The sequence below is a fragment of the Stenotrophomonas sp. Steno-Z4 genome (assembly GCF_056393145.1).
Genome location: NZ_JBWJPC010000005.1, coordinates 168,674 through 284,016, shown reverse-complemented (window position 1 = coordinate 284,016; position 115,343 = coordinate 168,674). Strand labels below are relative to the sequence as shown.

At 67.4% G+C, this 115,343-nt stretch carries 93 protein-coding genes and 1 pseudogene (2 of these 94 running past the window's edge); 39 read left to right on the top strand and 55 right to left on the bottom strand.

The features are described from left to right. On the bottom strand, nucleotides 1-778 hold the 5' portion of the coding sequence (glyA, locus tag AC06E7_RS13785; protein WP_093536117.1) for a serine hydroxymethyltransferase. 476 nt of this gene lie to the left of the window's left edge; only the first 778 of its 1,254 coding nucleotides appear in the window; it begins with the start codon at nucleotides 776-778; the stop codon falls past the left edge of the window. Between the two features lie 238 nt (nucleotides 779-1,016). Between glyA and AC06E7_RS13780 the strand changes: the two genes are divergently transcribed. Continuing rightward, nucleotides 1,017-5,177, top strand: a complete 4,161-nt coding sequence (locus tag AC06E7_RS13780; RefSeq protein ID WP_478065088.1) for an autotransporter outer membrane beta-barrel domain-containing protein — start codon at nucleotides 1,017-1,019, stop codon at nucleotides 5,175-5,177. Between the two features lie 77 nt (nucleotides 5,178-5,254). Here AC06E7_RS13780 and AC06E7_RS13775 read toward each other — a convergent pair whose 3' ends face one another. After that, nucleotides 5,255-5,719: an RcnB family protein gene (locus AC06E7_RS13775; RefSeq protein WP_068849185.1), complete on the bottom strand. Its 465-nt coding sequence runs from the start codon at nucleotides 5,717-5,719 to the stop codon at nucleotides 5,255-5,257. Nucleotides 5,720-5,952: 233 nt separating this feature from the next. Here AC06E7_RS13775 and ettA point away from each other — a divergent pair, with 233 nt between their 5' ends. Both ettA and AC06E7_RS13765 read left to right on the top strand, forming a co-directional pair. Further along, nucleotides 5,953-7,617: an energy-dependent translational throttle protein EttA gene (gene ettA / locus AC06E7_RS13770; protein WP_068849183.1), complete on the top strand. Its 1,665-nt coding sequence runs from the start codon at nucleotides 5,953-5,955 to the stop codon at nucleotides 7,615-7,617. A 493-nt stretch (nucleotides 7,618-8,110) separates the two neighbouring features. Further along, nucleotides 8,111-9,427, top strand: coding sequence for an NCS2 family permease (locus tag AC06E7_RS13765; protein WP_068849181.1), 1,317 nt, complete (start codon nucleotides 8,111-8,113; stop codon nucleotides 9,425-9,427). 145 nt (nucleotides 9,428-9,572) lie between these two features. Here the strand turns inward: AC06E7_RS13765 and pncB are convergent, their stop codons facing one another. The 17 genes from pncB to purL form a co-directional block, all read right to left on the bottom strand. Beyond that, entirely contained in the window at nucleotides 9,573-10,748 is a 1,176-nt protein-coding gene (gene pncB / locus AC06E7_RS13760; RefSeq protein ID WP_478065087.1) for a nicotinate phosphoribosyltransferase, read from the bottom strand. 73 nt (nucleotides 10,749-10,821) lie between these two features. Beyond that, on the bottom strand, nucleotides 10,822-11,658 hold the full coding sequence (locus tag AC06E7_RS13755; protein ID WP_320458085.1) for a glycosyltransferase family 2 protein: 837 nt from the start codon (nucleotides 11,656-11,658) through the stop codon (nucleotides 10,822-10,824). Then, nucleotides 11,655-12,515 (bottom strand): glycosyltransferase family 2 protein, encoded by an 861-nt coding sequence (locus AC06E7_RS13750; RefSeq protein WP_478065086.1) that lies wholly within the window; start codon nucleotides 12,513-12,515, stop codon nucleotides 11,655-11,657. The genes AC06E7_RS13755 and AC06E7_RS13750 overlap by 4 nt, the downstream gene beginning before the upstream one ends. A 43-nt stretch (nucleotides 12,516-12,558) precedes the next feature. Beyond that, the gene (gspD, locus tag AC06E7_RS13745) at nucleotides 12,559-14,757 is read right to left on the bottom strand and encodes a type II secretion system secretin GspD (RefSeq protein ID WP_478065085.1); all 2,199 of its coding nucleotides are present in this window, start codon (nucleotides 14,755-14,757) and stop codon (nucleotides 12,559-12,561) included. Between the two features lie 9 nt (nucleotides 14,758-14,766). Beyond that, entirely contained in the window at nucleotides 14,767-15,576 is an 810-nt protein-coding gene (locus AC06E7_RS13740) for a hypothetical protein (protein WP_478065084.1), read from the bottom strand. Continuing rightward, nucleotides 15,566-16,294 (bottom strand): type II secretion system protein GspM, encoded by a 729-nt coding sequence (gene gspM / locus AC06E7_RS13735; RefSeq protein ID WP_068849168.1) that lies wholly within the window; start codon nucleotides 16,292-16,294, stop codon nucleotides 15,566-15,568. Before gspM ends, AC06E7_RS13740 begins: the two co-directional genes overlap by 11 nt. Continuing rightward, on the bottom strand, nucleotides 16,269-17,426 hold the full coding sequence (locus AC06E7_RS13730; protein ID WP_426804499.1) for a PilN domain-containing protein: 1,158 nt from the start codon (nucleotides 17,424-17,426) through the stop codon (nucleotides 16,269-16,271). Before AC06E7_RS13730 ends, gspM begins: the two co-directional genes overlap by 26 nt. Next, nucleotides 17,423-18,283: a type II secretion system minor pseudopilin gene (locus tag AC06E7_RS13725; RefSeq protein ID WP_095364269.1), complete on the bottom strand. Its 861-nt coding sequence runs from the start codon at nucleotides 18,281-18,283 to the stop codon at nucleotides 17,423-17,425. The genes AC06E7_RS13730 and AC06E7_RS13725 overlap by 4 nt, the downstream gene beginning before the upstream one ends. After that, the gene (locus tag AC06E7_RS13720; RefSeq protein WP_068849163.1) at nucleotides 18,280-18,912 is read right to left on the bottom strand and encodes a type II secretion system protein J; all 633 of its coding nucleotides are present in this window, start codon (nucleotides 18,910-18,912) and stop codon (nucleotides 18,280-18,282) included. The genes AC06E7_RS13725 and AC06E7_RS13720 overlap by 4 nt, the downstream gene beginning before the upstream one ends. Then, the gene (gene xpsI, locus AC06E7_RS13715; protein WP_478065083.1) at nucleotides 18,909-19,331 is read right to left on the bottom strand and encodes a type II secretion system protein XpsI; all 423 of its coding nucleotides are present in this window, start codon (nucleotides 19,329-19,331) and stop codon (nucleotides 18,909-18,911) included. Before xpsI ends, AC06E7_RS13720 begins: the two co-directional genes overlap by 4 nt. Then, complete coding sequence (gene xpsH, locus AC06E7_RS13710) at nucleotides 19,328-19,831, bottom strand: type II secretion system protein XpsH (protein ID WP_354277673.1); 504 nt, start codon at nucleotides 19,829-19,831, stop codon at nucleotides 19,328-19,330. The genes xpsI and xpsH overlap by 4 nt, the downstream gene beginning before the upstream one ends. Before the next feature lie 12 nt (nucleotides 19,832-19,843). After that, nucleotides 19,844-20,278 carry a type II secretion system major pseudopilin GspG gene (gene gspG, locus AC06E7_RS13705; protein WP_068849158.1) on the bottom strand — a complete coding sequence of 145 codons (435 nt, stop codon included), beginning with the start codon at nucleotides 20,276-20,278 and terminating at the stop codon, nucleotides 19,844-19,846. 43 nt (nucleotides 20,279-20,321) lie between these two features. Next, nucleotides 20,322-21,542 carry a type II secretion system protein XpsF gene (gene xpsF / locus AC06E7_RS13700; RefSeq protein ID WP_478065082.1) on the bottom strand — a complete coding sequence of 407 codons (1,221 nt, stop codon included), beginning with the start codon at nucleotides 21,540-21,542 and terminating at the stop codon, nucleotides 20,322-20,324. Nucleotides 21,543-21,544: 2 nt separating this feature from the next. Continuing rightward, nucleotides 21,545-23,278: a type II secretion system ATPase GspE gene (gene gspE, locus AC06E7_RS13695; RefSeq protein ID WP_478065081.1), complete on the bottom strand. Its 1,734-nt coding sequence runs from the start codon at nucleotides 23,276-23,278 to the stop codon at nucleotides 21,545-21,547. 118 nt (nucleotides 23,279-23,396) lie between these two features. Continuing rightward, complete coding sequence (locus AC06E7_RS13690; protein ID WP_184124692.1) at nucleotides 23,397-25,250, bottom strand: S8 family peptidase; 1,854 nt, start codon at nucleotides 25,248-25,250, stop codon at nucleotides 23,397-23,399. 128 nt (nucleotides 25,251-25,378) lie between these two features. Beyond that, a complete protein-coding gene (locus AC06E7_RS13685; RefSeq protein WP_478065080.1) occupies nucleotides 25,379-34,024 on the bottom strand; it encodes an ESPR-type extended signal peptide-containing protein in 8,646 nt (2,881 codons plus the stop codon). Nucleotides 34,025-34,484: 460 nt separating this feature from the next. Beyond that, the gene (gene purL, locus AC06E7_RS13680; protein ID WP_478065079.1) at nucleotides 34,485-38,369 is read right to left on the bottom strand and encodes a phosphoribosylformylglycinamidine synthase; all 3,885 of its coding nucleotides are present in this window, start codon (nucleotides 38,367-38,369) and stop codon (nucleotides 34,485-34,487) included. A 310-nt stretch (nucleotides 38,370-38,679) separates the two neighbouring features. Here purL and AC06E7_RS13675 point away from each other — a divergent pair, with 310 nt between their 5' ends. From AC06E7_RS13675 to AC06E7_RS13665, 3 genes are all read left to right on the top strand, one after another. Then, nucleotides 38,680-40,782: a glycosyl hydrolase family 18 protein gene (locus AC06E7_RS13675; protein WP_478065078.1), complete on the top strand. Its 2,103-nt coding sequence runs from the start codon at nucleotides 38,680-38,682 to the stop codon at nucleotides 40,780-40,782. Nucleotides 40,783-41,059: 277 nt separating this feature from the next. Then, entirely contained in the window at nucleotides 41,060-41,302 is a 243-nt protein-coding gene (locus AC06E7_RS13670) for a hypothetical protein (RefSeq protein WP_249833745.1), read from the top strand. Between the two features lie 107 nt (nucleotides 41,303-41,409). Then, nucleotides 41,410-42,549 (top strand): hypothetical protein, encoded by a 1,140-nt coding sequence (locus tag AC06E7_RS13665; RefSeq protein WP_478065077.1) that lies wholly within the window; start codon nucleotides 41,410-41,412, stop codon nucleotides 42,547-42,549. Nucleotides 42,550-42,591: 42 nt separating this feature from the next. On the opposite strand, the gene AC06E7_RS13660 is transcribed toward AC06E7_RS13665, so the two are convergent. After that, on the bottom strand, nucleotides 42,592-43,368 hold the full coding sequence (locus tag AC06E7_RS13660) for a DsbC family protein (protein WP_336443547.1): 777 nt from the start codon (nucleotides 43,366-43,368) through the stop codon (nucleotides 42,592-42,594). 168 nt (nucleotides 43,369-43,536) lie between these two features. Between AC06E7_RS13660 and AC06E7_RS13655 the strand changes: the two genes are divergently transcribed. After that, on the top strand, nucleotides 43,537-44,337 hold the full coding sequence (locus AC06E7_RS13655) for a hypothetical protein (protein ID WP_478065076.1): 801 nt from the start codon (nucleotides 43,537-43,539) through the stop codon (nucleotides 44,335-44,337). 19 nt (nucleotides 44,338-44,356) lie between these two features. Here AC06E7_RS13655 and xerD read toward each other — a convergent pair whose 3' ends face one another. Further along, nucleotides 44,357-45,331 carry a site-specific tyrosine recombinase XerD gene (xerD, locus tag AC06E7_RS13650; protein ID WP_478065075.1) on the bottom strand — a complete coding sequence of 325 codons (975 nt, stop codon included), beginning with the start codon at nucleotides 45,329-45,331 and terminating at the stop codon, nucleotides 44,357-44,359. A gap of 70 nt (nucleotides 45,332-45,401) precedes the next feature. Here xerD and AC06E7_RS13645 point away from each other — a divergent pair, with 70 nt between their 5' ends. Then, nucleotides 45,402-45,875 (top strand): RDD family protein, encoded by a 474-nt coding sequence (locus AC06E7_RS13645; protein ID WP_478065074.1) that lies wholly within the window; start codon nucleotides 45,402-45,404, stop codon nucleotides 45,873-45,875. Between the two features lie 78 nt (nucleotides 45,876-45,953). On the opposite strand, the gene lptG is transcribed toward AC06E7_RS13645, so the two are convergent. Further along, nucleotides 45,954-47,060, bottom strand: a complete 1,107-nt coding sequence (gene lptG, locus AC06E7_RS13640; protein WP_068849135.1) for an LPS export ABC transporter permease LptG — start codon at nucleotides 47,058-47,060, stop codon at nucleotides 45,954-45,956. Further along, complete coding sequence (gene lptF / locus AC06E7_RS13635; protein WP_478065073.1) at nucleotides 47,057-48,136, bottom strand: LPS export ABC transporter permease LptF; 1,080 nt, start codon at nucleotides 48,134-48,136, stop codon at nucleotides 47,057-47,059. Before lptF ends, lptG begins: the two co-directional genes overlap by 4 nt. 104 nt (nucleotides 48,137-48,240) lie before the next feature. Between lptF and AC06E7_RS13630 the strand changes: the two genes are divergently transcribed. From AC06E7_RS13630 to AC06E7_RS13620, 3 genes are all read left to right on the top strand, one after another. Next, nucleotides 48,241-49,731: a leucyl aminopeptidase gene (locus AC06E7_RS13630; protein ID WP_478065072.1), complete on the top strand. Its 1,491-nt coding sequence runs from the start codon at nucleotides 48,241-48,243 to the stop codon at nucleotides 49,729-49,731. Next, nucleotides 49,718-50,143: a DNA polymerase III subunit chi gene (locus AC06E7_RS13625; protein ID WP_184124672.1), complete on the top strand. Its 426-nt coding sequence runs from the start codon at nucleotides 49,718-49,720 to the stop codon at nucleotides 50,141-50,143. Before AC06E7_RS13630 ends, AC06E7_RS13625 begins: the two co-directional genes overlap by 14 nt. Before the next feature lie 73 nt (nucleotides 50,144-50,216). After that, a complete protein-coding gene (locus AC06E7_RS13620) occupies nucleotides 50,217-53,042 on the top strand; it encodes a valine--tRNA ligase (protein ID WP_478065071.1) in 2,826 nt (941 codons plus the stop codon). 69 nt (nucleotides 53,043-53,111) lie between these two features. Here AC06E7_RS13620 and rimI read toward each other — a convergent pair whose 3' ends face one another. The 3 genes from rimI to pssA are packed head-to-tail and all read right to left on the bottom strand — an operon-like array spanning nucleotide 53,112 to nucleotide 54,876. Further along, entirely contained in the window at nucleotides 53,112-53,609 is a 498-nt protein-coding gene (gene rimI, locus AC06E7_RS13615) for a ribosomal protein S18-alanine N-acetyltransferase (protein ID WP_068849126.1), read from the bottom strand. After that, entirely contained in the window at nucleotides 53,606-54,040 is a 435-nt protein-coding gene (locus AC06E7_RS13610) for a DNA polymerase III subunit psi (protein ID WP_217538828.1), read from the bottom strand. The genes rimI and AC06E7_RS13610 overlap by 4 nt, the downstream gene beginning before the upstream one ends. 56 nt (nucleotides 54,041-54,096) lie before the next feature. Continuing rightward, nucleotides 54,097-54,876: a CDP-diacylglycerol--serine O-phosphatidyltransferase gene (gene pssA, locus AC06E7_RS13605; protein ID WP_068849124.1), complete on the bottom strand. Its 780-nt coding sequence runs from the start codon at nucleotides 54,874-54,876 to the stop codon at nucleotides 54,097-54,099. A 102-nt stretch (nucleotides 54,877-54,978) separates the two neighbouring features. Between pssA and AC06E7_RS13600 the strand changes: the two genes are divergently transcribed. The 3 genes and pseudogenes from AC06E7_RS13600 to AC06E7_RS13590 all read left to right on the top strand — a co-directional run. Beyond that, on the top strand, nucleotides 54,979-55,359 hold the full coding sequence (locus AC06E7_RS13600) for a DUF4124 domain-containing protein (protein ID WP_068849122.1): 381 nt from the start codon (nucleotides 54,979-54,981) through the stop codon (nucleotides 55,357-55,359). Nucleotides 55,360-55,480: 121 nt separating this feature from the next. Continuing rightward, nucleotides 55,481-57,172 carry a proline--tRNA ligase gene (locus tag AC06E7_RS13595; protein WP_478065070.1) on the top strand — a complete coding sequence of 564 codons (1,692 nt, stop codon included), beginning with the start codon at nucleotides 55,481-55,483 and terminating at the stop codon, nucleotides 57,170-57,172. Between the two features lie 154 nt (nucleotides 57,173-57,326). Further along, nucleotides 57,327-57,698, top strand: a pseudogene (locus AC06E7_RS13590) (H-NS histone family protein); the annotation flags it as partial. Between the two features lie 100 nt (nucleotides 57,699-57,798). Here AC06E7_RS13590 and AC06E7_RS13585 read toward each other — a convergent pair. Then, nucleotides 57,799-59,058: a threonine/serine exporter family protein gene (locus tag AC06E7_RS13585; protein WP_068849116.1), complete on the bottom strand. Its 1,260-nt coding sequence runs from the start codon at nucleotides 59,056-59,058 to the stop codon at nucleotides 57,799-57,801. Nucleotides 59,059-59,139: 81 nt separating this feature from the next. On the opposite strand from AC06E7_RS13585, the gene AC06E7_RS13580 reads away from it, so the two are divergent. Genes AC06E7_RS13580 through AC06E7_RS13565 form a run of 4 tightly spaced genes read left to right on the top strand, consistent with a single transcriptional unit; the run spans nucleotide 59,140 to nucleotide 62,686 of the window. Then, complete coding sequence (locus AC06E7_RS13580) at nucleotides 59,140-60,252, top strand: ABC transporter permease (protein WP_068849114.1); 1,113 nt, start codon at nucleotides 59,140-59,142, stop codon at nucleotides 60,250-60,252. Beyond that, nucleotides 60,252-61,082, top strand: coding sequence for an ABC transporter ATP-binding protein (locus AC06E7_RS13575; protein WP_478065069.1), 831 nt, complete (start codon nucleotides 60,252-60,254; stop codon nucleotides 61,080-61,082). The genes AC06E7_RS13580 and AC06E7_RS13575 overlap by 1 nt, the downstream gene beginning before the upstream one ends. A gap of 3 nt (nucleotides 61,083-61,085) precedes the next feature. After that, complete coding sequence (locus tag AC06E7_RS13570; protein WP_068849110.1) at nucleotides 61,086-62,012, top strand: MlaD family protein; 927 nt, start codon at nucleotides 61,086-61,088, stop codon at nucleotides 62,010-62,012. Beyond that, on the top strand, nucleotides 62,009-62,686 hold the full coding sequence (locus AC06E7_RS13565; protein WP_217538823.1) for an ABC-type transport auxiliary lipoprotein family protein: 678 nt from the start codon (nucleotides 62,009-62,011) through the stop codon (nucleotides 62,684-62,686). The genes AC06E7_RS13570 and AC06E7_RS13565 overlap by 4 nt, the downstream gene beginning before the upstream one ends. Here AC06E7_RS13565 and AC06E7_RS13560 read toward each other — a convergent pair. Further along, nucleotides 62,664-63,254 carry an alpha-ketoglutarate-dependent dioxygenase AlkB family protein gene (locus tag AC06E7_RS13560; RefSeq protein ID WP_478065068.1) on the bottom strand — a complete coding sequence of 197 codons (591 nt, stop codon included), beginning with the start codon at nucleotides 63,252-63,254 and terminating at the stop codon, nucleotides 62,664-62,666. The two genes, AC06E7_RS13565 and AC06E7_RS13560, sit on opposite strands and share 23 nt — an antisense overlap. Before the next feature lie 33 nt (nucleotides 63,255-63,287). On the opposite strand from AC06E7_RS13560, the gene AC06E7_RS13555 reads away from it, so the two are divergent. From AC06E7_RS13555 to AC06E7_RS13545, 3 genes are all read left to right on the top strand, one after another. Then, nucleotides 63,288-64,340 carry a DUF4034 domain-containing protein gene (locus AC06E7_RS13555; RefSeq protein WP_478065067.1) on the top strand — a complete coding sequence of 351 codons (1,053 nt, stop codon included), beginning with the start codon at nucleotides 63,288-63,290 and terminating at the stop codon, nucleotides 64,338-64,340. Nucleotides 64,341-64,451: 111 nt separating this feature from the next. After that, nucleotides 64,452-66,512, top strand: a complete 2,061-nt coding sequence (locus AC06E7_RS13550) for a glycoside hydrolase family 99-like domain-containing protein (protein ID WP_478065066.1) — start codon at nucleotides 64,452-64,454, stop codon at nucleotides 66,510-66,512. A gap of 38 nt (nucleotides 66,513-66,550) precedes the next feature. Continuing rightward, complete coding sequence (locus AC06E7_RS13545) at nucleotides 66,551-67,516, top strand: UDP-glucuronic acid decarboxylase family protein (protein ID WP_068849100.1); 966 nt, start codon at nucleotides 66,551-66,553, stop codon at nucleotides 67,514-67,516. Between the two features lie 91 nt (nucleotides 67,517-67,607). On the opposite strand, the gene AC06E7_RS13540 is transcribed toward AC06E7_RS13545, so the two are convergent. From AC06E7_RS13540 to AC06E7_RS13510, 7 genes are all read right to left on the bottom strand, one after another. Continuing rightward, nucleotides 67,608-68,222, bottom strand: a complete 615-nt coding sequence (locus AC06E7_RS13540) for a hypothetical protein (RefSeq protein ID WP_478065065.1) — start codon at nucleotides 68,220-68,222, stop codon at nucleotides 67,608-67,610. Beyond that, the gene (locus AC06E7_RS13535; protein ID WP_478065064.1) at nucleotides 68,219-68,611 is read right to left on the bottom strand and encodes a GtrA family protein; all 393 of its coding nucleotides are present in this window, start codon (nucleotides 68,609-68,611) and stop codon (nucleotides 68,219-68,221) included. Before AC06E7_RS13535 ends, AC06E7_RS13540 begins: the two co-directional genes overlap by 4 nt. Continuing rightward, nucleotides 68,595-69,557: a glycosyltransferase gene (locus AC06E7_RS13530; RefSeq protein ID WP_478065063.1), complete on the bottom strand. Its 963-nt coding sequence runs from the start codon at nucleotides 69,555-69,557 to the stop codon at nucleotides 68,595-68,597. Before AC06E7_RS13530 ends, AC06E7_RS13535 begins: the two co-directional genes overlap by 17 nt. Next, on the bottom strand, nucleotides 69,541-70,776 hold the full coding sequence (locus AC06E7_RS13525; RefSeq protein ID WP_478065062.1) for a hypothetical protein: 1,236 nt from the start codon (nucleotides 70,774-70,776) through the stop codon (nucleotides 69,541-69,543). The genes AC06E7_RS13530 and AC06E7_RS13525 overlap by 17 nt, the downstream gene beginning before the upstream one ends. Beyond that, the gene (locus tag AC06E7_RS13520; RefSeq protein WP_478065061.1) at nucleotides 70,745-71,161 is read right to left on the bottom strand and encodes a hypothetical protein; all 417 of its coding nucleotides are present in this window, start codon (nucleotides 71,159-71,161) and stop codon (nucleotides 70,745-70,747) included. Before AC06E7_RS13520 ends, AC06E7_RS13525 begins: the two co-directional genes overlap by 32 nt. A gap of 115 nt (nucleotides 71,162-71,276) precedes the next feature. Next, nucleotides 71,277-71,903, bottom strand: a complete 627-nt coding sequence (locus tag AC06E7_RS13515) for a CoA transferase subunit B (RefSeq protein WP_478065060.1) — start codon at nucleotides 71,901-71,903, stop codon at nucleotides 71,277-71,279. A gap of 1 nt (nucleotide 71,904) precedes the next feature. Further along, on the bottom strand, nucleotides 71,905-72,636 hold the full coding sequence (locus AC06E7_RS13510) for a CoA transferase subunit A (protein ID WP_478065059.1): 732 nt from the start codon (nucleotides 72,634-72,636) through the stop codon (nucleotides 71,905-71,907). 124 nt (nucleotides 72,637-72,760) lie between these two features. Between AC06E7_RS13510 and AC06E7_RS13505 the strand changes: the two genes are divergently transcribed. Then, on the top strand, nucleotides 72,761-74,110 hold the full coding sequence (locus AC06E7_RS13505; RefSeq protein WP_478065058.1) for a phosphohexomutase domain-containing protein: 1,350 nt from the start codon (nucleotides 72,761-72,763) through the stop codon (nucleotides 74,108-74,110). Nucleotides 74,111-74,121: 11 nt separating this feature from the next. Then, complete coding sequence (locus tag AC06E7_RS13500) at nucleotides 74,122-75,525, top strand: mannose-1-phosphate guanylyltransferase/mannose-6-phosphate isomerase (RefSeq protein WP_068849082.1); 1,404 nt, start codon at nucleotides 74,122-74,124, stop codon at nucleotides 75,523-75,525. A 19-nt stretch (nucleotides 75,526-75,544) separates the two neighbouring features. Here AC06E7_RS13500 and AC06E7_RS13495 read toward each other — a convergent pair whose 3' ends face one another. From AC06E7_RS13495 to rfbB, 5 genes are read right to left on the bottom strand one after another with little or no spacing between them, the layout of a single operon-like run. Continuing rightward, nucleotides 75,545-76,912, bottom strand: a complete 1,368-nt coding sequence (locus AC06E7_RS13495) for a hypothetical protein (protein WP_478065057.1) — start codon at nucleotides 76,910-76,912, stop codon at nucleotides 75,545-75,547. 22 nt (nucleotides 76,913-76,934) lie between these two features. Continuing rightward, on the bottom strand, nucleotides 76,935-77,849 hold the full coding sequence (rfbD, locus tag AC06E7_RS13490) for a dTDP-4-dehydrorhamnose reductase (RefSeq protein WP_068849078.1): 915 nt from the start codon (nucleotides 77,847-77,849) through the stop codon (nucleotides 76,935-76,937). Continuing rightward, nucleotides 77,846-78,403 (bottom strand): dTDP-4-dehydrorhamnose 3,5-epimerase, encoded by a 558-nt coding sequence (gene rfbC, locus AC06E7_RS13485; protein WP_068849076.1) that lies wholly within the window; start codon nucleotides 78,401-78,403, stop codon nucleotides 77,846-77,848. The genes rfbD and rfbC overlap by 4 nt, the downstream gene beginning before the upstream one ends. Then, on the bottom strand, nucleotides 78,400-79,287 hold the full coding sequence (gene rfbA, locus AC06E7_RS13480) for a glucose-1-phosphate thymidylyltransferase RfbA (RefSeq protein WP_068849074.1): 888 nt from the start codon (nucleotides 79,285-79,287) through the stop codon (nucleotides 78,400-78,402). Before rfbA ends, rfbC begins: the two co-directional genes overlap by 4 nt. A gap of 11 nt (nucleotides 79,288-79,298) precedes the next feature. After that, nucleotides 79,299-80,354, bottom strand: coding sequence for a dTDP-glucose 4,6-dehydratase (gene rfbB, locus AC06E7_RS13475; protein WP_478065056.1), 1,056 nt, complete (start codon nucleotides 80,352-80,354; stop codon nucleotides 79,299-79,301). Nucleotides 80,355-80,607: 253 nt separating this feature from the next. Here rfbB and AC06E7_RS13470 point away from each other — a divergent pair, with 253 nt between their 5' ends. From AC06E7_RS13470 to AC06E7_RS13405, 14 genes are all read left to right on the top strand, one after another. Further along, entirely contained in the window at nucleotides 80,608-81,354 is a 747-nt protein-coding gene (locus AC06E7_RS13470) for an electron transfer flavoprotein subunit beta/FixA family protein (protein WP_312738948.1), read from the top strand. Next, entirely contained in the window at nucleotides 81,354-82,292 is a 939-nt protein-coding gene (locus AC06E7_RS13465; RefSeq protein WP_478065055.1) for an electron transfer flavoprotein subunit alpha/FixB family protein, read from the top strand. The genes AC06E7_RS13470 and AC06E7_RS13465 overlap by 1 nt, the downstream gene beginning before the upstream one ends. Beyond that, the gene (locus tag AC06E7_RS13460; protein WP_478065054.1) at nucleotides 82,293-83,261 is read left to right on the top strand and encodes a lysylphosphatidylglycerol synthase transmembrane domain-containing protein; all 969 of its coding nucleotides are present in this window, start codon (nucleotides 82,293-82,295) and stop codon (nucleotides 83,259-83,261) included. A gap of 124 nt (nucleotides 83,262-83,385) precedes the next feature. Beyond that, a complete protein-coding gene (locus AC06E7_RS13455) occupies nucleotides 83,386-84,804 on the top strand; it encodes a UbiA family prenyltransferase (protein WP_478065053.1) in 1,419 nt (472 codons plus the stop codon). Continuing rightward, nucleotides 84,801-86,108 (top strand): FAD-binding oxidoreductase, encoded by a 1,308-nt coding sequence (locus tag AC06E7_RS13450; protein WP_478065052.1) that lies wholly within the window; start codon nucleotides 84,801-84,803, stop codon nucleotides 86,106-86,108. Before AC06E7_RS13455 ends, AC06E7_RS13450 begins: the two co-directional genes overlap by 4 nt. 2 nt (nucleotides 86,109-86,110) lie before the next feature. Further along, nucleotides 86,111-86,842: an SDR family oxidoreductase gene (locus tag AC06E7_RS13445; protein WP_478065051.1), complete on the top strand. Its 732-nt coding sequence runs from the start codon at nucleotides 86,111-86,113 to the stop codon at nucleotides 86,840-86,842. A gap of 1 nt (nucleotide 86,843) precedes the next feature. Further along, nucleotides 86,844-87,788: an NAD-dependent epimerase/dehydratase family protein gene (locus AC06E7_RS13440; protein WP_478065050.1), complete on the top strand. Its 945-nt coding sequence runs from the start codon at nucleotides 86,844-86,846 to the stop codon at nucleotides 87,786-87,788. A gap of 29 nt (nucleotides 87,789-87,817) precedes the next feature. Continuing rightward, on the top strand, nucleotides 87,818-89,953 hold the full coding sequence (locus AC06E7_RS13435) for a hypothetical protein (RefSeq protein WP_478065049.1): 2,136 nt from the start codon (nucleotides 87,818-87,820) through the stop codon (nucleotides 89,951-89,953). 71 nt (nucleotides 89,954-90,024) lie between these two features. Further along, nucleotides 90,025-91,311, top strand: coding sequence for an NAD(P)/FAD-dependent oxidoreductase (locus tag AC06E7_RS13430; protein ID WP_478065048.1), 1,287 nt, complete (start codon nucleotides 90,025-90,027; stop codon nucleotides 91,309-91,311). A 5-nt stretch (nucleotides 91,312-91,316) separates the two neighbouring features. Then, entirely contained in the window at nucleotides 91,317-91,706 is a 390-nt protein-coding gene (locus AC06E7_RS13425) for a GtrA family protein (RefSeq protein WP_068849054.1), read from the top strand. A 25-nt stretch (nucleotides 91,707-91,731) separates the two neighbouring features. Beyond that, entirely contained in the window at nucleotides 91,732-92,850 is a 1,119-nt protein-coding gene (locus AC06E7_RS13420; RefSeq protein ID WP_478065047.1) for a glycosyltransferase, read from the top strand. Continuing rightward, nucleotides 92,847-93,806, top strand: coding sequence for a lysylphosphatidylglycerol synthase domain-containing protein (locus AC06E7_RS13415; RefSeq protein ID WP_478065046.1), 960 nt, complete (start codon nucleotides 92,847-92,849; stop codon nucleotides 93,804-93,806). The genes AC06E7_RS13420 and AC06E7_RS13415 overlap by 4 nt, the downstream gene beginning before the upstream one ends. A gap of 11 nt (nucleotides 93,807-93,817) precedes the next feature. Further along, nucleotides 93,818-94,627: a class I SAM-dependent methyltransferase gene (locus tag AC06E7_RS13410; RefSeq protein WP_478065045.1), complete on the top strand. Its 810-nt coding sequence runs from the start codon at nucleotides 93,818-93,820 to the stop codon at nucleotides 94,625-94,627. A gap of 43 nt (nucleotides 94,628-94,670) precedes the next feature. Further along, entirely contained in the window at nucleotides 94,671-95,663 is a 993-nt protein-coding gene (locus AC06E7_RS13405; protein ID WP_068849046.1) for a glycosyltransferase family 2 protein, read from the top strand. A gap of 11 nt (nucleotides 95,664-95,674) precedes the next feature. Here AC06E7_RS13405 and AC06E7_RS13400 read toward each other — a convergent pair whose 3' ends face one another. The 12 genes from AC06E7_RS13400 to AC06E7_RS13345 all read right to left on the bottom strand — a co-directional run bounded on the left by AC06E7_RS13400 (nucleotide 95,675) and on the right by AC06E7_RS13345 (nucleotide 110,420). Further along, the gene (locus tag AC06E7_RS13400) at nucleotides 95,675-98,161 is read right to left on the bottom strand and encodes a hypothetical protein (protein WP_478065044.1); all 2,487 of its coding nucleotides are present in this window, start codon (nucleotides 98,159-98,161) and stop codon (nucleotides 95,675-95,677) included. Between the two features lie 46 nt (nucleotides 98,162-98,207). Beyond that, nucleotides 98,208-99,251: a hypothetical protein gene (locus AC06E7_RS13395; protein WP_478065043.1), complete on the bottom strand. Its 1,044-nt coding sequence runs from the start codon at nucleotides 99,249-99,251 to the stop codon at nucleotides 98,208-98,210. Nucleotides 99,252-99,352: 101 nt separating this feature from the next. After that, nucleotides 99,353-100,219, bottom strand: a complete 867-nt coding sequence (locus AC06E7_RS13390; RefSeq protein WP_068849040.1) for a glycosyltransferase family protein — start codon at nucleotides 100,217-100,219, stop codon at nucleotides 99,353-99,355. Next, complete coding sequence (locus AC06E7_RS13385) at nucleotides 100,216-102,486, bottom strand: glycosyltransferase (protein WP_478065042.1); 2,271 nt, start codon at nucleotides 102,484-102,486, stop codon at nucleotides 100,216-100,218. Before AC06E7_RS13385 ends, AC06E7_RS13390 begins: the two co-directional genes overlap by 4 nt. Nucleotides 102,487-102,575: 89 nt before the next feature. Then, a complete protein-coding gene (locus AC06E7_RS13380; RefSeq protein WP_068849037.1) occupies nucleotides 102,576-103,334 on the bottom strand; it encodes a class I SAM-dependent methyltransferase in 759 nt (252 codons plus the stop codon). Then, on the bottom strand, nucleotides 103,324-104,661 hold the full coding sequence (locus tag AC06E7_RS13375; RefSeq protein WP_068849036.1) for an ABC transporter ATP-binding protein: 1,338 nt from the start codon (nucleotides 104,659-104,661) through the stop codon (nucleotides 103,324-103,326). Before AC06E7_RS13375 ends, AC06E7_RS13380 begins: the two co-directional genes overlap by 11 nt. Then, a complete protein-coding gene (locus tag AC06E7_RS13370; RefSeq protein WP_068849034.1) occupies nucleotides 104,651-105,439 on the bottom strand; it encodes an ABC transporter permease in 789 nt (262 codons plus the stop codon). The genes AC06E7_RS13375 and AC06E7_RS13370 overlap by 11 nt, the downstream gene beginning before the upstream one ends. Nucleotides 105,440-105,508: 69 nt before the next feature. Further along, nucleotides 105,509-106,690, bottom strand: coding sequence for a cystathionine gamma-synthase (locus AC06E7_RS13365; RefSeq protein WP_478065041.1), 1,182 nt, complete (start codon nucleotides 106,688-106,690; stop codon nucleotides 105,509-105,511). A 130-nt stretch (nucleotides 106,691-106,820) separates the two neighbouring features. Then, nucleotides 106,821-108,191: a pyridoxal-phosphate dependent enzyme gene (locus tag AC06E7_RS13360; RefSeq protein ID WP_068849030.1), complete on the bottom strand. Its 1,371-nt coding sequence runs from the start codon at nucleotides 108,189-108,191 to the stop codon at nucleotides 106,821-106,823. Between the two features lie 210 nt (nucleotides 108,192-108,401). Continuing rightward, a complete protein-coding gene (locus AC06E7_RS13355; protein ID WP_068849028.1) occupies nucleotides 108,402-108,626 on the bottom strand; it encodes an HP1242/YdcH family protein in 225 nt (74 codons plus the stop codon). Nucleotides 108,627-109,125: 499 nt separating this feature from the next. Continuing rightward, on the bottom strand, nucleotides 109,126-110,022 hold the full coding sequence (locus AC06E7_RS13350; protein WP_307107491.1) for an OmpA family protein: 897 nt from the start codon (nucleotides 110,020-110,022) through the stop codon (nucleotides 109,126-109,128). Continuing rightward, nucleotides 110,019-110,420, bottom strand: coding sequence for a DUF4398 domain-containing protein (locus AC06E7_RS13345; RefSeq protein ID WP_478065040.1), 402 nt, complete (start codon nucleotides 110,418-110,420; stop codon nucleotides 110,019-110,021). The genes AC06E7_RS13350 and AC06E7_RS13345 overlap by 4 nt, the downstream gene beginning before the upstream one ends. A gap of 98 nt (nucleotides 110,421-110,518) precedes the next feature. Here AC06E7_RS13345 and AC06E7_RS13340 point away from each other — a divergent pair, with 98 nt between their 5' ends. Next, nucleotides 110,519-111,649 (top strand): PilT/PilU family type 4a pilus ATPase, encoded by a 1,131-nt coding sequence (locus AC06E7_RS13340; RefSeq protein ID WP_068849022.1) that lies wholly within the window; start codon nucleotides 110,519-110,521, stop codon nucleotides 111,647-111,649. Nucleotides 111,650-111,683: 34 nt separating this feature from the next. Here AC06E7_RS13340 and maiA read toward each other — a convergent pair whose 3' ends face one another. Both maiA and AC06E7_RS13330 read right to left on the bottom strand, forming a co-directional pair. Further along, a complete protein-coding gene (gene maiA / locus AC06E7_RS13335) occupies nucleotides 111,684-112,352 on the bottom strand; it encodes a maleylacetoacetate isomerase (RefSeq protein ID WP_478065121.1) in 669 nt (222 codons plus the stop codon). Beyond that, nucleotides 112,349-113,338 carry a fumarylacetoacetate hydrolase family protein gene (locus tag AC06E7_RS13330; protein WP_478065039.1) on the bottom strand — a complete coding sequence of 330 codons (990 nt, stop codon included), beginning with the start codon at nucleotides 113,336-113,338 and terminating at the stop codon, nucleotides 112,349-112,351. The genes maiA and AC06E7_RS13330 overlap by 4 nt, the downstream gene beginning before the upstream one ends. Nucleotides 113,339-113,827: 489 nt before the next feature. Between AC06E7_RS13330 and AC06E7_RS13325 the strand changes: the two genes are divergently transcribed. Then, nucleotides 113,828-115,240, top strand: coding sequence for a DEAD/DEAH box helicase (locus tag AC06E7_RS13325; RefSeq protein ID WP_093532896.1), 1,413 nt, complete (start codon nucleotides 113,828-113,830; stop codon nucleotides 115,238-115,240). A gap of 54 nt (nucleotides 115,241-115,294) precedes the next feature. On the opposite strand, the gene AC06E7_RS13320 is transcribed toward AC06E7_RS13325, so the two are convergent. Further along, a protein-coding gene (locus tag AC06E7_RS13320) for a M14 family zinc carboxypeptidase (protein ID WP_478065038.1) crosses the window boundary here: on the bottom strand, nucleotides 115,295-115,343 show its final stretch. 2,516 nt of this gene lie beyond the right edge of the window; only the last 49 of its 2,565 coding nucleotides appear in the window; the start codon falls outside the window, past its right edge — the gene reads right to left on this strand; it ends in the stop codon at nucleotides 115,295-115,297.

Below are 115,343 nucleotides of genomic sequence, written 5' to 3'. Positions count from 1 at the left end.
TGCCCGGGAACACGATCGACTGCAGCTTCTTCTCGATCTCTTCGCCGGCGCCCTTGGCGATGATGATGCCGCCACGCGGACCGCGCAGGGTCTTGTGCGTGGTGGAGGTGACCACGTGCGCGTGCGGCAGCGGGCTCGGGTACACGCCGGCGGCGACCAGGCCGGCCACGTGGGCCATGTCCACGAACAGGTAAGCACCGACCTTGTCGGCGATGGCGCGGAAGCGCGCCCAGTCCACCACCTGCGAATAGGCCGAGAAGCCGGCCACGACCATCTTCGGCTTGTGCTCCAGGGCCAGGCGCTCGACCTCGTCATAGTCGATCAGGCCCTGCTCGTTCACCCCGTACTGCACGGCGTTGAACAGCTTGCCCGAGGCGTTGACCTTGGCACCGTGGGTCAGGTGGCCACCATGGGCCAGGCTCATGCCCAGGATGGTGTCGCCCGGCTGCAGCAGCGCGAAGTACACGGCCTGGTTGGCCTGCGAGCCGCTGTGCGGCTGCACGTTGGCGTAGTCGGCATCGAACAGCTGCTTGAGGCGGTCGATCGCCAGCTGCTCGGCGATGTCCACGTATTCGCAGCCACCGTAGTAGCGCTTGCCCGGATAGCCTTCAGCGTACTTGTTGGTCAACTGGCTGCCCTGGGCTTCCATCACCGCCGGGCTGGTGTAGTTCTCGCTGGCGATCAGCTCGACGTGGTCTTCCTGGCGCTGGGTTTCGGCGGCGATGGCCTTGGCCAGTTCGGGATCGTAGGTTTCGATGCGGACGTCACGCGGGAACATCGCTTACTCCAGGCAAAGTGAGGGGAACGACAGCCTTCCATTGTAAGGCCCGCAGCCGGGGCTGGCCCGTGCCGAAGGGCCGGTTTGCACCCCCGCGCGCAGCTCTGGCCAAAAATCTGAACTGCGACGCCGTTCCTTGAATTGTTCAGATTAATCGGTCCAGCGACCTAAAGACGTTCAGCCAGAGGCCGTTATTGCCACCTCAGGGAATCGTTTTCATAACAAACAGGGGTTGGCTGTGAATCATGTGTATCGCGTGGTCTTCAATCACGCGCTGAAGTGCATGCAGGTTGTGTCCGAATTTGCCGATGGCGCACGTACCCGCGCCCGCATCGACCGGCGCTCGCCGCGCCTGGCGCCGCTGGTGGCCGGCATCGCGCTGGCCTGCGCCGCGCCGTCCGCCTTCGCCGGCCTCAACGGCTGGAACGAGTTCCGCGGCACCATCGACAACGGCTGGTCCAATGCCGGCAATTGGGAGTCCGGCGAACCGACCGGCGGGTCGGTGGCTGCTTATATCGACGGCAACCGCACCGCCGAGGTCACCGCGACCGGTGAGCGCACCAACCACATCCACGTCGGCTATACCACGCGCGGCAACCTGTCGATCCTGGGGGGAGGCCAGCTGACCTCCGCGACCATCTTCGTCGGCACCGGCGAACGCGCCGGCACCGCGGCCACCGCCGACGGCCGCATCACCATCTCCGGCGCCGGTTCGACCTGGACTGCGCTGACCACCATCGGCGTCGGCCACCTGGGCAATGGCCAGGTTGACGTCGACAACGGCGGCACCCTGGCCATCGGCACCGACGCTTACGTCGGCGCAGGCCCCACCGGCACCGGCCTGGTCAACGTAGGCGGTGCGGCCTCGCGCTTCACCAATGGCCAAAACCTGTTCTTGGGCAATGAGGGCAACGGCACCGTCAAGGTGTTCGATGGCGCGCAGATGACCAGCGTGACCGGCTACGTCGGCAATACCCGCACCGGCGTGGGCGTGGCCGAAATCTCCGGCGCCGGCAGCCACTGGGCGAACACCGGTGTGCTCAACATCGGCGAGTACGGCACCGGCACCGTGAAGGTGGTCGACGGCGCCAGCGCCGAAGTACGCGGCGCGCTTTACCTGGGCAACCAGGCCCTTTCGGCCAGCCTGCGGTCGCGCGGCGACCTGATCGTGTCCGGCGCCGAGTCCCGCTTCGTGCAGAGCGGCAGCGAGACCGTCGTCGGCAGGGCGGGCGTGGGCGCCATCCAGGTGTCCGATGGCGCCAGCGCCAGCTTCGGTGCCACCACGCTGGGCATGACCCCGAGCGGTGTCGGCACGGCACGCGCGACCGGCGCGGATTCCCGCCTCGAGGCGCTGTCGCTCACCCTCGGCGTCAACGGCTGGGGCCGGGTGGACGTCGACAATGCCGGCACCATCGCGGTCGCCGATGATGTTGAACTGGGTGCCAGCACCAATGGCACCGGCGTTCTGGTGGTCAGCGGCGCCGATTCGCAGTTCACTGCCGGCGGCACCCTGCAGCTGGCCAACGTCGGCTACGGCACGCTGCAGGTGCTTGATGGCGGCCAGCTGACCAGCGCAGCGGCGGTCGTGGGCACCGCCCGCACCGGCGACGGCACCGCCGAGATTTCAGGCGACGGCAGCCAGTGGCTGAACACGGGTGCGCTCAGCATCGGTGAACTCGGCAAGGGCGTGGTCAAGGTCCTCGACGGTGGCCGGATCGATCTCCAGGGCGACCTGCGTGTTGGCAACAGCGGCACCTCGGCCAGCGACCGTTCGCGTGGCGACCTGCTGGTTTCCGGCCCGGATTCCAGCGTCGAGCAGATCGGTGGCACCACGGTGGTGGGCAATGCCGGCGTAGGTGTGATCGATCTCTCCAACGGCGGCACGATCGCGCTGGGCAACGTCCTGCTCGGTGAGTCCGCCGCTGGCAGCGGTACCGTCGTGGTGACGGGCGCGGGCTCGACCTGGCGCAGCGATTCGCTGAGCGTGGGCGAATCCGGGCAAGGCAGCTTCACGGTGAGCCAGGGCGGCAGCGCCGCCATCAGCGGCGGCATCGTCCTGGCCCGCAATGCCGGCAGCACCGGCACCGTCACGGTGACCCAGGATGCGGTGCTTGATGTGGGTACCGGTGTGTCCAGCGCGGCGTTCTCCAACGGCGAAGGCACTGCCAGGTTTGAGATGGCAGGCGGCACCCTGCGCACCGGCACCGAGCTCGCGCTCGATACGGCCGTGCTGCTCAGCGCCGATTCGACCTTCGATGTCGACGGCAGCCTGACCGCCTCGCGCGCCTTTAGTGGCCCGGGCAAGCTCTACAAGACCGGCACCGGCACGCTGACCCTGCAGGGCGACAGCACCGGCTGGAACAGTTCGCTGCAGGTACGCAACGGTGCATTGGCCCTGGCCAACAGCGCCGCGCTCGGCGGCGGCTGGCTGGCCATGGCTGACGGCACCACCCTGGCCTTGGGCGACGCCGTGGCCTTCAACAATTCAGTGCAGTTGCAGGGCGAAGTCGCCGTGGCAGTGGCCGCGGGTGAAACCGCCACCCTGGCCGGCAATGTCAGCGGCAACAGCAGCAGCACGCTGGTCAAGCGCGATGGCGGCACCCTGACGCTCGGCGGTGGCACCACCGGCGGCCTCACCCGCGTCGAGGAAGGCACCCTGCGCGTGAACGGCAATGCCCTCAACGGCGGCAACGTCGAGATCGAAAGCGCTGGCACCTTCGAGATCGACACCACCCGCGTGCTGACCTACGCCGGTCAGTTCAGCGGTGAAGGCACCCTGCGCCAGGGCCGCCACTTCCTCACCCTGACCGGCGACAGCAGTGCCTTCGCCGGCACCACGTGGGTCGACGCGGGTGTCCTGACCGTGCAGGGCGCGCTGGGCGGCGAGCTGCACATGGAAAACCGGGCCCTGCTGACCGGCACCGGCAGCGTGGGCAGCGTGTTCCTGCACAGCAACAGCGTGCTGTCGCCCGGCGCAAGCCTTATCGGCACCATCGGCCGCCTGTCGGTGACGGGCGATCTGGTGTTCGACCCGAGTGCGACCTACCAGGTGGACGTGGCCGCCGATGGCCGCAGCGATGTCGTGGACGTGGCCGGCACCGCCACGCTGGGCGACGCCGGCACCGTGGCAGTCGCCGCCGCCGGCGACTGGCAGGTATCCACCCGCTACACCGTGCTCAGCGCCGCCGACGGCGTCAACGGTACCTTTGCCGGGGTCACCAGCACCTTCGCCTTCCTTGATCCGACCCTGAGCTACGACGCCAACAACGTCTACCTCACCATGGCACGCAACGACATCGCGCTGCCCGACGTGGAACTGGCGTTCCCCGAGGTGGTGGTCAACGACAACCAGCGCGAAGTGGCGACCGCCGTGGAAGCGCTGGGCGAGGGCAACCTTGTGTACGACGCGGTGGTGCGCCTGGAAGTACCGCAGGTGGTGCCGGCGTTCGACAGCCTGTCTGGCGAAGTGCATGCGGCCACGCGTGGCGCGCTGCTGCAGAACCGCTTCCTGCACGATGGCATCGACCGCCATCTGGATGGCCGCGCGATCAGCGGCGACATCCTGCCGGGCGTGCGCGCCTGGGTGGCCGGCAGCGGTGGACAGCTGCGTACCGATGCGACTGCTGCGAACGCAGCCACCCGCGTCCAGCAGCACGGCCTGATGGCCGGTGCCGGCTGGCAGCTGGGTGACACGCTGGAACTGGGCGTGGCAGGCGGCCAGCAGACGCTGGACAACCGTCTGCGCGAGCGCGCAGCCGTGGCCGAGACCGATGCGACCGAGTACGGCGTGTACGCGAACTACCGCTGGCAGGGCCTGAGCCTGCGCGGCGGCGTGACCCGCGCCGACTACCGCACCGACACCACGCGCACCGCACAGGTGGGAACTGCCTTCAGTGAGAACCTGCTGGCCCGCGAAGACGCCACCGGCACCACCGCGTTCGTGCGCGCCGGCTGGACCTTTGGCGGTCCGCGCCTGCAGCTGACCCCGGAGATCGAACTGGCCCAGGTGCGGCTGGAAAGCGATGGCAGCCAGGAACGGGGCGGCGACAGCGCCCTGCACCTGGGTGCGGCCGACAGCCGGTACCGCACCGGGCTGGCCGCGTTGAAGGCTGACTGGGACATCAGCGGCGGGCTGCAGGACCGTGCCGTGCTGACCGCGCGGGTAGGCTGGCAGTACGCCGATGGCGATCGTCTGCCCACCACCACCGCGCGCTTCGTGGGCGGTGCGCAGGACTTCACCATTGCCGGTGCACCGCTGGCACGCAGCAGCGTGCTGGCCCAACTCGGCGTGGCGGTGAGCCCCAGTGCCAACAGCCGCCTGTCACTGCAGATGCAGGGGCGTGACGGTGACGGCCAGCGCGATGTGGGCGCGCAGCTGGATTGGTCGGTGGCGTTCTGACCGGCTGTTCCGCTCTGTAGAACGAAGAAGCGCGCCCTGGGGCGCGCTTCTTCGTTTCGGGGTGTTGCGTTCCGGGCTTACCGGTTGTTGATCACGTAGTCGGCGATGATGCCGGTGGCGATGGCGACCAGCAGCAGGTTGCCACGGTCGTCGCGGATCCAGTGGTGGTCACGCGGCGGGCGGCGCACCGAGTAGCGGCTGTAGTCATTGACCACGTAGACCGGGCCCCGGTAGTACTCGTTGTAGCGGTGGCCGCGGGCCCAGCCGTAACCGCGGCCCGGGGCCGGCCGGTAGACCACGCGCGGCGGCGGTGCCGGGCGGTAATAGCCCCGGTTGTCGTAGTAGCGGCGGTCGTGGTGGGCTTCACGGCGGTCGTCGCGCCAGTCGCGGCGGTCGTCGTGGCGGTCATGGCGACGGTCATGACGATCATCATGGTGGCGGTCGTGGCCACGGCCGCGATGGTCGTCGGCGAAGGCCGGGGCGATGCTGCCCAGCGCGAGCAGCGAGGCCACGGTCCCGACCACAATTCGATTCATGCGCATGTCTGGCCTCGCTTGGTGAGTGATGGCTCCATCATGCTGACGTCGTCTGAACGGTTTCCGGCTGGAAACGGTTTCCAATTCAACCGCTTTGACGACCCATTCAGGCAGCGGCAAGGCCCGCCCCAGGGGCCGGCCGGCGGGGGTCATCGCTTCGGGCTATAATTGGCGCCATCCCTTTTCATCTGTGCTTGTTCCTGACGGAACGGGCGCAGGGTTGCGCCTTCGGAGAGCTCATGTCCTCGCAATACATCTACACCATGAACAAAGTCAGCAAGGTGGTCCCGCCCAAGCGGCAGATCATCAAGGACATCTCGCTGTCGTTCTTCCCGGGTGCCAAGATCGGCCTGCTGGGCCTGAACGGTGCCGGCAAGTCCACGGTGCTGAAGATCATGGCCGGCGTGGACACCGACTTCGAGGGCGAAGCCCGCCCGCAGGCCGGCATCAAGGTCGGCTACCTGGCGCAGGAACCGGAGCTGGACCCGACCAAGACCGTGCGTGAAGCGGTCGAGGAAGGCGTGGGCGAAGTGCTGCAGGCCCAAGCCGCGCTGGACGCGGTGTACCTGGCCTACGCCGAGGAAGGTGCCGATTTCGACAAGCTGGCCAAGGAACAGGAGCGCCTGGAGGCGATCCTGGCCGCCGGTGACTCGCACACTCTGGAAAACCAGCTGGACGTGGCCGCCGATGCGCTGCGCCTGCCGCCGTGGGATGCCATCGTGGGCAAGCTGTCCGGCGGTGAAAAGCGCCGCGTGGCGCTGTGCCGCCTGTTGTTGCAGAAGCCGGACATGCTGCTGCTCGACGAACCGACCAACCACCTCGACGCCGAGTCGGTGGAATGGCTGGAACAGTTCCTGGCGCGCTACACCGGCACCGTGGTGGCCGTCACCCATGACCGCTACTTCCTGGACAACGCCGCCGAATGGATCCTGGAACTGGACCGCGGCCGCGGCATTCCGTGGAAGGGCAACTACACCGACTGGCTGATGCAGAAGGACGAGCGCCTGAAGCAGGAAGACAACCAGGAGAAGTCGCGCCAGAAGGCGATCCAGAAGGAACTGGAGTGGTCGCGCCAGAACGCCAAGGGCGGCCGCACCAAGGGCAAGGCGCGTCTGGCCCGCCTGGAAGAGCTGCAGTCGGTCGATTACCAGAAGCGCAACGAAACCAATGAAATCTTCATCCCGCCGGGCGAGCGCCTGGGCAATTCGGTGATGGAGTTCAAGAACGTGTCCAAGAAGTTCGGCGACCGCCTGCTGTTCGACGAACTGAGCTTCCTGGTCCCGGCCGGCGCGATCGTGGGCATCATCGGCCCCAACGGTGCCGGTAAGTCGACCCTGTTCAAGATGATCACGGGCCAGGAGAAGCCGGATTCCGGCGAGATCGTGGTCGGTCCGACCGTCAAGCTGTCCTACGTGGACCAGAGCCGCGACGCGTTGGAGGGCAACCACAACGTCTTCCAGGAAATCGCCGGCGGCCTGGACATCCTCAACATCAACGGCATCGAGATCCAGTCGCGCGCCTACATCGGCCGCTTCAACTTCAAGGGCCAGGACCAGCAGAAGCTGGTGGGTTCGCTGTCCGGTGGTGAGCGTGGCCGCCTGCACATGGCCAAGACCCTGCTGCAGGGTGGCAACGTGCTGCTGCTCGACGAACCGTCGAACGATCTGGACATCGAAACCCTGCGTGCGCTGGAAGATGCGCTGCTGGAATTCCCGGGCAACACGTTCGTGATTTCGCATGACCGCTGGTTCCTGGATCGCATCGCGACCCACATCCTGGCGTTCGAAGGCGATTCGCACGTGGAGTTCTTCCAGGGCAACTACCGCGAATACGAAGAAGACAAGCGCCGCCGCATGGGCGACGACGCCGCCCCGAAGCGCCTGCGCTTCAAGGCGCTGAAGTAAGAAGGAAAAACGGCCGCGCTCTGCGCGGCCGTTTTGCATTCTGGCGCAAGGTCAACCGCAGCGTTTCATTACTGCCTGCAGGGAGGCCGTCGGGCAGCCCCTTACGGGACACGCCGTAAACCCATCCTTGGGGGCTTGGCAAAAACATCCATGTTTTTGACAGTCCCTACAGGGGCTGCCCGCCGGCCTCCCTCGAAGATTGGTCGCGTGCGGACAGGAAGAGCAGACACGCATGGCGTGTCCCTACGCAGCACCACATGGAAATGATCGGAACTGCGTTTGATCTTCCATGGCCACCGGCCGAATTCGGGAGGGCCGGCGGGTGCGGGGGTACGGGGGCTTTGCGAAACATGGATGTTTCGCAAGAGCCCCCATGGAAGGGTTCACGGCGCCCCCCGTACCCCCGCACCCGCCGGCCCTCAGCAAGTGACGCATCAAACGAAGGCCTTTGACTTCGCTTGTGATCCAACCAAAAGAGACATGGACCCCCGCCATGAAACTGCTTGAAAACCTGTTCCAGCTCAAACAGCACGGCACCACCGTGCGGACCGAACTGCTGGCCGGGCTGACCACGTTCCTGACGATGTCCTACATCGTCTTCGTCAATCCCGACATCCTGTCCACCACCGGCATGGACCCGGGCGCCGTGTTCGTCGCCACCTGCCTGGCCGCCGCGCTGGGCTCGCTGGTGATGGCGTTCGCCGCCAACTTCCCGGTGGGCATGGCGCCGGGCATGGGCTTGAATGCGTTCTTCGCCTTCACCGTGGTCGGTGCCGCCGGCCTGCCGTGGCAGCAGGCATTGGCCGCCGTGTTCATCTCCGGCCTGGTGTTCCTGGCGCTGTCGCTGACCGGCGTGCGCGCCTGGCTGGTGGCCGGTATTCCCGCCTCGCTGCGCGCCTCCATCGTCGCCGGCATCGGCCTGTTCCTGGCCATCATCGCCCTGCAGAAGTCCGGCGTGATCATCGCCAACCCCGACACCCTGGTTGCGCTCGGCCCGCTCAACACCGCCCCGCCGCTGCTGGCCCTGGCCGGCTTCCTGCTGATCGCCATCCTCGAAGCACGTCGCGTGCGCGGTGCCATCCTGATCGGCATTCTTGCCGTCACCGGCGCCGCCTGGCTGCTGGGCGCCGTGCAGTACCAGGGTGTCATCTCGCTGCCGCCCAGCCTGGCGCCCACCTTCCTGCAGCTGGACCTGCCCGGCCTGCTGCACCACGACGGCGGCGCGCCCATCGCCGTGCTGCTGCAGGTGGTGCTGGTGTTCGTGCTGGTTGAAGTGTTTGATGCCACCGGCACCCTGTATGGCGTGGTCGGACGTGCCGGCCTGCTCAAGCTGCCGGGCGCGCAGAAGCGCTTTGGGCGTGCGCTGCTGGCCGACAGCACCGCCATCGTGGCCGGCTCGCTGCTGGGTACCAGCAGCACCACCGCCTTTGCCGAAAGCGCCTCCGGCGTGCAGGCCGGTGGCCGCACCGGCCTCACCGCGCTGGTGGTGGCCGCGTTGTTCCTGGCCGCGCTGCTGTTTTCGCCGCTGGCCGGCATGGTGCCCGGCTATGCCACCGCACCGGCGCTGCTGTTCGTGGCCGGGCTGATGCTGCGCGAACTGGTGGATGTGGATTGGAACGACCTCACCGAGTCCGTGCCCGCCGCGCTGTGCGCGCTGGCGATGCCGTTCACCTATTCCATTGCGAACGGATTGGCGTTCGGCTTCATCGCCTATGCCGTGTTGAAGGCCGGTACGGGGCGCTGGCGCGACGTGCATCCGGCGGTGTGGCTGGTGGCTGGGTTGTTCGTTCTGCGCTACGCGTTGGAATGATACAGAGCGTCACGACCAACGGTCGTGACCTACCGGTGGTGGGACGAGAGCGTCACGACCAACGGTCGTGACCTACCGGTGGTTGGACGGGGAGGTTACGGCCGGTGTCTGGTCGGTAGGTCACGACCGTTGGTCGTGACCCGCCTCATGCCGGCGGCAGCTCGAATACCTGGCGCAGGTAGGCGAGGTAGCCGGGGTCGTCGCACATGCTCTTGCCCGGCGAATCGCTGAGCTTGGCCACCGGCTGGCCGTTGCAGCGGACCATCTTGATCACGATGTTGAGCGGGGTCGGGCCCAGGTCGTTGGTGAGGTGGGTGCCCACCCCGAACGCAACCTGGCAGCGGCCACGGAAGTAATCGAACAGGCGCATCACCTTTTCGATGTTGAGCCCGTCGCTGAACACCAGCACCTTGCTGCGCGGGTCCACGCGGCGCTCCCTGAAGTGCGCCAGCATCCGGTCGCCCCAGCTGAAGGGGTCGCCCGAATCGTGCCGCACGCCATCGAACAGCTTGCAGAAGTACATGTCGAAGTCGCGCAGGAACGCGTCCAGTCCGACCACGTCGGACAGCGCGATGCCCAGGTCGCCGCGATATTCGCGCGCCCACGATTCCAGTGCCGCGACCTGCGAATCGCGCAGGCGCGGACCCAGCGCCTGGAACGCCTGCAGGTACTCATGGGCCATCGTGCCGTGCGGGGTCATGCCGTACAGCCGCGCGAAATGCACGTTGCTGGTGCCCACGAACTGTTCGCCCAGCGCATCGCGCATCATCGGGAGCATGCGTGCGTGCCAGTCGCGTGAATAGCGGCGGCGGCTGCCGTAGTCGGCAATGCGGCACAGCTCGAAGCCCGGTGTGTCGCGCAGCAGCGCGGTCTTGGCCTGCAGGCGGCGCTCGCCTTCGGCGAAGTCGGGCGTGCTGGTGTTGCGGAACCAGACCTCGTTGATGATCGCCAGCAGCGGCACTTCGAACAGGATCGTGTGCAGCCACGGCCCGGTGATGTCCAGCTCGATCTCGCCCGGCACGGCCTGCGACGGGCGCAGGTCGATGTACTTGCGGTCCAGGTGGAACAGGCCGAGGAAGTCGGCGAAGTCCGGCTTCACGAAGCGCAGCCCGCGCATGTAGTCCAGCTCTTCGGGGCTGAAGCGCAGGCTGCACAGATGATCGATCTCGGCGTTGATCTGGTCGATGAACGCCGCCAGGTCGATGCCCGGCGTGCGGCACTTGAACCGGTACTGGACCTGCGCGCCGGGGTGCTGGTGCAGCACCGCCTGCATCATGGTGAATTTGTACAGGTCGGTGTCGAGCAACGATTGGATGATCATGCCCGGATTATGCGCCTGCCAGCATGTACCGACCAACGGTCGGTACCTACCGGGCTGCGCCATCCGCCGCCTTTCAGCGCCGGCGCAACAACCGTGGGACCTGAGCCGCGGCGTGGGCCCAGATCGCGCCCCAGACGGCGGCCTGCACCAGCAGGTTGCGCCGCGGCGCCTCGAACCGGCGGAAGTAACGCCACAGACCGCGATGCTTGTGCCATTCCACGAAGAACGGCCGCGAACGGCTCGACACGCCGCGCACATGCACCACCTGCAGGTCATTGGCGATGGCCACCACCGCCCCGGCTTCGCGGGCGCGGCGGCACAGGTCCAGGTCTTCGGCATGCAGGCGGTAGCCGGCATCCCAGCCGCCGATGCGGTCGAACAGCGCGCGCGGCATCAACAGCAGCGCCCCGGACAGCGCCGGCACCGTCTGCAGCACCTGCGTCGGGTCAGCCGGGATGGCAAGCTTTGCGCCCTGCCCCGGGTGGCGCAGCATGGCGCCGAAATCGGGATCGCGGCGGCGCACCGCCGCATCGGGCTGGCCCTGCTCGTCCACCTGCTCCACGCCCAGCACGCAATCGCCCAGGGCCTCTCCGCGCGCGCGCAGCTGCGCCAGCGTACCGGCCTGGACCATCAGGTCCGGGTTGATGAAAGCCAACCACGGCGCCCGGCTGTCGGCCACGCCCTGGTTGTTGGCGGCGGCGAAGCCCGGGTTGTCGGGATTGGCGATGAAGTGCAGGCGCGGGTCGGCAGTTGCATGGCGCTGCACGATGTCCAGCGTGCCATCGTCGGAATTGTTGTCGACCACGCGGATCTCGGCGACCTCGTCGGCCGCGCGCAACCGCGTCAGGCATTGGTCCAGCGTGCTGGCACTCTGGTAGCTGACGATGATGACGGCAATGCAGGGATTCAAGCAGGCGGCTCCGGAGCGGTTGCGGCGGGCGATCCGAACAGATCGCCCTGCGACCGGGGCATTATCGCCTGCTGGTGCAGGCGCTGCAGGTCCTGCCTGACCTGCAGCAACGGGTCGCCCATCAGGAACCCGGCCAGCCGCGGCTGCCAGGTCGGCCAGCGCGTGCCCAGTGCTTCCAGGTCACCGTCGTGCGCCCGTGCTTCACCGTCGCGCGCGACATAGGCATTGGCACACAGCGCGTTGCGCCAGCCCAGGCCGGCCATGCGCAGGCTCAGGTCGATCAACGCCGCGTTCCAGGAACCATAGCTGTGCATGTCCAGGCCGCCGGCCTTGCGCCGGGCGTTGGCCCGCAGCAGGACCGCGTGGGTCACCGCCGAGGGCAGTTCGGGGTCGAGCGTCGGCAGTGCGGCGCAGGCCTGCGCCATCGCGTCCAGATCGTCCGGGACCGGGTTGATCTCGCCCAGCCGGGGCCAGGCCGCGGTTTCGCCGGCGTTGCACCAGGGCGTGGCCGAACCGATCGAGGCATCGCGCGCGAAGCAGGCATCCAGCTGCTGCAGCCAGCCCGGCGCCGGTACCGCATCGGGCGCCAGCACCACCACCTCACTGCCTTCGCAGGCGCGCAGCATTTCATCCAGGTGCGCGACTTCGCCGATCGCACGCGCGCGTCGGGTGTACTCGGCGCGCAGCGGGGTGCTTTCCAGCCAGTGCGCGATCACCGCCTGCGCACGCGGCCCGGCCTGGCCATCGTCGGCCAGCCACACCGGCGTCTGCGCCGGCGTGCCGGCATCCAGCGCCGCCAGGCAGCGGTCCAGCGCGCTGTCATCGACCCCGATCGGCAGCAACACGATCGTTCCCATCCGTCCCCCTGTGTGCGGCGTCGTGACCGCAGCGTAGCAGGACTCAGCGCTTGGGGCGGGACGGGAACGGTTCCATGGCGCGGAAGCGGTTGCTGTACTCGTCGGTGAGGTTGCGCGACTCCTGAGCGTTGCGCACGATGGTCGGGGTCAGCAGCACGATCACCTCGGAGCGGTCGGTGTTCTGGGTCTTCCTGCCGAACAGCGCGCCGAGCACCGGAATCCGGCTCAGGCCCGGCACGCCGTTGGCGCCGTTCTCGTCCGAATTGGTGATCAGGCCGGCCAGCATGATGGTGTCCCCGCTCTGCACCGCCGCCTCGGTCGAGATCTTGCGGGTGTTGATCGGCGGATTGCAGGTGGTGCGGGTGGCGTCGCAGCCGGATGGGATGGCGCCGGCCGAGCTCACTTCCTGCACGATGTCCAGGAACACCACGCCGTCGCGGGTGATGCGCGGCCGCACCTTCAGGATCACGCCGGTGTCCAGGTACTGCACCTGGCTGTAGGTGTTGTCGCCGCCCACGCCGGTGTTGACCGACACCGAGTTGATCGGGATCTGGGTGCCGACGTTGAGCGTGGCTTCGGCGTTGTTGCGCACGAAGATGGACGGGGTCTGCAGCAGGCGCAGGTTGCTCACCTTGTCCAGTGCGGTCACCACCGCGGCGGCATTCTTGCCCAGGAAGGTCCAGCCCAGGCCGCCTTCGCCTACCCGCCCGGAAATGCTGCCCCAGATCGAGCGGCCCAGTGCGCTGGGCAGGTCGATGCCGCTTTCGGTCTTGCCGGTCGCCACCGCCTGTTCGAAGAACCAGTTCACGCCATAGGCGAGGTCGCCGGTGAGCGAGACCTCGGCGACCTGCGCTTCGATGTGCACCTGCATCGGCATCACATCGAGCTTTTCGATGACTTCACGGATCGAACGCCACGCCTGCGGGGTGGACCGCACCAGCAGCGTGTTGGTTTCCTCCACCGCCGACACGCCGACCGAATCGCCCTGGATTTCCAGGTTGAAACTGGCGTTGCCCGGCTGCCGCTGCGGCAGGCTCATGGTGCCATCACCCATGCCGCCGGTACGGGTGGTGCCGGTGTTGCCGGTGCCGTTGAGGCTGTTGCCATTGGTGCCGTCGCGGCTGCCCAGCTCCTGCACGTTGGCGCCGGGCGCCAGTGAGGTGCTGCCGCCACGGCCCCCACGGCTGTTCTCACTGGCAAAGGCTTCGGCCAGGCGCTCGGCCAGGTCCTTGGCTTTGACGTAGCGCAGTTCGTAGGAGAACAGCCGGGCGCTGCCGCCGGCGGTATCGATGCGTTCCAGCCACTGCTGGATCTGGTCCAGGTAACGCGCCTGCGGGGTGATCACCAGCACGGCATTGGCGTTCTCCAGCGGCAGGAAGCGGAACATGCCGGCGCTGGGAGTCTTGCTCTCTTCGCCGAACACTTTCTCCAGGTCCGCCGCGACCTGCTCGGCCTTGCCGGTCTGGATCGGGAACACGCCCACGGACATGCCCGACAGCCAGTCCACATCGAATATCTCGACGGTGCGCAGGTAGTTTTCCAGTTCGCTGCGGGTACCGCCCAGGGTGATCACGTTGCGGCCGCTGTCGACGTTGACGATCGCGTTCGGCCGCGCGTACGGCTCGAGCACTTTCTTCATTTCGGTGGCGGAGATGTACTGCAGCGGGATGACGCGCACTTCAAAACCGCGTGCGTTGGCCGCCGGCGCGGTGCTGGGTGCGACGGTGCCGGCCAATGCCTGGTCGGCGGCCACGATGTTGTAACGGCCGCCGCTGTAGACCATGCGCGCGTTGTTCCAGCCCAGCACCATCTCCAGCAGGTTCAGCGCCTGCGCCGAGGACACCGGCTTGGGCGTGGCCAGGGTCACCGTGCCCTGAACGCCCGGCGCGATCACGTAGTTCTGGCCCAGCATGTCGCCCAGGATCGCCTTGACCACGGCATGCACCGATTCGCCTTCAAAGTTGAAGGTGGCGGTGCCGGTGCTGGCCTGCGACAACGCCGGCGACGGCGCGGCGGCGGCACTGCGGTTGATCATGGTGCCGCTGCCGCGGCGGATCACCGGCTGCGGTGCGCCGGCGGCGTTCAGCGGCTGCGCGTCCACGCCATCGTGCGAACCGTCACCGGCCACCACCTGGTGCTTGCCATCAAGGACCGCGTCGCGGCGCACTTCGGGACCGGGCACGGAGGCGCAGCCTGCAAGCAGGGCCACGGCGAACGACAGGGAGAAAAGACGCAATGTCATGCTTTCACTCTATTTGGTTTGGCCGGAGCCGCCCGCGGGCGGCTGCTGCGACTGTTGCTGCTGCAATTGCTGGCGACGCGCCTGGATGCGGGCGCGGATGGCTTGCATCTGTTCTTCGCTCGGGCCTTGCGTGGCCGGCTTCTGCGCTGCGGCAGCGGCCGCTGCATTGGCGGCGGCTTCCGCCGCTGCCTGCGCCGCTGGCGGCGGAGCGCCGGTGAAGTTCGTCGTGGGTCCGCGGCCCGCGTTCTGCGTGGGCGCGGGAACCGGCGGGCGCGCGCCATTGGCCTGGCCTGCGCCGGCGGCGGTGCCCAGCACGGTCGGCGGTTCGCCGCCCTGCCCGCTGAAGGTCACCAGTTCCAGGGTCTGGGTGCCGCCGGGTCCGCTGACGGTGGCACTGCGCGGCTCCAGCGCGAGCAGCTGCCAGCCGTTGACCGCATCGCCGTTGAGGCGCAGGCGCAGCGACTGCTTCTGGTCGGTGGTGAGGATGGCCATGCCGAATTCGGAGGTGAGCAGCACGCCGGTCAGGGTGACCGCGCTGGCGCTGCTGCCTGGCTCGCTGCCGCCCGGCAGGTACGGACGCGGCTTGCGGTCTTCGGCGAACAGCGGCCGCGCGCCGATGCTGGCATACGCCTCGGCCGAGGCGATCCGTTCCGGCGCGGCCGCGGCCAGGGTCGGCAGCGGCGGTGGGGCACGGTCGCCGGCACCGGCCGGGGCGATGCGTCCACCCACGCCGAACAGCGTGGCGATCCAGATCGCGGCGGCCCAGGCGGCCACGCCGCCCAGCCACCAGCTGCGCAGGGGGGCCAGTTCAATCTTCATGGGTGCCCTCCTCGACCGGTTCGGCCGTGCCGGGGTCGGTCGGGGCGGCCATCGCCGACCCGACCGGCTCCAGCCCCGCCGGCGCGGGTTCGGGTGCAGGCTCGACCGGCGCGGCGGCCGCATCGCTGCCTGCACCGGGGCGGAGGTAGCCAACCAGTTCGAAGGACACGTCCAGTCCGGTGCCGGTCTCGTTGGGCGAGGCCTGGAAGCGCTGCGCCAGCAGGTTGAGGTTGTTCACGAACAGGCGCGGGCTGCCGGTTTCCAGGGTGTGCAGCACCGCCGCCATTTCCGGCACGCCACAGCGCAGGCGGACCTGCAGGGCCACGCGCGGGAACTGCGCATCGCGCGCGGTGTCGGTCAGCGGTGAGCGGTTGCTGATGGTGCAGCTGCGGTTGCCAGGACTGGCCGACGCGACCGCATCCTGCAACCGGCTCGACAAGGCGGCGGCGGCCGATTCAGCAGTGGGTTCGCGCAGGAAGCCGGGACGCCCTTCCAGCGCCGCCTGCACCTGCTGCAGGCGCTCTTGCACGGCGGTGCGCTGCTGCAGCTGGGACTGCACGCGCTGCTCGCGTTCCTGCAGCTCGGCAATGCCCTGGTTGATGTCCAGCAGCGGCCGGGTGAACCACGGATGCACCAGCAGCAGGTACGCCAGCGCGATCACCGCCAGCAGCAACGCCAGTGCCAGCCAGCGGTCACGGCGTGTTGGCGGCATTGCCATCGGCAACCTCCGGGGCGGGCGTGGCGGCGGCCGGGGCACCGGGCAGCGGCTGCAGCTCGGCGGTGAGGGTGAAGCGGTCACGGCCGGCGGCGCCGCCATCGGCCTGCAGCACGCCGGTCAGGTTGACCTTGCGCCACAGCGGTGAATCCTGCAGCAGGGAGACCAGCTGCGAAGCCTCGCGGCTCAGTCCGATCAGCTGCAGCGTGTTGCCTTCAACAGAAAGTTTTTCCAGGTAGGTGCCATCGGGCAGCAGCCGGGTGAGTTCGTTCCACAGCTCCACGGTGCTGGCATGTTCGGCGCGCTTGCCTTCCAGGAACGCGGCGCCATCCACCAGCTCCTGAAGCTGCTGGCGCTGCGCGGCGACGCGGCGCGCGTCGTGTGCGGCGGCATCGACCTGCTCGCGCAGGCGATCGGCGGCGGCCTGGCGGTTGTCCAGCAGCTGGGTACCAGCCAGGGCCAGCAGCACCACGGTGGCCACGGCGAGCAGCAGGTTCCAGCGCCGCATCGGGTCGTGGGTGACCCGGCGCTGGGTCGGCGGCAGCAGGTTCACGCCCAGCGGCTGCCCCGCGCCATCGTCGGCATCCACGCCGGCCAGCTGCTGCGCCCAGCTGCCGGCCTGCTGCGACCACTGCTCCAGCGCCTGGCGCGGAATGACCACCAGTTCCACCTGCAGCTGGCCGTCGGGCAATGTGTCCAGTTCGCGGACGTCGTAGTGGACCTGATTGGCCTCGAACGGGGTCTGCCGGTCGATCTCGAAGCCGACCACGTCGCGCAGGCGCGGTGCAGCGGCGGCCGGCAGGCGCAGCGGGCGGCGCAGCACCGCGGCGGCCGGCAGCACCCAGTGCCGTGGCAGCGCGCGCAGGCGCGCATCCAGCACCCGCTCCAGGTCGGCCGGCGTGGTGGGCCACGGCAGTTCGGCCACGGCCTGCAGCTGGGTCGCGGTATCGCGGCGCAACACCAGCTGTTCGGCATGCCGCGACAGCAGCAGGCGCGAACGCGACCAGCCCATGGCCCATTGCCAGCGCAGCGGCAGCCAGGCCAGCAGCGAACGCCGCCACCAGCGCAGGCCATTGGCCACGCCGGGCGCGAACCGTCCCCGTGCCTGCACCAGACTGTCCCGCCATGCCGTCATCGTGCTGCCATTCCCTGTTCCCAGCGAAGTACTGTGTAAGTCGTTCCCGGCGTGCCTGCCGCGCCCATGCGCACTACCGCACGCAACACCGAAACCCGTCCGCGCTCATCCAGCGCGCGGCTCTCGATACTATAGGTGCCGCTGCCACTGGCAAGCGCGCCCGTCACGTTTTCGTCGCCGGCCGCTTCGGCCCGCTCGCGTTCGGCCAGCAGGCGTTCGGCATCCAGCCCGAGCGCGTTCAACACCGGCCCGGCCGCGAACCGGGGATCCGGACGCGACTGCCGACTGTACAGGGTCAGCATCGGTTCCATCCGTTCATACAGGTCGGCGTCCATGCCCAGCACCCGCTGCAGCTCGCCGAGCGTCTCGAAGCGCCCGTTGCGCGCGCCATACGGGAGGCCGGCCGCCTGGTAGTCGGCGGTCTCGGCACCGCCGCCGGGCTGTTTGAGGCTGTCGGGATCGCGCCAATCGGCGATCGCACCCGCCAGCTGCTGGGCGCGCCCGGGTTCCACCTCCAGCGCGCGCAGGAACGCGGTCAACAAGGCGGTATCAGCCAGGTTGAGGTTGATCTTGCCGTTCTCGTCGATGATCCGCAGGTCGATCTGGCGGCCATCGAAGGTCCAGCGATAGCGGCGGCCGTCGGCCTGCCACGGCGGTTGCAGCGCGGAGGGACGCAGGCGGAACAGGGCGTATTCCAGGCCGGCGCGTGCATGCTCCTGGCCGATTGCATCGTCACCGATCACCCGCTGCTGCAGGTGCTCGATGCGCGCGCTGAGCGCGAATGCGCCGACCACGGCGGTGAGCAGTGCGATCAACCACAGCACCAGCACCAGCGCCGCACCGCGCGCGCGCCTCACGAGCGCGGCCCGCGCGACTGCGACAACGCGGCCACCATCGGCGGCCATGCCGGGCCCTGCTGCGGCACGATGCGGATCTCCACCAGCAGCGGCAGCCGCCGGGTGTCCTCCCAGCGCGTCTGCCAGTCGCCCAGCTGGCCGCTGCGCGGATCGATGCCGCGGTAGCGGAACGCGACCTCGCGCAGCGCGTCGGCCAGCAGTTCCGGCGCGCGCGGCGGGGTTTCGTCGATGCGCTCGCCGTTCTGCACCAGGGTCAGCGCAACGTCCAGCCGCAGTGCATCGCCGTTGCGATTGACCTGCAGCTCATGCACGTAGGGCCCACCGCGGCCGAGATAACCCGGCAGTTCGGACACGAACAGCATGCGCTGTGGCTCGCCCTGGAAATACAGCGGTTCGCGGGTGGGATCGGGCGGCTCGGCGGCGGTCGGCAGCGCCATGCTGAGGCGGCGGCGCAGGAAGCCTTCCACCGCGCGCATGCGCTCGTTCTGCGCAGCCACGCGCTCGCCCCGCTGGGCGATGTTCATCGCCGAGCGCACGGTGGCGAAGGCCAGCGCCAGTCCGCCGACCAGCAGTACGGTGGCCAGCAGCACTTCGATCAGGGTGAAGCCGCGTGCGCCGCGCCGGCTCATCGCGACGCCTCGGGCGTGTTGGGCAACAGCCGCAACGAACGCCACTGCAGGCGTTCGCCGTTGCCTTCGCCCCAGCGCACCTGCAGGGTCAGCTGGGCCAGGGTCGGCCCGCTGACGGTAGTGGCAGCGGCCTGCGGCAGCGCACTGGCGCGCGCATCCACGTACGGCTCCACCTGCAGCTCCCAGCGGTAGCGGCCGTCTTCCCAGTCGCCCTGCGAACGCCCTTCCTGCAGGGGTTCTTCGATGCCGGTCGCGGCCAGCAGCGACTGCGCGTGCAGCATCGCGCGGGTGCGCAGGTCGGCGTTGTGCACCTGGCGTGCGGCCCCGGACAGGCTGCCCAGCAGCAGCGTCAACGCCAGCGCCAGCAGCGCGAAGGCGACGATCACTTCCAGCAGCGAATAACCACGCTGGTGCTTCATGGCGCGCCCCGCACCGGGCCCGAGCGCACTTCGCCGGTGATCCAGCTCACGTCGATGCGCCACAGCGCATCGCGTACGCCCAGTTCAATGGTGCCGCCACTGGAGCCGCCGTCGGGATGGAAGGCGATGCCGCCCTTGCCGTTGGCCACGCCGGCGACCTGGCCGGCACCCCGGAAATGGACCTCGAGTGCAGCGGGCAGGCTGCCGTGGCGGCCGTTGGCGGCTTCCCAGGTGCGCGCCTGCGGATCGATCAGGAAGCGCTGGCGTTCTCCGGTGGCAATGGCCTGGGTGCGTGTGTAGCGCAGCTGGCTGGCCACTTCCTTGCCGGCATTGCGCAGCCGCACGCCGTCGATGCCGCCGTTCATGGCGGTGGCGGTGAGCACCCCGATGATCGCGATCAGGGCCACCACCAGCAGCATTTCCAGCAGTGAAACGCCGCGCACGGCACGCCGTCGCGACAGCGCGCGCGGGCGTCGTGTCCAGCGTGGCGGGGCAGGCATGCGCAAGCGCGCTTACTCGTACTTGATGTCCGCGTCGTAGCTGGTGCCACCGACCTTGCCATCCTTGCCCAGGCTGATCAGGTCGAACGGCTGGCCTTCGCCCGGTGCGCGGTATTCCAGTGCGTTGCCCCACGGATCGTTCAGCTCGCTGGCCTTGGCATATGGGCCCAGCCAGCCGTTGCTGCCGCCCGGCTGGGTGACCAGGTCGTCCAGCTTGGCCGGCAGCTTGCCGGTATCGAGCTGGTAGTTCTCGATCTTGCCGGCCATGGTCTGCACCTGCGATTTGGCGATGTTGGCCTTGCCACGATCGGCACCACCGAGCACGCGGCTGCCGACCAGGGTGAGCACCGCGCCGATCAGCACGATGACGATGATGATTTCCAGCAGGCTCATGCCCGACTGGTTGCGCGGAGAGGAAAAGCGGACCAGCTTGCGACGATGGATCATGGAAGCTCCTTGCAGCATGTCGGAACGAAATGCGCCACGGCGGTCAGCCGATGGCATTGGTGAGGTCGTACAGCGGCACCAGCACGGCCACGATCACCAGGCCGACCACCGAGGCCAGCACCAGGGTGATCACCGGCACCAGCGCCGACAGCAGCCGATCGATGGCGCGCGCGGTTTCCTGTTCGAAGGTATCGGCGGTCTTGAGCAGCATGACATCCAGCGCGCCGGATTCTTCGCCGACCTGGATCATCTGCAGCGCAAGCCGGGGAAAGCGCTTGCCCTTGGCCAGCGAGGCGGACAGGCCGTTGCCGTTCTTGACCTCGTCGCTGGCCGCGTCCACGTCGGCGGCCAGCGCGCGGTTGCCCAGTACGTTGCGTGCGATGCCCAGGCCAGCCAGCAGCGGCACGCCGTTGCGCAGCAGCGTGCCCAGCGTGCGCGCCAGCCGTGCGGTTTCCAGCTTGGCCACCAGCCCGCCGATTCCCTTGCGCTGCAGCAGCCAGCCATCCAGCGCCAGGCGCGCCGCCGGCTGCCGCAGCTTGCGTTCGATCACCAGCAGCGCCAGCGCCGGCACCACGATCATCGCCAGCCAGCCCTCGCGCACCACCAGGCCAGCAGTGAGCACCCACTGGGTGAACCACGGCAGCGCCACATCCAGGCTTTCGTACATCTGCGCGAACTGCGGTACCACGTAGCCCAACAGGAACAGCAGCGCCCCGCCGACCACCGCCAGCAGGATCGCCGGGTAGATCAGCGCATTGATCACCCTGCCCTTCAGCTCCTGGCTGCGCTCGAGGTAATCGGACAGCCGCTGCAGGGTGTCGTGCAGGCTGCCACCGGCTTCACCGGCGCGCACCATGTTGATGTACAGCCGCGAAAACAACCCGTGCTGGCGTTCCAGCGCGGTGGACAGCGCGGCACCGCCGCGCACCACGTCGCGGATGTCGGTGATCACCCGCCGGCTGCGTTCGTCTTCGGGCAGTTCCAGCAGGATGGTCAGCGCACGGTCCAGTGGCTGGCCGGCACCCAGCAGGGTGGCCAGCTGCTGGGTGAACTGCACCAGCGCGCCGCCGTCGAATGGCTTGCGCCGCAGCAGCGCCGCCCACGAGGTGCCGCCCGCACCGCCCTCGCTGGCCAGCCGCGCTTCCATCGGCAGATGGCCCTGGTCCTGCAGCCTGGCGGCCACGTCGGCTTCGCAGGCAGCCTCCATCTGGCCGTCGAACAGTTCGCCGTGCGCGTTGAGGGCCTTGTAGCGGTACTGCGCCATGCTCAGCTTTCCTCGGTCACGCGCAGCACTTCTTCGAGCGTGGTGTGGCCCATCAGCGCCTTGGCCAGGCCATCCTCATACATGGTGCGCATGCCGGAGGCGCGGGCGATCTGTTCCACTTCGCCCATGCCGGCGCGGCGCATCACCGCGCGCCGCAGCTCGTCGTTCATCACCAGGAATTCCATGATGGTGGTACGCCCGAGGTAACCGGTCGGCGCGATCGCCGAGGGCTGCGCGCGGTACAGGTAGATGTCTCCTTCCGGTTGCAGGCGGCGCAGCCCGAACTTGTCGATCTCCTCCGGTGAGGCCAGGTAGCGCAGCGCGTGCTGCGGTTCCAGCCGGCGCACCAGGCGCTGGGCGAGGATGCCGTTGATGGTGGAGGTGAGCAGGTAGTCTTCCACGCCCATGTCGAGCAGGCGGGTGATGCCGCCGGCGGCGTTGTTGGTATGCAGCGTGGACAGCACCAGGTGGCCGGTCAGCGCGGACTGGATCGCGATGCGCGCGGTTTCCAGGTCGCGCATTTCGCCGATCATGATGATGTCCGGGTCCTGGCGCACGATGCTGCGCAGCGCGTTGGCGAAGTCCAGACCGATCTGCGGCTTGGCCTGGATCTGGTTGATGCCTTCGATCTGGTACTCGACCGGATCCTCGACGGTGATGATTTTTACATCCGCGGTGTTGAGCTGGCTCAGCGCGGTGTACAGCGTGGTGGTCTTGCCCGAGCCGGTGGGGCCGGTGACCAGCAGGATGCCGTGTGGCTGCTCGAGCACTTTGCGGAACTGCGGCAGGAACGCATCGGTGAAGCCGAGCCGGTGGAAATCGAACACCACGGTGTCGCGATCGAGCAGGCGCATCACCACGCTTTCGCCGTGCGCGGTGGGCACGGTGCTCACGCGCAGATCCAGTTCCTTGCCCTGCACGCGCAGCATGATGCGGCCATCCTGCGGCAGGCGGCGCTCGGCGATGTTCAGCCGCGCCATGATCTTGATGCGGCTGATCACCGCAGCGGTGAGGTTGGCCGGCGGGCTTTCGCCTTCGATCAGCACGCCATCGACGCGATAGCGCACCTTCAGCCGGTTCTCGAACGGTTCGATGTGGATGTCCGACGCGCGCAGTTCCACCGCACGCTGGATCACCAGGTTGACCAGGCGGATCACCGGCGCTTCGGAAGCCAGGTCGCGCAGGTGCTCGATGTCGTCGACCACGCTGCCTTCGCCGTCGGCGGTTTCGATGATGGCGCCCATCGCGCTGCGGCCCTGGCCGAACCAGCGTTCGATGACGTCATCGATCTCCGAGCGCAGGCCCACGTGCAGGCGTACCGGCACCGCCATCGCCAGCTGTACCGCATCGGCGGTGTACGGCTCCTGCGGGTCGCTCAGCCACAGGTCGAGCACGCCGTCGTGCAGCGCCAGCGGGCAGGCGTGGAATTGTTTGAGGAAGCGCAGCGACAGCGGCAGCGCATCGATGAGGGATTCGGGGGGCGCTTCGGGCACGTTCTTGCCCTCCAGCAGCGGCAGCCCCAGCACCTCGGCGCAGGCCTGCGCGTGGTCGCGCTCGGACACCAGGCCCAGCCGCACCAGCAGCGGCAGCAGGCTGCCACCGGCTTCGCGCTGCAGCGGCCGCGCGCGGGCCAGGTCGGCCTCCTTCAGCCGCCCGTTGCGCAGCAACAGCGCCACGATGCGGGTTTCCGCATCCATGGCTGACTCTTCAGCAAGATCGTGGGTTACCGCATTCACGAAAGCTCTCCTGGCGACCCGCAGACTTTAGCAGTTCGCCGTGATGCCACATGCGGTGGTGGCCAATGAAAAACGGGAGCCCGTCACATGACGGGCTCCCGCAGGGTCTTCCCGGCCGTTACTGGACGGCCTGGATGCTCACGTTGCTGTAAGCCGATTCACCCACCAGCTTGATGTAGTAGGTGCCTGCCACCGGCGCGGTGAAGCGCACGGTTTCACTGTTGCCAGGACGCGCGGACTTGGCATCGAAGTCGGTCGCGGTCGGCTCGGCGCCGGCGCTGACGTACAACGACACGTTGCCGCTGCCGCCGTAGGTGAGGACGCTGAGCGTCTTGCCCGCGGTTGCTTCGAAGCTGTACAGCGTTTCACTGCCACCGGCACCGGTCAGCCCGCTGACCGCCACGCGGTTGGTGAGCGGCGTCGCATCCGGCGCGCAATCGACCGTGCACGGTTCTTCCAGGGCCTTGTCCAGTGCACCCTTGGCATCGACGATGCCGCTGCCGATCGGGGTGGCCGCCGGGATGGTCACCGGGAAGTTGCGTGCGCTCTGCTTGAGCAGCGTTTCCAGCTGCGCCGGGGTCAGCGGGTCCTTGCCGGCCGAGGCCAGCGCGCCCTGTACCAGCGCGGCCACGGCGGCCACGTGCGGCGAGGCCATCGAGGTGCCGCCCATGCCCATGTAGCTGTAGGCACCGGAGGTCGGCGTGGTCAGGCCGTTGTAGCCGGCCTGCCAGACGTAACCGCCCGGGTTGCCATCCACGCCGCCGCCACCGCCCGGACCGGACAGGTCCACGGCCGCGCCGAAGTTGGAATACGACGCGATGCCGCCGGTGATGCGGGTGGCACCTACGGCGATCACGTTGGCGCAGCTGGCCGGGCGGTAGCCCGAGGCATTGGAGGCCTGGTTGCCGGCGGCCACCACCACGGTGGTGCCGCGCGAGACCGCGCCGTTGATCGCATCCTGGTAGGCCGGGTCGCACGCGCCGCCGCCGCCCAGGCTCATGTTGATCACTTCGGCCGGGTTCGGGTTGGCCGGCACGCCGGCTACGGTGCCACCGGACGCCCAGGTGATCGCATCGGCGATGTCGGACAGGTAGCCGCCGCACTTGCCGAGCACGCGCACCGGCAGCACCTTGGCCTTGTAAGCGAGGCCGGCCATGCCGACGGTGTTGTTGGTGGCTTCGGCAACAGTGCCCGACACGTGCGTGCCGTGCCAGGAGCTGTCTTCGGCCAGCGAACCGGCGTAGCACTCGTTGTCGTTCTCTACCCAGTCGCCGTAATCCAGCGCGCCGGGCACGCGTTCATCGGTCGGGCGGCGCGAGGTCTCGGCGTCGCTGATGAAGTCGTAGCCTTCCAGCAGGGTGCCGGCGGCGAAGTCCGGGTGCTGCGGCAGGATGCCGGTGTCCAGCACCGCCACCACCACGCCCTCGCCCTGGGCCACGTCCCACGCGGCCGGCGCGTTCACGCCGCCGGTGGCGCTGTGCAGGTGCCACTGGTACTGCGCGTAGTACTGATCGTTCGGCACCAGCTGCGCGGTTTCCTTGGCGCGCAGGTCGGCGCGCTGCAGCTTGACGTCAGCCGCGGCGTACTGGACCGACGGATCAGCCTGGATTTCCTTCAGCACCTTCTGCAGATCGGCCTGGCTGAGCTTGCCCTGCAGGCGGATCACATCGGCACCGGTGCCGAGCCGGCGCACGACCTGCGGGCTGGCTGCCGCGGCACGCGCGGTGGTGGCGCCGAGGCTGGCGCGCGAAACCGCCGAGGTCACCGTGGCCAGCTTGGCCGAGCGGTCGGAGGCCGCAGCGGTGCCGGTGCGGTACTTGACGATGATGCGTTCGGAACCCTGTTGGGCGGTGCTGGCCTGCTTCGCCGGTTCCTTGACCGGCAAACCGGCGGCATAGGCGCTGGCGCCCACGGACAGCGACAGCACGGCGGCTGCCAGCACGTTGATGCGGAGGTTCTGCTTCTTGGTCACGGTGTAATCCTCTTCAAGGTCATGGATCAAACGACTGTTCAGGCCAACACTCCATGCGGAAACCCCGGCCGGCCCTGGCCAGGGTCTCCGTGACCCGCCCCCTCAGGCCTTGCATTGCATCGGGCGCGTTACCAGCCGAAGCCGGCACCCACGCCCACCGAGCTGTCATCACTGCTGAACGCGCCGCCGACAGTGACCGTGGCGCGGTCGCTGAGGGCACGCTGGTAGCCCAGCGACAACGCCGACTCGCCGCTCTGGAAGCCGACACCGACACCGACGCGGTTCTGCGTGCGGATGCCGGCGGCACTGGTGGCCATGTTCAGCATCGCGGCGTTCATCGCGCCCTGGCGGTCGATGCGGCGGTCCTGGTGGCGCAGGCGCTCATCGATTTCGCCCTTGTAGATGTCGAAGCTGTCGGCCATCGCGCTGTAGCGCTGGTCGGTGTAGCTGTTGGCGGTGGCGATGCCACCGTCCAGCTGGCCCTTGTTGACCGCATCGGTGGCCGCGCTGCCGGCGGCCACGTTGGTGACCTGGCGTTCGGCACCGACGGCACCCACCGAGACCGTGTCGGCGCGGTCGGCGACCGAGCCCTGGCCAAGTGCGACCGAGTTGGCGGCCGTGGCGCTGGCCCCCTGCCCGATCGCGGTGGCCGAGGCCCCGCTGGCCACGGCACCGTCGCCCATCGCCACCGAGGTGACCGGTGCGACGACGGCCGCGACCGGCTGCGGTGCACCGACACTGGCAGCGGTCGGCGTGCCCTGCACGACCGGGGCGTCGGCACTGGCCACGCGGGCGGTGTCGGCGCTGGCGGCGGTGGTTTCGGCCGTGGTCGCCGCCGTATCGGCAGCCTCGGGCGTGGCCGCCACGCTGGCGGTGGACACCGACGCGGAGCGCGCACGTGCCGCGTTGCTGCTGCCACCGGCCACGCGCTGGTCGATTTCGCTGACCTTGGCATCCAGCGCCCCGAGCGCGTCACCCACGTTGTTGTAGGTGCTGCCCTGGATCACGTAGTTGGGCGCGACGAACACGCCCTGCATGCCGACGCTGGCGCCGCCGCCGAGGAAGCTGGCGGTGTCGGTCAGGGCCTGGAACAGCTGCCCGCCATTGACGGCCTGGCGGCTGCCGCTTGCGATCGACCCGGTGGCGACGTTGTCCAGGGTGGTGCCCTCCACGCCCGACAGGGTGAGCCTGTCGCGGCTGCTGTCGTCGTAGGTCAGCGCGTTGGCGGTCACGTTCTCCACCGAGCCGATGCGGTCGTCGATGTCGCCGACGCGGGTTTCCACGGCGCCCACGCGCTGGTTGGTGGTGTTGAGCTGGCCGCCGGTGACCGCATCGGTGCTGCCTGCGGCGATACGACCGGCCGCGACGTTGACGATGCGGCGGGTGGCCGGCGAATCGGTACCGTTGCCGCCACCGACCGAGACCACATTGGCCTCCACCGCACGCGACCCTGCACCCAGCGCCACCGAGTTGGCACCGGACGCACCGGCAGCGGAGCCGATGGCGATGCCGTTGGCGCCGTTGCTGACGAAGGCACCGTTGCCCACGGCCACGCCGTTGGTGGCGTTGGTCGAGGCCAGGCGGCCGACCACGGTGCTGTTGTCACCGCGTGCCGAGGCATCCGCACCGAGCGCCGTGGCGCCGGTGGCCGAGGCGGTGGCCGCGGTACCCACCGCGCTGCTGCGGGTGCCGCTGGCGGTGGCGCCCGAACCGGCGGCCAGCGCATCGGTGCCGCTGGCGTTGGCCACGCCGCTGCCGCTGGCGTCGAAGTGCTGGCCCACGGCATCGGCGGTCGCCGCGACGCTGTCCAGCTGCGCCTTGTTGACCGCATCGGTGGCATTCACTGCCGCACCGACATTGGTGATGCGGCGCGTGGCCGGACCGGTGGTGCCGTTGCCGCCACCGACCGAGACCACGTTGGCTTCGGTGGCACGCGAGCCTGCGCCCAGTGCCACGCTGCCGGTGCCGCTGGCCCAGGCGCTCTTGCCCAGCGCGGTGGCATTGATGCCGCTGTAGGCGTAGCTGTCCTGGCCGATCGCGGTGGAGCCGGCCGAGGTCGCCCATGCCAACTGGCCGACGGCAGTGGTCTGTGCCGCTGTGGCCCAGGCGCTGGCGCCGCCGGCGAAGCTGTTGGCGCCGCTGGCCTGCGCGCTGTTGCCGATGGCGATGCCATACGCGCCGGAGGCGGTGCTGCCCCAACCGAACGCGGAGGCGTAGTCGCCGCTGGCTTCGGCACCGTAGCCGAGCGCGGTGGTGCGCAGCCCGCTGGCGGCACTGAACGCACCCACCGCCGTGCTGTAGTCGCTGCCCGCTTCGGCGCTGTAGCCGACGGCGGACGACTGCAGCCCGGCCGAGGTGGCGCCGGCACCGCTGGCGGTGCTGAACACCCCGGTGGCCTGTGCGCCGGCACCCAGTGCGGTAGCGCCGGTGCCGCTGGCACTGGTCGCCTTGTCGAGCAGCACGTTGCCGTTGGCATCTTCGTAGTACAGCGAACCACCGATGGCGGTGGCCGAATCGGCGGTGGCCGAGGCGTTGTAGCCCGATGCCGACGCATAGCGACCCGACGCCAGCGAACCGCTGCCGTAGGCCGACGCACCGGTGCCGAACGCGTTGGACGCTTCGCCTGCCGCCGTGGCATAGGTGCCATCGACATAGCTGCCCACGTCATCGCCATTGCCGCTGCCCGAAGCCTTGAAGTAGCGGTTGGTTTCCTCGGCGGTATCGGCCACCGCGTTGAGCTGGTCGAGGTTGACCGCGTCGGTGCCCTCGGTACCGGCGGCCACGTTGGTGATCTGCCGCTGCGCAGTGGCGGTGCCGACCGAAACGCTGTTGTCGCGGTCCGCGGTGGACCCCGCACCCAGCGCGACGCTGTTGACGCCGGTGGCGGTGGCGCTTTCGCCCAGCGCGGTGGCGCTGGCGGCATCGGCCCACGAATTCCAGCCGACCGCGGTGGCGTAGTCATCGGTGGCCCACGCACCCGCACCGAACGCCGAGGCGCCGGTCCCCGATGCACGAGCCGGGATGAAACCGAAGAAGGTGCTGCCGCCGACGGCGACACTTTCATCGCCGGTGGCCTCGCTGAACTCGCCGACCGCCACCGCGCTGGCACCGGACGCCGTGGCGGCTGCACCGACTGCGGTTGCATAGGCATTGGAGGCGACTGCGCCATAACCCAGTGCCGAGGACAGCTCGCCGGTGGCTTCGCTGTACCCCCCGAACGCCGATGCACCGGCTTCCGACGCCGTGGAGCGGAAGCCGTTCGCCGTGGCCTGCTGGCCCGACGCGATGGCTTCGCTGCCGCCGGCCGTGCTGTACGCACCGGAGGCCTGCGCACCGGCACCCACCGCGCTGGCACCGATCTCGCTGGCGGCGGCACCGTTGCCGATGGCCACGCTGTTTTCGCCGGTCGCCTGGGCCTCGCTGCCCAGCGCGGCCGCACCTTCGCCGGTGGCGAGCGCGTTGAAGCCGATGGCGGTGGCATTGTTGGCCAGTGCGTTGGCACCACTGCCGAGTGCACTGGCGCCATCGCCGATCGCATTGGACGCTTCACCCGCCGCCAGGGCGTTGTCGCCTTCCACATAGGCACCGGCATCGCTGTCGTCGCTGCCGCTGGCCTGGAAGTACTTGCTGGTGGTTTCAGCCACCGCAGCCACTTCCTTCAGCTGAGCCACGTTCACCGCATCGGTGTCTTCGGTACCGGCACCCACGTTGGTGATCTGGCGGTCAATCGCGTCATGCACCACGCCGGCCGCATCGGTCCAGGCTTCGGCCGCACCGACCGATACCGTGTTGGCACGATCCGCCAGCGTGCCGGCGCCGAGCGCGACACTGTTGTCGGCGTCCTTGGTGGTCCAGGTGTTGCTGCCCACCACGGTCGAGTTCAGCGCCTGCGCGTAGCTGTTGTAGCCAACCACGGTGGCACCATCTTCGGTGGCCCACGCCTCGCTGCCGACGGCCGTGGTCTGGATGCCCTGGGTGCTGCTGTTGGCATCGGCGCCGGCCAAGGCGTTGAAGCCGACCGCCACGCCGTTCTGTGCGGTGGCCGCGTTGTTGCCCAGCGCCACGCCGTACTCGCCGGCATTGGCCTGCACGCCGAACGCCGCACCGGCCACGTTGGCACGCGTGCCCTGGCCCACTGCGGTGGCTACTTCGTCCGCGTAGCTGTATGTACCGATCGCGGTGCCGAAGAAGGCAGCCGTGGCGCCCGCGCCGAACGCACTCGCGGCCCAACCGTCGGCGGTGGCGAAGTTGCCGATCGCCGTGGTTTCGCGACCCAGCGCCCACGCCCCGTACCCTACTGCGGTGGATGCCAGGCCACTGGACTCCGCGCCCGCACCGACCGCCACCGAGCCGAAGCCCTGCGACAACGCGCCGCCGCCGATGGCGATGGCGGCGCCGCCACTGGCGGTGCTCAGGTCACCGAGGGCGACCGCGCCCTGCCCGCTGCTGGCCGCGTTGCTGCCGATGGCGACTGCATAATCGGCGGTCGCCGTGGCATTGAAACCCACTGCCGTCGCCTCGTTGGCAACCACCGTGCTGCCCGCACCCAGCGCGGTGGCGCCGTTGCCGATGGCATTGCTGGCCTCACCGGCCGCCAGCGCGTCATCGCCGTCGACGAAGGCACCGGCATCGCTGGCATCGCTGCCGCTGGCCTGGAAGTACTTGCTGGTCGTGGTGGCGGTATCGGCCACGGCGTTGAGCTGGTCCAGGTTGACCGCATCGGTGCCTTCGGTACCGGCGGCCACGTTGGTGACCTGGCGCTCGCTGCCGGCGCTGCCGACCGACACGCTGTCGTCGCGGTCGGCGATCGAATCCGCACCGAGCGCCACGCTGTTTTCGCCTTCGGACGTCGCCGCGTTGCCCAGCGCGGTGCTGTTCAACCCGGGCGACCACGCACCACCGCCGACGGCGGTGGAATAGTTGCCGGAGGCTTCGGTGGGCAGCAGGCCGAACAGCGCACCGCCGATGGCCACGCTGTTGGTGCCGCTGGCCAGGCTGCCCTGGCCGGTGGCGGTGCTGTAGGCACCGGTGGCTTCGGCGTCGCCACCGAGCGCGACGCTGTTGGAACCGGTGGCCTGGGCGAAGCTGCCCAGCGCGGTGGCGTTGAACGCGGTGGCGGCGGCGTAGCCACCGATGGCGGTGGTGTAGCCGGCAGTCGCTTCCGAGGCGAAACCGTAGCCGGCCGACAAGGTGCCGCTGACCACGCTTTCCGCGCCGACCGCAGTGGCGCCCGAACCGCTGGCGGTGCTGTAGTAACCCAGCGCCACCGATTCCTCACCGGCCGCTTCGGACAGCGCGCCGCTGGCGAGGCTGCCGGCGCCCGAGGCGATGCTGGCCGCGCCATTGGCAGTGCTCTGCTCGCCCGAGGCGAGGCTTTCGGCACCGTTGGCGGTGGCGTATTCGGCAGTGGCCTGTGCATCGGCACCGGTGGCGGTGGCATTGCCTGCGCTGGCAAGTGCATTCAGGCCAACCGCGGTGGCGCCGTCAGCGAGTGCGAACGCACCACTGCCGACTGCCGAGGCGCCCGTGCCACTGGCGAAGCTGCTGGAGCCCACTGCCGTGGCGTAGTCGCCATCGGTCGCAGCGTTGGAACCGGCGGCCACGCTTTCTTCGCCACCCACTACTGCCACGCCATCGCCGCTTGCCTGGAACTTGTCGGTGGCGGCCGTGAGCTGATCGACGTTGACGGCATCGGTACCTTCCGTGCCGGCCGCGACCTGGGTGATCTGGCGCTGCTGGTCGTCATTGCCGACCGATACGGTGTACGCGCGGTCGGCGCGTGCGCCAGCGCCCAGCGCCACCGCGTTGGAGGCACTGGCATTGCTGCCCGCGCCGATGCCGATCGCGCTTTCGCCGCCGGCCACGACATTCGTGCCGATGGCGATGGTGTTGATGCTGTTGCCCAGCGCCTGGTAACCCACCGCGACGCTGTTGTCGCCGTAGCCGAACGCACCGCGACCGAGCGCGGTGGAGCTGTTGCCGCGCGCCCAGCTGTTGTAACCGATCGAGGTAGCACCGCTGCCATCGGCCCAGGCCGCATAACCGACGGCGGTGGCATTGGCCTCGGTCGCCCACGCACTGGAACCGAACGCGGTGGCACCATCGCTGGTGGCCCACGCATAGGCACCGGTGGCGGTGCTCTCGCTGCCGCTGGCGAAGGCGTTGTCGCCCTGCGCCACGCTGTACTCACCCGTGGCGCGCGACTTGTAGCCCTGCGCCAGGCTGTTGTCGCCGGTGGCCTGTGCGCCACTGCCGTACGCGTTGCTCTGCGCGCCGGTGGCCTGTGCACCTGCACCGACGGCAACGGCATCCTGCGCGGCGGTGGTGCCCACGGTCACCGCGTTGCCATCGGCATCCACGATCGGCGAGTTGTACTGGTCGTAGGCCTGGCCGACGCCACCAATGGCGACGCTGCCGTTGCCGGTGGCGGCGACATTGCGGCCCACGGCCACCGTGTCATCGCCCACTGCAGACGCACCGTTGCCCACCGAGGTGGCGCCTGCGCCGATGGCATTGCTGGCCTCGCCTGCAGCGAGCGCGCCGTCGCCATCGGCGAACGCGCCCACGTCGCTGTCCTGCGAGGCGTTGGCCTTGAAGCGGTACGCGGTGCTGTCGGCGGTGTCGGCGACAGCATCCAACTGCGCCTTGTTGACCGCATCGGTGGCTTCGCTGCCGGCGGCGACATGGGTGATCTGGCGTTCATTGCCGACATCGCCGACCGACACCGTGTTGTCGCGCACGGCGGTGGAATTGGCGCCCAGGGCGACGCTGTTGGCGCCGCGCGCGGTGCTGTAGAAGCCGACGGCGGTGCTCAGTTCACCACTGGCCCAGCTTTCCGCACCGAGTGCGGACGCGCCTTCGCCCGGTGCGTACGCGAAGTAGCCCACGGCGGTGGCTTCGGTGCCGGAGGCTTCGCTGAGCGTGCCGTTGGCCACGGCGTAATCGCCGCTGGCAATCGCACCGGCGCCGACCGCGGTGGCGGCCTCGCCACTGGCCTGGGTATCGACGAAGAAGCCCAGGCCGGGAATCAGGTCGACCGGACCGCCGATGGCGGTGCTGCTGGTGCCGCTGGCCGCGCTCTGCGTGCCCACCGCCGTGGCGTAGTCGCCGGTGGCATTGGCCACCGCGCCGAACGCCGACGACTGTGCGCCGGCCGCATAGGCGCCGACGCCATACGACGAGGCGGCAAAGCCCGCCGCTTCCGCGCTGGCACCGACGGCGGTGCCACCGACGCCGGCGCTGGTGGCGCCGGTATCGACCGGCACGCCGCCGTTGGTGATCAGCGGGTTGCCGTCTTCATCTACGGCAGTGCCGCCCACGGCCACGCTGCCCGGGCCGTTGGCCTGCGCGTTGGTGCCGAAGGCGGCGCTGTTCTGGCCGCTGGCCAGCGCGTTGTAACCCACGGCGGTTGCGTTCTGCGCGACCGCGGTGGCGCCGCTGCCGAGCGCGGTGGTGCCGGCGCCGAGCGCATTGGTGGCTTCGCCCACGGCCGTGGCGTTGTCGCCGTCGGCAAAGGCGCCCGCGTCGCTGTCGGCGCTGCCGGTAGCCTGCACGTACTTCGCGGTGGTGCCTGCCACCTCACCCACCTCGTCGAGCTGGGCCTTGTTCACCGCATCACCGGCTTCGGTGCCGGCGGCGACGTTGGTGATCTGCCGTTGCAGGCCGTTGTTGTTGCCGACCGACACGGTGTCCACGCGATCGGCGTAGGAGCCTGCACCCAGCGCGACGCTGCCGACCGCAACCGCTGCGGAGTTGGAACCCAGCGCCGCACTGAAGTCGGCCACCGCCGTGCTGAACGCACCCACCGCAATCGAGGCTTCGCCGCCGCTGCCGGCGCCGCGGCCGAGCGAGGTGCTGCCCGCGCCGATCGCCAGTGCGCCGCCACCAATGGCGGTGGCGCCATCGGCGCTGGCTTCGGCCAGCCCGCCAATCGCGGTGGCTGCGCCGTTTTCGCTGGCGGCAAACGCGGACGCGCCCAGCGCCACGTCACCCAGTCCGAACGCCATCGCGCTCTGGCCCACCGCAACGGTGGCATCGCCGATGGCCAGGCTGTTCTGGCCGAATGCGCTGCCGCCCAGGCCGGCGGCAACGGCATCGCTGCCTACCGCCGTGGTGGCGTTGGCCAGCGCCTGGCTGTTGCGGCCCAGCGCGGTGGCGCCGTCGCCGTCGGCATTGGCACTGGCGCCGGCAGCGAGTGCACCTTCGCCCTCGATGCGGGCTGCATCGCTGTCGTTGCCTTCGCCGTCCGCCTTGAAGTAGCGCGTTGCGCTGGCGGCCGTTGCAGCGACGGTGTCGAGCTGCGCCTTGTTCACCGCATCGGTCGCCGCAGTACCGGCCGCCACGTTGGTGACCTGGCGCTCCTTGCCGGCATCACCGACCGACACCGTGTTGGCGCGTGCGGCGCGCGAGCCGGCACCGAGCGCCACGCTGTTGGCCGCCGAGGCGGTGCTGTTGCTGCCGATGGCCACGGCGTTCGCGCCCGATGCGGTCGCATTGCCATCCACCACGCAGCTGTCGATCACGTTGCTGTTGAGCACCACGCAGTTGGCATTGCCGCCCACTTCCACTGACTGCGCATGCGCGTCGGACATCGCCCCGGTCATGCCCAATCCAAGCGTCAACGCAATGGCGGTGGAGAGCACGGCGCCACCGCGCGTGGCGGAAGATCGTCGCTGATCGATGACCACGCCCGGGGTCTGGCTGCTGGCGAGTTCGGAGGCAACGACCATCTGCCCCAGTGCTTTGTTCCAGACCTTGCGATAAATCCGATTCATCGATGCGACTCCTGGTTGGCTGGTTTTGGGCAAAGCGACGCCAACGCCAGGCCGCGTGGCCCAACGTCCCCTGGGGGCGTTTTCCGCTTGATTTACTGCGTTGTGCCGGATGGCGCGCTATCGGCGCGATCAACGAACAGAGAACTCGCCATCCTTGCGGTTGATTCCGAACTGAACGATTGCAAACTGAGAACTCAGTGTTAACGCACGGTTTCCATGGCGTCAAGACTTTGACAGACGAAAGTGTTCGAACGCGCAAGGCGTCACACATTCGACTATTCATCAACGCATTTTGTTAGATCGATGTGAGCATTCGCCATCACGCGACTTCACACATGTAACGCGCTGTAACTCGTTGGCTGTGCTCGACTTGAACGCCGCCCAAAAAAAACCGCCGAACAGGTCGGCGGTCTTTTTTCACTTCTCTTTCACTCGTCTTTCACGCGGCGTGCACCGTCGTTCAGCCGCACCATACTCTTGCGTTGCGGAACATGCGCAGCCACGGCGAGTCGCCGTTCCAGTCCGCCGGACGCCAGCTGAGGTTCACCGCGCGCGGGGTGCGCTCGGGGTGCGGCATCATGATCGTCACGCGGCCATCGGTGGTGGTCAGGCCGGTGATGCCGTCGGGCGAGCCGTTCGGGTTCAGCGGGTACTGGGTGGCCACGTTGCCGTCGCCATCGACATACCGCAGCGACACGCGGGCGGCGGCCTGGTCGACGGCATTGGCGAACACCGCCTGGCCTTCGCCGTGCGCCACCGCCACCGGCAGGCGCGAACCGGCCATGCCACGCAGCAGGATCGACGGCGATTCGACGATCTCCAGCAACGCGGTGCGGGCTTCGAACTGCTCGCTGCGGTTACGCCGGAACTGCGGCCAGTGCTCGGCACCGGGGATGATGTCCTTGAGCTGGCTCAGCATCTGGCAGCCGTTGCACACGCCCAGCGCGAAGCTGTCCTGGCGGGCGAAGAAGCCGGCAAAGGCATCACGCAGCGCGCTGCGCTCCAGCACCGAGGTGGCCCAGCCGCGGCCCGCACCCAGCACGTCGCCGTAGCTGAAGCCGCCACAGGCGGCCAGGCCGGTGAAATCGGCCAGGTCGACGCGGCCGGCGATCAGGTCGCTCATGTGCACGTCCACGCTGCGGAAGCCGGCGCGTTCGAAGATGTTGGCCATTTCGATCTGGCCGTTGACGCCCTGCTCGCGCAGCACCGCCACGCGCGGACGCGCGCCGGTGTTGATGAACGGCGCTGCCACATCCTCATTGAGGTCGAAGCTGAGCTTCGGCTTCAGGCCCGGCGCGGTGAAGCTGCGCGCGATGGCGCGCTCCTGGTCGGCGTTGTCGGGGTTGTCGCGCAGCTTCTGCATGGCGTGGGTGACCGACCACCAGGCATCGAACAACGCTTCCCAGCGCCATTCAACCAGGCTTTCGCCCTGCAGCGACACGCGCACCACCGGGGCGGTGGTCGGGCGGGCGATGCGCTGGGCACATTCGGTCAGCGCGTGGCGCTCCACCAGGTCGGCGAAGGCCGCGCGGTCTTCGCGGGCGATCTGCACCACCGCACCCAGCTCTTCGTTGAACAGGCTGCGGAACGGATCATCGCCCCACGCATCCAGGGTGATGTCCAGGCCCTGGCGCGAGGCGAAGGCCATTTCGCACAGCGCGGCGAACGCGCCGCCGTCGCTGCGGTCGTGGTAGGCCAGCAGCAGGCCGGACTGGCGTGCATCGCGGATCAGTTCGAAGAACGCACGCAGGCGCTGCGGGTCATCCAGGTCCGGCACGGCACCGGCAAACGCCGGCAGCGCGCTGTGGTCGGCGTGCACCTGGGCCAGGATCGACCCGCCCAGGCGCTGCTTGCCGGCGCCCAGGCCGATCAGCCAGAGCTCGCTTTCCGTCTCGCGGTCCAGCAGCGGGGTCAGCTGGGTGCTGGCATCGGCCACCGGCGCGAACGCGGTGATCACCAGCGACACCGGCGACACCGACTTGTGCGCCTCACCGGCGTCGTGCCACTGCGCCTGCATGGACAGCGAGTCCTTGCCGACCGGGATGCTCAAGTCCAGCTGCGGGCACAGTTCCATGCCCACTGCGCGCACGGCGTCGTACAGCAGCGCGTCTTCGCCGTTGTGGCCCGCCGCGGCCATCCAGTTCGCCGAGAGCTTCACCGTTTCCAGCGCATCGACCGGGGCCGCGCACAGGTTGGTGATCGCCTCACCCACTGCCATGCGCGCCGAGGCGGCGGCATCGAGCAGCGCCAGCGGGGTGCGCTCGCCGATCGACATCGCTTCGCCGGCCAGCGTATCGAAGCCGGCCAGAGTGATGGCAACGTCGGACAGCGGCAGCTGCCACGGACCGATCATCTGTTCGCGTGCGGTCAGGCCACCGACGCTGCGGTCACCGATGGTGACCAGGAAGTTCTTCGACGCCACCGACGGGTGCGCCAACACGCGCAGGCCGGCCTCGTGCAGGTCCAGGCCGCCGGTCTTCAGCGACGGCCAGCGCGGCGCCGGCGGGTGCGCGGTGTCGCGGTGCATCTTCGGCGGCTTGCCGAACAGCACGTCCATCGGCAGGTCGATCGGGGCGTCGGCCGGAATGTTGCCGACCGTCGCGCCATAGGCGACCACCAGGCGTTCTTCGGCCGTGGCCACGCCGACCGCGGCGAACGGGCAGCGCTCGCGCGCGCACAGCGCGGCGAACTCGGCCAGGCGCGCCTGCGGCACGCCGAGCACATAGCGCTCCTGCGATTCGTTGCACCACAGCTGCATCGGCGACAGCGACGGGTCATCGGTGGGCACCTTGCCCAGGTCGATCACGCCGCCCACGCCGGAGTCGTGCAGCAGCTCGGGAATCGCGTTGGACAGGCCACCGGCGCCGACGTCATGGAACCAGCGGATCGGGTTGTCCAGGCCCAGCGCGACGCAGCGGTCGATCACTTCCTGGCAGCGGCGTTCCATTTCCGGGTTGTCGCGCTGCACGCTGGCGAAATCCAGGTCCTCGGCGCTTTCGCCGGAGGCCACCGAACTGGCGGCACCGCCGCCCAGGCCGATCAGCATGGCCGGGCCACCGAGCACGATCACCGCATCGCCCGGCTGCAGCTTGAGCTTTTCGACCTGGACCTGGTCGATCGCACCGAGGCCGCCGGCCAGCATGATCGGCTTGTCGTAGGCGCGGGTCAGGCCGTCGCCTTCGGGCAGCTCGAAGCTGCGGAAGTAGCCCAACAGGTTCGGGCGGCCGAATTCGTTGTTGAACGCGGCGCCGCCGAGCGGACCTTCCAGCATGATGTCCAGCGCTGGCGCCATGCGCGGGTTCAGCGCGCGCGGCGCTTCCCACGGCTGCGGCAGGGTCGGGATGCGCAGGTGCGAGACCGAGAAGCCGGTCAGGCCGGCCTTGGGCTTGCCGCCGCGGCCGGTGGCGCCTTCGTCGCGGATCTCGCCGCCGGCGCCGGTGGAGGCGCCCGGGAACGGCGCGATCGCGGTCGGGTGGTTGTGCGTTTCCACCTTGATGCAGAACGCCGAATCGACCACCGCTTCGCTGCGGTATTCGCCCGTGGCCGGGTCCGGCCGATAGCGCGCGGCCGGGAAGCCGGCCACCACCGCCGCGTTGTCGCTGTACGCGCTGAGCGTGTGCTGCGGGGTCTGCTGGTGGGTGTTCTTGATCATGCGGAACAGCGAATGGGCCTGGTCGGCGCCATCGATGGTCCAGCTGGCATTGAAGATCTTGTGCCGGCAGTGCTCCGAGTTCGCCTGCGCGAACATCATCAGTTCCACGTCCGACGGCTTGCGGCCCAGCTCGCCGAAGCGCTGGCGCAGGTAGTCGATCTCGTCCTGGGCCATGGCCAGGCCCAGGCGGCGGTTGGCCGCTTCCAGGTCTTCCAGCGCTACCCGCTCCAGCTCGCCACGGGCCGGCGCGGTGAACAGCGCCTGGGCCTGGGCGGCATCGTCCAGCACCGACTGGGTCATCGGGTCGTGCAGCGCGCGGATGACCGCCTCGCGCGCGGCCGCGTCGGCCGGCCAGCCGGCCAGGTCGATGCGCAGGCCACGTTCCACCCGGCGGATCGGCTGCCCGGCGCCACGCACCAGTTCGGTGGCCTTGCTCGACCACGGCGACAGCGTGCCCAGGCGCGGCACCACGAAGCGGCTGGTTGCCCCGTCCTCGCGTACTGCCGGGGCCGGCTCGGCTTCCAGGATCCGGGTCAGGACCACCGGGTCCGGGGCGGCATCGCCCTCGGTCTGGATGAAGTACACATGCCAGGCACCGGTAATGCGCAGATCGGCGGCCAGGGACTGGAGGCGGGATTCAAGACGTTCGCGGCGGAACGGCGAAAGGGCGGATGCGCCCTCGAGGACCATCATGTCCGGGGAACCGTGGTTGGGAACGGGGCCCACTATTGTACCGGTCCGTGCCGGCCGGTGGTCGGTCCCGGGGTCGGTTGCAGCCCGGTCCGGGCGCTCCGCCTGAACGAACCGGCACCCCGAACCTTGCGCTGGCGCACGGATTGGTTGGACAAACCATGACAACGTTGCCACCACCTGCCCCGCCTAGAGCCCGGCAGGCCCGCGTCCGCCCCCTCTGCTGTTGCCGGCCTCTCTCACCGGCCCCGGACCTGCTGCAACGCTGGCGACACCCTGCCGCCCAGCGCCCACCACCTGATCGGAGTACGACATGGCTGACCCGATTGCGCGCAGTACGGTGACATCGTTATCTCCCCGCCGCCCCGCCCGGCCCCGCCGCTGGCTGCTGGCCCTCGCCCTGGGCTCGGCGGCTCTGAGCCCCGGCCTCGCCCTGGCCGCCAGCTGTACCGGCGTGCCGGAGTGGAACGGCAACGCGATCTACCTTGCCGGCAGCACCCTGCAGAAAGGCGGCGTGCTGTACCGGGCCAACCAGGACATCTGGAACGCCCCGCCCGACCACCCGGCCGGCGCGCCGTACTACACCAACCTGGGCGCCTGCGACAGCGGCGGCAGCAACCAGGCCCCCAGCGTCAGCCTCACATCGCCGGCCAACGGCGCCAGCTTCAGCGCCGGCAGCACCATCACCGTCAGCGCCAACGCCAGTGACGCCGACGGCAGCGTGAGCAAGGTCGAATTCTTCCGTGGCGGCACCTCGCTCGGCATCGACACCAGCGCGCCCTACAGCGTGAGCTGGGCCAACGCGGCGGCCGGCACCCATACCTTCAAGGCCGTGGCGACGGACAACAACAACGCCGTGACCTCGTCGGCCACGGTCAGCGTGACCGTCAACGCCGCCAGCAACGATACCACCCCGCCCAGCGTGCCGGGCGGCCTGTCGTCGCCGTCCAAGACCGCCACCACCGTCAACCTGGCCTGGAGCGCGGCCACCGACAACAGTGGCGGCAGCGGCGTGGCCGGCTACGACGTGTACCGCAACGGCACCCTGGTCGGCTCGCCCAACGCCACCCAGTACACCGATGGCGGTCTCACCGCCAGCACCGCCTACACCTACGCCGTGCGGGCCCGCGACAACGCCGGCAATGCCTCGGCCCGCAGTGCCACCATCAGCGTGACCACCAGTGCAGGGGGCGGCAGTGGCGGCAACAAGCGCGTCATCGGCTACTTCACCCAGTGGGGCATCTACGGGCGCAACTACCGGGTCAAGAACATCGACACCAGCGGTTCGGCCAGCAAGCTGACCCACATCAACTACGCCTTCGGCAACGTGCGCAACAACCGCTGCGAAGTGGGCGTCACCCAGGCCTCCGACCCGAACACCGGGGTGGGCGGCGATGCGTTCGCCGATTACACCAAGGCGTTCCAGGCTGGTGAGAGCGTCAGCGGCAGCGCCGATACCTGGGACCAGCCGCTGCGCGGCAACTGGAACCAGCTCAAGCAGCTCAAAGCCAAGCACCCGAACGTGAAGGTACTGATCTCGCTCGGTGGCTGGACCTGGTCGCGCGGCTTCTCCAGCGCGGCGCAGCCAGCCAACCGCCAGGCCTTCGTGGCCTCGTGCATCGACGCCTACATCAAGGGCAACCTGCCGGTGACCGACGGTGCCGGTGGCGTGGGCGCGGCGGCAGGCGTGTTCGACGGCATCGACATCGACTGGGAATACCCGGTGGCGTGCGGCATCGCCTGCGGGACCCCGGCCGACAATGCCAACTTCACCGCGCTGATGGCCGAATTCCGCCGCCAGCTCGATGCGGTGCGCCCGGGCCTGCTGCTCACGGTGGCGGTCGGTGCAGGCATCGACAAGATCCGCGTGACCGATCCGGCGGCGTATCACCCGTACCTGGATTTCATCAACGTGATGACGTACGACTTCCACGGCGCGTTCGATCCGAAGACCGGGCACCATTCGGCGCTGTTCGATTCGCCGGCCGATCCCTCCACCGGTGATGTGAAGCTGTACAACAGCAACGATGCGATGGAAGCCTTCCTCGCCCGCGGGGTGCCGGCCAGCAAGCTCAACCTGGGTATCGGCTTCTACGGCCGCGGCTGGACCAACGTGCCCAACGTCAACAACGGGCTGTACCAGACCGGCTCGGCCGCACCGGGTACCTACGAGGCGGGCATCGAAGACTGGAAGGTATTGAAGAACCTCAACCATCCGGTCTTCACCGATGCCACCGCGCGGGCCACCTGGAGCTACAACGGCACCACGTTCTGGAGCTTCGACACCCCGGCGATGGTGACCGAGAAGATGGGCTACGTGAAAACCCAAGGACTCGGCGGTGCGTTCTTCTGGGAGTTCAGTGGCGATGATACCCAGGGCACGCTGGTGAACACGATCAGCAATGGGTTGAAGTAAACGGCAGTGCGCCCGGAGCGGCATCGCTCCGGGCGCTTCGCTTCATATTGTCCATGTCGCGACCGCCGCAAAGTGAATCGTTTTTGAAAGTAGCGGCCAAGTGCAGTAGACAGAATGATGCGGTCAACGACTCAGCCCTCCTCGGGATGCCCGCATGCCCAGCCCGCCGGTCACTGCTGCCAGCACAGCCGCTACCGTTACCCGGTTGCACACCTTCTCCAGTGTCCCGCCACCGGTTCCGCCGCGCCCGACCGCGTCACCGGCAGCACCGCCTTCCGTGACGCTCGGCAGCGTCGCGAACCAGCCCACCCCGCTACGCGATCGGACCAACACCATCGCGGGCTGTCCCGATGCATCTCTCGAAGATGACGCTTGGGGCAGTGACTTCGATGATGTGGCCTACACCGAAACGGAGTTGGCCGAATTCGATGTGCGCTTTGCGCGCGAGGCGCTGGATATAGCCAACGCGCAGCGCCACTGGTTTGCGCCGCCCACGCAGGAAAGGGTCAATCGCGACTGAGGACGACGCAGCCGTGCGCACGCGCACGGGCTTGAGCATTTTCTGAAAGCCGTCGGGGACCGCCATTCAATAATGGCGGTCCTTTCCCTTATGGCGCATTGCATCCCATGCGGACCCCTACCGCCCTGCTGCGCATTTGCGCTTTACTCGGCAACCAGAACGCCAGAGAAAAGGTCTCGATCCGGGATCAGCTCAAGCCACTCACGCTCAAACAGATCCGCAACCACCTGCCCACCGGATGGTCGCGAGCACCCCGCATCGATCCCGGCGTTGTGGTCACCCTTCCCCGCGCCAGGCTCACAGCACTGCCACTTCAGCCGGAGCGGCATGAAGCGCCGCAACAGGTTCAACCGTGCTCCCCAACGTCCGTTTCCAACCGTCTCGCGTGCATCGTCACCACCAAAGGCACCAGCTGGTTGCACCACGGACCGGGCGCGCGCATTCCGGTGCCGAAGAGCGGCAATGAACGTCATCCCCTGGGCTTCGATCAAGCAGGTCTCACCTCCCAACCATCGGTGGCAATGGATGCATTGGATCGACAGGCCGCCGCGCTTGTTCAAGGGGAGAAAGACCTGGGCAGCTTCTTCGGCGAAGTGGATGGGTACGATGCCGAAGCAATCGATGTCGCCAGCCCTCTGACCCTTGCCAACCAGATCGACGATACGACCTCGGCCGACGCCAATGACGCTGAATCACCGTCGTTGCTGAGCGACAGCGATTCAGATGACGAGTGGGATCCAGTCTCGGCTGAGGAACGCATCGCTGCCGACGTGCGGGTCGACAAGGAGACACGCGAAATCGAGGCATTCGAGGCAATGTTGAACGCCTTCAGCGACGACAACGCTGCGCCTGCGGTCGACATACCGCCGCCTCCGCCGCTGCCTCCTGCGACCGGCACTCCCGGTCCGCCATCGCCGCGGCCATCTCCGGGCAGGATGGCACACGCCCTGTTCTCATCCCCTTCCCACGACGATCTGATGGCAGACATGCTCATCGCGGTTGCACAACGCCAGGCGCGCCAGGCGAGCGTGGAAAGCACCGTCTCTAGCGCCGCCAGCCCATCCCCTTCTAGCGCCACCAGCCCTTCCCCGTTGCGGGTCGCTGCAGGCTTGGTCAAGGGCTTCGAGCTGATGACGGACAAGCACAAGGAATCGCTGTCCGGCTACAGCTCCGATTCTGGCCGCGGCAGCCATCTGCTTGATGCAGGCGCGGACTCCGACCACGGCTGGAGCGATTCCGAAGCATGACGATGCGGTTCGCCCCGAGGGTGATCCCGGGGCGGTTGGGGCTCAGTTGGCCTGGCGCTCCAGCGCCTTGAGCAGCTGTGCCGGCGGCACATAGCCGCCCAGCTGGGTCCCGTCGGCGGCGAACACCGCCGGGGTGCCGCTGACGCCCACCTGCTGGCCCAGGTTGTACTGCATCGCCACCGGGCTGGTGCAGTTCTTCGGCGTGACCGGCTGGCCCTGCTTGGCGCTGGTCAGCGCCTTGCGGCGGTCGCTCGCGCACCAGACCGAGATCATGTCGGTGAAGTCCTTGCTGCCCGGGCCCATGCGTGGGAACGCCACGTACTCCACGGTGATACCCATGCGGTTCAGCTCGGGAAGGTCCTGGTGCAGCTTGCGGCAGTACCCGCACTCGATGTCGGTGAACACGGTGAGCGTGTGCTTGGGATTGGCCGCAGCGAACACGATGCGGTCACCGCGCGGCACCTTGTCCAGCAGCTGCTTGCGGTAGGCCAGCAGGCCGGCGCTGCTGGCCGGGGCGCGGTTCTGGATGTCGTACGGCTGGGACTGCATCAGGTAGCGGCCGTCGTCGGACACGTACAGCACCTGCCCGCCCACCAGCACTTCGCGGAAGCCCGGGAACGGGGCCGCGCCGATGTAGTCGGGCTTGAACTTCGGGTCCAGACCGGCCAGCGCGCTGCGCACGGTCTGGTCGGCGTTGGCATTGGCCGGCGCGGCGCTGCTGGCCGGCTGGGCACCCGGCTTGGCGGCCGGCGGCGCCGGCTGGGCGCAGGCGGTCAGGCTGAGCGCGCCGCACAGCGCCACGGTAAGGACTCGAAGCATCTGCAGTTCCACGGTAAAAGGTGCCCGATTCTCGCACAGCCGCTCCCGCGGCGACGTCACGGCGGGCGCCTTCGGCCCGGCTGCGGGTGCGGCGAGGGAATCGTGAAAGCGCTCGTCCACCAGTGCGTTCACGCTCGCTGCCCCTTCGTCCGCCCTGCTCCCTCTCCCGTGCATTCCCTTTCATCGATCACGCTTTCGTTCAAGGCCCATGTCCTGCGCCGCACCTCCGCCCGCGTGGCGCTGGCGGCCGGCTCCCACGACGGCGGGCGATTCCATCGCGCCATGAACAGCATCCAGAACAGCGAAGACCGGCTGTCCGGGCGTTTCTGGAGCGGCGCGCTCAGCGCGCCGAAGCTGGTGGACCGCGCCGCCCACCTGGCCCGGCTGCGCGAGCAGCTCATCCCCTCCCACCACGTCGCCGACCGGATCGAGCGGCTGGAGCAGGTGCTGAACCGGTGTGGCGACCGTCGGCCGCGCTGGGTGTCCAACACCGGGCCCCGCGCGCAGGCCATGCAGGCACTGGTCGCGCCCGATGCGGTGCTCGGTCGCGCGCGCGCTGCACTGGCCGCGCTGTTCTGGCAGGGTGAGCTGACCACGCTCGCCGACTTCCAGGCCGCCTATCAGCGTGCCAACCCACCGGACAGCAATGACCCGGACCGTGCGGCCGACCTGCACCGGGCCGCCATGGAAGAGCTGTACGCACAGGCGCCAGCGGTGGAACACGACGGTCAGAAAGCGCTGCTGTTTTCTTTCGGGGCCCGCGTGGCGCCTCAGCACCGTCCTTCGGTTGTGTCGCTGTCGCCCAGCCGCGCTTCACGCAACGACGCGGTGAACCGGTGGTGGAACACCGCGATGCTGGCCGATGCGTCGGCGGGTTCGGACAGCGACGTCGTGTCCGACGATGGCAGCTGCAGCACCGCCTCCACCGCCTGGGTGGCGATCGGCGAGCCCCGGGAAAGCTACGCCTGAGCGGCAGCGCCGTGCGCCACTACCCTCTGGGATGGTGGCGCGCGTGCAGCTTCTGCAGGTGCTCGCGTGCCACCAGCGTGTAGATCTGGGTGGTGGACAGCGAACTGTGGCCCAGCAGCATCTGCAGCGCGCGCAGGTCGGCGCCACGGTTGAGCAGGTGGGTGGCGAAGCTGTGGCGCAGCCCGTGCGGGCTGATCCGCACCGGGTCGATCCCGGCCAGCGCGGCGTACTTCTTCACCAGTGACCAGAACTGCTGGCGGCTCAGCGGCTGCAGCGAGGGTTCCAGGAACAGCGGCACCTCGCCGTCGCGCGCCGGCACGCTGCGCGTGCCGACCAGCTGCGGCCGCGCTTCGCGCAGGTAGCGCTCCAGCCAGTGCTGGGATTCCTCGCCCAGCGGCACCAGCCGTTCCTTGCTGCCCTTGCCGGTCACCCGCAGCACGCCCTGGCGCAGGTTCACCGCGTTGGCCGGCAGCTCCACCAGCTCGCTTACGCGCAGGCCGGCGGCGTACATCAGCTCGAGCATGGCGCGGTCGCGCAGGCCCAGTGGCTGTTCCACCTCGGGTGCGGCGAGCAGCGCGTCGATCTGGCTCTCGGCCAGCGCCTTGGGCAGCAATCGTGGCAACCGGGGCGGATCAAGCAGGGCGCTGGGGTCTTCGCTGCGCTGCCCGCGCCGCACTGCATCGGCGAAGAACGCGCGCAGCGCCGACAGCAGCCGCGCGTTGCTGCGCGGCGACCAGCCGTGGCGCGCGCGCCAGGCCAGGTAGTCGAACAGGCCGGCGCGGTCGATCCCGGCCAGCCCGTTGCCGGCGCCGTCGCGCCAGCGCGCCAGCCCTTCCAGGTCGCGCCGGTAGCTGTCCAGGCTGGCCCGGGCCAGGCCCTGCTCGGCCCAGACCGCGTCGAGGAAACGCTGGATGTGCGCGTTGTCGTCAGCGCGCAGTTCGGGCAGATGCTGCACCAGCTGGCGGCGCGCGGCGGGGGTGGCGGTGTCGGACATGCCCACAGGATACGGAGACGGGGCCGCGCCGGCCATCCACAGCGGACGCCGGCGCGGGTATGCTCGGCGCATGAGCGCACCTACCGCTGTGGCCACGGATACCGCCCGCCCTGCATCGCTGCTGGTGTGGCGGCTGCTGTCGCTGCTGTACGACTTCTTCCCGGCGCTGGCGCTGTGGATGCTGGTCGGCGCGCTGTTCACCGCCGGCTACGCGGCCGGCCACGCCGCGCGCGACAACATCGCGCCGTTCAGTGCGCTGCAGTGGGTGCTGTGGGGGTGTTGCTGGGTCGTGACCGGCGTATATGCGGTCGAGAGCTGGCGGCGCGGCGGCCAGACGTTGGGCATGCGGCCGTGGCGCTTGCAGGTGGTGGGCGCCGATGGCACCGCGCCCACGCGGCGCCAGCTGTGGCTGCGGTATGCGGTGGGCACGCTCTCGGTGCTGCTGGGCGGCCTGGGGCTGTGGTGGGCGTTGATCGACCGCCAGCGCCTGACGTGGCATGACCGGGCGAGTGGTACACGACTGGTGCGACTGCCAACGCGGTAGGTACCGACCGTTGGTCGGTACGGATAATGCCGCAACGACCAACGGTCGTTGCCTACCTTCGGGCTGACCCGGCCCGGGTCAGCCGGATTTTCGGCGGAACAGCATGCCCGATACCACCAGCATCACGATCGGCGGCAGTGCGTACGCGATGCGGTAATCGAACTTCAGCGCGCCAGCCATGCGCCCGAAGAACAGCTGCAGCAGCCAGAAGCCCAGCGCGAACAGGATGCCCAGGAACAGGCGCTTGCCCATGCCGCCGCTGCGCAGCGAACCAAATGCGAACGGGACGGCGGCCAGGCACAGCGCCAGCACGTTGAGCGGGTAGAACCAGCGGCTCCAGTAGATGTCCTCGTAATCGCGCGCGTCCAGCCCGTTGCGCTTGCGGTACTCGATGCTGGTGCGCAGGTCGCGCGCGGCCAGGTTGCGCGGCTTGGAGAAACCGGCGGCCAGCGCGCCCGCATCCAGCTTGGAATCCCACTTTTCGGTGTCCACGGTGGTACGGGTGGCCGAACGCTCGCCGAAGGTATCGCGGCGCACCTTGTTCAAGGTCCAGCCGTCGGCCGTGTGCTCGACCGTGCCGGCATGGGTCACCGACGCTATGTTTCCGTCCGTTGCGATCTGGTAAAGGCGCACGTCGCTGAGCACCAGCCGCGTGCCGCCACCGGGGAGCAGCTGCTCCTCGCCACTGGTCGCGGTAAGGAAGGTGTCGCCTTCACGTACCCAGATGCCCGCGTACCGCGACGCAGACAGGTTCTGCCCCGACTTCGCACTGGCCCGGATGCTGTCGGAGCGGTTCTGCGCCCACGGTGCCAGCGTCTCGCCGTTCACCACCATCACCGCCGTCATCAGCGACAACGCGATCGCCACCGAGGCACTGAGCCGCTTGCGCGACAGCCCCAGCGCGCGCAGCGCGGTGAGCTCGGACGTGGCGGCCATCTGGCCCAGCCCCATCAGCGCACCGATCACCGCTGCGGTCGGGAAGAACGTGTAGGCCCGGCGCGGCACGGTGTACAGCACCGAGGCCGCCGCATGGCCGAGCGTATAGCCGCCCTTGCCCACGTCCTTGAACTCGCCGGAGAACGCCATCACCACGTCCAGGCCGACCAGCACGGCCCAGGTCAACAGCACCGTGCCGAACACCGCCCGGCCCAGGTAGAAATCAAACCGCATCGGGTGGAGCTTCATGCGGTCCTCCGCGGGCGCGAGAGCTTGCCGTCGCGCAGGTACATCCAGATGGCCAGCGCCAGCAACGGCAGGCTCAACCACCACAACCCCACTGTCGCCGGCACCTTGCCGTCCGCGATCCAACGGGTACCAATGAACATCAGGTTCATGCCGACCATGTAGGCAAGGAAGGCGAACATCATCCTGCCGTACCGCTGCTGGCGCGGCGAACTGCGCGCCAGGGGCAGGGTCATCAACGCAAACGCCAGGGCGATCAGCGGAGGGGTGATGCGCGAGTGCAGCTGCGCCTGGGCTTCCGGCCGGGGGTCGCCGAACAACCGGCCGGTCGGCAGCAGCTCGGGGTCGTTGTCGTCGCGGGTGATGGCGCCATCGGGCAGCGCAACGTCGTTGCGGACGAAGGTCATCAGCCGGTAATCCAGCGCGCCGTTGGCCGGGCCCTCGATCTGGTGGCCGTCATTGAGCTGCAGGTAGCGCTGGCGGTCGCCCTCGAAGAACATCTTGCCGGTCGCGGCCGACATCACCTCGATACGGTCGCCGCGGCTGCGCTGGACGAAGATCCGCCCCAGCCCGCTGCCGTCGGCCGACACCGAGGACAGGTAGACCACCCCCCCATTGGACAGCATGGTGAACTTGCCCGACTCCAGCCCGGCCATGACCAGGCTCTTGTTGGCGTCCTCAACCATCTGCTCACTGGTCCGGTCGGCCCACGGGCCCAGCCACAGCGAGCACAGGGCGATCAGCCCGACCACCGGCAGCACCAGCATCAGCACCGGCCGCAGCAGCCGCTTGGGCCCCACGCCAATGGCGGTCAGCACCGCCATTTCCGAATCCCGGTACAGCCGCGCGGTGGCCAGCAGCAGGCCCAGCATCAGCGCCAGCGGCAGGATCAGCGGCATGTAGACGATGAACTGCAGGCCCAGCTGGGAGAACAGCAGGCGGGCAGGCAGGCGGCCGTCGGCGATGTTGCCGAGGATGTCCACCAACACGCCGCCCACGCTCACTACCAGCAATACGATCAGGGTGGCCAGAAAACTCTGGACGAAATCACGCAGGAGATAGCGATCGAGCTTCGACATGGGGCGGTGGTTTAAACTCTCGGATTCGTTCGCGTGGCTGCCCAGTCTACTGACGGGACGTAAACAGTTCGCGATTGTACGTTTTTGCCAACGGAATCTGATCAATGGCCCTGGAATTCACCCTGAACCACGCTGCCCCGGCCTCGGCCGAGGTCCATTGCGTCATCGTTGGCGCCTATGCCGACCAGACCCTGAGCCCGGCGGCACAGGCCCTGGACGCCGCGTCGGGCGGCCGTCTGACCGCCCTGGTCGCCCGCGGCGATGTCAGCGGCAAGACCGGCGCCACCACCCTGCTGCATGACGTGCCCGGCGTGAAGGCCCCGCGCGTGCTGGTGGTCGGGCTGGGCGAGCCGGCCAAGTTCGGCGTGCCGCAGTACCTCAAGGCGGTGGGCGATGCCAGCCGCGCGCTGAAGACCGGGGTCATCCGCCATGCGCTGTTCACCCTGGCCGAGATCGAGGTCAAGGGCCGCGATGCCGCCTGGAACATCCGCCAGGCCGTGATCAGCGCCGACCACGCCGCTTATCGGTACACCGCCACCCTGGGCACCAAGAAGGCCGAGGCCCCGGGCCTGGCCACGCTGGCCATCGCCGGCACCGACAGCCAGGCGCTGACCCAGGGCCAGGCCATCGCCGCCGGCGTGCAGCACGCCCGCGAGCTGGGCAACCTGCCGCCGAACCTGTGCACCCCGGCCTACCTGGCCGAATCCTCGGTGGCCTTCGCCCAGGCCCATGCCGGTGCCGAAGCGGAGATCCTGGACGAGACCCAGATGGAAGCGCTCGGCATGGGTTCGCTGCTGGCCGTGGCCCGTGGCTCGGCCAACCGCCCACGCCTGGTGGTGCTGAAGTGGAACAACGGCGGCGACGCCAAGCCGTACGTGCTGGTCGGCAAGGGCATCACCTTCGATACCGGCGGCGTGAACCTGAAGACCCAGGGCGGCATCGAAGAGATGAAGTACGACATGTGCGGTGGCGCCAATGTCATCGGCACCTTCGTCGCGGCGGTCACCGCCAAGCTGCCGCTGAACCTGGTGGTGGTGGTCCCGGCGGTGGAGAACGCCATCGACGGCAACGCTTACCGCCCGTCCGACGTGATCACCTCGATGTCGGGCAAGACCATTGAAGTGGGCAACACCGATGCCGAAGGCCGCCTGATCCTGTGCGACGCGCTGACCTACGCGCAGCGCTTCGAGCCGGCCGCGCTGGTCGACGTGGCCACCCTGACCGGTGCCTGCCTGGTCGCCCTGGGCCACCAGACCGCCGGCCTGATGACCAAGCACGACGACCTGGCCAATGAGCTGCTGGCCGCCGGCGAACACGTGTTCGACCGCGCCTGGCGCCTGCCGCTGTGGGACGAATACCAGCCGATGCTGGATTCGAGCTTCGCCGACGTCTACAACATCGGCGGCCGCTGGGCCGGCGCGATCACCGCCGGCTGCTTCCTGTCGCGCTTCACCGAAGGCCAGCGCTGGGCGCACCTGGACATCGCCGGCGTGGCCAGCGACGAAGGCAAGCGCGGCATGGCCACCGGCCGCCCGGTCGGCCTGCTGACCCAGTGGCTGCTCGACCAGGTCGGCCACACCCATGTCGCGGGCTGATTTCTACCTGATCGCCAAGCCGCGGTTCCTGACCGAACCGCTGCGGCTGGTCTGCGAACTGGCCCGCAAGGCCAACGACGCGGGGCTGTCCACCCTGGTGCTGGCGCGCGACCAGGCCCAGGCCGAGGAACTGGACGAGCTGTTGTGGTCATTCGACGACGATGCCTACATCCCGCACCAGATCGCCGGCGAAGACGCGGACGAGGAAGAAGCGCTGGTGCTGATCGCCGCGCCGGGTACCGATGCCGCCTCGCGCCCGCTGGTGATCAACCTGCGCGACGACCCCTACCTGGGCGCCTGCGACCGGGTGCTGGAAGTGGTGCCGGCCGACCCCGAAGCCCGCGAGCCGCTGCGCGAGCGCTGGCGCCAGTACAAGGCGCTGGATTTCGACCTGAACAAGTACGACATGTAAGCCCGGCCCGGCACCCTTGATCGGTGCCGCCGGTGCCCTGATCCTTTACCGATTGCCTCCTGGTTGCCCCCGCATGACCCAACTTGCCTCCAGCTACGACCCCAAGACCTTCGAAACGGAGCTGTACGACTCCTGGGAGAAGGCCGGGCACTTCAAGCCGTCCGGCAAGGGCGAGCCGTACACCATCCTGCTGCCGCCGCCGAACGTGACCGGCACGCTGCACATGGGCCATGCCTTCCAGCAGACCCTGATGGATGCGCTGGTGCGCTACCACCGCATGCGCGGCTACGACACGTTGTGGCAGGTGGGTACCGACCACGCCGGCATCGCCACCGAAATGGTGGTGTCGCGCAACCTGGCGCTGGCCGGCAACGGCGAGAGCCGCGATTCGCTGGGCCGCGACGGGTTCATCGAGAAGGTGTGGGAGTGGAAGGCGCAGTCGGGCGACATCATCGAGCGCCAGATGCGCCGCATGGGCACCTCGGCGGACTGGTCGCGCAGCACCTTCACCATGGACCCGCAACCGTCCGAAGCGGTGGTCGAAGCGTTCCTGCGCTGGCATGAGCAGGGCCTGATCTACCGTGGCCAGCGCCTGGTCAACTGGGACCCGGTGCTGAAGACCGCCATTTCCGACCTGGAAGTGGAAAGCGTGGAGGAAGACGGCTTCCTGTGGTCGATCGCCTACGCGCTGGAAGACGGCGCCAGCTACGAGCATGTCGAGCGCGACGTCGACGGCAACGAGACCCTGCGCGAAACCCGCCCGTATCTCGTCGTGGCCACCACCCGCCCGGAAACCCTGCTGGGCGATACGGCGGTGATGGTGCACCCGGAAGACGAGCGCTACGCGCACCTGATCGGCCGCAGCGTCACCCTGCCGCTGACCGGGCGCAGCGTGCCGGTGATCGCCGATGACTATGTAGACCGCGCGTTCGGTACCGGCGTGGTCAAGGTCACCCCGGCGCACGACTTCAACGACTACCAGGTCGGCCTGCGCCACAACCTGCCGATGATCAACCTGTTCACCCCGGTGGCGGCGATCAACGACAACGCCCCGGAAAAGTACCGCGGGCTGGACCGCTACGAAGCGCGCAAGGTCATCCTGGCCGAACTGGAAGAACTGGGCATCCTGGTCGAGACCAAGGCGCACAAGCTGCAGGTGCCGCGCGGCGACCGCACCCAGCAGGTGATCGAGCCCTACCTGACCGACCAGTGGTTCGTGAAGATGGACGCGCTGGCCCAGCGCGGCCTGGAACTGGTCGAAAACGGGTCCATCCAGTTCGTCCCGGCCAACTGGATCAACACGTACCGCCACTGGATGGAAAACATCCAGGACTGGTGCATCAGCCGCCAGCTGTGGTGGGGCCACCGCATTCCGGCGTGGTTCGACGCGGCCGGCACCTGCTACGTGGGCCGCGATGAAGCGGACGCGCGCGCGCGCGCCGGGCTGGGGGCCGATGTGGTGCTCACCCAGGACAGCGACGTGCTGGAAACCTGGTTCTCCTCGCAGCTGTGGCCGTTCTCCACCCTGGGCTGGCCGAACGAACAGGCGATGGCCGAGCGCGGTTTCGAGCGCTACCTGCCGTCGTCGGTGCTGATCACCGGGTTCGACATCATCTTCTTCTGGGTGGCCCGCATGATCATGGCCACCGACAGCTTCACCGGGAAGATCCCGTTCAAGGACGTCTACATCACCGGCCTGATCCGCGATGCGCAGGGCCAGAAGATGTCCAAGTCCAAGGGCAACGTGCTCGACCCGCTGGACATCATCGACGGCATCTCCATCGACGACCTGGTCGCCAAGCGCACCACCGGGCTGATGAAGCCCAAGGACGCGCCGAAGATCGAGAAGCAGACCCGCAAGGATTTCCCGGACGGCATCATTGCCCACGGTGCCGACGCGCTGCGCTTCACCATCGCCGCGCTGGCCACCCACGGCCGCGACATCAAGTTCGACATGAGCCGCGCCGAGGGCTACAAGAACTTCTGCAACAAGCTGTGGAACGCCAGCCGCTTCACCCTGATGAACACCGAAGGCGCGCAGTTCAACGGCGTGCCGCAGCCGCGCACCGACGCCGAGCGCTGGATCCTGGCGCGCCTGGCGGCGGTGTCGGCCGAGGCGCAGGCGCATTACGCCAACTACCGCTTCGACCTGCTCGCGCAGGCGCTGTACGAGTTCGCCTGGAACGAGTTCTGTGACTGGTTCCTGGAGCTGACCAAGCCGGCGCTCAACGGCGACAACGCCGACGACGCGGCCAGCACCCGCCACACCCTGCTGTACGTGCTGGAAGCGCTGCTGCGCCTGCTGCACCCGTTGACCCCGTTCGTGACCGAACAGCTGTGGCGCCAGGTGGCGCCGCGCCTGGGTCTGGACGGCGACACCATCTCGCTGCGCGCCTATCCCACCGCGGAGGAGTTCGCCGGCGATTACGCGCGTGCCGAGGCCGACGTGGAGTGGCTGAAGTCGATGGTCAGCGCGCTGCGCCGCGTGCGCAGCGAACTGAACGTGCCGCCGGCCAAGCAGGTGAGCCTGCTGCTGCAGGGTGGCAACGAGGACGACCGCAACCGCGTGGCCCGCTTCACCTCGTCGCTGTCGTTCCTGCTCAAGCTGGAACGCATCGAATGGCTGGGCGGCGATGCGGACACCCCGCCGGCCGCCACCGCCATCGTGGGCGAGCTGAAGCTGCTGGTGCCGCTGGAAGGCCTGGTCGACCTGGGCGCCGAACGCGCCCGGTTGGACAAGGAAATCGCGCGGGTGGAGGCGGAGAAGGAAAAGAGCGCCACCAAGCTGTCCAGGTTCACCGACAAGGTGCCGGCGGCGGTGATCGAACAGGAGCGCGTGCGCCTGGTCGACTGGACGGCGCAGCTGGAAGGCCTGGTCGCGCAGCGCGCGAAGCTGTAACGGGTTGGAGCGTGGCGACCAACGGTCGCCACCTACCGCGGTTCGCAGCCACGCAGGGCGTGGCGGCACTTACAACGGCGGCATCGTCTGGATGTCGTCGTCTACCAGTTCGATCGCCATCACCAGCGCGTCCTCGCGCCCATCGCGCGCGGGGTAATAGCGTGGGCGCCGGCCGATCTCGTTGAAGCCTTCGCTGTGGTACAGCGCCACCGCCGGGGTGTTGGACGGGCGCACTTCCAGGAACACCCGGTGGGCGCCATGCTCGCGCGCCAGCTTCACCAGCGCGCGGAACAGCCGCCGGCCCAGGCCACGGGTCTGGCAGGCCGGATCGATGCAGACATTGAGCACGTGCGCTTCGTCGGCGGCGATGCTCAGCACCCCATACCCCACCAGCACGCCGTCGTCGTCCAGCGCCAAGGCCGGATAACCGGCGCGCAGGCAATCGACGAAGATGCCGCGCGTCCACGGGAACGGATACCCGCGCAGCTCGATTTCCATCACCGCATCCAGGTCGACCTCGCGCAGCGCGCGCAGCCTCATCGGCCGCGGCGAACTGACCGCGCTCACCCGCGGCCCCGCTTGCGCAGTGCCCTCAACTGCGGCCACAACGCGCGCTTGGCGGCGGCATTGCCGCGCAGTTCGTCCAGGTTCCAGCCGGCCATCAGCGCCTGGGTGTCCGGATCATTGGGGTTGCAGCCCGAGGCGCGCAGCAGCGCGATCTGCAGCGGCGGCGGCATACGGACGGCGGGACGGCGGGCACCGGCGCGCACGGGCGCGGCAGGCGCTTCGGCAGCGGGCGCGGTGCGGCGCCGGGGGGCGGGAGCATCGTCGCTGGGCGCGTTGCCGCGCGCTGGCGGGGGTGCGTCTTCCATGCGCGACGGTGCGTCGCGCCGTGGGGCGGGCGGGAGTGCCTGGTCGGCGGCGGGTGCCGCGGCGAGTTCGATCTGCGCGTCCGGCGCCGGTTCAACATTGCCGTCCACGAACACCGTGTAGCCCATCGCCTGCAGCCAGGACTGCTGCGCCGGGGTCCACAGTGACGGGTCGGCCGGGCTGCTCACGCGCCGGGCTCGGCCGTCTTGCGGGTACGCTGCCACAGCCAGCTGACCGGCCCGGACAGCGCGTAGATCACGCCGACCGCGAACAGCACGCGCGGCAGGTCGATGACCATGATGGCAATGGCGATCGGCACCAGCGCCAGCGCCAGGAACGGCACGCGATCGGCACGCGGGCCTTTCTCGCCGCTGCCCTTGAAGCTCCAGAAGCGGATCCGGCTCACCATCAGCAGCGCTGCCACCAGGGTCACGGCCAGCGCCACGTAGCGCAGCTCATTGCCATCCCAGCCCAGCTGGCCATCGGCGAAGGCCCACACGAACGACATCATCAGTCCGGCCGCGGCCGGGCTGGCCAGGCCGATGAACCAGCGCTTGTCGACCACGCTGACCTGCGTATTGAAGCGGGCCAGGCGCAGCGCCGCGCATGCGGCATACAGGAACGCCACCGCCCAGCCGACCCGGCCCAGGACGGGGTCGTCGAATTTCAGCCACGACAGCGACCAGTGGTACATCACCAGCGCCGGGGCCATGCCGAAGCTGACCAGGTCGGCCAGCGAGTCGTACTGCACGCCGAACTCGCTGCTGGTCCCGGTCAGGCGCGCCACCCGGCCATCCAGGCCGTCCATCACCGCCGCCACGAACACGGCGATGGCGGCATTGACGAAATCGCCGTTGGCCGCCGCGATGATCGCGTAGAACCCGGCGAACAGGCCGGCGGTAGTGAACAGGTTGGGCAGCAAATAAATGCTGCGCGAGCGCGGCGGGGGTTTCATCTGATCCATGCCCGCCAGTTTAGTGGCTGCGGCCCGGTTTGGGGGGAGGCTTGCCAGCACGGGGCGGGAATGCTGCAATCGCGCCTCTGTCCCCCGCTGCCCGGAGTTGCCATGCGTGCCCTGCCCCTCGTGTGCTGCCTGCTGCTGCTTGCCAGCGCTTCGGCCAGCGCCGGAACCGTCTACAAATGGAAGGACGCCAACGGCGTGACCCAGTATTCGGAGAAGCCGCCCACCGGCCAGAAGGCCGAAGAGCGCAAGATCCAGACCCGCGACCCGGCCGGCCGCACTGCGGCAGCCGAGCCCGCCGCCGCCGAATCGGCCGACTGCACCACCGCCCGCACCAACCTGTCCCTGCTCAACGGCAAGGGCGCGGTACTGCAGGACACCAATGGCGACGGCAAGCCGGATACCCCGCTGGATGACGGCCAGCGCGAAGCGCAGAAGACCTTGGCCGAAGCCGGCATCAAGGCGTACTGCAAGCCTGCGGCCTGACCGGTCTCCCCCCGACCAACGGTCGGGGGCTACCGGAGGGGCGGTGGAATTGCGGCGGATTGGGCACGTCGCCGGCCGGGCTGGCAGAATATTGCCTCCCAGCCGTTCAGCGAAGCCGACGATGCGCCTCTCCCAGTTCCACCTGCACACCACCAAGGAAACCCCCGGCGACGCCGAGCTGACCAGCCACCGGCTGATGCTGCGCGCGGGCATGATCCGCAAGCTCGCCTCGGGGCTGTATATCTGGTCGCCGCTGGGCCTGCGCGTGCTGCGCAAGGTCGAGCGCATCGTGCGCGAGGAAATGGAGCGTGCCGGCGCCATTGAGTTCCAGGTGCCGACCATCCAGCCCAAGGACCTGTGGGAGGCCACCGGGCGCTGGGAAAAGTTCGGCCCGCAGCTGCTCAAGATCAAGGACCGCAAGGAGCAGGTGTTCTGCTACAGCCCCACCGCTGAAGAGGCCGCCGCCGATTTCGCGCGCCAGGAACTGAACAGCTACAAGCAGCTGCCGGTGAATTTCTTCCAGATCCAGACCAAGTTCCGCGACGAGATCCGCCCGCGCTTCGGCGTGATGCGCGCGCGCGAGTTCCTGATGAAGGATGCCTATTCCTTCCACCTGGACGACGCCTGCCTGGTACGCGAATACGAGAACATGAAGGCGGCGTACGCCCGCGTGTTCACCCGCCTGGGCCTGGACTTCCGCATGGTGCAGGCCGATTCCGGCGCGATCGGCGGCGACGCCTCGCAGGAATTCCACGTCATCGCTGATTCCGGCGAAGACGCGCTGGTGTTCTCCACCGGCTCCGATTACGCGGCCAACATGGAAGCCGCCGTCGCCGCTGCCCCGGGCCCGCGCCCGGCCGCCAGCGAAGCGCTGCGCAAGGTCGACACCCCCACCCAGAAAACCTGCGAGGCGGTCGCCGCCCTGCTCGGCCTGGGCCTGGAGCGTACCGTCAAGTCGATCGCGATCATGACCGAAGCCGGCTTCGTGCTGGCGCTGGTGCGCGGCGACCACGACGTCAACGAGATCAAGCTGGGCAAGGTCCAGGGCCTGCAGGGCTACCGCATGGCCGGTGAGGCGGAAATCGCCACGCACCTCGGCAGCGAACCGGGCTTCCTGGGCCCGCTCAATCCGGCCAAGCCGATCCGCATCGTGGCCGATCGCGACGTCGCCGCGATGGCCGATTTCGTCATCGGCGCCAACGAAGCCGGTTTCCATATTGCCGGCGTCAACTGGGGCCGTGACCTGCCCGAGCCGGAAGTGGCCGACATCCGCAATGCGAAGGAAGGCGACCGTGCCGCCGATGGTGGCGAACTGCGCGTGGCACGCGGTATCGAAGTAGGCCACGTGTTCCAGCTCGGCCGCCAGTATGCGCAGGCGTTGAATGCCACCGTGCTGGACGAAAACGGCAAGGCCGCGGTGATGGCGATGGGCTGCTACGGCATCGGCATCTCGCGCATCGTTGCCGCGGCGATCGAACAGAACCATGACGATGCCGGCATTATCTGGCCCGACGCGATGGCGCCGTGGCAGGTGGTGGTGTGCGTGATCAACCCCAAGCAGGACGACGCCGTGGCCAGTGCCGCTGCCGAACTGCTGGCCGAGCTGCAGGCCGCCGGCCTGGATGCCGCACTGGACGACCGCGGGCTGCGCCCGGGGTCGATGTTCGCCGACATGGAACTGATCGGCGTGCCGCACCGGGTGGTGGTGTCCGAACGCGGCCTGGCCGCCGGTACGTTCGAGTACCGCGCGCGCAGTGCCAGCGAAGCGGAGAGCCTGGACCGCGACGCGCTGATGGCCAGGCTGACGAAGTGATGACAGTGCCGGGTGGGATATCCCGGCATTTTATTGTCCCGTTTCCATTGATTATTTCTGCGCGCTGTGCATCTTCGAAATGAGAATGTATGCTGTTGCCGCGCCAAGGACTGGCTCAACCCCGTCCTTCTATTTTTAGATTCCGGAGCAGTTGATGAGTATTGACCTGAGTGGTTTGTCCGCCAAAGAGCTGGGCGCCCTGATCAAGAACGCCAAGAAGCAGCAGACGATCGTCGCCAAGCGCCCGGCCATCACCAAGGTCCGCGCACAGCTGACCAAGTTGGCCAAGGCAAACGGATACACCCTGGAAGAAGTGGCGGGCGTTGTCGCCCCCACCCGCGGCCGCGCCAGCAAGGCCGCCGGCGCAGCACCGGCCAAGGCCGTGCGCAAGCTGGGCAAGGTTGCCCCGAAGTACCGCAACCCGGCCAACCCGAAGGAAACCTGGACCGGACGTGGCAAGCAGCCGCGCTGGCTGGCCGCGCACACCACCAAGGGCAAGAAGCTGGAAGATTTCCTGATCAAGAAGTAAGCGATGCGCCGATGGCGCGCGCATTGAAACGCCGGCCGGGATGGCTGGCGTTTTTTTTTGGGGTTACGTGAGCAGGCCTTCGGAAACTCTCAGAAACTCACAGATTCTTTCGCGCCGGCACCAGCAGGTTGCCGAACAATAATCCCGCCACGAGTGCCATTACCACGTTGAGCACGGTCATCAGTACGGTCTGGCCGGCACTCATGTCCTGCTGCTGCACCAACGTGAGCACGCCGCGCAGGCTGGTGCTGCCGGGCACCAGCATGATGATGCCGGGCAGGCGGATGATTGCGCCCGGTCGCTGCACCAGGCGGCCGAACAGGTTGCCTGCGGCGGTCATCACCATCGCCGACATGAAGATGCCGGCCGGCAGGCCCCACGCCTGGCCGGCAAACTTGGAGATCGCATAGCCGGCCACCGAGGCCGCGATCACCCACGGGTAATCGCGGCGGTGGGCCTTGAACAGCATCGCGAACGCGAACGCCGCGATCAGCAGCGCGCTCCATTCCACCCAGTCGGCCTGCGGGCGCGATGCGCGCACCACCGGGTCCAGCCCGATGATGCCCGACAGCGTCACCGCGATCACCGCGCCGACGGTGAGCTTGAGGATGGTGGTGATGGCGCCGGCAAACCGCGCGGTGCCCGATACCCAGTGCTGGCTGGCCAGTTCGTTGACCGCGTTGGTGAGCGACATGCCGGGCAGCATCACCACCAGCGACGCGATGATGACGGTATTGAGGTTGAGCGCGCCCACGAACGAGGCCACCAGCGCCGCCACCGTACCGGCCAGCAGTGCCGCCAATGCCTCGCTGGCTTCGCGGCTGGCCGGGCGGCGGTCGGTGACCAGCGTCATCAGCCCGATCAGCAACCCGATCACCCCGGCGGTGGCGATATCCAGCCACGGCAGTTTCCACAGCCCGGCCACGCCGGCCGCGCCCAGGCTGTAGGACAGGATCATGCGGATCTTGCCGCGCCGGCCCGGGTCCTTGTCCAGCTGCCGCAGTGCGGTATGGCCCTGGGCGATGCTCATGGTGCCGTTGGCCACCGCTTCGGTGATCTGGTCGGCGATGCTGAGCTTGTGCAGGTCGTTTTCGCCCGGTGCCAGCCGGATAACGCGCGTGATGTCCGATGAACCGATGGCCTTGGTCGGGTCGCTGAAGCTCAGGATCAGCCCGGTCGGGTTCGACCACGGCTCGCAGTCCAGGTCCAGCCGCTGCGACAGCGCAACCACCGCCGCCTCCAGCCGCTGGGCCGTGGTGCCGTAGCTGTGCAGCCGTCCGGCGATCTCGGATACGAAGGCCACCCGCTGTGCGTAGGTGGCCGGAGGGGTGGCAATGGCGGGTGCGTCGGCAGACATGCGGCGTAGTATTACCCGATGTCGGGGCGCACACACACTTGGCATCCACGCAGACAGGTTATGCTGCGTGGAGGACGCCCCATGACGCCAGACCAGACTCCCAAACTTGAACAGGATCCACAGGACCCCGGTCTCATCCGGTTGTCCGGGCAGTGGACCTTGCGCACCGCGCTGGACGCGGCCGAAGTGCTGCGCGCGGCACCGGAAAAAGTCACCGGCATCGATGCCAGCGGCATCACCCAGCTGGATTCGGCTGGCGTGCTGCAGGTACTGCGCGTGGCCCATCGTGCCGACCTGGCCGAGGATGCACTGACCTTCCGCGAGGACCACCGCGCGCTGGTGTGCACCATCGAAGAAGTGGCCGACGACCGCCCCAAGGCCAAGCGCGACTTCGGCGTGCTGGCCGCGCTGGAGCGGCTGGGTCGCAGCGTGCATGCCACCGGCCACAACATCGTGGCGCTGGCCAGCTTCCTGGGCGAGAACCTGGTCAAGGGCGGCCGCCTGCTGCGCGAGCCGCGCCGTTTCCGACTTACCGCCACCGTGCACCACATGGAGCAGGTGGGGCTGGATGCGGTGCCGCTGGTGGCGCTGCTGTCCTACCTGGTGGGTGCGGTGATCGCGTTCCTGGGCTCGACCATCCTGCGTGACTTCGGCGCCGAGATCTACGTGGTGGAGCTGGTCAGCATCGCCTTCCTGCGCGAATTCGCGGTGCTGCTTACCGCGATCGTGCTGGCCGGCCGCACCGCCAGCGCGTTCACCGCGCAGATCGGCTCGATGAAGGCGCGCGAGGAAATCGACGCCATCCAGACCCTGGGCCTGGACCCGGTCGACCTGCTGGTGCTGCCGCGCCTGATCGCGCTGCTGATCACCCTGCCGCTGCTGACCTTCGTGGCGATGATCGCCGGCCTGGCCGGTGGCGTCACCGTGGGCGCGTTCGACCTGGATATTCCGCCGCAGATGTACCTGGCGCGCCTGCACGACACCATCGAAGTGCGGCACATGCTGGTGGGCCTGTCCAAAGCGCCGGTGTTCGCCGCCGTGATCGGCCTGATCGGCTGCCTGGAAGGGCTGAAGGTGGAAGGCACCGCGCAGTCGGTGGGTGAGCGCACCACTTCCAGCGTGGTGCAGACCATCTCGCTGGTGATCATCATCGACGCGTTCGCCGCGTTGTGGTTCATGCACATGGATTGGTGATGACGACCACAGCCGCCCCTGATGAAGACACCCGCGTGGACCTGGCCGATGAAGACGGCCTGGCGATCCGCGTGCGTGGGCTGACCAACCGCTTCGGCAGCCAGACCGTGCATGACGGGCTCGACCTGGAGGTGCGCCGCGGCGAGATCCTGGGCGTGGTGGGCGGTTCGGGTACCGGCAAGTCGGTGCTGATGCGCAGCATCCTGGGCCTGCGCCATCCCGATGCCGGCGAGATCGAGGTGCTGGGCGTGGATGCGCGCTCGGACAACCGCGCCGACCGCCTGCACATCGAACGCAACACCGGCGTGCTGTTCCAGGATGGCGCGCTGTTCTCGTCCATGACCGTGGGCGAGAACGTGCAGGTGCCGCTGAAGGAACACCACGGCGAACTGCCCGAGCGCTGGCACTACGAACTGGCCCTGCTGAAGGTGAAGCTGGCCGGCCTGCCGGCCGACGCGATCAACAAGCTGCCCTCGCAGCTCTCCGGCGGCATGCGCAAGCGCGCCGGCCTGGCGCGCGCGCTGGCGCTGGACCCGCCCCTGCTGTTCCTGGACGAGCCCACCGCCGGGCTGGACCCGATCGGCGCGGCCGCCTTCGACCGCCTGATCAAGACCCTGCAGGAAGCGCTGGGCCTGACCGTGCTGCTGATCACCCATGACCTGGACACCCTGTATGCGATCTGCGACCGGGTGGCGGTGCTGGCCGACCACAAGGTGATCGCCAACGCACCGTTGCATGAGATCGAACAACTGGAGCATCCGTGGATCCAGGAATATTTCCACGGACCGCGTGCGCGTGCTGCACGCGCTGCCAAGCAGAAGAGCGAGTAAGCCATGGAAACCAAAGCCAATTACGTACTGATCGGCGCGTTCACCCTGATCGTGGGGCTGGCATTGCTGGCCTTCGGATTGTGGGCGGCCAAGTACTCCTCCGACCGCACCTGGACCGAGTACCGGGTGGTGTTCCGCGAGGCCGTCACCGGCCTGTCGGTGGGCAGCCCGGTGCAGTACAACGGCATCGCGGTCGGCTCGATCACCGAACTGAACCTGGTGCCGGATGACCCGCGCCAGGTGGTCGCGCGGATCCGCCTCAACTCGAACACGCCGGTCAAGACCGACACCCGCGCCAAGCTGGCCATCACCAGCCTGACCGGGCCGTCGATCATCCAGCTCAGCGGCGGCACGCCGCAGGCGCAGGCGCTGACCGCGGTGAACAAGGACCCGGCGCCGATCATCCCGACCACGCCATCGGCACTGCAGAACATCACCGACGTAGCCAACCGCATCGTCGAGCGCATGGACCAGGTGCTGAGCGACCGCAACGTGGCCAGCATCAACGCCACCCTGGCCAACCTGGAAACCATCAGCGGCGGCCTGGCCGACCGCGACCAGGGCACCCAGGCGCTGCTGCTCAGCGCGCGTGATGCCGCGCGCAGCCTGGACAGCACGCTGAAGACCACCAACGGCACCATCCAGCGCCTGGACACCAACCTGGTGCAGCAGTTGCCGCCGATCCTGGACAAGCTGGAAACCACCCTGACCAAGCTCGATTCGGCGGCCGGCAGTGCCGATTCGATCCTCGGCGAGAACCGCGCGGCCATCAACAGCTTCGCCAACGATGGCCTGGCCCAGCTCGGGCCGACGTTGACCGAGCTGCGCGGGCTGATCCGCGACCTGCGCCGGGTCAGCGACAAACTGGACAACAACCCGGCCCGCTACCTGCTGGGCCGCGACGCGCCGAAGGAGTTCGAACCCAAATGAGCCGCTTCCCTCTCCTGCCCGCCTCCCTGCCCCGCCTGCTGTTGCCGGCGGCACTGATGATCGCGCTGGGCGCCTGCTCTTCGTTGCTGGGCGGCGGCGAACGCAGCCAGGTCACCATCTACTCCCCCGTGGTGAAGATCCAGCCCGACCCGTCCTGGCCGAAGGTCGACTGGGCGCTGGTGCTGGTCAAGCCGACCGCCGCGCGCGTGGTCGACAGCCCGCGCATCAACGTGCGGCCGAACCCGGGCGAGCTTGAGGTGTACAAGGGCGTGAGCTGGGCGCAGCCCGCCACCGACATGGTCGACGACGCGCTGGTGCGCGCGTTCGAGGATTCCGGCCGCATCACCGGCGTGGCGCGTGCCACCACCGGCATCCGCGCCGACTACAAGCTGGCGCTGGATGTACGCCGTTTCGAATCCGATTACCGCGGCCAGCCGACCCCGACCGCTTTCATCGAGATCAACGCCAAGCTGATCCACGTGATCGACCAGCGCGTGGTCGCCGACCGCACGTTCCGCCAGGAACAGCCGGTAGGCAGCACCGCCACCGGCGATGTGGCCCGGGCGCTCGAGCAGGGCCTCCAGGCGGTCACCACCGAACTGGTCGGGTGGACCCTCACCACCGGCCAGGCCGACAGCCACACGGCCGCAGTCATCCCGACGCGGTTGCGTTGATCCAACGGAACGTGAGGTTGATGCGTTCGGCCAAGGGCCGGGCGCTTTTTGGCAGGGCGTGCTGGTAGAAGGTCTGCGTGCGCCCGCCCATCACCAGCAGGTCGCCATGACCCAGGGTGACCTCCGCCTTGCGCGCATGGTCATCGCGTCGGCGCAGCAGGAACCGGCGGGCGGCGCCGAGGCTGAGCGAGGCGATCACCGGCGTGGGTCCCAGTTCGGGTTCGTTGTCACTGTGCCAGCCCATGCCGTCGTCGTTGTCGCGGTAGCAGTTGAGCAGCACGCTGTTGAACGGCTGGCCGCAGAACTGGCCCAAGGCGTCGCGGAGCGGGACCAACGCGGGATGCCAGGCGTGCGGCACGAAGTCGGTGCCCGAATAGCGGTAACGGGCCGCCGGGTCACCCATCCAGCAGCTCAGCCGTGGTGAATCCACCTGCCTGCCGAACATTTTGATCCTGTGCACGTCCCACGGCACCTCGCCGCGCAGCTGGCGCTGCAGGGCGTCCGCCTCGGCGGCGGCCAACCAGTGGCGGTGCCAGTGCACCTGGGCGTCGGGGAGGTGGAGGTCCATGGCGGAACGCTAGCATGGCCCGGATCGCGCCGCATGCGCCGGACCGGCCTCGGCTACACTCGACGGCTGTTGATCGCCAGGGGGGCGATGTCGATGTTCCAGAGATGGATTGCAGCCGTGGTTCTGCTTGTCGGGGTGGTGCCGGTCGTGCCCGTACGCGCCGATGAACACGCCGAGCGGGCGGAGGTAATGACGATGGTCGGCGCGCTGATGGAAGCCCGCGACTTCGAGACGTTGGAAGCATTGGCCGAGCAATATCGCAGCACCGAAGCACGTACCGGCAGTGGCGTCTTCATGCTGACCCAGTACTACGACGGCGTGTCGAACTACTTCAACACCCGCGATAGGGACGCTGTCATCTGGAACGACCGCGCCGCGCTGGCGGAGGCATGGTGGAACGCCTATCCGGATTCGCCGACGCCGCGCCTGGTTACCGCGCAGCTGCTGGCCAACACCGCCTGGAGCTACCGCGGCGGCGGCTACGTCCGAACCGTGCCGCCTGACCGCTGGGAAGCGTTCCGTCGGCAGAATGCCGAAGCCTTCGCGTTCATCGGCAAGCAGAAATCGGTTGCCGCGCGCGATCCCTACTGGTACGAGCTGACGCTGCGACTGGGGCAGCGCGACAGCATGGATGATGCGACCTACATGGCGATATTCGATGAGGCCGTGGCACGGTATCCGCGCTTTTACCCGCTTTACTTCGGCGCCGTGAACAACTTCTCGCCCAAATGGGGTGGCAGTGCCGAAGCCATCGAGTCCTTTGCACGGCACGCGCTGAAGAAGGTCCGCCGCAAGGACCGCGCCGCCCTGTACACGCGGATCTACTGGGTAGCGTCGCAGAACCAGTACGGGAGCGATCTGTTCACCGACTCCTACGTGGACTGGCCACTGATGCGCCGGGGCATCGACGATGTGCTGGCCCGGTATCCCACCGACTGGAACCTGCAGAACTTCGCTTTCTTCGCCTGCCGCGCGCTGGACAAGCCCAAGACCCGGGAGCTGATGGGCCGGATCACGGCGCCGCCGGACGGCAAGGCCTGGGAGAGCGTGGAGGCGTACGAAAAATGCAGGGAATGGGCAGGGTGAACGCCCCGCATTGGCAGGTTTGCCCCCGCGCGGTGTGTTGCAAGACAATGCCGGGTGTCACCTGCCACGCGACCCTTGAATGACCCTGCCCCTGCTGCCGCCCCGGACCCCATGAGCGCCGCCTCCCGCATCCGGCAGCAGGCATTCGCCTTCATGCGCGCGGTGTTCCGCCGCCTGCCGCTGCCCGAGGCCACCCGCGACCGGCTGCGCAACCGGGCATTGAGCCGGGTGGGCGACTGGAGTCCGCCACCGCCGCGCGGTCAGGTACGGGCAGCTCGCCGAAGCGGGCGTGCACTGGTGCGGGCGGACGAGGCGGCCATCGGCCATGTGCCGGCCGGGCTCTCGGGCACCCTGCCCTCGCCGCTGCCGGCGACGCTGGTGGCGTTCTACCTGCCCCAGTTCCATCCGTTCGCACAGAACGACGCGTGGTGGGGCACCGGCTTCACCGAATGGCGCAATGTCACCCGCGCCCTGCCCCAGTTCGAAGGCCATGTCCAGCCACGGCTGCCGGCCGACCTGGGGTTCTATGACCTGCGCAACCCGCAGGTGATGCGCGACCAGGCACGGCTCGCGACGGACCATGGCATCGGCGCATTCTGCTTCTACTTCTACTGGTTCTCCGGCCAGACCCTGATGGAGTCACCGCTGCGCCAGTGGCTGGCCGACGCCAGCATCGCGCTGCCGTTCTGTCTGTGCTGGGCCAATGAAAACTGGACCCGCCGTTGGGACGGGCGCAACCACGACGTGCTGATCGGCCAGCAGCACACGCCGGAAGACGACCTGGCGTTCATTGCCCACGTCGCCGAATACCTGCGCGACCGCCGCGCATTGAAAGTGGATGGCAGCCCTATGCTGCTGGTGTATCGCCCGCAGCTGCTGCCCGATCCCAAGGCGACCGCACAACGTTGGCGCGACTGGTGCCGCAACCACGACATTGGCGAGATCCACCTGGCTTACGTGCAGAGTTTCGAGCGGCCCGACCCCCGCGAGATCGGCTTCGATTCCGCCGTGGAGTTCCCGCCGAACGTGGTCAACCCGACCTCGTTGTCGGCCAACCAGCTCCTGATCAACCCCGACTATGCAGGTGATGTGCGCGACTGGCGCGAGCTGGCCGCAGAAAGCCTGGCTTCCCCCGCGCGGCCTTACCGCCTGCATCCCGGCGTCAACCCGGGGTGGGACAACGAAGCACGCCGCCCCGGCCGCGGCCGGGTGCTGCTGCATGCATCACCGCGCGCCTATGGCGACTGGCTGCACGCCACCATCCACGGCCGGTTGGCCGATACGCCGGTTGACCAGCGCCTGGTCTTCATCAACGCCTGGAACGAATGGGCCGAAAGCGCCGTTCTGGAGCCGGACCAGCGCCTGGGTCACGCGTGGCTGGCCGCCACCCGGCGCGCCCTGCAGACCCGCCAGCCTGCGCCGCGCCGCCCCTGCGTGGTGATCCATGCCTGGTACCTGGAGGTGCTGGAAGAATTGCTGCAGCAGGTCGCTGCCAGCGGCATCGAAGCCCGGTTGCTGGTCACCACCGCGCCGGACCGCGTGGAGGCGGTGCAGGCGATGCTGCAACAGGTGGGCACCGCCGCCGAAATCCTGGCGTACGACAACCATGGCCGCGACATCCTTCCCTTCCTGCACGTTGCCGACCGGCTGTTGAACGAGAACGAAGATCTGGTTCTGAAGCTGCACACCAAGCGTTCGACCCACCGCGACAACGGCAACCAGTGGCGGCAGGACATGCTCGGCGCGCTGCTGGGTGGCGAGCGTGCGCGCGCCATGGTGGCCGCCTTCCAGGCGGACCCCGGACTGGGCCTGGTCGCGCCCGCGGGGCATCTGCTGAACGCCGCCGACTATGTCGGCGGCAACGCAGAGGCACTGGCGTACCTGCATGCCCGCCTGGGCCTGCCCGCGGCGAAGAACGATGCCGTGTTCGCCGCCGGCAGCATGTATTGGGTCCGGCTGGCCGCGCTGCGGCCGTTGCTGGACGCGCACCTCTCACCCAGCGAGTTCGATACCGAGCGGGGGCAGATCGACGGCACGCTTGCGCACGCGCTGGAACGGCTGACCGGCGCCACCGTCAACGCCGCCGGGTTCCGCATCTGCGATACCGTCACCGCACTGGGCGGCACCGCCGGGACGGATGCAGCAGCCTACCCCTACGCCCGGCCAGGCTGAGCGGCCTACAATCGCCGGCCACCCGCAAAGGATCAGCAATGAGAAGTCACGACAGCAGCAAGCGCGTCCTGGTTACCGGGGGCGCCGGTTTCCTGGGTTCGCACCTGATCGAGCGCCTGCTCGACCAGGGCCACGAAGTGGTGTGCGCGGACAACCTGTTCACCGGCACCAAGCGCAATATCGCCCACCTGCTGCCGAACCCGCATTTCGAGTTCCTGCGCCACGATGTGACCTTCCCGCTGTACATCGAGGTGGACGAGATCTGGAACCTGGCCTGCCCGGCTTCGCCGGTGCACTACAGCCATGACCCGGTACAGACCACCAAGACCTCGGTACACGGGGCGATCAACCTGCTGGGTCTGGCCAAGCGGCTGGACTGCCGGATCTTCCAGGCCTCCACCAGCGAGGTGTACGGCGACCCGAGCGTGCACCCGCAGCGCGAGGAGTACTGGGGCAACGTCAACCCGATCGGTCCGCGTTCGTGCTACGACGAAGGCAAACGCTGCGCGGAAACGCTGTTCTTCGACTACCACCGCCAGCATGGGCTGGACATCAAGGTGGCGCGCATCTTCAACACCTATGGCCCGCGCATGCACCCCAATGATGGACGCGTGGTGTCCAATTTCATCGTGCAGGCACTGCGCGGGGAGAACATCACCATCTATGGCGAAGGCCAGCAGACCCGTTCGTTCTGCTACGTGGACGATCTGATCGACGGCTTCATCCGCTTGATGGCCACCGACAAGGATTTCACCGGGCCCTGCAACCTGGGCAATCCGGCCGAGATGACCATCCGCGAACTGGCCGAGACCGTGATTGCCTTGACCAACTCGGGCTCGAAGCTGGTGTTCAAACCGTTGCCGCAGGATGACCCGATGCAGCGCCAGCCGGATATCACGTTGGCGAAGAGCAGGCTCGGCGGGTGGGAGCCTCAGGTGAAGCTGGAAGACGGGTTGCGGCGGACGATTGCATATTTTGACAATCTGCTGAGCGAATCCCGGTAGAGCCGTCTGTTAGACGGCTGCTTCATATGGGTTGCGCGGCCCGTTGGGCGGCTGTTTCCTGGCGCGAAAGGCAGCGGACTGACAGTCCGCTCTACCGCCGCTGCTTCGTGAGGCCGCACTGGTAGGTGACGTCCTGGCGGCTGTGGCGGAACGGGTCGGTCAGGTCGTCGGAATACTTGCCCAGCAGCAGGCGCTGTTTTGGCAGGAAGTGCTGGCGGTAGAAGCGGCTCATGCCCGCCACGCGCCGGCCCTTGTCGGTCAGCAGCACGCAGCCGTTTTCGATGTGGATCGTGCCGGAGCTTTCCTGCTCCGTCAGGCGCACGTCCACCAGGCGATGCTCAACCATGTATTCCTTGGTGAACACGTCCTGGAAGGCGTCCTGGCGGATGCCCCCACCGCGCTGGTCGAGCTTCTCCAGGATGTAGAACGACAGCGAGCGATCGATCACGGTCGGCACAGAGATCGCGAACGCGTAACCACCCAGCAGCCAGACCAGGGCCAGCAGCACGCGCTCGGCGGGCGTGAACGCACGGAAGGGCGAGGCCAGCAGCAACAGGCCGGTGGCCACCGCCGCCAGCAGGGCATCGCCGATGGCCGCGTAGAACACCACGTCCACGGTGAAGAAGCGCACGTGCAGGTAGTGGATGACCAGCAGCAGCCCGATGTAGACCAGCGTCAGCAGCGCGGCCTTCAGGATGGTTTTCATGGCTTGAACACCAGCAGGCGATTGCCCAGGAACGAGAGGATGAACTGCACGATGCTGATCAGCACGAAGCCCACGCGGTAATCGAATTTCAGCAGGTCCGACCAGATTGCCATCAACCCGCCATTGAGCAGCGCGATGGCGGCATACAGCAGCACGAACCGCCACAGCTGTTTGCTGGCGCGTGCCTGGGTGGCGGCGAACACGAAGATGCGATTGCCCAGGAACGATGCCACGATCGCCACCGCTGCCGCCAGCAGGTTGGCCACGCCCTTGGACGGCACGTGCACCACTTCCACCAGCAGGCTCAGCACCGCGAAGTGCACGCCGGTCGCTACCAGCCCATTGATGACGTAACGCAGCAGCTGGCGGAGGTCAGCGCGGCGCGACATCGGCGGCAACCTCGATGACACCGGCCAGGTAGTCGCGGTAGGCACCCGGCTTCTGGATGCTGCCACGGACGATGCCACTGAGCATCAGTGTCATCAGGGTCAGCGTGCCGGTCTGCAGGAACACCAGGAACAGCACCCCCAGCGCCATCGAGAACCACCCCGGGGTAGCGTAGCCGGCCAGCTTGAGCAGGGTGGCCACCACCGCCAGCACGATCGAAGCGGAAGAGACCAGTACGCACATCAGGCCTACCCGGACCAGCACGTCCTCGGCGAACACCATCAACGCGCGGAACCCGTGCAGGGTGAGCCCCACGAAGTTCATCTTGCTGTGCCCGGCATAGCGCGGGCCGCGGTCGATCGGGCAGACGGCCAGGCGCAGCTTGCTGGCGATCAGTCCGGCCGCCACATGCGTCCAGACCTCGTGCATGGCATTGAGGCGATGCAGCGCGCCGACCTTGATCGCCATGAAGTTGCCGAAGCTGATCGTGCGCCCGGTCAGCAGCTGGAAAATGAACTTGTACACCACGTAGAACGCACGGAAGCGCAGGGTCTCGACCCGGCTCCTGCGCCGCGCCACCGCAACATCCACCTTGTCGCTGTGCACCGCGTCCAGCAGGGTGGCGATGGTCTCGGGCAGGTCTTCGCCATCGGAATCCATCACGATCACCTGCCGGCAGTCGGGAAGATTCTCTTCCACATACCCCAACCCTACCGCGATGGCTTTCTGGTGACCGACGTTGCGGCGCAGTTTCAGCACCACGCCGCTGACGCCCGAGCGGGACAGCTGCGACGGCTGCAACGGCTCGCGGATGGAGCCGTCGTCCACCGCCACCACGTACACGCGGTCGCCGTACAGGCGTGCCAGTTCGCAGAACAACCGGGTGGAAGCCACGTGGTCTTCGTACACCGGGGTGACCACCACGAACGCATCAGCTGCCTTGTTCATTCCGTTCTCCTGCGGCAACGCGCGACGCGGCCGGGTTCCACTGGTCCACCATCACCAGCAATGCATACATCAACAGCAGCAGCACCGGCAGCACGGTCCGGCGCGCGCTCGTGGCCAGATGCCACTCCAGGTCGTGCGGGGTGCCCAGGTACACGGCGTACAGGACGCACGCATAGGCCACGGCCACCCCCAGTCCGGCCAGCGCGACCGGCGTACGCCAGGTGCGCGACCACAGCACCAGCATCAACGCCAGCGGCACCCAGAAGATGCCACGCAGCAGCTTCTGCACGATCAGCATGCTTTGCGGCAGATCCGGCAGGCGCGCCAGCAGCTGGCCGCTGAGGTCGCTGGCGGCCAGGTCGTTGCTCAGGTGTGCACCGGAGACCGCCAGTTTCCACGCCAGCAGGGGGAGCAGCGACAGCGCGAACGCCGCAGGGATACCCCACGCCATGCGCCGCTCGCGCAGCAGGGTCACCGCCACGACGCCGACGGCGACGATGACCGCCAGCACCACGCCTTCGTTCTTGATCAGGCAGAGGATGGCCGACACCGCCGCGTATGCAGCCAGGTCGAACCAGCCACTTCCGCTGACGGGCGCACGCGCAGCACGCATCCCGGCAGCCAGCGCTGCTACCGCGTAGACCGCCAGCAGCGCGTCCATGTAACCGTCCACCAGGTGGCTGCCACCGACCTTCAGCAGGGCCACGGCGAACAGCCCGGCCACCCACCAGGTGCGCAGGCTGCGCGCGATCAACAACAGCGCCGGCAGCAACAGCAGCGTAGCCGCGGCCTTGGGGAAGATCTCGTTCCAATGGCCCACCACCTTCGCCGCGGTGGCCATCCAGACCGGCACCAGGGACGGGTAATCGTTGTGGCTGAAAGGCGCATAGCCATCGAGCTGGGTGTACAGCGACCCATCGAGGAAGATGCGCCGGGCATGGAACAACCAGATGGAGCGCGGGTCCCACCCATCCGACGGGCTGCCCAGGGCCAGCACCAGCAGCACCCCGACCACGCCCAGCATCCATGCCGCGCGGGCATCGCGCAGGGCCGACAGCGCCCATGCGGCGCAGCCAAGCACGGCAATGAACGCGGCCTGCGCCGGCAGTCCGACCCAGCCCAAGGCTGCAAAGGCATAGCAGGCCAGCACGCCGGCCAGCATGCCCAGCGCGGCACCGCCGCCGGGATCAGTGGCAGTCGACGAGGACAAGGTGCTCACTCCCTGCAATCCGGGTGCAGCCGGGACGCTGCGGTCCGGGCGTCTTCCACAGCATGCGGCCGTTGTCGGCCTCATGCAGGCGCATGGGATACAGGCCTTCCCACAGTCGCTGCTGCAGCAGCGAATCGTCCTTCAGGCCAGGCCCCAGCGCGAGCGGCACCCCGCGGTCATGATGCTGGGCAAGCAAGGTGCGGGCATCCACCACTTCCGGCGGTACGGAGTGGATCCAACCGGCATCGGCAACGAATGCCTGGTTCAACAAGGCGCCACTGAAGTGCACATCCCTGGCAATGCCACGCAGCCCCACCAGCAGCAGCGCGCCGATCAGAAGGCCGACCAGCCCGTGCTGCAGAACGGAGAATTTCCCCTTCCCGGGTTTGATCACGGCAGCGTTCCAGGTTCAGCCAAGCCGGAAATTCTAGCATTGCGCCGATGACGCCCCGGAGCGATGCGCGCGGCAGGGTCGGCCTGCCGGTGTTGGCCGGCAGGCTTGCGTCGGGTCAGCTGAAGCTGACGCCGGTCTTTTCCTTCAGCTCTTCATCGCTCACGCCGGGTGCCGCTTCGACGAGCTTCAGGCCCGCGTCGGTGACATCGAACACGGCCAGGTCGGTGATGATCCGGTCGACCACGCCCACGCCGGTCAGTGGCAGCGTGCACGCCGGCAGGATCTTGTGCTCGCCGCCCTTGGCGGTGTGCTCCATCAACACCACCACGCGCTGCACGCCGGCCACCAGGTCCATGGCGCCGCCCATGCCCTTGACCATCTTGCCCGGCACCATCCAGTTGGCCAGGTCGCCCTGGTCGGTGACCTGCATCGCGCCGAGGATGGCCAGGTTGACGTGGCCGCCGCGGATCATCGCGAAGCTGTCGTGGCTGCCGAAGTAGCTGGCGCCGGCACGCGCGGTCACGGTCTGCTTGCCGGCATTGATCAGGTCCGCATCCACTTCCGCATCGGTGGGGAACGGGCCGATGCCCAGCAGGCCGTTCTCGGACTGCAGCCAGACATCCACGCCGTCCGGAATGTGGTTGGCCACCAGGGTCGGCAGGCCGATACCCAGGTTCACGTAGGCACCATCGGTCAGTTCGCGGGCGGCGCGCTGCGCCATTTCATCGCGGGTCCATGCCATGTCAGTTGCCCTCCGCACGCACGGTGCGCTGTTCGATGCGTTTTTCCGGGGTCGGGTTGTGCACGATGCGGTGCACGTATATGCCCGGCAGGTGCACCTGGTCCGGGTCGATGCTGCCCACCGGCACCACTTCTTCCACTTCCACCACGCACAGCCTGCCGGCCATCGCACAGGCCGGGTTGAAGTTGCGCGCGGTCTTGCGGAACACCAGGTTGCCGGCCTCGTCGGCCTTCCACGCCTTGACCAGCGCCACGTCGGCGCGCAGCGCGGTTTCCATCACGTAGTGCTTTCCGTCGAATTCGCGGGTTTCCTTGCCCTCGGCCACCACCGTGCCGTAGCCGGTGGCGGTGAAGAAGGCGGGAATGCCGGCACCGCCGGCCCGCAGGCGCTCGGCCAGGGTGCCCTGCGGGTTGAACTCCAGCTCCAGCTCACCGGCCAGGTACTGGCGTTCGAATTCCTTGTTCTCGCCCACGTAGGACGAAATCATCTTCTTGATCTGGCGCGTTTCCAGCAGCTGGCCCAGCCCGAAGCCGTCCACGCCGGCATTGTTGGAGATCACCGTGAGGTCCTTGACCCCGGTGTCGCGCAGCGCGGCGATCAGCGCCTCGGGAATGCCGCACAGGCCGAAGCCGCCGACGGCCAGGGTCTGGCCATCGGCCACCGCACCCTGCAGCGCGTCGGCGGCGCTGGCAAAGCGTTTGCCGCGCCGGCCGTTGTCTGGGGACTTGCTCATCTACGCCCTCACCTCGTTGATGTAAGGGCCCATTGTAGCCATTGCCGGTAGCGTCCCCGGCTGAAAACGCTTCCCATACATCGCAGCGGCTAAACTCGCCTACTGACTACAGAAAGGACCCCCGATGACCCTCCCCGCATTCAAGGCGTATGACATCCGCGGCCGCGTGCCGGACGAGCTGAACGAAGATATGGCGCGGAAGATCGGCGTGGCGCTGGCGGCCCAGCTGGAGCCAGGCACCGTGGTGGTCGGCCATGACGTGCGCCTGACCAGCCCCGCCCTGCAGGACGCCCTGGCCGCCGGCCTGCGTGGTGCCGGGCGCGAGGTGCTGGACATCGGGCTGTGCGGTACCGAGGAGGTCTACTTCCAGGTGGATCACCTGAAGGCGGCCGGCGGGGTGATGGTCACCGCCAGCCACAACCCGATGGACTACAACGGCATGAAGCTGGTCAAGCAGCAGGCCCGGCCGATCAGTTCGGACACCGGCCTGTTCGCCATCTCCGATGCCGTGGAAGCCGATACCGCGCCGGCCGCCGAGCCCAAGGCCGGCATCCAGTCGCATCCGGACAAGCGCGCATATATCGAGCACCTGCTGAGCTACGTCGACCGCGCCGCCCTGAAGCCCCTGAAGCTGGTGGTCAACGCCGGCAATGGCGGCGCCGGCACCATCGTCGACCTGCTGGCCCCGCACCTCCCGTTTGAATTCGTGCGCATCGCCCACGAACCGGATGGCAGCTTCCCGAACGGCATTCCCAATCCGCTGCTGATCGAGAACCGGGAGATGACCGCGCAGGCCGTGCTCGAACACGGTGCGGACTTCGGCATCGCCTGGGATGGCGATTTCGACCGCTGCTTCTTCTTCGACCACACCGGCCGTTTCATTGAAGGCTATTACCTGGTCGGCCTCCTGGCCAAGGCCATTCTGGCCCGCCAGCCCGGCGGCAAGGTGGTCCACGACCCGCGTCTGCTGTGGAACACCGTGGAGATGGTGGAAGATGCCGGTGGCCAGGCCGTGCTGTGCAAGAGCGGGCATGCCTTCATCAAGGAAAAGATGCGTGCCGAGGATGCCGTGTATGGCGGCGAAATGAGCGCGCACCATTACTTCCGTGAGTTCGCATACGCTGATTCCGGCATGATTCCGTGGCTGCTGATTGCCGCGCTGGTGTCCGAAACCGGGCTTTCGCTGGCCGACCTGGTCGAAGAACGCATGCAGAAGTTCCCCTGCAGCGGCGAGATCAACTTCAAGGTCAGCGACGCCAAGCTGGCGGTGGCGCGGGTGATGGAGCACTTCGCCGCGCACGGCCCGACCCTTGACCATACCGATGGCATCAGCGCGGATTTCGGCCAGTGGCGCTTCAACCTGCGCAGCTCCAACACTGAGCCGCTGCTGCGCCTGAACGTGGAATCGCGAGGCGATGCGGCACTGCTGCAGCAGCGCACCGATGAGATCTCCCAGCTGCTCAAGGCATCCTGAGGCACAGCCTGATGAACGACATCCTTCCGGTCATCCTGTCTGGCGGTTCCGGCACGCGGCTGTGGCCGCTGTCGCGCGAAGCCTACCCCAAGCAGTTCCTGGCACTGGCCGGTGAGCAGACCATGCTGCAGGCCACGTGGCAGCGTGTCGCGCCAATCGCCGGCCGGGCGCCGCTGGTGGTGGCCAACGAAGAGCACCGCTTTGTTGCCGCCGAACAGCTGCAGCAGCTGGGCGTGGAGCCGCAGGCGATCCTGCTGGAACCAGTCGGTCGCAACACCGCGCCGGCCATCGCAGTGGCCGCACTGGAAGCCACCCTGGAAGACGGCGACCCGGTGCTGCTGGTACTGCCATCGGACCACGTGATCGCCGATGAAGCGGCCTTCCGCGCGGCGGTGCTGAGCGCCCTGCCTGCCGCGCAGGAGGGCAAGCTGGTCACGTTCGGCATCGTGCCGACCGGGCCGGAGACCGGCTATGGCTACATCAAGGCCTCCTCGGGCGGCGCGGTGCGGGCGGTCGACCGGTTTGTCGAGAAACCTGACGCAGACACCGCACGGCAGTACGTCGAGTCGGGCGAGTACTTCTGGAACAGCGGCATGTTCCTGTTCAAGGCCTCCCGCTACCTGGCCGAGCTGGAGCTGTTCCAACCGGACATGCTGGCCGCCAGCCGCAATGCCTGGCAGCTGGCACGGCGCGACACCGACTTCACCCGCCTCGACAAGGACGCCTTTGCCGCGGTGCCGGCAGATTCCATCGATTACGCGGTGATGGAAAAAACTGCCGATGCCGTGGTGGTGCCGCTGGACGCGGGCTGGAACGATGTGGGCTCGTGGACCGCGCTGCGCGACGTATCGGCGCAGGACGCCGATGGCAATGCCCACCACGGCGATGTCATCGCCATCGACTGCCGGAACACCTACGCCTACGGCGAGCGCCTGATCGCGCTGGTCGGGCTCGACGATGTGATCGTGGTGGAGACCGACGATGCGGTGATGGTGGGCCGCAGCGACCGCATGCAGGAGATCAAGCAGGTGGTGGCCCGGCTCAAGGCCGAGCAACGGCCCGAAGCCACCTGGCACCGCAAGGTGTACCGCCCGTGGGGTGCCTACGATTCGATCGACAACGGCGAACGGTTCCAGGTCAAGCGCATCACCGTCAAACCGGGCGGCACGCTTAGCCTGCAGATGCACCACCACCGCGCCGAGCACTGGGTGGTGGTCAGTGGCACCGCCGAAGTGACCCGCGGCGACGAGGTGATCCTGCTGGGCGAAAACCAGAGCACCTACATTCCGCTGGGCGTCACCCACCGGCTGCGCAATCCAGGCAAGCTGCCGCTGGAGCTGATCGAGGTGCAGTCGGGCAGCTACCTGGGTGAGGACGACATCGTGCGGTTTGAGGATACCTACGGGCGCAGCTGAGCATGCCGCAACGGCACGCTCAGTGCGAAGACACCTGCTCGCGTACGACGGCGGGCAGGATCCGGCGAAGTTCCGGGTGGTCCAGGTGCCGCTTCAGCTGTTCGGCATCGGGATAGGGCAACTCGAAGTCGCCTACCTCCAGTGCCTTCGGGTCACCGCTGGCGAGGTAACGCACCACGTTGGCCTGCTGCAGCTCGCTTGCCACCTTGAATGCCTTCGCCCGCTTGATGTCCTTGGAAACCTGGCTCAGCGAGCCGCCTGCGAACAGCAAGGCAAACAGCACCACCACCGACCGCGCCGCGATGCGACGCGGCGACGGCGTCGACAGCAGGCCCCACAGCTGCAGCGCGAACCAGGCGTTGCCGACCACGCCCGGCACCAGCAGCTCGGTGTAACGCGACGCGGGCGGATGCATGCCGTCGTGACCGCGTCCGTAGCCGATCGACAGCGCCTGCAGGGCCGACCAGATGCACAACCCGGCCATGAACAGCGCGGTCGGGCTTGCTTTGCGCAGGATCAGCATGCGCGAGACCATCACCACCGAAGGCAGCCAGACGATCACGAACAGCCCGTTGGAGCGCCCGGGCCATGCCAGGACATGGCTGGCCGCCAGCAGCAGTTCGCCCACGCTTTGCGCGCGCATCCCGCTATGCGCCGCGGGTATCGGCAACAGCAGGTAGGCGACCACCGCGATGACCGCCAGCGCGGCCGTGGCGGCCAGTGCCGGCGCGCGCCGCCCCGGCAGGCACAGACAGGCAAGCACGCAGACCGCGCCCGCGGCGACCGCCGTCAGCAGGCCCGAGGCCATGGTGACGATCGCCAGCACGCTCAATGCAATCGCAGCGAGCAACGCGCCGGGGCGCTGGTGATGCCTGGCCACCAGGGCAATGGCAACCACGCTGGACAGGATCAGGAAGTAGAACTGGCTCTGGAAACCAACCAGGAAGTTTTCGCGGGCGAACGGCAGCACCGACAGCAGCAGCACCATCAGCATCATCAGCCAGCGTTTGCCTGCCGATGCCTCATCGCGCGTTGCCTGCCATACCAGCAGGGCGGGAATAAAACAGAACAGCACGGCCGTGATGCGTGCTTCGTAGACGTTGTTCCACTCGCCGGTCACCAGGTAGGACGCCAGCGCCACCAGCCGGGTGGGCAGGATCCGGTGTTCGTTGTGCGGGTAGAGCAGCGTGTCCCACTGCAGCGTTCCCTCCAGCCATGGCCGCAGCGCGGTCGCCCATTCACCGTCCCATTGATCCCAGAACGGCATGGGCGTGCTGAAGCACTGGACGTACAGCAGCCGGGCAAGCAGTGCCAGGACGCCCGTGGCGAGGGCAAACGAAAGCGGGGACGGCCGCAGCCGCCCCGGGAGGTCTTTATCGTGGGTCATCCGTGTTTCCGAGCGTTCCCGTTCAGCGCGTTGCGGTGCCTGCCGGGGCAATCCCGGCCATCACCTGCTTCAGACCGTCCTGCCAGGAGGGCAGTTGCAGGCCGAAGTCCTGCTGCAGTCGGCCATTGTCGAGCACCGACCAAGCCGGGCGCTTGGCCGGCGTCGGGTAGTCGGCCGTGCTGATCGCCTCCACCACCGGCACCCGTGCCAGCACGCCGCCCGCCTGTGCCTGGGCGAAGATCGCCTCGGCAAAGCCATGCCAGCTGGTCTGGCCACTGGCCGTCAGGTGCCAGGTCCCGGACAACCGGCCCGGGTGCTGAAGCACCTGCGCGGTGACATCTGCGATCAGGGCGGCGGGGGTCGGGGTGCCGACCTGGTCGGCGACCACGCGCAACACCTCGCGCTCGGCCCCCACCCGCAGCATGGTGCGCAGGAAGTTGGCGCTGTGCGAGGCATATACCCAGGCGGTGCGGAAGATCAGGTGGCGGCCGCCGGCGGCACGCACCGCGTCCTCGCCCGCCAGCTTGCTCTGCCCGTATACGCCCAACGGTGCCGTGGCGTCGTCTTCGAGGTACGCACGGCTGCCCTGGCCATCGAACACGTAGTCGGTGGAGTAATGCACCAGCGGTACACCCGCGGCAGCGCACCACCGCGCGATCACGCCCGGTGCGTCGGCGTTGGCCCGCCACGCGGCGTCGCGGTCTTCTTCGGCCCGATCCACGGCCGTGTACGCGGCGGCGTTGACCACCACGTCAGGCTGGACCCGGTCCAACAACGCAGCCAGGGTCGCGGGCTGGTTGAAATCCGCAACGTCGCAGGGGCTGCCATCAGCAAGGCTGCCACTGCGGGTGGTCGCGGTGACCGTCCCGAGCGGCGCCAGCGCGCGCAGCAACTCCTGGCCAAGCTGGCCATTGGCGCCGAAAAGCAGCACGTTCATGGCGTATAGACCGGCAGACGGTCCTCGGCGATGTCCTTCAGGAACGGCGCTGCCTCATCCTTGGCCGACAGGGTCGGGCCACTGATCGGCCAATCCACGCCGATGTCGGCATCGTTCCAGCGCACGCCGGCGTCGAAGTCCTTCAGGTACACCTCGGTGCACAGGTAGCTGAACACCGCGCGCTCGGACAGCACGGCAAAGCCGTGCGCGAACCCTTCCGGGATCCAGAACTGCTTCTTGTTTTCCGCGCTCAGCACGACCGCTTCCCACTGGCCGAAGGTCGGCGAGCCACGACGGATGTCGACGGCGACGTCGTAGACCTCGCCCTCCAGCACGCTGACCAGCTTGCCCTGCGGACGCGGCCACTGGTAGTGCAGCCCACGCAGCACGCCCTTGGCGGAGGTGGACACGTTGCTCTGCACGAACTTCGTCGGCAGGCCATGCTGGCCGAACCGTTCCGCATTCCAGGTTTCAAAGAAGAACCCGCGCTCGTCGCCGAATACGGCCGGCTCGATCACAACGCAACCCGGCAGCTTGGTCTGGATGATTTTCATGGCACCACTCCACGCACGGCCAACGCGTGCAGATACTGGCCGTAGCCATTCTTGATCAACGGCGCGGCAAGCGCCTCCAGCTGTTCGGCGCTGATCCAGCCCTGGCCGAACGCGATTTCTTCCGGGCAGCAGACCTGCAGGCCCTGGCGGGTCTGGATGGTTTCGATGAAGTTCGACGCCTCCAGCAGCGACTGGTGCGTACCGGTATCCAGCCACGCATAACCGCGACCGAGGGCTTCCAGGTGCAGATTTCCCTCGCGCAGGTAGCGCTGGTTCAGATCGGTGATTTCCAGTTCGCCACGCGGCGACGGCTTCAGTTCGGCGGCATGGTGGCTGGCGTTGCCGTCGTAGAAGTACAGGCCGGTGACCGCATAGTTCGAGCGCGGGTTGGCCGGCTTTTCAACCAGGTCGATGACCTTGCCGGCCTTGTCGAATTCGGCCACACCGTAACGCTCGGGATCGTTCACCCAATAGCCGAACACGGTTGCGCCGCTGTCGCGCTGGTCGGCGTTGCGCAACACTTCACGCAGGCCGTGGCCATGGAAGATGTTGTCGCCCAGCACCAGGCAGCTCGGCTTGCCGCCGACGAAATCCTTGCCGATCAGGTAGGCCTGCGCCAGCCCATCGGGGCTCGGCTGCACGGCGTATTCAATGTTCATGCCCCATTGCGAACCATCGCCCAGCAGCGCCTGGAACAGCGCCTGCTCGTGCGGGGTGTTGATGATCAGCACATCGCGGATCCCCGCCAGCATCAGCACGCTGAGCGGGTAGTAGATCATCGGTTTGTCGTACACCGGCAACAGCTGCTTGCTGACGCCCTTGGTGATCGGATACAGGCGGGTGCCGGAGCCGCCCGCCAGGATGATGCCTTTACGTTGCGTCATGGGAATCCCCTTTAGGCCGTGGTGCCGATACGCTGCAGGCGGTAGCTGCCATCGAGCACGCCGTTGACCCATTCCTGGTTGTCCAGGTACCAGTCCACCGTGAAGGCAATGCCCTGCTCGAAGGTGTATTCCGGCTCCCAGCCCAGCTGGTCTTTCAGCTTGGAGGCATCGATCGCATAGCGGCGGTCATGGCCGGGGCGGTCGGCAACGTAGGTGATCTGGCTGCTGCGCGGCTGGCCGTCCTCGCGCGGACGACGGGCATCGAGCAGCGCGCAGATCGCGTGCACCACTTCGATGTTTTCCTTCTCGGAGTTGCCGCCCACATTGTAGGTCTCACCCACCTGGCCCTTGGCCAGGACGGTGCGGATCGCCTCGCAGTGGTCGGACACGAACAGCCAGTCGCGTACCTGCTTGCCGTCGCCGTACACCGGCAGCGGTTCGCCGGCCAGCGCCTTGGCGATCACCAGCGGGATGAGCTTTTCCGGGAAGTGGTACGGACCGTAGTTGTTGGAGCAGTTGGTGGTCAGCACCGGCAGCCCGTAGGTGTGGTGGAACGCACGCACGAGGTGATCCGAGGCCGCCTTGGACGCCGAGTACGGCGAATTGGGCGCATACGGCGTGGTTTCGCTGAACTTGCCGGTCTCGCCCAGCGTGCCGTAGACCTCATCGGTGGACACGTGCAGGAAGCGGAACGCCTGGCCCTTGTCGGCCGGCAGCGCCTTCCAGTAGTCGCGCACGGCTTCGAGCAGGCCCAACGTACCGACCACGTTGGTCTGGATGAAGGCACCGGGCCCGTCGATGGAGCGGTCCACGTGGCTTTCAGCGGCGAAATTCAGCACGGCGTCGGGCTGGTGCTCGGCCAGCAGGCGGGCCACCAGGGCCTGGTCGCCAATGTCGCCTTCGACGAAGACATGCGCGGGGTTGCCCTCCAGCGACGCCAGGGTCTTGAGATTGCCGGCATAGGTCAGCGCGTCAAGGTTGACGACCCTGACACCTTTGGCGACCGCCTCGAGAACAAAGTTACCGCCGATGAAGCCGGCTCCGCCGGTGACAAGCCATGTGGGCACTACCCGTTCTCCTTTTTGGTTAGCTGGACAGGATACAACGCCGGACCTTTTACAGCGTCGCCCGAAGGTGAATGGGCCCGCGTCGTTTGTGCGGCGCAGCAATGGACGACACCGACCATACGCATTCGCATGGTCGGCCGGAGCCAGTTAGAATCGCGGTCCCACCCCCCGAACCGGTTGCTGTTTGCGGAACCGGACGTTCCCCCTGATTTTGAGCCGGCCAGCGGCCGGCACTACAAGGATCCCGCACCAGATGAAAATCCTCGTCGCGTACAAGCGCGTGGTGGACTACAACGTCCGCATTCAGGTCAAGCCGGACGGTTCCGGCGTGGTCACCGACGGCGTCAAGCTGTCCCCCAACCCCTTTGACGAAATCGCACTGGAAGAAGCCCTGCGCCTGCGCGACAAGGGCATCGCCACCGAGGTCGTGGTCGCCACCATCGCCCCGGCCGATGCCCAGGCGCACCTGCGCAACGGCCTGGCCATGGGGGCCAACCGCGCCATCCACGTGGTCACCGACCAGGCCATCCAGCCGCTGACCGCCGCGCGCACCCTGCTCAAGCTGGTCGAGAAGGAACAGCCGGACCTGGTCATCCTGGGCAAGCAGGCCATCGACGACGACGCCAACCAGACCGGCCAGATGCTGGCCACGCTGTGGGGCCGCCCGCAGGCGACCTTTGCCAGCAAGCTGGAGATCGCCGATGGCAAGGCCACGGTGACCCGCGAGGTCGACGCCGGCCTGGAAACGCTGGAAGTGGACCTGCCGGCCGTGGTCACCACCGACCTGCGCCTGAACGAACCGCGCTTCATCAAACTGCCGGACATCATGAAGGCCAAGGCCAAGCCGCTGGAAACCCTGCAGCTGGCCGACCTCGGCGTTGAAGCCGCCGATACCTTCAAGACCACCCAGTACGCCGCGCCGTCCAAGCGCAGCAAGGGCGTGATGGTGAAGGACGCGGCCGAACTGGTTGCCGCACTCAAGCAGAAGGGGTTGCTGTAATGACCAAGATCCTCGTTGTTGCCGAACACCATGACGGCAAGCTCAACGCCGCCACCGCCAAGACCGTGAGCGCGGCCGCCGCCATCAGCGGCGCCAGCATCGACGTGCTGGTGCTGGCAGCCGACCCGGCCGCGGTTGCGGCCCAGGCCGCCGGCCTGGCCGGCGTGGCCAAGGTGCTGACCGTGGCCAACCCGGCCAATGCGCAGGCGCTGGCCCAGGTACTGGCCCCGCAGATCGCGCAGCTGGCCAAGGGCTATACCCACGTGTTCGGCCCCTCCACCACCTTCGGCAAGGACCTGATGCCCTGCGTGGCCGCCCTGCTGGGCGTGAACCAGGTCTCGGACCTGATGACCGTTGAAGGCAGCCACAGCTTCAAGCGCCCGATCTACGCGGGCAACGCGATCATCACCGTGGACGTGCCGGCCGACCAGATCGTGGTGGCCACCGTACGTGCCGCCTCCTGGCCGGAAGCGGCGCAGGGCGGAAGCGCCGCGGTCGAAGCCGCAAGCGTGGACGCGGCCCTGCCGACCCACACCCGTTTCGTCGGCCTGGCCGCCGGTGCCACGGACCGTCCGGACCTGCAGAGCGCCAAGCGCGTGGTCTCCGGTGGCCGTGGCGTGGGCTCGGAGGAGAACTTCAAGGTGATCTTCCAGCTGGCCGACAAGCTGGGCGCCGCCGTGGGTGCCTCGCGCGCCGCCGTGGACGCCGGCTATGTGCCCAGCGACCTGCAGGTCGGCCAGACCGGCAAGATCATCTCGCCGGAGCTGTACGTGGCGGTGGGCATCAGCGGTGCCATCCAGCACCTGACCGGCATCAAGGACGCCGGCACCATCGTGGCGATCAACAAGGATCCGGATTCACCGATCTTCGAAATCGCCGACATCGGCCTGGTGGGTGATCTGTTCACCCTGCTGCCGGAGCTGGAAGCGGCGCTGTAAGTGACCGAGGGCACCTCCCCCGCTGCGCCCGCCCCGCCCCGTCGGGGCCGGGCACTGGGATGGTTGGCCGGCATCGCCAGTGTGTACCTGCTGGCGCTGTGGTACCTGGACCGCGACAAGCATGTGTTGTCGCGGCTGGGCGATCTGGCAGGCCCGCTGGCGGTCTGCGCGCTGCTGGTGTTGTGCAGCTACCTGCTGCGCTATCAGCGCTGGCATGTCCTGCTGCGCGTTCAGGGGCACCCGGTCGCTTCGTGGCGGGCGGGGCTGGTCGCCTATCTCGCCGGTTTTGCCTTCACCGCCTCGCCGGGCAAGGCCGGTGAGCTGCTGCGTATCCGCTATTTCTCGCGGCTGGGTATTCCATCGCGCGCTACGCTGGCTACGTTCGTGTATGAGCGCGGGCTGGACCTGGCCGTGATCACCCTGCTCGGCACCGGCGCAGCAGGGCTGGTGCCCCTGTTCGGTGCGCTGACCGGGATTGTCCTGATCCTGCTGCTGGGATTGTGCCTGCTGGCCGCCTGGCAACGCCTGCAGGCGCTGGCGCGGGCGGTGATCGCGCGGCTTCCCGGGCCACGCGTACGCCAGCTGTGCGGGTTCCTGCTGGATGGGGTGTGTGGCCTGCGCCCGCTGCTGCGACCGGGCCTGACGCTTGCCAGCACCGCCTATGGTGCGGCGGCATGGTTGCTGACGGCTGCCGCGTTCGCCTGGCTCTGCCATTGCCTGGGGATCGCCCTGTCCTGGCAGCACGCGCTGGCCATCTACCCACTGGCGATGCTGGTGGGCGCCCTCTCTTTCGTGCCGGGGGGCGTGGGCACCACCGAAGCGGCCATCGTGCTCATGCTGACCAGCACCGGCGCCGGGCTGGAGGTCGCCGTGGCGGCGGCCATCGGGATCCGGTTGGCCAGCCTGTGGCTGGCCGTAGTGGTGGGAATGCTGGCCATGGGGAGCCTGGAGGCACGCCCGGACCCCTGAAGAGAGGCGCCTTCCCGGGCTTAAACCAACCAGATGCGACGCTATACTGTGCGGTCAATTTTCATGGATGAGACGCCATCGCCATGTACAGCCCCGGTTCGTTCGACGCAGGAGTCACCCCGTTTTGAAATCCCAGAACCGCGCACTCTGTGTCGACCTGGACGGCACCCTGCTCCGCTCCGACATCCTGTATGAATCGCTGCTGGCGTTGCTGGCGCGCAATCCGCTGTACCTGTTCCTGCTGCCGTTCTGGCTGCTGGGTGGCAAGGCGGCGGTCAAGCGCCAGCTGGCCTCGCGTGTCCAGCTGCCCGCCGACACGCTGCCCTACGACGAGCGCGTGCTGGACATCCTGCGCACCACGACGCAGCGGCCGCGCGTTCTGTGCACCGCATCGGACCAGCTGCTGGTCCAGCCGATCGCCGACCACCTGGGCCTGTTCGAGGAGGTGATCGCCAGCGACGGCCACACCAACCTGTCCGGGCACAACAAGGGCAAGGCACTGGCCGAGCGCTTCGGCGAACGCGGTTTCGACTACATGGGCAACGGCCGGGTCGACCTGCAGGTCTGGGCGCATGCCGGCGGCGCCATCGTGGTCAACAACGGCGAGCGCCTTGCGCGCGATGCTGCCCGCCATACCGAGGTTCTGGCCCACCTGCCCGCCCGCAACGGTGGCCTGCTGACCTGGATCAAGGCGCTGCGCATCTACCAGTGGCTGAAGAACCTGCTGGTGCTGGTGCCGCTGCTTACCGCGCACCGCTTCCTCGAACCGGCTGCGGTGCTCGATGCCGGCATCGCCTTCCTGGCATTCGGACTGTGCGCATCGGGTGTGTACCTGCTCAACGATCTGCTCGACCTGACCCCCGACCGCATGCACGCCCGCAAGCGCAAGCGGCCGTTCGCGGCCGGTACGCTGCCGCTGCTGCATGGCCTGCTGGTGGCGCCGCTGCTGACCGTACTCGGTTTCGGCCTGGCGTGGTTGTGCAGTCCGGCGTTTGCCGGCGTGCTGCTGTGCTACTACGTGATGACGCTGGCGTATTCGCTCAAGCTCAAGCGCATCGTGATGATCGATGTGGTGCTCCTGGCGGCGCTGTACACCGTGCGCATCATCGGCGGTACCGTCGCAATCGGGTCGGAGCTGTCGTTCTGGCTGCTGGCGTTCTCCATGTTCGTGTTCCTCAGCCTGGCCATGCTCAAGCGCTACACCGAACTGGCCGCCGCCCTGGCCAGCGGCAAGGAGATGGCGATCGGCCGCGGCTACGCAGTGGCGGACCTGCCGCTGGTGCAATCGCTGGGTGCGGCAGCCGGCTACATCGGCGTGCTGGTGTTCGCGCTGTACATCAACAGCCCCGAAAGCCTTGAGTTGTACAGCAACCCCAAGGTGCTGTGGCTGCTCTGCCCGATGCTGCTGTACTGGATCAGCAGAATGTGGATCGTTTCCCACCGCGGCGACATGGATGATGACCCCATCGTTTTCGCCGCCATGGACCGGGTCAGCCAGGTGGTCATCGCCCTGTGCGTGGTCATCGTGCTTGCCGCGATATGAGTTCGGCACGCGGCCAGTCGTGGGGGCGCTATCCGCGCGCGCAGCAGACGGTGCTCGCGCTCAGCGACCGCGCCGCTGCCCTGCCGCCGGTGGCCGGCAGCGTGTTGCCCCACGGCAATGGCCGCAGTTACGGCGACAGCTGCCTGAATCCGGGCGGCACCTTGTTGATGACGCGCGCACTGGACCGCTTCATCGCGTTCGATCCCGCCACCGGCGTGCTGCGCTGCGAGGCGGGCGTGACCCTGGCCGAGATCATCGAGCTGGCGCTGCCGGCCGGCTGGTTCCTGCCGGTCACCCCGGGTACGCGCTACGCGACCGTGGGCGGTGCGATCGGCAATGACGTGCATGGCAAGAACCATCACCGCGCCGGCAGCTTCGGCCACCACGTGCGCTGCCTGGAGCTGCTGCGCAGTGATGGCGCGCGGCAACAGCTGGATGCACACGACGCCAGCGGCCTGTTTGCGGCAACCATCGGCGGACTGGGCCTGACCGGCCTGGTCACCTGGGCCGAGCTGCAGCTGCGCCGCGTCCCCGGCCCGTGGATCGAGACCGAATCGATCCGCTTTGATGGGCTGGATGAATTCTTCGAGCTGTCGCGCCAATCGGCCGGCGACTTCGAATACACCGTCGCGTGGATCGACTGCCTGGCCAAGGGCAGGCAGCTGGGCCGCGGCCATTTCCTGCGCGGTGACCATGCCGCAGGCAACGCGCAGGCGGCCACGCCGCCAGGCGCGCCACGCCGCAGCATGCCGCTGGTGCCGCCGGTATCGCTGGTCAACCGGCTGACCCTGAAGCCGTTCAACACCCTCTACTACTGGCGGCAGCCCGCACGGCGCAAGCGCCACGTCAGTCACTTCCAGAGTTACTTCTATCCGCTGGATGGCATCAACCACTGGAACCGCATGTACGGTCCGCGGGGGTTTCTGCAGCACCAGTGCGTATTGCCGCCCGACGTCGCGCGCGATGCCACGGCGGCACTGCTGTCGGAGATATCGCGCAGCGGGCGCGGTTCGTTCCTGGCCGTGCTGAAGGAGTTCGGCAACCGTCCGTCGCCGGGCATGCTGTCCTTTCCACGCCCCGGCACCACGCTCGCGCTGGACTTCCCCAACGACGGCCCGGACGTGTTCCGGATGCTGGAGCGGCTGGACCGCATCGTCGCCGAGGCCGGCGGCGCGGTCTACCCGGCCAAGGATGCGCGCATGAGCGGAGCGCTGTTCCGCCAAGCCTATCCGCAGTGGCAGTCCTTTTCCCGATTCATCGATCCCCGTTTTTCATCCGGCTTCTGGAGCCGGGTCATGGAGTGAGCATGCAGAAGATCCTGATCATCGGTGCGACATCGGCGATCGCCGAAGCCGTCGCCCGCGTTTACGCCACGCGCGCCGCGGCGGTGTTCCTGGTAGCACGCAATGCGGCCCGGTTGGACGTCATCGCCGACGATCTGCGCGTACGTGGCGCCCGGCAGGTGGATTCGGCCGTGCTGGACGTCAACGATCTCGGGGCCCACGCCGCGGTGCTGGATACCGCGTGGGCCGCGCTGGGTGGGATCGACACCGTGCTGATCGCGCATGGCACGCTGCCCAACCAGGCCGCCTGCGATGCCTCGGTCGACGTTGCGCTGCAGGAGTTCGCCACCAACGGCACCTCGACGATCGCGCTGGCGGCAGCGCTCGCCCAGCGCCTGCAGGGCGGCTCGACCTTGGCCGTGATTTCCTCCGTCGCCGGTGACCGCGGCCGTGCCAGCAACTACCTCTACGGCAGTGCCAAGGCGGCGGTCAGCGCCTACCTGAGCGGCCTGGGCCAGCGCCTGCGCGCCAGCGGGATCAACGTACTGACGATCAAGCCCGGCTTCGTCGATACGCCGATGACCGCGGCGTTCAAGAAGGGCGCGCTGTGGGCCACCCCGGACAAGGTGGCCACCGGCATCGCCCGTGCGATCGACAAGCGCCGCCCGGTGGCCTACCTGCCGGGCTTCTGGTGGGCGATCATGTTCGTCATCAAGTCCATCCCTGAATTCGTATTCCGCAGGATCAAGCTCTGACATGACCGACAAACACGCCAAGATCGTCATTACCGGTGCGGCCGGGCTTGTCGGCCAGAACCTGATCGTCGAGCTCAAGCAGCAGGGTTACAGCCAGCTGGTGGCCATCGACAAGCACGCCCACAACCTGGCGATACTCCGCGAACTGCACCCGGACGTGCGCGCGGTCGACGCCGACCTCGCCCTGCCGGGTCCGTGGGCGGCCGAGTTCGAAGGCGCTGCCTGCGTCGTGCAGCTGCACGCGCAGATCACCGGCAAGACCAATGACCTGTTCGTGCGCAACAACATCACCGCCACCGGGCACGTTCTCGCCGCCACCCAGGCCGCCAACGTGCCCTACATGGTGCATATCAGCTCGTCGGTGGTGAACTCGGTGGCGGTGGACGACTACACCACCACCAAGCGCGACCAGGAAGCGATGGTGGTGTCCAGCGGACAGCGCCACTGCGTACTGCGGCCCACGCTCATGTTCGGCTGGTTCGACCCCAAGCACCTGGGCTGGCTGTCGCGCTTCATGGCACGCACGCCGGTGTTCCCGATTCCCGGCGATGGCAGGTTCATGCGCCAGCCGCTGTATGAGCGCGACTTCTGCCGCTGCATCGCCAGATGCATCGAGACCGAGCCGGACGGCAAGGTGTTCGACATCGTCGGCGACACCCGCGTGGACTACGTGGACATCATCCGGACCATCAAGCGGGTCAAGAACCTGCACACGCTGATCGTCCACATCCCGATCGGCTTCTTCGCGTTGCTGCTGCGCACGTTCGCCCTGTTCAGCGCCAAGCCGCCGTTCACCGCCGACCAGCTCAAGGCGCTCAGCGCCGGCGACGATTTCAAGGGCGTGGATACCGAGGCGGTGTTTGGCGTACGCCAGACGCCGTTCGAAGAAGCCATCCGCGAGAGCTACACCGACCCGCGCTACAGCCATATCGTGCTGCGTCGTTGATGATGAACCATCCAGCAAAGGATAGTACGTTGAACCCAACCGCCTCCCCCCGCTTCACCCACCGCCTCAACGGGCTGCTCACCGTGGTGCTTGGGCTGCTGGCCATAGCGTATGTGTGGCTGGCCGTGGTCGGAGCCAGGCAGAGCTACACGCCGGTGCCGCTCACCGACATGTGGGATGGCACGGTTGATTTCTATCGACGCGTGAGCGCGGGGGATGCCGGCATATGGCTGGCCGGGCACAACGAACACCGCATCGTGCTCGCACGCGTTCTGTTCTGGCTGGACATGCGCCTGTTTGGCGGAAGTGCGGTCTTCCTCATTGTTGCCAACTATCTGCTGGTGGCCACCAGTGCGCTGGTCATGTGGCGGTTCCTGCGTGCCACGATGCCACGCCACGAAGATGCGATGCTGCGCGCCGGCACCTTTCTGTTCCTGTTGGCCTGGTTGTTCAGCTGGTGCCAGGAAGGAAACCTGACATGGGGCTTCCAGAGCCAGTTCATCCTTGCCCAGCTGCTGCCGCTGGCCGCACTGCTGGCGCTGTACCACGCCGGCGTGTCGACCTCCTCCAGCCGACGCTGGTTCCTGTTGTCGGTGCTGCTGGGCGTTGCCTCGCTCGGCACCATGGCCAATGGCGTGCTCACCCTGCCGATCCTTGCCGCGTACGCTGCGATCACCCGGCAGGGGTGGCGCCGCTTCCTGGTGCTGGTGGGTCTGGCCCTGATCATGGGTGCCGCCTACCAGCGTGGCCTCGCCACCGGCGATGGTCCCTCGAAACTTGAGCTGCTGCGCCAGCAGCCCTACCAGTACGTGCGCTTCCTGCTGCTTTACCTGGGCAGCCCGTTCTACTACATCGCCCGCAACGTGACCCCGCACGCGCGGGAGGTTGCCGCAGCGATGGGCGCCCTGCTGGTCATCGGCTCCGCCCTGGCGGCGCTGGTCCACCTGCGCCGTCCGCAGGGTCGCCATGCGCAGTGGGCGCTGGTGATGTTCCTGGTCTTCATCGGTGGAACCGCAGCAGGCACGACGCTCGGACGCGCTGCCAGTGGTGAGATCCATGCCCTGGCCAGCCGCTACACCACCCCGGCGGTGATGGCCTGGGCCGCGCTGGCAATCTGGGCGGTGTCCTTTGTCGCCCTGCGCGGCCGCCGCTGGCATGCCGCCGTGCTTGTGCTGATGGCCGGCGCGCTGGGCGTGGGCATGATCGAACAGAAGCATGCCCTGGACGACCAGTCCGACAAGCACTACGACCAGTCGCTCGCGGCCGTCGCGATGGGACTTGGCATTGCAGACGATGCACAGGTCCAGATCATCTTCCCCTTCACCGAGAACGCGCTTCGCCTGGCCCGCGACGCCGCCGGGGCGAACCTTTCGATCTTTACGAAGGCGCCGTGGCAGGCTACACCCACGGTGATCGGAAGCAGCGCACCCGGGCTGCCGGGCGTGGTGTGCCGGGGCAACATCGATGAATCCCGCGAAGCACCGTCCCAGCAGGACTACGTCAGGATCCGTGGCTGGCTGGACGGGCCTGCGCCGGATGCCGAGGGCGGCGCGCTGCGCGTGGTTCGCGATGGCAAGGTGGTCGGCTACGGCCTGATCGGTCATTCGCGACCGGACGTCGCCGAAGTCACCGGCGCGGCAGCGGCCGCGCGCGCGGGCTTCGTTGCGTATGTCCCCCGCGACCAGCTGGGCCATCCGCTGGTACTCCTGGGCGCCGGTTGCCAGCTGCCGGCGGTCGCTCCGGTCATGGCGTATCGGGAGACGGTGGAAGTGCCGGCGCCCGGCACGAAGATCATCACCGAAGCGTCCGTGACGCCGGGCCATCCGTGGTTGGGCAAGGATTTCCATGTCTCGTCCTACCCGGGCATGAAGATCATGGCCAGCCTGGTGCGAGGCGATTCGGACAAGGGCACGCTGCGCTTCACCGCACACCCCGGTGATGCGTTCTACTACCGTTCCGGGCCGACCGTCGGCCGCCAGGTGATCCAGCTTGACGATGGCCGGCTGGGCAGTGCCAAGCTGCCGCTGGCGGAACAGGAGTGGGTCCGGCTGTCGCTGGATGCGCCTTCGCTGCCGGAAACCTTCACCGTCACGCTGGTCGATGACGGTGACGGCTGGGGCGAATGGTCGGCCATTGCAGTGGTTGCGGCGGCGCCGGCCAACTGACCGACGGTCCAAGCAACCGCCTTACATATTCACGGTGCCGCACCTGGCGACACCCCTACGAGGTACTGATCATGGGCAAGAAAGTTGCCGTCCTCGGCGCCGGTCCAATGGGCCTGGCTGTCGCTTACCAGCTGGCCCGGGATGGGCATCATCCGGTGATCTTCGAAGCTGACGACCGGGTGGGCGGCATGACCGCGTCGTTCGACTTCGGCGGCATGCAGATCGAGCGCTATTACCATTTCCATTGCATTTCCGATGCTGACTTCCTGGCCGTGCTCGACGAGCTTGGCCTGGCGTCGCGCATGCGCTGGACCGAAACACGCATGGGCTACTGGTTCGGCAAGCAGTTGCAGGCCTGGGGAAACCCGGTGGCGCTACTGCGCTTCAAGGGCCTGGGCTGGATCGCCAAATTCCGCTACGGGCTCCACGCCTTCCTGTGCACCCGGCGCCAGGACTGGAAGCCGCTGGACCATGTCGAAGCCTCCGGCTGGATCCGGCGCTGGGTGGGTGCGGAAGCCTACGAAACCCTGTGGCGCAAACTGTTCGACTACAAGTTCTACCACTACGCAGACAACCTGTCGGCGGCGTGGATATGGAGCCGTATCCGCCGGATCGGGCGTTCCCGCTACAGCCTGATGCGCGAGAAGCTGGGCTATCTGGACGGCGGCTCGTCGACCCTGCTCGATGCCCTGCATGCAGATATCGTCAAGCACGGCGGCGAGGTGCGACTTTCCTCGCCCGTGCAGCGCATCGTCATCGAGGACGCACGGGTGCAAGGGGTCCAGGTCAATGGCGAGGTACTGCCCTTCGACACCGTCGTCTCGACCGTGCCCCTGCCCTTCGTACCCCGGATCGCGCCCGACCTTCCTGCTCCGATCATCGCGCAGTTCGAGAAGCTGAAGAACATTGCAGTGGTCTGCGTGATCGCCAAGCTGCGCCGGCCCGTGTCGGCCAACTTCTGGGTGAACACCAACGACCCTGACATGGATATCCCGGGCATCGTGGAATACACCAACCTGCGCCCGATGGATGCCCACATCGTATACGTCCCGTTCTACATGCCGGGCGAGCATCCCAAGTACGCCGAACACAACGACGTGTTTGTCGACAAGGTGAAGCGCTACCTGCGCATGATCAACCCGGCGCTGGTGGAAGAGGACTTCATCGACGTCCGGGTCAGCCGTTACCGTCACGCCCAGCCCATCTGCGATCCGGGCTACCTGGATGACCTGCCGCCGCGCAAACTGCCGGTTGCCGGTCTGTGGGTGGCAGATACGTCGCATTACTATCCGGAGGACCGGGGTATTTCCGAGAGCATCGGGTTCGGCCGGATGATGGCCCGGGAAGCAGTGGAGTAAGCCGCATGGTTTCCCGCCAGTTCATGATGTTCCTCCTGGTCGGTGGCGTGGCTGCGCTGGCCAACTTCCTGTCGCGCATCCTGTACAGCCACTGGCTGGATTTCACCCCGGCCATCGTCCTGGCCTACATTACCGGGATGGTGACAGCCTTCGTGCTGTCCAGGATGTTCGTGTTCAAGGAAAGCACCCGCCCCCTCCACCATTCGGCGTTCTACTTCGTACTGGTCAACCTGTTCGCCGTGGCCCAGACCTGGATCGTTTCCATGGTGCTGGCATTCCACGTGCTGCCGTGGCTGTCCATCGACGTCCTTCGGATGGAAATCGCCCATGCGGTCGGCGTCGTCGTTCCGGTGTTCTCAAGCTATGTCGGGCACAAGTACCTCTCCTTCCGCTGATCGCAGCCGCGCCGCCCGGCGGCGCGTGCTGCTGTGGGGAACGTACGATACCGGCAAGCCGCGCGTGCGCATCCTGGGTGACGGGATGCGCGCCAATGGGATCGAGGTCGATGAGATCCATGCCGATGTCTGGAGCCAGGTCAGCGACAAATCACAGCTGCAGGGCATGGCCGCACGCGTGGGCATCCTCTGCCGGATGCTGCGCGCGTATCCGGCGCTGATCTGGCGTCTGTTCCGCGCGGCAAGGCCGGACGTGGTGATGGTTTCCTATCCAGGCCCCCTCGACCTGCTGGTCGCGGGCGTGGCGGCGGCACGCTGGAAAGTGCCGCTGCATTTCGACGTCTTTGTGTCGCTGTACGACACCATCGTGCAGGACCGCCGGCTGCTTTCCCCCAGTTCGGCCGCCGCACGCGCACTTCACCGCTTTGAAGGTTTCTGCCTGCGTCGTGCCGACCTGGCCTTCATGGATACCGAAACGCATGCCCGTCGAATCGAGTCGCTGTTCGCGCTTGCCGCTGGCAGCGTGGGCAGTGTGTGGGTCGGCGCCGAACTGGACCGGTTTCCGGCGCTGCCCCCGCGGCAACGCCTGCCCGGCCAGCCGCTGAGGATGCTCTTCTACGGCCAGTTCATTCCACTTCACGGGCTGCCCACGATCATCGAAGCCGCGCGCCTGCTGCGCGATGCGCCGATAGAGTGGATCATCGTGGGACACGGCCAGGAAACGGCACGCATCGACGCCATGCTCAAGGCCGATCCCCTGCCGCAGGTGCAACGCGTGCACTGGGTCGCCTATGAGCAGCTCATCGAGCAGATGACCGACGCAGACGTTTGCCTTGGGATATTCGGCACATCGGACAAAGCCGCAAGCGTCATACCCAACAAGCTCTTCCAGATCGTGGCCGCTGGCAAACCGTTCATCACCCGGGATTCGGCGGCGATCCGCGAGCTGTTCCCACACGCCCGGGCCGATGCGGTGCTGGTGCCGGCCGGCGATGCCGCTGCACTGGCCGATGCCGTCCTCGGCATGCAGCAATTGCATGTCAGGGCGAGCGTCCACGGGGATCTGCGTGGCCGGATCGGCGTAGAAGCAGTGGGCGCGCAGTATCGTGCCCTCATCGACGGGTTGGACGTCTCCACCGGATGAAAAAGAATCTGCTGCGACTGCTGAATGTGCTGATCGGCACGGCTGCGGTGGCCGGCTTCTCGGCCTACGCATGGCATGCCGCTGACGGCATCGACTGGACGCGGCTGGGAACGCCCCCTGCGCTGCTGGGCATCCTTGCAGCGGGCGTTGCCTCGGCGCTGATCATTCCACTCAGCACCTTTGCCTGGATGCGCATGCTGCGCTCCTGCGGCATCCACAGGCCATGGGGCCAACTGGCCACCATCATGGGGCTGACCCAGCTGGGCAAGTACCTGCCCGGCAACGTGGCACAGCACATCGGACGCCTGTCGATGTCGCTGAAGTCCGGTATTCCCGCCGTACCGTTTATCACGACCGTCGTATCGGAGAGCCTGCTTGCTATCCTTGCCGCCGTGTTCTTCGGTGCGCTTGCCTGCGCGCTGGGTGGCGCACAGGTGGTAGCGACCGGCGTGCTGGCGGACATCGCGCCTGAACACCTGCTGCCCCTGCTGCTGATGGGCAGCATCGCACTCATCGCCATCTTGGCTGCCAGCCCACGACTGATTAACCGCATTGCGGTGCGGCGCCTGGGCAGCGTTGGCGCTCCCGTTCCGGCGGCGCGCGCATTGATGCTTGCCTTCACCTGCTATGTCGGAAATTACCTCGTCCTGGCGGCGGGGATCTGGCTGCTGTCCCACCTTCTGCTGGAGAACCCGCCCTCGGCGTGGTTGCTCACCGGGGCATTCGCGCTGTCGTGGATCCTCGGCTTCCTGCTTCCCGGTGCTCCCGCCGGCTTGGGCGTGCGTGAGGCAGCAATGCTGGGTATCCTACAGGCCGCCGGCGGCGGGCCCGAGCTGTTGCCACTGGTCGTTGCCCTGCGCATGGCGACCATGCTGGGGGACCTGCTCTGCTTCGCCGTCGCGCTGCTGGCCGTACGGACCCTGCGTACACCCCCGATGAGAACCCCTGACGAGTAGGGAGCAGCGCTGTGCAACTGGAACCAACCGGCGAACGGATGATGGTCGATGACTACCAGGCGACCGCCGAGGACCGACTGATCTACCATCTTCATGTCGAAACCTATCGGTTCGCCGAAGCGTACACGCGCGGAAGGCGGGTGTTGGATTTCGGCTGTGGCAGCGGCTACGGCTCGGCCATGATCGCCCGGTCGGCACAGCATGTCACCGGCGTTGATGTTGCCGCGGATGCAGTGGCGTATGCCGCGGAACGACATGGAACGGACAACCTGGACTTCCAGCACGTCACCGCCGACGGCGGACTGCCGTTCGCCGATGCCTCATTCGACACCGTGCTCTCGTTTCAGGTCTTCGAGCACGTCGAACATGAGCAGCGCTACCTGCAGGAGGTTGCCCGCGTTCTCGTCCCGGGCGGAACCCTGTTGCTGGTGACGCCGGATCGTTCCACGCGACTGCTTCCCCTGCAGCAGCCCTGGAACCGCTGGCACCTGCGCGAATACAGCGAGCGCTCGCTGCGACAGCAGCTGGTCCAGCAGTTCGATGACGTGCGCATTCTCGGGATGGGCGGCGATGCCGCCACCATCGGCATCGAACTGCGCCGCTGCCGGCGGATGATGTGGCTCAGCCTGCCATTCACCCTGCCTTTCTACCCACGCGCCTTGCGCGTTGGCCTGCTCAACCTGGTGCACCGCTTCAAGGCACGACCGGCGGCTGGAACGCCGACCGATCCTGCCGTCTTTGCGCCGGGTCCGGTCCGCATCGCGGCAGGGTTGTCGCCCTCGCTCAACCTGGTGGCGGTCGTCCGCAAACGCCAGGCCTGATCCCGATGCACCCTGCACCTCCCTCCGACATGGCACTCACCCGATGAAACTTCACACTGCAGCCCCTGGGGCACTCCGGAAGAAGGTGCTCGTCATCCAGATTCCCTGCCTCAACGAAGCAGCCACCCTGAAGATTGCCATCGATGCACTTCCGCGTCAGGTGCCGGGCTTTGACGAGGTCAAGATCCTCATCATCGATGACGGGTCCACCGATGGCACCTCCGAGCTGGCGCTGCGTCTGGGCGTGGACCATATCGTGCGCCACCCCGTGAACCGTGGCCTGGCCACCGCCTTCATGTCCGGACTTGAGGCGGCGTTGTGCCTGGGCGCCGATGTGATCGTCAACACCGATGCGGACAACCAGTACTGCGCCGACGACATTCCGCTGCTGACCCAGCCCATCCTCGAGCACCGCGCCGACATGGTGATCGGCGCGCGTCCCATCGATGAGACCGAGCATTTCTCGTTGATCAAGAAGAAGCTGCAGCGAATCGGCAGCTGGGCGGTACGCATGGCCAGCCAGACCGATGTGCATGACGCACCCAGCGGGTTCCGCGCGATCTCGCGCGAGGCAGCGATCCGTATCAACGTCTTCGGCGGCTACACCTACACGCTGGAAACGATCATCCAGGCAGGCCTGAGCGGCCTGGTGGTGGCGTCGGTTCCAATCCGGACCAATGCAGACCTGCGCCCCTCCCGCCTGGTCAAGAGCATCGCGTCGTACGTGGTGCGTTCGCTGGTCACCATCGCCCGGGTATTGATGATTTACCGCCCGTTGCTGGTGTTTTCCCTGCTCGGTGCGGTTCCGCTTCTGCTGGGACTGGTCGGCGGCCTGCGCTTTGCCTGGTTCTACGCCATCGGCGAAGGCGGCGGCCATGTCCAGTCCGTAGTGTTCAGCGCGTTCTGCCTGACACTGGCCGCCATCATGTTCACCATCGGGTTGATCTCCGACCTGATAGCGACCAACCGCAAGCTGTCCGAGCGGATCCTACGCCACGTCCGCCAGGTCGAACACCGGCTGGAACAGCTGGAGTAGCACGCCGGCGATCAGGCGCCCGGTGCACTACCCGTGTCGGCCTGCCGTCGCCGCCGAAGAGCCAGCATCACGGCGATCAGCAGCAGGACCGATCCCAGCATGATCCAGCCACCGACGATCAACGCACGCGGCTGGTAGCGCGCCGTGATGACAGCGCCGGGTTGAACGGCAATCGCCGGCAACGTGCCGAAGTACTGCTGCGGTTGAGCCCGGTTGCCATCCACGGAAAATTCCCACGATTCGGATGCCGCCATCGGCAGTACCACGTATCCGGAACGGCTGCCGGTGTACTGCAGGGTCCACCCGTCCGAGAAGTTGCCCTGCACCCGTACCGCTTCGGCAGCGTGCGCCGCAGGCGCTTGATCCAGCGAGTCCAGGAAATAGGCACCGGCCGGTGCATCCCTGTTTTCCAGCAGCACCAGGCCTGGCGCCTGCGCTGCCACCGCCCAGCCTGCAAGCCCGGGGTCCTCGGGCAGTATCCGCAGGATGAGGCAGCCCGGCGCACGCGCAGGCTCGACCTGCAACGCGCAGTTGGCGGCCCCGCCAGGCCGGTACCACGCCGTGATGTTTTCGTTCGCGGCCGCACCCTCATGGCGGAGGGTCAGCACAACGCGCTGCTGCGCAGGCGTCACCGCCGGGGAGAAATGAAAACGCGCCATCTCCCCGTCCACGATCGAACCGGCCGGCAGGGTGGCTTCTGCAAGGACCGAACCCGGTTTCTCCGGATCGAGCAGGCTCAAGGTCACGCTGCCATGCAGGCCACTGCCGCCGTAGGTGGCCAGGCGCAGCTCGGCATCGGACAGGGTGAAGTGGGCAGGCAGGTCCACGGACTGGCTCCACGCAGCGGTTCCCAGCGCGGGAAGGGCCTCCATGGGCGCAGGCCCGGCCGGATACTCCGGCACCCACGCCTGGGCCAGCAGCCGCTCGTCGCCCAGCACGTACTTCACGGCCATGGCGCGTATGGCCGGGCTGTCCAGCTGGATGGCATCGGCGCCGATGATGGACGCCGTAGGCGTGGTGAACGGGTCGCGCACCGCCTGTGCCAGCAACCGTTTCACCGCGGCGGCCTTGAAGCCATGCCCGTACCATTCCGGCACGCCATAGGCCCCGAGCGTCCCGCTGACGAGGTAATTCCCGTCCGCAATGACGTAGGTGAACGGCGGGAGGCCGGCCTGCACCTGGGCAATCTGCCGGGTGGGCGGGAACATCAACGCGGCCGGCACGGGTCCGTTGAAGCGGCGGAACATCGTGCCAAGGTCCACCACCTGCACCACCAGCAGCGGGACGGTCAGCAGCAGCGCCATCCAGGGGCGCTGGATCCGGCGCAGCAGCAGGGCCAGTGCGCTCGCGGCCAGCGCGGCCAACGCGATATCCAGCAGCAGGATGCCGCGCGCCCAGCCATTGCCACCCAGCCCCGGAACCCTGCCGAGCCATGCGGGCGGAATGAGCTGGAACACCAGCACCGATGAGATCACCAGCAGCAGGCTGGCCAGTACCAGCACCGGCTCGAGCCGACGGGGCCTGATCCAGCGGAGCAGTGCGGCCGCCGCCAGCAGCAGGCCGAGGCCGCCCACGTACATGTGCGATTCGACCTGCGGGCTCTGGCGGGCGATGTGCGGCAGCAGCCGCACCGCATCGGTCAGCAGACGCAGCGGGCTTCCCCCCGTCCGCGCGGCGGTGTCGATATGGGCCAGCCACGTGGCCAGGGCGATCAGGGGAATGGCTGCAAGGCCAGCACCCAGCGCAAGCGCGCCGAACATGCCAGCCAGGCGACGGTTGCCCGGCTGGGGCGCCATGCGCCACAACACCAGTGCGTACAGCACTGCCGCGCCGAGGCCGAGCTGCGCCACGAATGGAAATCCGCCGAGCAGCAACAAGGTGGTGAGCAGGGACATCGCCGCAAAGCGCCATGCGCCCGGGCGGTTCCACCAGCCTTCCACCGACCACAGCAACCAGCACACCCACACCGAGGTACTCACGTGTGGCCAGTAGAGCCAAGCGGCATGGAAACCGCACAGCATCACCGTGACGCCGCCAAACAGGGCGGGCAGCGTACCCAGCGACCGCCGCAGCCAGAACCATGCGCCGAGGCCAGCCATGACCAGATTGAACAGGGTGGCGAAGTAGAAGCCGCTGGACGCGCTGGGCGCGGCAGCGAAAATAGCGAACGCCGGAGTCAGTTGCGAACTTGCCAGGTTGTGGATGCCGGGCTCCCCACCGCCGGGCAATGGGTTCCACAGGGGAACCCGCCCCTGCCGAAGTTCGCCACGGGCGAACATCCAACGCGGCACCATGGCATCGAGAACGTCGGTCCGCTCGCCGTTGCGAACCTCTACCGGACCGTGTTCCTGCGACCACCCCTTGGAGGCAACCAGCAGGTCGTAGGGTCCAACGGTCTGCTGCGCGAAGGGGTTGGCGCCCAGCACGGCCATCCCGACCGCAACGAAAAAGGCGATGGCGGCCGCCACGCCCCAGCAGCGCCGCTGCCTGTCGATCATGCTCCAGCGTCCCCCACCCATTGCATGCCCCCCCGGCCGCCGCCACTCAGCCGCGGAGTCGCCGGATCACCGATGCGGGAACCACGGCGCGGACCAGCGACGCCAACCCCGGGCTGCGGCGGACGAAACGTTCCAGTGCGGAGTACGATGGGTTCAGCGCGATCTCATCCGGCGCCGAATCGAAGTGGGCGATCACCGCTTCATACTGGTCGTACGGGTGCGGAATCATCCGCTTCAGCGCCGGCTGGCTGCGGTAGTAACGGCGCCAATCGGCCGGGATTTTCCTGCCGTTGGCGAACACACCGTATTTGTCCGGCAGGCCAGCGGGATTCTTCAACCGCTCCAGCTCGCTGGAGTACCACCGGGTCATTTCCAGCAGCGTGGCGTTGCCGGCATCGTGCTTGCCGAGCATGTGCTCGTGCGTGCCGATGTCGAAGCCGGAGAAGTGGTAGAAGCGCAGCGGGTGGCTTCCGTTGACCACGATCGTGCCATCGGCGCGGGTGCTGACCTGGCGGTAGTACAGGTTCCAGGTGGCCACGTTGTACGACGGAACACGCATGATGCCCAGCGTCTGGAAGAAGCACGGCGCCAGATCGACCCACTTCTGGTCGGTGAACAGGCCACGCTGGTTGTCGTCGAAGCAGTAATCGCGGCAGCGGTCCTGCCACCACTGCAGGAATGCCGGGCCTTCACCCACGCGCGTCAGCGCCAGGAAGCCCAGGTTGAACACGCCATGACGCAGGCAGCCCAGCATTTCACCGTCGTGCAGGTCGTCGGTATCCACGGCGGGAACCGATACATGGGGCGTGAGGATGATCGGATGCGTGACCATCTGCTGCTCCAGCTCTTCCATGCGCGCATACAGCACGGTGTCTGGATCCTGGTAGACGACGTTGGCGAACCCGTACTGCTTGAACAGATGCGAGAAGGCAAACGGCTTGACCGCCGTGCACAGCTCCACCACGGTGTGGTCGAACAACCACGACTGCAGATCGCCGACCCCTTCCACCACGTCTTCGGGGGTGAGGACAATGTCGAAGTCCGAATAGTCCAGCGCCGGATCCTTGTGGTCGCTCAACATCAGGGCCATTTGGGCCTCAGGGTGATGGCGCCGCACGGAGGCGGCAAGAATGCGCGCCTTGGGCAGGTAGCCATTGTTGATGGACGTGAAAATACATTCGATCATGGTGGTCACTTCTTCATAGTGTCGCGAAGGCGGCGCACCAGCGGCAGCAGGCCGGTGGCGCCAAGAGTGGTCCGGACGGTATTGCGCCACGCCGGGGAGCCCACTGGCATGGACTGGCCACGGAGCTCGCTGATTGTACGCTTGAGCGCGGCAATTTCATGCTGCAGCTCGGTGTTCTGCTTCTTCAGCAGGACCGGATCGGTGATGCTCCACTGGCTGGAGATGCCGGCCACGGCACGCTGGTAGAACCGGTCCTCCTCGCTCATCACGGAGGTGTCCTGGTACCAGGGAAGGTGCAGTGCCGAATAGGGAGGCGCTGCCCGGATCGATCGCCACCAGCGCTCCTCCGAGCAGTCCACGCCCGGCCGATACAACGCGAAGGTGGTGTCCAGGGCGCTCTCGTAGTTGCCGTCATCGAGGAGATTCACCCAGAACGGCGCCTCCCACTCCAGCACTTCCTGTTTGAATGCATAGTGGTCGGGAAGATCGTTGATCCGTAGTGACAGTCCAGCCTTGGTATGGCGCGGGTAGCGTTCCAGCATCTCGTCGAGATGGCTGGTGATGTCGGCAGGGCAATCGTCGGCGGGAACCACGTCGCTGTCATTGAGGATGAACTTCTCACGCTCGATGATCTTCTGGAACCGACCCGACTTCCACAAGGCCAGGTGGCCAAGGTTTTCGGTCAAGCGCACGACATTGTGCGGCGACTGCCCGAGATAATCCTTCAGGGGCTCGTAGGTCGACGCATTGTCAATAATGGTGATGTTCTGGAAATCCAGCGACTCCAGTCGATCGATCACCTGGCGGATATAGGCCACCCGGTTGAACGAGATAATGAAGACCGGAACGGTCTTGTTGCACAGCGAACTCATACGTCAACTCCATAGACGTCATATCCATCAGCCAGCACCAGGGCGCCCAGCAGGCGCTCCATGATGTGCTCCAGCCCTCCTTCAACTTCCCTGCTGTCCAGACTGAACTCGTCAAGGCTGAGCAGGTCCAGCAGCGGCCTGAGCACCGAACTGCGTACCCAGAACATCGTTCCCGCTACGAACGGCAGACCCTGGGGAACGCCGAACCTTTCATACACTGCCTGGCTGAGAGCGGCATTGGCATCACCGACATTGGTGATGAATGGACGCGCGCCGACCATGCCGATCGCCGGATCATCATTGAACAGCTTGAGAATCGTATTGATCTGCCACGCGCTGCCGGCGAGCGGCTGGATCAGCTCTCGCCGCCATTGCTCACCATCGCGGATTTCGGTACCAAACAATGCGGAAATAGCCTGGAAATATGTCTCGGCATTATGACTCTTCTTGGAGTGCAGTTTCAGCACAAGATCCGAATCCAGCAGGGCCCCTTGCTGAATGGCCGCGACCAGTCCGCCGACATCCTTGCCGCGATTGGGTACGACCAGCACGCGCAGGTCGATACCCCGGTCCACAATGGGGACCAGTGCCTGAGCCATGTCCTCCCGGCTCCACGGCCCGGTGATGACGACCCGCTCCAGACCCGGAATGCGAAGCGCATCGGCGATCAGCTCCGGCGCGAGATCCAGATAATAGACATGCAGGTGCGCGGCGATTCTCGGCTCCATCGGGGCCATCGGCATCGGGTCGCGGGGAAGCACGCGGACACTGCCCACCGGCATGCCGCCCGAGAGGAAATTGATGGATTCATTGATCCGGCGCTGGCTGCGCACTGCGCGCATGACCCGCTGGATGAAGGCACGCGATCGGCTGTCAGGCGGCCGACCGACCCGGTCGCGCCCCTCGAGGTGATCCAGCATCCGCACCTCACGGCACCGGGCCTGGTCGCGCTGCACCCGCGCGTGGATGCCCGACGCATAGGACCGCTGCAGCTGCGCCTGCACTTCGAGGCTCTCGACCACCACGGCCCGCAGCTCCCGTCCTGCCGCTTCGCGCTGCTCCAGCAGCGCCTGCTCCGAGCGCTCGCGCTGGCTCGTCAGTTCCCGCTCGGCCTGCTCGCGCTGGCTGGCCAGTTCGCCTTCGGCATGCTCTCGTTGGCTGGCCAGCTCGCCTTCGGCGCGCTCACGCAGGGCGGCCAGTTCGCGCTCGGACTGCTCCCGCAGCGCCTGCTCCTGGAGCGCACTCTGCTGCTCCTTGGCCAGGATTTCGGCCCGGAGCGCTGCCTGGGTGCTGGCGGCGCCGGCTTCGCATGCCTGCAGCTCCGCCCGGTACTGGGCCTGCACCCGTTTGGCTTCGGCGCGCTCGGCCTCGACCATCTCCTGGCGCTGGTTGATCAGCGCAGCCAGGCCGTCGCGATCTTCTTCCACGGCCTCGAACGAAGCACGATAGTTGCGGATCTGCCCCTGCAGGTAGCGGCGCAGCAGCCGATCATGCCGGTGGTGGCTCAGCAGCAGGCTTTCCGGGGCGCGCAGGCGCCGCCTGTACACCTGCCGGGTGATCAGCTGCGCCTCGACCGCCGCGCCGGGCATGCCGCTCAGGATCGCGTTGTTGCCGTGCAGGCGATAGCGAAGCAGACGCTCGTCGACGAACCCGACGCGCACGCCCTTTTCGTCTACGCAGCGCAGCACATAATCCCAGTCCAGGTTGTAACGGAAACGATGGAACGTTCCCACCTTCGTCAGGAGCTCTCGACGGAACAGGAAATTGGACGTTGAAACGGTCAGGTTGCCGTACAGCAGTCCATCGGCCACGCCATGCGTCCGCACGCGCTCGCGCATGCGTTCGGTGCTGAAGTTCCACCAATGCGCCGCATCGTTGATCTCGGCACCGTCGGCATCGATCAGCTGGGAGTCGCTGAACAGGAAGTTGTCACCGCTTTCTTCCGCGGCCGCCAGCATCCGCTTCAGGCGGCTGGGATGCCAGATGTCATCCGAATTGAGAATGGCCAGCCACGGGGCGGTGGCCCGCGAGAGCCCATGGTTGATCGCCGAATGCGAACCGCCATTGGGCTGGGTGTGCACGCTGACGCGTGCATCTTCCGCTGCCAACCGCTGCATGCGTTCCACCGAGTCATCCGATGAGCCGTCATCGATGACGATCAGTTCAACCTGCACGTCCTCCTGGGACAGCACCGAACGCGCCGCTTCTTCGATGAAGCGGGCGTGGTTGTACGAGGGAATGATGACGCTAACGTCGGGAGCCGGCATAAGGAATTCCGAGAACGCTGGATCAGGAGGGGTCATTCATGTCTGGTCATCGGCGGGACGCCCGCGGCGATGGCCACCGGCGTCCGGCTTCAGCAGGCGGCGGCCGCGTCGCGCCACGCTTGCAGTGCCGCTTCATCTGGAACGTCGAGAATCCTTGGCGCCGCGCTCACGCGCGCCTTCAGCACATACTGGAAAACGTTCGCCGTGGGGTGACCGTTGAAAAGGACCCTCAAAGGCTCCGGAAGCACCTGCCAGTACTCGGTGAACTGCTCGTGCCAGCCGCCGGCATCCACCGTTTCGCGATGGGTGACCTCCAGACCGACGCGATTGAGCATGCGCTCCATCGAATTCCAGGTGAAGAAACGCAGGTGCGTCTCGTCCAGCAGGCCGGTAGGCGTGTAATCGAACCGCCCGGCAAGAAGCGCAGCAATAATGCCGGCATGCCCGGCATTGGGGAAGGAAATGACCACCTGTCCGCCCGGTGCCAGCATCGGAACCAGCTGGCGCAGCGTTTCTTCCGGATCCCGCAGGTGCTCGATCACGTCGGCCGAGACGATGACGTCATAGGCATCGGCAACTGCCGCCTGCCACTGCTGATCCTCCAGGTTGCCCACGTACAGGCGGTCCAGCCACGGCCGCGCGCGTTCAGCGCTGGCGGCGTCGATCTCCACGCCCGTCACCCGGCACCGCTGGGCCTGGCTGAGCTGTCGGGAAATCACGCCGTAGCCGCACCCCAGCTCCAGTACCCGGTGGTCCACACCGACCAGCCTGGCGATCCGCGCGGCGGTACTCCCACCATCGGGGTCGAAGGCGTAATCATACGGCGACTGCCGTTCTTCAATGCTCATCGGAGCCCACCTCGATACCGATCTCAAGCATCGGAACACCCACCAGGCCGGTCGAGACGCTGGTGGAAACCGAGCGCACGATCAGCACATCGTGGCCCCAGTACAACTGCTGGTGGTCCACCTGGGTGCCGCTGGCAATGGCCACGTCGAAAGCGTAGTCGCCCACCGGCAGCACCGGCATCGGGAAAGTGAACACGGCGCGGAAGACCTGGTCGCGGCTGACGCCAGGAGGCGAATCCAGATAGGTCAGGTAGGTGTTGTCGCCGAACAGGGTCTGGCCATGCTTGTCCTTGAGGAAGAAGCCGACAATCGGCTGGGCGATCTCGGCGCTCGCCCGCGCCTGGATGACCAGCGAAACCATCTCCCCACCCACCACCCACGACAGCGGGCGCTGCTCGCTGTCCTCCAGCACCACCTGGGTCAACTTCACGCCGCCGACGCCGAACGAGGCGCCCTGCGGATCGAAGTGGAAGACCTGGATGTCATTTCGCAGGCCACTGGCATTGATCATGCTCTTGCGCTGGTCACGCCAATCGGCGGCGCCGAGCACATCGCGCACGGCGTGGTCGGCAGCCGGCGCGGCCTGGGACTGGTTGAACAGCGAGGCCAGGTACTTTTCGGTAACGGATTTGGCATCACCAATGGCCATCACGTGGCCGTGGTCGATCCACATGGCCTGGTCGCAAAGGCTTCGCACCGCGCCGCTGTCGTGGCTGACGAAGACCAGGGTGCCACGCGCCTTGAATTCGCGCAGCCAGCGCATGCACTTCTGGGTGAACTGCGCGTCGCCCACCGCCAGCGCCTCGTCGATGACCAGGATGTCGGCGTCGACATGGGTGATGACGGAGAAGGCCAGGCGCACGAACATGCCGCTGGAGTAGGTCTTGACCGGCCGATCGATGAACTCGCCGATTTCCGCGAACTCGATGATCGAAGGCAGCCGCTCGGTGATCTCCGCCGTGGTCAGGCCATAGATACCACCGCTGAGGATCGCATTCTGGCGCCCGGTGAATTCCGGATTGAAGCCGGCACCCAGCTCCAGCAGCGCGGCCACCTTGCCGGTCCTCTCCACCGTGCCGGTGGTCGCCTCAAGCGTTCCACAGACAATCTGCAGCAGGGTTGACTTGCCCGAGCCGTTCTTGCCGATCACGCCGAAGGTGGTGCCTTTGGCGATCGCGAAATCGACGTTCTGCAGGGCCCAGAATTCGCGGTACAGGCGCTTGCGCGAGCCAAGCACCGACTGCCACAAGCGGTGAACCGGCTTGTCGTACATGTGGTAGCACTTGGATACGCCGCTGGCGCGGATCGAGATTTCTTCAGAGGACATCAGCAAAGCCTCCGCGCGCCTTCTGGAAGAAGGAATAACCCGACACCGCAGCCAGGATCGCCACGCCCAGGTAGATCGACAGCAACCCGAAGTCCGGCGTTTCGCCGAACATCAACGCACCCCGGCTTTCCTGCATCGGAATGGTGAGTGGGTTGAACATCACCCATGTCTGTACCGCCTTGGGCAATGCCGTGATCTGGTAGAACAGCGGGGAAAGGAACATGAAGGCACTGATCAGCAGGGTGACCATCTGGTTGATATCGCGGATATAGGTGCCCAGCGCGGCAAGGAACCACGCAGCGCCCAGCGTGAACAGAACCAGCGGGGCCATGATCACCGGAATCCACAAGCCCTCCCAGTGCAGCGGAGCCTTGAGGATGAACGCGACCACGATCAACACCAGGAACGCGATGACCGCATTGAACAGCGCCGTTGCCAACGTGACCGCAGGCAGCACCTCAAGCGGAAAGACCACCTTCTTCACATAGTTCGCGTTCGCCAGAATCAACGTCGGCGCACGCGTGATGCACTCCGCGAACGTGTTGAACACGATCAGGCCAATGAACAGGGCGATGGTGAAATTGCCCTGGATATGATCGCCCGAGGACCAGCGGCTCTTGAACAACGTGCCAAACACGAACGAATACAGGGTCAACAGAAGCAGGTTCTGGATGACATACCACGACAGGCCGCCATACGACCCCTTGAAGCGCGACGCGACCTCACGCTTTGAAAGCGCCCAGAAAAGCTCCAGGCTCCTGAGCAATGCACCCGTCATCAGATTCCAACTCCCATATCCTGATTCAACACGCTTACCGACGTCCCGGTCAGCTTCATGCTGCTCATCTCAGCCCAATGCCTCTTCCAGATCCACCTGCAGATCCCCCAGTTCCTCCACGCCCACGCTCAACCGCACCAGCGCATCGCTGATGCCCAGCTGCTCGCGGCGCTCCACCGGAATGGAGGCATGGGTCATCACCGCAGGATGGTTCACCAGGCTCTCCACCCCGCCCAGCGATTCGGCCAGGGTGAACAGCTCGGTCTTCTCGCAGAACCGCTTGGCCGCCTCGAATCCACCCTTGAGCACGATCGACACGATGCCGCCGTAGCCGTTCATCTGGCGCGTGGCCAGTTCATGCTGCGGGTGGCTCAGCAGGCCCGGGTAGATCACCTTTTCAATGGCCGGGTGCTTTTCCAGCCACTGGGCCAGGGCCAGCGCATTGGCGCAGTGCGCCTTCATGCGCAGCGGCAGGGTCTTCAGACCACGCAGCGCGAGGAAGCTGTCAAATGGCCCCTGCACCGCGCCGATGGAGTTCTGCAGGAAGGCCATCTGCTCGGCCAGCGGGGCGTTGTCGCCGACCACCACCATGCCACCGACCATGTCCGAGTGGCCATTGAGGTACTTGGTGGCCGAGTGCAGCACGATATCCGCGCCCATCATCAGCGGGCGCTGCAGCATCGGCGAGGCGAACGTGTTGTCCACCACCACGATCAGGCCATGGCGCTTGGCGATGGCCGCGACCGCGGCAATGTCCACGATCTTCAGCATCGGGTTGGTCGGGGTTTCGATCCAGACCATCTTCGTCTGCGGCGTGATCGCCGCCTCGAAGGCGGCCAGGTCGGTCAGGTCGACGAAGCCGAACTGCAGCCCGGCGGTGCGCTTGCGCACGCGCTCGAACAGGCGGAAGGTGCCGCCATAGATGTCATCCATCGCCACCACGTGGCTGCCAGCGTCCAGCAGCTCCATCACCGTCGAGGTGGCGGCCATGCCCGAGGCGAAGGCGTAGCCGCGGGTGCCACCTTCCAACGAGGCCACGCAACGCTCATAGGCGAAGCGGGTCGGGTTGTGCGTACGCGAGTACTCGAAGCCCTGGTGTTCGCCGGGGCTGGACTGGGCGTACGTGGAAGTGGCGTAGATCGGCGGCATCACCGCGCCGGTGCTCGGGTCGGGCGACTGCCCACCATGGATGGCGAGCGTGGCGAGAGCGAGCTGGCGCTTGGAGTGCCCGGAGGCTGCAGGATCGGACATGGGATTCCCAGCGATTGAGAGCCCCAGACGGGGCCCACACTAAATGGAGCGGAAGTCTATCAGCGCCGGCTTAATCAGCCGTTGACGCTAATAAACGCAGGTTCAGAGCCGAACGTCGGCCATCGTGCCCTTATTGGACGCGACGACGCAGGTAATTCAGCAGGTCGATCCGGGTAATCAGCCCCAGGAAGCTGCCACCATCCATGATGATGGCCACCTGGCCGCGGTCGAACACCGGCAGCAGGGCTTCGATCGGCGATTTCACGTCCAGCCGGTCCAGCTTGCTGACCATGGCGGTGGAGACCTTGTCGCGGAACCGCGACTCGTCCCCGTACACATGCAGCAGCACGTCGCTTTCGTCGACGATGCCGACCAGCTGGTCGCCATCCATCACCGGCAGCTGCGACACGTCATACAGCTTCATGCGCTGGTAAGCGGTGGTCAGCAGGTCGTTCGGGCCGATCACCACGGTGTCGCGCTGGCCGTACGGGCGCAGGATCAGGTCGCGCAGGTCGCCGGTCTGCGGGCGCTCCAGGAAGCCGTTGTCCAGCATCCAGTAGTCGTTGTACATCTTGGAGAGGTACTTGTTACCGGTGTCGCAGACCAGCACCAGCACCTTCTTCGGGGTGGTCTGCTCCTTGCAGTACTTCAGCGCCGCCGCCAGCAGGGTGCCGGTGGAGGAGCCGCCGAGCACGCCTTCCTTGCCCAGCAGCTCGCGCGCGGTGTGGAAGCTTTCGGCGTCGGTGATGGCATAGGCCTTGGTGACCCGGCTGAAATCGGCGATCGAGGGCAGGAAGTCCTCGCCGATGCCTTCCACCAGCCAGCTGCCGGACTTGTCGTTGAGCACGCCGTCATTGATGTATTCGGCCAGGATCGAGCCAACCGGGTCGGCCAGCACCAGCTCGGTCTTCGGCGACAGGGTGGAGAAGGCGCGCGACAGGCCGGTCATGGTGCCGGAGCTGCCGCAGCCGAACACGATGGCATCCAGGTCGCCGTCCATCTGTTCCAGGATTTCCGGGCCGGTGCCGAATTCGTGCGCGGCCGGGTTGTCCGGGTTGCCGAACTGGTTGATGAAGTACGCGCCGGGGGTTTCCTCGGCCACGCGCTTGGCCATGTCCTGGTAGTACTCGGGGTGGCCCTTGGCCACGTCCGAACGGGTCAGCCGGACTTCGGCGCCCATCGCCTTGAGGTTGAAGATCTTCTCGCGGCTCATCTTGTCCGGTACGACCAGGATGAGCTTGTACCCCTTCTGCTGGGCGACCAGGGCCAGGCCCAGGCCGGTATTGCCCGCCGTGCCTTCCACCAGCGTCGCACCCGGCTTGAGATCGCCGCGCTGTTCCGCCGCCTCGATCATCGACAGGCCAATGCGGTCCTTGATGGATCCCCCGGGATTGGCGCTTTCGAGCTTCAGGTACAGCTCGCAGACACCGGTGTCCAGGCGCTGGGCCTTGACGATCGGGGTCTTGCCAATGAGGTCGAGTACGGAGGAGTGGATTGCCATCGGGTCACATCGATTCGCGCCGCAGGGCGGCCGGACCCCCGATTATCCGACAGATGGTAGAGACACGCCATGCATCCCTGGCCCCAAAAGAGCGACGCGGACGGCGCCCGTCGACGAGGAGACGGACGCCGCCCGCGGCGTTTGGCGGTGCCGGCGCTGGGCCGGCAGGTTCAGCGGCAGGTGCCGGGCATGGGCCGGCACGATCAGGCCTTAGTGCACGGGGGAGGAAGACTCGTACATGCGCAGCAGGCGCTGCTTGGTGAGAAGCTTCTCACGCTTCAACTGGCCCAGAGTGAGGTCGCCTACCGGATTCACGCCCAACGCGGCATCCATACACTTCTTGTTCAACTTCTGGTGCCGTTCGTAAAGCTCTTTGAATTCCGGATCGCTCTTGCGGCGTGCGTCGATTTCACTCTGGGGCTGACCTTCAAACATGATGAACCTCCTATCGCGTCTACAGCACAAACAAGAACGCCCCGGCCGGTAAGGCACGGGGCGTTGCTTCGGGAGGAGCGCCGGCATCCACCGCGATCAAGGCAGAACCCAGGCGCACGACCGGGATTGCCCAGCCTGCAGACTGCTCTGGTTCGTGCCCTCGATGCATCGGCCCGGCCCTCCAATCGTCCGGGTCGCGGAAGGCCACCCGGACAATCGACCCTACGCCTGCCCAAGGGCCGGTTCAAGGGTTTCGTTTGAAATCGCCGGTGCGCGCCAGTCGGGGTTCAGGCTGAACACGCACTTCAACGAAATTTAAACAAAAACAGGAGGTTGCGTCATTCTGACGCGGTCACGACCAACGGTCGTGACCTACCAATGGATGCAACCAGGTAGGTCATGACCGTTGGTCATGGCAGAGGCAACCAGGTAGGTCATGACCGTTGGTCATGACAGAGGCAACCGGGTAGGTCATGACCGTTGGTCATGACACCGGCGATCAAGGAGCGATGATGACCTCGGCCGAGCGGGCCTTGGTCGCCGCCGCCTTCTTGCCGCTGACCTGCAGGCGGCTGGCGCTCACGCCGGCCCCCACCAGGGCATCGCGCAGGGCTTCGGCACGCTGCTGCCCTACCCCGGCGGCGGCATCGTAGGCCTCGATCCGGACCCGGCCCTTCTTGCCGATGTTGAGGTACTCGGCCAGCGCCTTGGCCTGGCCCTTGGCCCCGCCCGAGAGCGCGCCCTTGCCGCTGGCAAAGGCATCGCCGGCGAAGGTGAACACCTCGCCGCGGCTGTCGAACTTCGACCCCGGCAGCTTGTTGCCCGAGACCAGCTCGGCTTCTTCGCGGGCCAGCTTGGCCGCGTTCTGCTGGGCCGCGCTCAGCCGCGCGGTCTGCTTGCCGGCCACGCTGGTCAGCGCGGTTTCGGCGTCCTGGCGGGCCAGCGCCTCGGTCTCGGCGGCCAGGCGCAGGCGTTCGGACTCCTCGGCCTGGATCTGGGCCTGCACGCGCAGCCGCTCGCTTTCCTGGCGGGCACGCTGGGCATCGCGGCGGCTGGCTTCGATCAGCAGGTCGCTGCGGGTGCGCTCGAGGGTGGCCACTTCGCGCTTGGCCAGCGCGGCGCGCACGCTGGTTTCGGCGATTTCGACCCGGCGGTCGGCCAGGTAGCGGGCCTGGTCGAGGTCGCGGCGCTTGGCATTGGCCAGCGCGGCGATGGCCTGCTGGGCCTGCAGGCGCTCATAGGCAGCCAGCTCGGCGGCGTCCGGGTTGGCCTGGATCGCCATCAGGCGCTGCGTGAGCTGGGCCACGGCCGGGTCTTCGGCGGCGCCGGCCAGCGGCGACAAGGCCAGGCCGATGGCCAGCAGCAGGGGCGGGATGCGCAGGGCAGCGGCCTTCATCGGCGGTCCTCCCCGGCGAGCTGGCGTTCGAGCTGGGTCACCTCGTTGCGGCGCAGCTGCAGCTGGGCCGTGGCGGTGGCCTCCTCGCTGCGGGCGCGGGCCAGGTCGGCATCGGCGGTGGCGCGCACGGCCAGGGCCGGGGCGTTCTTGCGCTCGCGGCGGTCGCCCGCTGCGGCCTGGGCCTGTTCCAGGCCCTGGCGGGCCACGGCGATCAGGTCCGGGGCGTACTGGTCGGCGTCGGCCTGGGTGGCCTTGTCCACGGCCTGGCGGGCCTGCATGAGCTCGAGCGCGCCGTCCTGGGCCAGGGCCGGCCCGGCCAGTGTGAATGCGCACGCCATCACGCAACTCGTCAAAACTACATACGGGGTACGCCGCATTTGTGCGAAGCTAGGATTCATTGGGGGTGCCGTTCGCCTGAAGTAGGTGCGCGGCCATTGTCGGAAGCCTGCGGCGTGCTTGCAATGGCATGTCGCCGATTGTTGGGGAAACATTTCGCATGGATATCGGCTATTTCCTGAAGCTGATGACCGAAAAGAACGCTTCGGACATGTTCTTGACCACCGGCGCCCCGGTGTACATCAAGATCGAAGGCAAGCTGTACCCGCTGGGCAATACCGGGCTGCCGCCCGGGATGGTCAAGAAAATCGCCTATTCGCTGATGGACGAGGGCCAGGTACCCCAGTTCGAACGCGACCTTGAGCTCAACATGGCCATCGCCCTGCCGGATGCGGGACGCTTCCGCGTCAACGTGTTCAAGCAGCGCGGCGAGGTCGGCATGGTGATCCGTGCCATCCGCAGCAAGATTCCCAGCATCGAAGAGCTCAACCTGCCCCAGGTCCTCAAGGACGTCATCATGACCCCGCGCGGGCTGGTGCTGGTGGTGGGCTCGACCGGCTCGGGCAAATCGACCTCGTTGGCGTCGATGATCGACCACCGCAACAGCACCACGACCGGGCACATCCTCACCATCGAGGACCCGATCGAGTACCTGCACAAGCACAAGATGTCGATCGTCAACCAGCGCGAGGTCGGGCTGGATACCCATGCCTTCCACAACGCGCTGAAGAACGCGATGCGTGAAGCGCCGGACGTGATCCTGATCGGCGAAATCCTCGATTCGGAAACGATGGAGGCGGCCATCGCCTTCGCCGAAACCGGTCACCTGTGCCTGGCCACGCTGCACTCCAACAACGCCGACCAGACCATCGAGCGCATCCTCAACTTCTTCCCCGAGAGCGCGCACCGCAACGTGCTGATGAACCTCTCGCTGAACCTGCGCGCGGTGATTTCCCAGCGCTTGGTCAAGGGCCAGGATGGGCGCCGCCTGCCGGCCACCGAAGTGTTGATCAACACGCCGATGATCCGCGACCTGCTGCGCCGCGGCCAGGTGCACGAGATCAAGCCGGCGATGGAAGCCTCGCTGGAAGAAGGCATGGAGAGTTTCGACCAGTGCCTGTTCCGCATGGCCAAGGGCGGCATCATCGAGCAGGAAGAAGCGCTGCGTGCAGCCGATTCGCGCGATGGCCTGGCCCTGAAGTTCCGCCTGTCCGAAGGCGGCAGCGGCGAGCATGACCCGTACGCGGATTATTCGGCGGCGACTCCGGCGGCGATCACGCACGGGTTCTGACCGGCAGGTACCGACCGTGGGTCGGTACCCGGTTTCAGGGTGACGCGTCGGCCTGGACTTCCGGCCTTGCCGCATCGAATGCCGGCAAGGCCAGGCAGGCCTCGTCGATCCGCACCAGGGTCGGGTACGGGCCCAGATCCACGTTGAAGCGGCGGGCGTTGAACAGCTGCGGCACCAGGCAGCAATCGGCCAGGGTCGGTGTGTCGCCGTGGCAGAAGCGCCCGGTGTCCACCGACTCGACCAGCAGCCGTTCCATCGCATCGAAGCCGACCGTCATCCAGTGCCGGGTCCAGTCCTCACGCTCGGTCTGCGGCACGTTCCAGGTATCGCTGAAGAACTGCATCACGCGCAGGTTGTTGAGCGGGTGCAGGTCGCATGCCACCAGCTGTGCCAGCGCACGCACACGGGCGCGGCCCGGGGCATCGTCGGGCAGCAGCGGCGGTTCCGCAAACACCTCGTCGAGGTATTCCAGGATCGCCATCGACTGGTGCAGCACCAGGTCCCCATGCACCAGGGTAGGCACCAGCTCCTGCGGGTTGAGCGCGGCATACCCTTCGCTGTGCTGCTGGCCGCCGTCGCGGACCAGGTGCACCGGGGTGATCTGGTGTTCCAGGCCCTTGAGGTTCAGACCGATGCGCACGCGGTAGGCGGCGCTGGAGCGCCAGTAGCTGAACAGCTCGATGCGGTCGGCCGGGATGTTCAGGGCCGTGCCGCCTGTTCGATGCGCTGTTCGATGGCGCCGAAGATGCTCTCGCCGGCGGCGTCCAACATTTCAATGCGGACCACGTCGCCGAACGACATGAACGGCGTGCTCGGCTTGCCGTCGCGCAGGGTTTCCACGGTGCGCTGCTCGGCAAAGCAGGAGGCCCCCTTGCTGGTGTCCTCGTTGGCGATGGTGCCCGAACCGACGATGGCACCGGCGCCCAGCGGGCGGGTCCTGGCCGCGTGCGCGACGAGCTGGGCGAAGTTGAACTGCATGTCCACGCCGGCTTCCGGCGCGCCAAACCAGGCGCCGTTGACGTGGGTGACCAGCGGCAGGTGCACCTTGCTGTCCTGCCAGGCGTCGCCCAGCTCATCGGGCGTGACGAACACCGGCGACAGCGCCGAACGCGGCTTGGACTGCAGGAAGCCGAAGCCCTTGGCCAGCTCGCCCGGGATCAGGTTGCGCAGGGAGACGTCGTTGACCAGGCCGACCAGCTGGATATGGCCGGCGGCCTGCTCGGCGGTGACCGCCATCGGCACGTCATCGGTGATGACCACCAGTTCGGCTTCCAGGTCGATGCCGTACTCCTCGCTGATCACCTTCACGGCATCGCGCGGGCCATGGAACCCGGCACTGGTGGCCTGGTACATCAGCGGGTCGGTGTAGAAGCTTTCCGGCACTTCGGCGCCACGGGCGCGGCGCACGCGCTCTACGTGCGGCAGGTAGGCGCTGCCATCGACGAATTCATAGGCGCGCGGCAGCGGCGCGGCCAGTGCCTGCAGGTCGATGTCGAACACGCCATCGGCGCTGCCGTCATTGAGCGACTCGTACAACGCGTTCAGGCGCGGCGCCAGGTGGCTCCAGTCTTCCAGGGCCTGCTGCAGGGTGGCGGCGATCCCGGTGGCGCGCACGCCATGGCGCAGGTCACGCGAGACCACGATCAGGGTGCCGTCGCGGCCGCCTTCCTTCAAAGAACCAAGCTTCATGGGTGGGATATCCGGGGATCGCAGGAAATAGGTTTCGAGTGTAACCAAATGCGTGGTCGTGCCAAGTCGCAGTGCCGCAGAACGAACATAAACCATCCGAATGATGCTGATGTGGTCGCTCGCCAAGGTCGTCCGGCTGGGGCCGGCCGCTACGAATTGCTACGGGCGCCGGGGAGGCATGGATACGTCGGGAGTCGCTTGTTCAACCTGAACGGGGGATTTGGCCTTGTTCGCGCGGTTCCGCTACACTGTCGGGGTCTGCAGCGGCCGTCCGTTTCCCTTCGGGATCGCCGGCGATCGGGATTTCCGTCCCTCGCCCGCCCCCACTCCGACGCCATTCGTCATGCATTCCAGTCTGCGCACCGCGTGGGCTGCACCCAATTCTCGCAGCGCGGTTCACGGGAACGCTCCGAGTCAGCCGATCAATTCGATCTGCCTTGCGTCCGGCCATTCGGCCTGGCGTTACTTCGTCTTTGGAGCTTCCACCCGATGTCTTTTGAAAACCTGGGCCTTGCCCCGTTCCTGCTGCGCGCGTTGTCCGAGCAGGGCTATGAAAACCCCACCCCGATCCAGGAGCAGGCGATCCCGCTGGCCCTGGAAGGCCGCGACCTGCTGGCCGGCGCGCAGACCGGCACCGGCAAGACCGCCGCGTTCGGCCTGCCGCTGCTGCAGCACCTGGGCACCAACCCGCAGGCCGTGAACGGCCCGCGCAAGCCGCGTGCGCTGGTGCTGGCCCCGACCCGCGAACTGGCTACCCAGGTGCATGACAGCCTGCGCGGCTACAGCAAGTACCTGCGCATTCCCAGCGCCTGCATCTACGGCGGCGTCGGCATGGGCAACCAGTTCGACGTGCTGCGCCGTGGCGTGGACCTGCTGGTGGCCTGCCCGGGCCGCCTGATCGACCACCTGGAGCGTCGCAGCGTCGACCTGTCGGGCATCGAGATCCTGGTGCTGGACGAAGCCGACCGCATGCTGGACATGGGCTTCCTGCCGTCGATCAAGAAGATCCTCGCCAAGCTGCCGCGCCAGAACCGCCAGACCCTGCTGTTCTCGGCGACCTTCGAAGAGAGCATCAAGCAGCTGGCCCTGGAGTTCATGCGCGATCCGGCGCAGATCCAGGTCACCCCGAAGAACACGGTCGCCGAATCCATCAAGCACTGCGTGCACCCGGTTGACGGCCCGCGCAAGCGTGACCTGCTGCTGCACCTGCTGGCCCAGGACAGCCGCGAGCAGACCCTGGTGTTCGGCCGTACCAAGCACGGCTGCGACAAGCTGGCCACGTTCCTGGAGAAGTCGGGCATCAAGACCGCGGCGATCCACGGCAACAAGAGCCAGGGCCAGCGCCTGCGTGCGCTGGGCGACTTCAAGGCCGGCCGCGTGACCGTGCTGGTGGCCACCGACATCGCCGCGCGCGGTATCGACATCAACGAACTGCCGAAGGTCATCAACTACGACCTGCCGATGGTGCCGGAAGACTACGTGCACCGTATCGGCCGTACCGGCCGCAACGGCTCGACCGGCCAGGCGATCTCGCTGGTGGCCCAGGACGAAGCCAAGCTGCTGCGCCAGATCGTGCGCCTGCTGGACAAGGACATGGACATCCGCGACGTGCCGGGCTTCGAGCCGCAGACCCCGATCCGCTGGGGCAACAGCGCGCCGGGCAAGGCCGAAGTGCCGGGTGGCGATCGTTCGCCGCGCAAGCACGCGCGCCGTCCGCATGGCGAGGCCCCGCGCCACGCCCATGCCGGTGCCAAGACCGGCGGCGGCCAGCGTGACGGTGCCGGTCGCGGTGCAAGCCGTGGTGCCGGCAACGGTGCGCCGCGTGGTGGTGCGCCGACCGGCCAGCGCCGTGGCGGTGGTGGCGGCGGTCGCGGTCCGGGCGGCGGCAACCGCGCCGGCTGATCGTTTCGCCGGCTGCACAATGGAAAAGGGCGACGCATTGCGTCGCCCTTTTTTTTACCCGCGTGGCTTGGTCGGGTTGAGCAGGTTGCCGAAGAACACCGCG

What these genes read in the sequence shown, in the direction of transcription:
- AC06E7_RS13775 (WP_068849185.1), bottom strand. Translation starts at nt 5,719, where the DNA reads ATGCGCATGAATCGAATTGTGGTCGGGACCGTGGCCTCGCTGCTCGCG.
- ettA (WP_068849183.1), top strand. Translation starts at nt 5,953, where the DNA reads ATGTCCTCGCAATACATCTACACCATGAACAAAGTCAGCAAGGTGGTC.
- AC06E7_RS13765 (WP_068849181.1), top strand. Translation starts at nt 8,111, where the DNA reads ATGAAACTGCTTGAAAACCTGTTCCAGCTCAAACAGCACGGCACCACC.
- pncB (WP_478065087.1), bottom strand. Translation starts at nt 10,748, where the DNA reads ATGATCATCCAATCGTTGCTCGACACCGACCTGTACAAATTCACCATG.
- AC06E7_RS13750 (WP_478065086.1), bottom strand. Translation starts at nt 12,515, where the DNA reads ATGGGAACGATCGTGTTGCTGCCGATCGGGGTCGATGACAGCGCGCTG.
- gspD (WP_478065085.1), bottom strand. Translation starts at nt 14,757, where the DNA reads ATGACATTGCGTCTTTTCTCCCTGTCGTTCGCCGTGGCCCTGCTTGCA.
- AC06E7_RS13740 (WP_478065084.1), bottom strand. Translation starts at nt 15,576, where the DNA reads ATGAAGATTGAACTGGCCCCCCTGCGCAGCTGGTGGCTGGGCGGCGTG.
- gspM (WP_068849168.1), bottom strand. Translation starts at nt 16,294, where the DNA reads ATGGCAATGCCGCCAACACGCCGTGACCGCTGGCTGGCACTGGCGTTG.
- AC06E7_RS13730 (WP_426804499.1), bottom strand. Translation starts at nt 17,426, where the DNA reads ATGACGGCATGGCGGGACAGTCTGGTGCAGGCACGGGGACGGTTCGCG.
- AC06E7_RS13720 (WP_068849163.1), bottom strand. Translation starts at nt 18,912, where the DNA reads ATGAGCCGGCGCGGCGCACGCGGCTTCACCCTGATCGAAGTGCTGCTG.
- xpsI (WP_478065083.1), bottom strand. Translation starts at nt 19,331, where the DNA reads ATGAAGCACCAGCGTGGTTATTCGCTGCTGGAAGTGATCGTCGCCTTC.
- xpsH (WP_354277673.1), bottom strand. Translation starts at nt 19,831, where the DNA reads ATGCCTGCCCCGCCACGCTGGACACGACGCCCGCGCGCGCTGTCGCGA.
- gspG (WP_068849158.1), bottom strand. Translation starts at nt 20,278, where the DNA reads ATGATCCATCGTCGCAAGCTGGTCCGCTTTTCCTCTCCGCGCAACCAG.
- xpsF (WP_478065082.1), bottom strand. Translation starts at nt 21,542, where the DNA reads ATGGCGCAGTACCGCTACAAGGCCCTCAACGCGCACGGCGAACTGTTC.
- AC06E7_RS13685 (WP_478065080.1), bottom strand. Translation starts at nt 34,024, where the DNA reads ATGAATCGGATTTATCGCAAGGTCTGGAACAAAGCACTGGGGCAGATG.
- purL (WP_478065079.1), bottom strand. Translation starts at nt 38,369, where the DNA reads ATGATGGTCCTCGAGGGCGCATCCGCCCTTTCGCCGTTCCGCCGCGAA.
- AC06E7_RS13675 (WP_478065078.1), top strand. Translation starts at nt 38,680, where the DNA reads ATGGCTGACCCGATTGCGCGCAGTACGGTGACATCGTTATCTCCCCGC.
- AC06E7_RS13665 (WP_478065077.1), top strand. Translation starts at nt 41,410, where the DNA reads ATGCGGACCCCTACCGCCCTGCTGCGCATTTGCGCTTTACTCGGCAAC.
- AC06E7_RS13660 (WP_336443547.1), bottom strand. Translation starts at nt 43,368, where the DNA reads ATGCTTCGAGTCCTTACCGTGGCGCTGTGCGGCGCGCTCAGCCTGACC.
- xerD (WP_478065075.1), bottom strand. Translation starts at nt 45,331, where the DNA reads ATGTCCGACACCGCCACCCCCGCCGCGCGCCGCCAGCTGGTGCAGCAT.
- AC06E7_RS13645 (WP_478065074.1), top strand. Translation starts at nt 45,402, where the DNA reads ATGAGCGCACCTACCGCTGTGGCCACGGATACCGCCCGCCCTGCATCG.
- lptG (WP_068849135.1), bottom strand. Translation starts at nt 47,060, where the DNA reads ATGAAGCTCCACCCGATGCGGTTTGATTTCTACCTGGGCCGGGCGGTG.
- lptF (WP_478065073.1), bottom strand. Translation starts at nt 48,136, where the DNA reads ATGTCGAAGCTCGATCGCTATCTCCTGCGTGATTTCGTCCAGAGTTTT.
- AC06E7_RS13630 (WP_478065072.1), top strand. Translation starts at nt 48,241, where the DNA reads ATGGCCCTGGAATTCACCCTGAACCACGCTGCCCCGGCCTCGGCCGAG.
- AC06E7_RS13625 (WP_184124672.1), top strand. Translation starts at nt 49,718, where the DNA reads ATGTCGCGGGCTGATTTCTACCTGATCGCCAAGCCGCGGTTCCTGACC.
- AC06E7_RS13620 (WP_478065071.1), top strand. Translation starts at nt 50,217, where the DNA reads ATGACCCAACTTGCCTCCAGCTACGACCCCAAGACCTTCGAAACGGAG.
- AC06E7_RS13610 (WP_217538828.1), bottom strand. Translation starts at nt 54,040, where the DNA reads ATGGGCTACACGGTGTTCGTGGACGGCAATGTTGAACCGGCGCCGGAC.
- pssA (WP_068849124.1), bottom strand. Translation starts at nt 54,876, where the DNA reads ATGGATCAGATGAAACCCCCGCCGCGCTCGCGCAGCATTTATTTGCTG.
- AC06E7_RS13600 (WP_068849122.1), top strand. Translation starts at nt 54,979, where the DNA reads ATGCGTGCCCTGCCCCTCGTGTGCTGCCTGCTGCTGCTTGCCAGCGCT.
- AC06E7_RS13595 (WP_478065070.1), top strand. Translation starts at nt 55,481, where the DNA reads ATGCGCCTCTCCCAGTTCCACCTGCACACCACCAAGGAAACCCCCGGC.
- AC06E7_RS13585 (WP_068849116.1), bottom strand. Translation starts at nt 59,058, where the DNA reads ATGTCTGCCGACGCACCCGCCATTGCCACCCCTCCGGCCACCTACGCA.
- AC06E7_RS13580 (WP_068849114.1), top strand. Translation starts at nt 59,140, where the DNA reads ATGACGCCAGACCAGACTCCCAAACTTGAACAGGATCCACAGGACCCC.
- AC06E7_RS13575 (WP_478065069.1), top strand. Translation starts at nt 60,252, where the DNA reads ATGACGACCACAGCCGCCCCTGATGAAGACACCCGCGTGGACCTGGCC.
- AC06E7_RS13570 (WP_068849110.1), top strand. Translation starts at nt 61,086, where the DNA reads ATGGAAACCAAAGCCAATTACGTACTGATCGGCGCGTTCACCCTGATC.
- AC06E7_RS13565 (WP_217538823.1), top strand. Translation starts at nt 62,009, where the DNA reads ATGAGCCGCTTCCCTCTCCTGCCCGCCTCCCTGCCCCGCCTGCTGTTG.
- AC06E7_RS13560 (WP_478065068.1), bottom strand. Translation starts at nt 63,254, where the DNA reads ATGGACCTCCACCTCCCCGACGCCCAGGTGCACTGGCACCGCCACTGG.
- AC06E7_RS13555 (WP_478065067.1), top strand. Translation starts at nt 63,288, where the DNA reads ATGCGCCGGACCGGCCTCGGCTACACTCGACGGCTGTTGATCGCCAGG.
- AC06E7_RS13550 (WP_478065066.1), top strand. Translation starts at nt 64,452, where the DNA reads ATGAGCGCCGCCTCCCGCATCCGGCAGCAGGCATTCGCCTTCATGCGC.
- AC06E7_RS13545 (WP_068849100.1), top strand. Translation starts at nt 66,551, where the DNA reads ATGAGAAGTCACGACAGCAGCAAGCGCGTCCTGGTTACCGGGGGCGCC.
- AC06E7_RS13540 (WP_478065065.1), bottom strand. Translation starts at nt 68,222, where the DNA reads ATGAAAACCATCCTGAAGGCCGCGCTGCTGACGCTGGTCTACATCGGG.
- AC06E7_RS13535 (WP_478065064.1), bottom strand. Translation starts at nt 68,611, where the DNA reads ATGTCGCGCCGCGCTGACCTCCGCCAGCTGCTGCGTTACGTCATCAAT.
- AC06E7_RS13530 (WP_478065063.1), bottom strand. Translation starts at nt 69,557, where the DNA reads ATGAACAAGGCAGCTGATGCGTTCGTGGTGGTCACCCCGGTGTACGAA.
- AC06E7_RS13515 (WP_478065060.1), bottom strand. Translation starts at nt 71,903, where the DNA reads ATGGCATGGACCCGCGATGAAATGGCGCAGCGCGCCGCCCGCGAACTG.
- AC06E7_RS13510 (WP_478065059.1), bottom strand. Translation starts at nt 72,636, where the DNA reads ATGAGCAAGTCCCCAGACAACGGCCGGCGCGGCAAACGCTTTGCCAGC.
- AC06E7_RS13505 (WP_478065058.1), top strand. Translation starts at nt 72,761, where the DNA reads ATGACCCTCCCCGCATTCAAGGCGTATGACATCCGCGGCCGCGTGCCG.
- AC06E7_RS13500 (WP_068849082.1), top strand. Translation starts at nt 74,122, where the DNA reads ATGAACGACATCCTTCCGGTCATCCTGTCTGGCGGTTCCGGCACGCGG.
- AC06E7_RS13495 (WP_478065057.1), bottom strand. Translation starts at nt 76,912, where the DNA reads ATGACCCACGATAAAGACCTCCCGGGGCGGCTGCGGCCGTCCCCGCTT.
- rfbD (WP_068849078.1), bottom strand. Translation starts at nt 77,849, where the DNA reads ATGAACGTGCTGCTTTTCGGCGCCAATGGCCAGCTTGGCCAGGAGTTG.
- rfbC (WP_068849076.1), bottom strand. Translation starts at nt 78,403, where the DNA reads ATGAAAATCATCCAGACCAAGCTGCCGGGTTGCGTTGTGATCGAGCCG.
- rfbA (WP_068849074.1), bottom strand. Translation starts at nt 79,287, where the DNA reads ATGACGCAACGTAAAGGCATCATCCTGGCGGGCGGCTCCGGCACCCGC.
- AC06E7_RS13470 (WP_312738948.1), top strand. Translation starts at nt 80,608, where the DNA reads ATGAAAATCCTCGTCGCGTACAAGCGCGTGGTGGACTACAACGTCCGC.
- AC06E7_RS13465 (WP_478065055.1), top strand. Translation starts at nt 81,354, where the DNA reads ATGACCAAGATCCTCGTTGTTGCCGAACACCATGACGGCAAGCTCAAC.
- AC06E7_RS13450 (WP_478065052.1), top strand. Translation starts at nt 84,801, where the DNA reads ATGAGTTCGGCACGCGGCCAGTCGTGGGGGCGCTATCCGCGCGCGCAG.
- AC06E7_RS13445 (WP_478065051.1), top strand. Translation starts at nt 86,111, where the DNA reads ATGCAGAAGATCCTGATCATCGGTGCGACATCGGCGATCGCCGAAGCC.
- AC06E7_RS13440 (WP_478065050.1), top strand. Translation starts at nt 86,844, where the DNA reads ATGACCGACAAACACGCCAAGATCGTCATTACCGGTGCGGCCGGGCTT.
- AC06E7_RS13430 (WP_478065048.1), top strand. Translation starts at nt 90,025, where the DNA reads ATGGGCAAGAAAGTTGCCGTCCTCGGCGCCGGTCCAATGGGCCTGGCT.
- AC06E7_RS13425 (WP_068849054.1), top strand. Translation starts at nt 91,317, where the DNA reads ATGGTTTCCCGCCAGTTCATGATGTTCCTCCTGGTCGGTGGCGTGGCT.
- AC06E7_RS13415 (WP_478065046.1), top strand. Translation starts at nt 92,847, where the DNA reads ATGAAAAAGAATCTGCTGCGACTGCTGAATGTGCTGATCGGCACGGCT.
- AC06E7_RS13405 (WP_068849046.1), top strand. Translation starts at nt 94,671, where the DNA reads ATGAAACTTCACACTGCAGCCCCTGGGGCACTCCGGAAGAAGGTGCTC.
- AC06E7_RS13400 (WP_478065044.1), bottom strand. Translation starts at nt 98,161, where the DNA reads ATGATCGACAGGCAGCGGCGCTGCTGGGGCGTGGCGGCCGCCATCGCC.
- AC06E7_RS13395 (WP_478065043.1), bottom strand. Translation starts at nt 99,251, where the DNA reads ATGGCCCTGATGTTGAGCGACCACAAGGATCCGGCGCTGGACTATTCG.
- AC06E7_RS13390 (WP_068849040.1), bottom strand. Translation starts at nt 100,219, where the DNA reads ATGAGTTCGCTGTGCAACAAGACCGTTCCGGTCTTCATTATCTCGTTC.
- AC06E7_RS13385 (WP_478065042.1), bottom strand. Translation starts at nt 102,486, where the DNA reads ATGCCGGCTCCCGACGTTAGCGTCATCATTCCCTCGTACAACCACGCC.
- AC06E7_RS13380 (WP_068849037.1), bottom strand. Translation starts at nt 103,334, where the DNA reads ATGAGCATTGAAGAACGGCAGTCGCCGTATGATTACGCCTTCGACCCC.
- AC06E7_RS13375 (WP_068849036.1), bottom strand. Translation starts at nt 104,661, where the DNA reads ATGTCCTCTGAAGAAATCTCGATCCGCGCCAGCGGCGTATCCAAGTGC.
- AC06E7_RS13370 (WP_068849034.1), bottom strand. Translation starts at nt 105,439, where the DNA reads ATGACGGGTGCATTGCTCAGGAGCCTGGAGCTTTTCTGGGCGCTTTCA.
- AC06E7_RS13365 (WP_478065041.1), bottom strand. Translation starts at nt 106,690, where the DNA reads ATGTCCGATCCTGCAGCCTCCGGGCACTCCAAGCGCCAGCTCGCTCTC.
- AC06E7_RS13360 (WP_068849030.1), bottom strand. Translation starts at nt 108,191, where the DNA reads ATGGCAATCCACTCCTCCGTACTCGACCTCATTGGCAAGACCCCGATC.
- AC06E7_RS13355 (WP_068849028.1), bottom strand. Translation starts at nt 108,626, where the DNA reads ATGTTTGAAGGTCAGCCCCAGAGTGAAATCGACGCACGCCGCAAGAGC.
- AC06E7_RS13350 (WP_307107491.1), bottom strand. Translation starts at nt 110,022, where the DNA reads ATGAAGGCCGCTGCCCTGCGCATCCCGCCCCTGCTGCTGGCCATCGGC.
- AC06E7_RS13345 (WP_478065040.1), bottom strand. Translation starts at nt 110,420, where the DNA reads ATGAATCCTAGCTTCGCACAAATGCGGCGTACCCCGTATGTAGTTTTG.
- AC06E7_RS13340 (WP_068849022.1), top strand. Translation starts at nt 110,519, where the DNA reads ATGGATATCGGCTATTTCCTGAAGCTGATGACCGAAAAGAACGCTTCG.
- AC06E7_RS13330 (WP_478065039.1), bottom strand. Translation starts at nt 113,338, where the DNA reads ATGAAGCTTGGTTCTTTGAAGGAAGGCGGCCGCGACGGCACCCTGATC.
- AC06E7_RS13325 (WP_093532896.1), top strand. Translation starts at nt 113,828, where the DNA reads ATGTCTTTTGAAAACCTGGGCCTTGCCCCGTTCCTGCTGCGCGCGTTG.